Origin of the sequence: Polaromonas sp. 39-63-25 (genome assembly GCF_002278925.1) — a bacterium.
Classification (GTDB): Bacteria; Pseudomonadota; Gammaproteobacteria; order Burkholderiales; family Burkholderiaceae_C; genus Polaromonas.
The window spans coordinates 112,156-226,043 of sequence record NZ_NCJH01000001.1 but is presented as its reverse complement, the minus strand read 5'-3'; the positions used below and the strand labels follow the sequence as shown (position 1 = coordinate 226,043).

Annotated in this window: 103 protein-coding genes and 1 tRNA gene (1 of these 104 running past the window's edge); 58 read left to right on the top strand and 46 right to left on the bottom strand. The window is 63.9% G+C overall.

Annotation, left to right across the window (positions count from 1 at the left end; translation table 11 throughout):
- The first annotated feature begins 411 nt into the window (after positions 1-411).
- From B7X65_RS01090 to B7X65_RS01075, 4 genes are all read left to right on the top strand, one after another.
- On the top strand, positions 412-927 hold the full coding sequence (locus B7X65_RS01090) for a hypothetical protein (protein ID WP_293592147.1): 516 nt from the start codon (positions 412-414) through the stop codon (positions 925-927).
- 144 nt (positions 928-1,071) lie between these two features.
- Positions 1,072-2,250, top strand: coding sequence for a class I SAM-dependent methyltransferase (locus B7X65_RS01085; RefSeq protein WP_293592146.1), 1,179 nt, complete (start codon positions 1,072-1,074; stop codon positions 2,248-2,250).
- A gap of 96 nt (positions 2,251-2,346) precedes the next feature.
- Positions 2,347-3,075 carry a glutathione S-transferase gene (locus B7X65_RS01080; protein WP_293592145.1) on the top strand — a complete coding sequence of 243 codons (729 nt, stop codon included), beginning with the start codon at positions 2,347-2,349 and terminating at the stop codon, positions 3,073-3,075.
- A 236-nt stretch (positions 3,076-3,311) separates the two neighbouring features.
- Positions 3,312-4,265: a PA2169 family four-helix-bundle protein gene (locus B7X65_RS01075; protein WP_293592144.1), complete on the top strand. Its 954-nt coding sequence runs from the start codon at positions 3,312-3,314 to the stop codon at positions 4,263-4,265.
- A 73-nt stretch (positions 4,266-4,338) separates the two neighbouring features.
- Here B7X65_RS01075 and B7X65_RS01070 read toward each other — a convergent pair whose 3' ends face one another.
- From B7X65_RS01070 to B7X65_RS01050, 5 genes are all read right to left on the bottom strand, one after another.
- On the bottom strand, positions 4,339-4,791 hold the full coding sequence (locus B7X65_RS01070) for a hypothetical protein (protein ID WP_293592143.1): 453 nt from the start codon (positions 4,789-4,791) through the stop codon (positions 4,339-4,341).
- A 179-nt stretch (positions 4,792-4,970) separates the two neighbouring features.
- The gene (locus tag B7X65_RS01065) at positions 4,971-5,324 is read right to left on the bottom strand and encodes a hypothetical protein (RefSeq protein WP_293592142.1); all 354 of its coding nucleotides are present in this window, start codon (positions 5,322-5,324) and stop codon (positions 4,971-4,973) included.
- Positions 5,314-5,472: a hypothetical protein gene (locus B7X65_RS01060; protein ID WP_293592141.1), complete on the bottom strand. Its 159-nt coding sequence runs from the start codon at positions 5,470-5,472 to the stop codon at positions 5,314-5,316. Before B7X65_RS01060 ends, B7X65_RS01065 begins: the two co-directional genes overlap by 11 nt.
- Before the next feature lie 217 nt (positions 5,473-5,689).
- On the bottom strand, positions 5,690-8,329 hold the full coding sequence (gene ligD / locus B7X65_RS01055) for a DNA ligase D (RefSeq protein WP_293592140.1): 2,640 nt from the start codon (positions 8,327-8,329) through the stop codon (positions 5,690-5,692).
- 24 nt (positions 8,330-8,353) lie between these two features.
- Positions 8,354-9,283 carry a Ku protein gene (locus tag B7X65_RS01050; protein WP_293592139.1) on the bottom strand — a complete coding sequence of 310 codons (930 nt, stop codon included), beginning with the start codon at positions 9,281-9,283 and terminating at the stop codon, positions 8,354-8,356.
- 383 nt (positions 9,284-9,666) lie between these two features.
- Between B7X65_RS01050 and B7X65_RS01045 the strand changes: the two genes are divergently transcribed.
- The 3 genes from B7X65_RS01045 to B7X65_RS01035 all read left to right on the top strand — a co-directional run bounded on the left by B7X65_RS01045 (position 9,667) and on the right by B7X65_RS01035 (position 10,886).
- Entirely contained in the window at positions 9,667-10,125 is a 459-nt protein-coding gene (locus tag B7X65_RS01045) for a CHRD domain-containing protein (protein WP_293592440.1), read from the top strand.
- Between the two features lie 201 nt (positions 10,126-10,326).
- Positions 10,327-10,533 carry a hypothetical protein gene (locus B7X65_RS01040; protein WP_293592138.1) on the top strand — a complete coding sequence of 69 codons (207 nt, stop codon included), beginning with the start codon at positions 10,327-10,329 and terminating at the stop codon, positions 10,531-10,533.
- Between the two features lie 59 nt (positions 10,534-10,592).
- Entirely contained in the window at positions 10,593-10,886 is a 294-nt protein-coding gene (locus B7X65_RS01035) for a hypothetical protein (RefSeq protein WP_293592137.1), read from the top strand.
- Between the two features lie 82 nt (positions 10,887-10,968).
- On the opposite strand, the gene B7X65_RS01030 is transcribed toward B7X65_RS01035, so the two are convergent.
- From B7X65_RS01030 to B7X65_RS01020, 3 genes are all read right to left on the bottom strand, one after another.
- Positions 10,969-11,877, bottom strand: a complete 909-nt coding sequence (locus B7X65_RS01030; protein WP_293592136.1) for a hypothetical protein — start codon at positions 11,875-11,877, stop codon at positions 10,969-10,971.
- A 165-nt stretch (positions 11,878-12,042) separates the two neighbouring features.
- On the bottom strand, positions 12,043-12,276 hold the full coding sequence (locus tag B7X65_RS01025; protein ID WP_293592135.1) for a hypothetical protein: 234 nt from the start codon (positions 12,274-12,276) through the stop codon (positions 12,043-12,045).
- Positions 12,277-12,426: 150 nt separating this feature from the next.
- Positions 12,427-14,019: an alkaline phosphatase D family protein gene (locus B7X65_RS01020; protein WP_293592134.1), complete on the bottom strand. Its 1,593-nt coding sequence runs from the start codon at positions 14,017-14,019 to the stop codon at positions 12,427-12,429.
- 448 nt (positions 14,020-14,467) lie between these two features.
- Here B7X65_RS01020 and B7X65_RS01015 point away from each other — a divergent pair, with 448 nt between their 5' ends.
- Positions 14,468-15,280, top strand: coding sequence for a formate/nitrite transporter family protein (locus tag B7X65_RS01015; protein ID WP_293592133.1), 813 nt, complete (start codon positions 14,468-14,470; stop codon positions 15,278-15,280).
- Positions 15,281-15,343: 63 nt separating this feature from the next.
- Complete coding sequence (locus B7X65_RS01010; protein ID WP_293592132.1) at positions 15,344-17,089, top strand: bifunctional protein-serine/threonine kinase/phosphatase; 1,746 nt, start codon at positions 15,344-15,346, stop codon at positions 17,087-17,089.
- Between the two features lie 60 nt (positions 17,090-17,149).
- Here the strand turns inward: B7X65_RS01010 and B7X65_RS01005 are convergent, their stop codons facing one another.
- On the bottom strand, positions 17,150-17,743 hold the full coding sequence (locus B7X65_RS01005; RefSeq protein ID WP_293592131.1) for a carboxymuconolactone decarboxylase family protein: 594 nt from the start codon (positions 17,741-17,743) through the stop codon (positions 17,150-17,152).
- Positions 17,744-17,842: 99 nt separating this feature from the next.
- On the opposite strand from B7X65_RS01005, the gene B7X65_RS01000 reads away from it, so the two are divergent.
- Entirely contained in the window at positions 17,843-18,880 is a 1,038-nt protein-coding gene (locus B7X65_RS01000; protein ID WP_293592130.1) for a serine hydrolase, read from the top strand.
- 15 nt (positions 18,881-18,895) lie between these two features.
- On the opposite strand, the gene B7X65_RS00995 is transcribed toward B7X65_RS01000, so the two are convergent.
- The 8 genes from B7X65_RS00995 to B7X65_RS00960 all read right to left on the bottom strand — a co-directional run bounded on the left by B7X65_RS00995 (position 18,896) and on the right by B7X65_RS00960 (position 27,830).
- Complete coding sequence (locus tag B7X65_RS00995) at positions 18,896-19,570, bottom strand: alpha/beta family hydrolase (protein ID WP_293592129.1); 675 nt, start codon at positions 19,568-19,570, stop codon at positions 18,896-18,898.
- A gap of 72 nt (positions 19,571-19,642) precedes the next feature.
- Positions 19,643-19,921: a YkvA family protein gene (locus B7X65_RS00990; RefSeq protein WP_293592128.1), complete on the bottom strand. Its 279-nt coding sequence runs from the start codon at positions 19,919-19,921 to the stop codon at positions 19,643-19,645.
- A 127-nt stretch (positions 19,922-20,048) separates the two neighbouring features.
- A complete protein-coding gene (locus tag B7X65_RS00985) occupies positions 20,049-21,524 on the bottom strand; it encodes an RNB domain-containing ribonuclease (protein ID WP_293592127.1) in 1,476 nt (491 codons plus the stop codon).
- 138 nt (positions 21,525-21,662) lie between these two features.
- Positions 21,663-23,351 (bottom strand): hypothetical protein, encoded by a 1,689-nt coding sequence (locus B7X65_RS00980; RefSeq protein WP_293592126.1) that lies wholly within the window; start codon positions 23,349-23,351, stop codon positions 21,663-21,665.
- Positions 23,352-23,472: 121 nt separating this feature from the next.
- The gene (locus B7X65_RS00975; protein ID WP_293592125.1) at positions 23,473-24,750 is read right to left on the bottom strand and encodes an amidohydrolase family protein; all 1,278 of its coding nucleotides are present in this window, start codon (positions 24,748-24,750) and stop codon (positions 23,473-23,475) included.
- A 12-nt stretch (positions 24,751-24,762) separates the two neighbouring features.
- On the bottom strand, positions 24,763-25,506 hold the full coding sequence (locus tag B7X65_RS00970; RefSeq protein ID WP_293592124.1) for a GNAT family N-acetyltransferase: 744 nt from the start codon (positions 25,504-25,506) through the stop codon (positions 24,763-24,765).
- Between the two features lie 133 nt (positions 25,507-25,639).
- Positions 25,640-26,269, bottom strand: a complete 630-nt coding sequence (gene upp / locus B7X65_RS00965; RefSeq protein ID WP_293592123.1) for a uracil phosphoribosyltransferase — start codon at positions 26,267-26,269, stop codon at positions 25,640-25,642.
- Between the two features lie 46 nt (positions 26,270-26,315).
- A complete protein-coding gene (locus tag B7X65_RS00960) occupies positions 26,316-27,830 on the bottom strand; it encodes a helicase HerA-like C-terminal domain-containing protein (protein WP_293592122.1) in 1,515 nt (504 codons plus the stop codon).
- A gap of 65 nt (positions 27,831-27,895) precedes the next feature.
- On the opposite strand from B7X65_RS00960, the gene B7X65_RS00955 reads away from it, so the two are divergent.
- From B7X65_RS00955 to B7X65_RS00900, 12 genes are all read left to right on the top strand, one after another.
- Positions 27,896-28,621: a YebC/PmpR family DNA-binding transcriptional regulator gene (locus B7X65_RS00955; protein WP_293592121.1), complete on the top strand. Its 726-nt coding sequence runs from the start codon at positions 27,896-27,898 to the stop codon at positions 28,619-28,621.
- A gap of 2 nt (positions 28,622-28,623) precedes the next feature.
- Positions 28,624-28,914, top strand: a complete 291-nt coding sequence (locus B7X65_RS00950; RefSeq protein ID WP_293592120.1) for a hypothetical protein — start codon at positions 28,624-28,626, stop codon at positions 28,912-28,914.
- Positions 28,911-30,230, top strand: coding sequence for a phosphoribosylamine--glycine ligase (gene purD, locus B7X65_RS00945; RefSeq protein WP_293592119.1), 1,320 nt, complete (start codon positions 28,911-28,913; stop codon positions 30,228-30,230). Before B7X65_RS00950 ends, purD begins: the two co-directional genes overlap by 4 nt.
- A 5-nt stretch (positions 30,231-30,235) precedes the next feature.
- The gene (locus B7X65_RS00940; protein WP_293592118.1) at positions 30,236-30,874 is read left to right on the top strand and encodes a 1-acyl-sn-glycerol-3-phosphate acyltransferase; all 639 of its coding nucleotides are present in this window, start codon (positions 30,236-30,238) and stop codon (positions 30,872-30,874) included.
- Between the two features lie 5 nt (positions 30,875-30,879).
- Positions 30,880-31,791 (top strand): oxygen-dependent coproporphyrinogen oxidase, encoded by a 912-nt coding sequence (hemF, locus tag B7X65_RS00935; protein WP_293592117.1) that lies wholly within the window; start codon positions 30,880-30,882, stop codon positions 31,789-31,791.
- The gene (gene nadD / locus B7X65_RS00930; RefSeq protein ID WP_293592116.1) at positions 31,788-32,420 is read left to right on the top strand and encodes a nicotinate (nicotinamide) nucleotide adenylyltransferase; all 633 of its coding nucleotides are present in this window, start codon (positions 31,788-31,790) and stop codon (positions 32,418-32,420) included. The genes hemF and nadD overlap by 4 nt, the downstream gene beginning before the upstream one ends.
- Before the next feature lie 35 nt (positions 32,421-32,455).
- Positions 32,456-33,250 (top strand): ribosome silencing factor, encoded by a 795-nt coding sequence (rsfS, locus tag B7X65_RS00925; RefSeq protein WP_293592115.1) that lies wholly within the window; start codon positions 32,456-32,458, stop codon positions 33,248-33,250.
- Positions 33,247-33,714, top strand: coding sequence for a 23S rRNA (pseudouridine(1915)-N(3))-methyltransferase RlmH (gene rlmH / locus B7X65_RS00920; protein ID WP_293592114.1), 468 nt, complete (start codon positions 33,247-33,249; stop codon positions 33,712-33,714). Before rsfS ends, rlmH begins: the two co-directional genes overlap by 4 nt.
- Positions 33,715-33,848: 134 nt before the next feature.
- Positions 33,849-34,451 carry a nucleoside triphosphate pyrophosphatase gene (locus B7X65_RS00915; RefSeq protein ID WP_293592113.1) on the top strand — a complete coding sequence of 201 codons (603 nt, stop codon included), beginning with the start codon at positions 33,849-33,851 and terminating at the stop codon, positions 34,449-34,451.
- Positions 34,452-34,474: 23 nt separating this feature from the next.
- The gene (rng, locus tag B7X65_RS00910) at positions 34,475-35,956 is read left to right on the top strand and encodes a ribonuclease G (RefSeq protein WP_293592112.1); all 1,482 of its coding nucleotides are present in this window, start codon (positions 34,475-34,477) and stop codon (positions 35,954-35,956) included.
- 20 nt (positions 35,957-35,976) lie between these two features.
- Positions 35,977-36,726 carry a polysaccharide deacetylase family protein gene (locus tag B7X65_RS00905; protein WP_293592111.1) on the top strand — a complete coding sequence of 250 codons (750 nt, stop codon included), beginning with the start codon at positions 35,977-35,979 and terminating at the stop codon, positions 36,724-36,726.
- Positions 36,723-37,907 (top strand): glycosyltransferase family 4 protein, encoded by a 1,185-nt coding sequence (locus tag B7X65_RS00900; protein WP_293592110.1) that lies wholly within the window; start codon positions 36,723-36,725, stop codon positions 37,905-37,907. Before B7X65_RS00905 ends, B7X65_RS00900 begins: the two co-directional genes overlap by 4 nt.
- A gap of 18 nt (positions 37,908-37,925) precedes the next feature.
- Here the strand turns inward: B7X65_RS00900 and B7X65_RS00895 are convergent, their stop codons facing one another.
- Positions 37,926-38,798: a glycosyltransferase gene (locus tag B7X65_RS00895; protein WP_293592109.1), complete on the bottom strand. Its 873-nt coding sequence runs from the start codon at positions 38,796-38,798 to the stop codon at positions 37,926-37,928.
- Entirely contained in the window at positions 38,795-40,549 is a 1,755-nt protein-coding gene (msbA, locus tag B7X65_RS00890) for a lipid A export permease/ATP-binding protein MsbA (RefSeq protein WP_293592439.1), read from the bottom strand. Before msbA ends, B7X65_RS00895 begins: the two co-directional genes overlap by 4 nt.
- A 367-nt stretch (positions 40,550-40,916) precedes the next feature.
- Between msbA and B7X65_RS00885 the strand changes: the two genes are divergently transcribed.
- The 7 genes from B7X65_RS00885 (at position 40,917) to B7X65_RS00855 (ending at position 46,585) form a co-directional block, all read left to right on the top strand.
- A complete protein-coding gene (locus B7X65_RS00885; protein WP_293592108.1) occupies positions 40,917-41,681 on the top strand; it encodes a glycosyltransferase family 2 protein in 765 nt (254 codons plus the stop codon).
- Positions 41,662-42,984, top strand: a complete 1,323-nt coding sequence (gene tolB, locus B7X65_RS00880) for a Tol-Pal system beta propeller repeat protein TolB (protein ID WP_293592107.1) — start codon at positions 41,662-41,664, stop codon at positions 42,982-42,984. The genes B7X65_RS00885 and tolB overlap by 20 nt, the downstream gene beginning before the upstream one ends.
- Before the next feature lie 52 nt (positions 42,985-43,036).
- Complete coding sequence (gene pal, locus B7X65_RS00875; protein WP_293592106.1) at positions 43,037-43,579, top strand: peptidoglycan-associated lipoprotein Pal; 543 nt, start codon at positions 43,037-43,039, stop codon at positions 43,577-43,579.
- Between the two features lie 69 nt (positions 43,580-43,648).
- Positions 43,649-44,356 carry a tol-pal system protein YbgF gene (gene ybgF / locus B7X65_RS00870; protein WP_293592438.1) on the top strand — a complete coding sequence of 236 codons (708 nt, stop codon included), beginning with the start codon at positions 43,649-43,651 and terminating at the stop codon, positions 44,354-44,356.
- Between the two features lie 55 nt (positions 44,357-44,411).
- Complete coding sequence (locus tag B7X65_RS00865) at positions 44,412-45,521, top strand: YeeE/YedE family protein (RefSeq protein WP_293592105.1); 1,110 nt, start codon at positions 44,412-44,414, stop codon at positions 45,519-45,521.
- A gap of 85 nt (positions 45,522-45,606) precedes the next feature.
- Complete coding sequence (locus B7X65_RS00860) at positions 45,607-46,431, top strand: tRNA threonylcarbamoyladenosine dehydratase (protein WP_293592104.1); 825 nt, start codon at positions 45,607-45,609, stop codon at positions 46,429-46,431.
- 78 nt (positions 46,432-46,509) lie between these two features.
- Positions 46,510-46,585, top strand: a tRNA-Lys gene (locus tag B7X65_RS00855).
- A gap of 117 nt (positions 46,586-46,702) precedes the next feature.
- Here the strand turns inward: B7X65_RS00855 and B7X65_RS00850 are convergent.
- The 7 genes from B7X65_RS00850 to dapC form a co-directional block, all read right to left on the bottom strand.
- Positions 46,703-47,206: a hypothetical protein gene (locus tag B7X65_RS00850; protein WP_293592103.1), complete on the bottom strand. Its 504-nt coding sequence runs from the start codon at positions 47,204-47,206 to the stop codon at positions 46,703-46,705.
- Between the two features lie 70 nt (positions 47,207-47,276).
- Positions 47,277-49,298, bottom strand: coding sequence for an ATP-binding cassette domain-containing protein (locus tag B7X65_RS00845; RefSeq protein WP_293592102.1), 2,022 nt, complete (start codon positions 49,296-49,298; stop codon positions 47,277-47,279).
- Positions 49,299-49,370: 72 nt separating this feature from the next.
- Positions 49,371-50,264: a 50S ribosomal protein L3 N(5)-glutamine methyltransferase gene (prmB, locus tag B7X65_RS00840; RefSeq protein ID WP_293592101.1), complete on the bottom strand. Its 894-nt coding sequence runs from the start codon at positions 50,262-50,264 to the stop codon at positions 49,371-49,373.
- A complete protein-coding gene (gene dapE, locus B7X65_RS00835) occupies positions 50,261-51,454 on the bottom strand; it encodes a succinyl-diaminopimelate desuccinylase (protein WP_293592100.1) in 1,194 nt (397 codons plus the stop codon). Before dapE ends, prmB begins: the two co-directional genes overlap by 4 nt.
- Before the next feature lie 42 nt (positions 51,455-51,496).
- The gene (locus tag B7X65_RS00830) at positions 51,497-52,681 is read right to left on the bottom strand and encodes a PilT/PilU family type 4a pilus ATPase (protein ID WP_293592437.1); all 1,185 of its coding nucleotides are present in this window, start codon (positions 52,679-52,681) and stop codon (positions 51,497-51,499) included.
- Positions 52,682-52,854: 173 nt separating this feature from the next.
- Complete coding sequence (gene dapD / locus B7X65_RS00825) at positions 52,855-53,682, bottom strand: 2,3,4,5-tetrahydropyridine-2,6-dicarboxylate N-succinyltransferase (RefSeq protein WP_293592099.1); 828 nt, start codon at positions 53,680-53,682, stop codon at positions 52,855-52,857.
- A 10-nt stretch (positions 53,683-53,692) separates the two neighbouring features.
- A complete protein-coding gene (gene dapC, locus B7X65_RS00820) occupies positions 53,693-54,892 on the bottom strand; it encodes a succinyldiaminopimelate transaminase (RefSeq protein ID WP_293592098.1) in 1,200 nt (399 codons plus the stop codon).
- A 346-nt stretch (positions 54,893-55,238) separates the two neighbouring features.
- On the opposite strand from dapC, the gene smc reads away from it, so the two are divergent.
- The 3 genes from smc to ligA all read left to right on the top strand — a co-directional run bounded on the left by smc (position 55,239) and on the right by ligA (position 62,177).
- Positions 55,239-58,772, top strand: coding sequence for a chromosome segregation protein SMC (gene smc / locus B7X65_RS00815; protein ID WP_293592097.1), 3,534 nt, complete (start codon positions 55,239-55,241; stop codon positions 58,770-58,772).
- Positions 58,773-58,995: 223 nt separating this feature from the next.
- The gene (locus B7X65_RS00810) at positions 58,996-60,063 is read left to right on the top strand and encodes a cell division protein ZipA C-terminal FtsZ-binding domain-containing protein (protein ID WP_293592096.1); all 1,068 of its coding nucleotides are present in this window, start codon (positions 58,996-58,998) and stop codon (positions 60,061-60,063) included.
- A gap of 11 nt (positions 60,064-60,074) precedes the next feature.
- Complete coding sequence (gene ligA, locus B7X65_RS00805; RefSeq protein WP_293592095.1) at positions 60,075-62,177, top strand: NAD-dependent DNA ligase LigA; 2,103 nt, start codon at positions 60,075-60,077, stop codon at positions 62,175-62,177.
- Positions 62,178-62,182: 5 nt separating this feature from the next.
- Here ligA and B7X65_RS00800 read toward each other — a convergent pair whose 3' ends face one another.
- Positions 62,183-62,632, bottom strand: a complete 450-nt coding sequence (locus B7X65_RS00800) for a YbaN family protein (protein WP_293592094.1) — start codon at positions 62,630-62,632, stop codon at positions 62,183-62,185.
- Between the two features lie 99 nt (positions 62,633-62,731).
- Here B7X65_RS00800 and def point away from each other — a divergent pair, with 99 nt between their 5' ends.
- On the top strand, positions 62,732-63,271 hold the full coding sequence (def, locus tag B7X65_RS00795) for a peptide deformylase (RefSeq protein ID WP_293592093.1): 540 nt from the start codon (positions 62,732-62,734) through the stop codon (positions 63,269-63,271).
- A gap of 18 nt (positions 63,272-63,289) precedes the next feature.
- Here def and B7X65_RS00790 read toward each other — a convergent pair whose 3' ends face one another.
- The 3 genes from B7X65_RS00790 to map form a co-directional block, all read right to left on the bottom strand.
- Positions 63,290-63,820, bottom strand: coding sequence for an OmpA family protein (locus B7X65_RS00790; RefSeq protein ID WP_293592092.1), 531 nt, complete (start codon positions 63,818-63,820; stop codon positions 63,290-63,292).
- A gap of 238 nt (positions 63,821-64,058) precedes the next feature.
- On the bottom strand, positions 64,059-66,701 hold the full coding sequence (locus B7X65_RS00785) for a [protein-PII] uridylyltransferase (protein WP_293592091.1): 2,643 nt from the start codon (positions 66,699-66,701) through the stop codon (positions 64,059-64,061).
- Between the two features lie 46 nt (positions 66,702-66,747).
- Complete coding sequence (gene map, locus B7X65_RS00780) at positions 66,748-67,620, bottom strand: type I methionyl aminopeptidase (protein WP_293592090.1); 873 nt, start codon at positions 67,618-67,620, stop codon at positions 66,748-66,750.
- A 208-nt stretch (positions 67,621-67,828) separates the two neighbouring features.
- Between map and purL the strand changes: the two genes are divergently transcribed.
- The 3 genes from purL to B7X65_RS00765 all read left to right on the top strand — a co-directional run bounded on the left by purL (position 67,829) and on the right by B7X65_RS00765 (position 75,468).
- Positions 67,829-71,863 (top strand): phosphoribosylformylglycinamidine synthase, encoded by a 4,035-nt coding sequence (purL, locus tag B7X65_RS00775; protein ID WP_293592089.1) that lies wholly within the window; start codon positions 67,829-67,831, stop codon positions 71,861-71,863.
- A 174-nt stretch (positions 71,864-72,037) separates the two neighbouring features.
- On the top strand, positions 72,038-72,820 hold the full coding sequence (locus B7X65_RS00770; RefSeq protein WP_293592436.1) for a DUF2189 domain-containing protein: 783 nt from the start codon (positions 72,038-72,040) through the stop codon (positions 72,818-72,820).
- A 227-nt stretch (positions 72,821-73,047) separates the two neighbouring features.
- Positions 73,048-75,468: a catalase gene (locus tag B7X65_RS00765; RefSeq protein WP_293592088.1), complete on the top strand. Its 2,421-nt coding sequence runs from the start codon at positions 73,048-73,050 to the stop codon at positions 75,466-75,468.
- A gap of 78 nt (positions 75,469-75,546) precedes the next feature.
- Here the strand turns inward: B7X65_RS00765 and B7X65_RS00760 are convergent, their stop codons facing one another.
- From B7X65_RS00760 to B7X65_RS00735, 6 genes are all read right to left on the bottom strand, one after another.
- Complete coding sequence (locus tag B7X65_RS00760) at positions 75,547-76,332, bottom strand: peptidylprolyl isomerase (protein ID WP_293592087.1); 786 nt, start codon at positions 76,330-76,332, stop codon at positions 75,547-75,549.
- A gap of 59 nt (positions 76,333-76,391) precedes the next feature.
- Entirely contained in the window at positions 76,392-76,694 is a 303-nt protein-coding gene (locus B7X65_RS00755) for a BolA family transcriptional regulator (protein WP_293592435.1), read from the bottom strand.
- Positions 76,694-77,314: a septation protein A gene (locus tag B7X65_RS00750; RefSeq protein WP_293592086.1), complete on the bottom strand. Its 621-nt coding sequence runs from the start codon at positions 77,312-77,314 to the stop codon at positions 76,694-76,696. The genes B7X65_RS00755 and B7X65_RS00750 overlap by 1 nt, the downstream gene beginning before the upstream one ends.
- 214 nt (positions 77,315-77,528) lie before the next feature.
- Positions 77,529-77,939 carry a peptide-methionine (R)-S-oxide reductase MsrB gene (gene msrB, locus B7X65_RS00745; protein WP_293592085.1) on the bottom strand — a complete coding sequence of 137 codons (411 nt, stop codon included), beginning with the start codon at positions 77,937-77,939 and terminating at the stop codon, positions 77,529-77,531.
- Between the two features lie 33 nt (positions 77,940-77,972).
- Complete coding sequence (locus tag B7X65_RS00740) at positions 77,973-79,451, bottom strand: YdiU family protein (protein ID WP_293592084.1); 1,479 nt, start codon at positions 79,449-79,451, stop codon at positions 77,973-77,975.
- A gap of 211 nt (positions 79,452-79,662) precedes the next feature.
- The gene (locus B7X65_RS00735; RefSeq protein ID WP_293592083.1) at positions 79,663-80,352 is read right to left on the bottom strand and encodes a Crp/Fnr family transcriptional regulator; all 690 of its coding nucleotides are present in this window, start codon (positions 80,350-80,352) and stop codon (positions 79,663-79,665) included.
- 343 nt (positions 80,353-80,695) lie between these two features.
- On the opposite strand from B7X65_RS00735, the gene B7X65_RS00730 reads away from it, so the two are divergent.
- The 20 genes from B7X65_RS00730 (at position 80,696) to B7X65_RS00635 (ending at position 101,673) form a co-directional block, all read left to right on the top strand.
- Entirely contained in the window at positions 80,696-82,324 is a 1,629-nt protein-coding gene (locus tag B7X65_RS00730; protein ID WP_293592082.1) for a 3-(methylthio)propionyl-CoA ligase, read from the top strand.
- 190 nt (positions 82,325-82,514) lie between these two features.
- Positions 82,515-83,747, top strand: a complete 1,233-nt coding sequence (locus B7X65_RS00725) for a branched-chain amino acid ABC transporter substrate-binding protein (protein WP_293592081.1) — start codon at positions 82,515-82,517, stop codon at positions 83,745-83,747.
- 82 nt (positions 83,748-83,829) lie between these two features.
- Positions 83,830-84,864, top strand: a complete 1,035-nt coding sequence (locus tag B7X65_RS00720; RefSeq protein WP_293592080.1) for a branched-chain amino acid ABC transporter permease — start codon at positions 83,830-83,832, stop codon at positions 84,862-84,864.
- 3 nt (positions 84,865-84,867) lie between these two features.
- Positions 84,868-86,157, top strand: a complete 1,290-nt coding sequence (locus tag B7X65_RS00715) for a branched-chain amino acid ABC transporter permease (protein ID WP_293592079.1) — start codon at positions 84,868-84,870, stop codon at positions 86,155-86,157.
- A gap of 111 nt (positions 86,158-86,268) precedes the next feature.
- Positions 86,269-87,039 carry an ABC transporter ATP-binding protein gene (locus B7X65_RS00710; protein WP_293592078.1) on the top strand — a complete coding sequence of 257 codons (771 nt, stop codon included), beginning with the start codon at positions 86,269-86,271 and terminating at the stop codon, positions 87,037-87,039.
- 2 nt (positions 87,040-87,041) lie between these two features.
- A complete protein-coding gene (locus B7X65_RS00705; RefSeq protein WP_293592077.1) occupies positions 87,042-87,737 on the top strand; it encodes an ABC transporter ATP-binding protein in 696 nt (231 codons plus the stop codon).
- 171 nt (positions 87,738-87,908) lie between these two features.
- Complete coding sequence (locus B7X65_RS00700) at positions 87,909-90,008, top strand: 3-hydroxyacyl-CoA dehydrogenase NAD-binding domain-containing protein (protein ID WP_293592076.1); 2,100 nt, start codon at positions 87,909-87,911, stop codon at positions 90,006-90,008.
- Between the two features lie 15 nt (positions 90,009-90,023).
- Positions 90,024-91,199 carry an acetyl-CoA C-acyltransferase gene (locus B7X65_RS00695; RefSeq protein WP_293592075.1) on the top strand — a complete coding sequence of 392 codons (1,176 nt, stop codon included), beginning with the start codon at positions 90,024-90,026 and terminating at the stop codon, positions 91,197-91,199.
- A gap of 14 nt (positions 91,200-91,213) precedes the next feature.
- On the top strand, positions 91,214-91,645 hold the full coding sequence (locus B7X65_RS00690; RefSeq protein ID WP_293592074.1) for a PaaI family thioesterase: 432 nt from the start codon (positions 91,214-91,216) through the stop codon (positions 91,643-91,645).
- Positions 91,646-91,667: 22 nt separating this feature from the next.
- Entirely contained in the window at positions 91,668-93,518 is a 1,851-nt protein-coding gene (locus tag B7X65_RS00685) for an acyl-CoA dehydrogenase (protein ID WP_293592073.1), read from the top strand.
- Positions 93,518-93,748, top strand: a complete 231-nt coding sequence (locus B7X65_RS00680) for a hypothetical protein (protein ID WP_293592072.1) — start codon at positions 93,518-93,520, stop codon at positions 93,746-93,748. The genes B7X65_RS00685 and B7X65_RS00680 overlap by 1 nt, the downstream gene beginning before the upstream one ends.
- Positions 93,749-93,827: 79 nt before the next feature.
- A complete protein-coding gene (locus B7X65_RS00675; RefSeq protein WP_293592071.1) occupies positions 93,828-94,619 on the top strand; it encodes an SDR family oxidoreductase in 792 nt (263 codons plus the stop codon).
- Between the two features lie 133 nt (positions 94,620-94,752).
- Positions 94,753-95,193: a PaaI family thioesterase gene (locus tag B7X65_RS00670; protein ID WP_293592070.1), complete on the top strand. Its 441-nt coding sequence runs from the start codon at positions 94,753-94,755 to the stop codon at positions 95,191-95,193.
- 97 nt (positions 95,194-95,290) lie between these two features.
- Positions 95,291-96,307 carry an NADP-dependent oxidoreductase gene (locus B7X65_RS00665; protein ID WP_293592069.1) on the top strand — a complete coding sequence of 339 codons (1,017 nt, stop codon included), beginning with the start codon at positions 95,291-95,293 and terminating at the stop codon, positions 96,305-96,307.
- Positions 96,308-96,340: 33 nt separating this feature from the next.
- Positions 96,341-97,981 carry an isovaleryl-CoA dehydrogenase gene (locus B7X65_RS00660; RefSeq protein WP_293592068.1) on the top strand — a complete coding sequence of 547 codons (1,641 nt, stop codon included), beginning with the start codon at positions 96,341-96,343 and terminating at the stop codon, positions 97,979-97,981.
- Between the two features lie 100 nt (positions 97,982-98,081).
- The gene (locus tag B7X65_RS00655) at positions 98,082-99,035 is read left to right on the top strand and encodes a glutathione S-transferase family protein (RefSeq protein ID WP_293592067.1); all 954 of its coding nucleotides are present in this window, start codon (positions 98,082-98,084) and stop codon (positions 99,033-99,035) included.
- Positions 99,032-99,502, top strand: a complete 471-nt coding sequence (locus tag B7X65_RS00650; RefSeq protein WP_293592066.1) for a GNAT family N-acetyltransferase — start codon at positions 99,032-99,034, stop codon at positions 99,500-99,502. The genes B7X65_RS00655 and B7X65_RS00650 overlap by 4 nt, the downstream gene beginning before the upstream one ends.
- On the top strand, positions 99,499-100,404 hold the full coding sequence (locus tag B7X65_RS00645; protein WP_293592065.1) for an SDR family oxidoreductase: 906 nt from the start codon (positions 99,499-99,501) through the stop codon (positions 100,402-100,404). The genes B7X65_RS00650 and B7X65_RS00645 overlap by 4 nt, the downstream gene beginning before the upstream one ends.
- A 13-nt stretch (positions 100,405-100,417) precedes the next feature.
- Positions 100,418-101,335, top strand: coding sequence for an AraC family transcriptional regulator (locus tag B7X65_RS00640; RefSeq protein WP_293592064.1), 918 nt, complete (start codon positions 100,418-100,420; stop codon positions 101,333-101,335).
- A complete protein-coding gene (locus B7X65_RS00635; RefSeq protein WP_293592063.1) occupies positions 101,314-101,673 on the top strand; it encodes a VOC family protein in 360 nt (119 codons plus the stop codon). Before B7X65_RS00640 ends, B7X65_RS00635 begins: the two co-directional genes overlap by 22 nt.
- Before the next feature lie 304 nt (positions 101,674-101,977).
- Here B7X65_RS00635 and B7X65_RS00630 read toward each other — a convergent pair whose 3' ends face one another.
- The 7 genes from B7X65_RS00630 to B7X65_RS00600 all read right to left on the bottom strand — a co-directional run bounded on the left by B7X65_RS00630 (position 101,978) and on the right by B7X65_RS00600 (position 108,305).
- Positions 101,978-103,246 (bottom strand): transporter, encoded by a 1,269-nt coding sequence (locus B7X65_RS00630; RefSeq protein ID WP_293592062.1) that lies wholly within the window; start codon positions 103,244-103,246, stop codon positions 101,978-101,980.
- A gap of 128 nt (positions 103,247-103,374) precedes the next feature.
- Complete coding sequence (locus B7X65_RS00625; RefSeq protein WP_293592061.1) at positions 103,375-104,259, bottom strand: hypothetical protein; 885 nt, start codon at positions 104,257-104,259, stop codon at positions 103,375-103,377.
- Between the two features lie 80 nt (positions 104,260-104,339).
- Complete coding sequence (locus B7X65_RS00620; protein ID WP_293592060.1) at positions 104,340-105,056, bottom strand: C39 family peptidase; 717 nt, start codon at positions 105,054-105,056, stop codon at positions 104,340-104,342.
- Positions 105,057-105,133: 77 nt separating this feature from the next.
- A complete protein-coding gene (locus B7X65_RS00615; RefSeq protein WP_293592059.1) occupies positions 105,134-106,345 on the bottom strand; it encodes a hypothetical protein in 1,212 nt (403 codons plus the stop codon).
- Positions 106,346-106,375: 30 nt separating this feature from the next.
- Complete coding sequence (locus B7X65_RS00610; protein ID WP_293592058.1) at positions 106,376-107,008, bottom strand: hypothetical protein; 633 nt, start codon at positions 107,006-107,008, stop codon at positions 106,376-106,378.
- A 10-nt stretch (positions 107,009-107,018) separates the two neighbouring features.
- A complete protein-coding gene (locus tag B7X65_RS00605) occupies positions 107,019-107,528 on the bottom strand; it encodes a hypothetical protein (protein WP_293592057.1) in 510 nt (169 codons plus the stop codon).
- Positions 107,529-107,993: 465 nt separating this feature from the next.
- Entirely contained in the window at positions 107,994-108,305 is a 312-nt protein-coding gene (locus B7X65_RS00600; RefSeq protein WP_293592056.1) for a DUF2917 domain-containing protein, read from the bottom strand.
- A gap of 92 nt (positions 108,306-108,397) precedes the next feature.
- On the opposite strand from B7X65_RS00600, the gene B7X65_RS00595 reads away from it, so the two are divergent.
- Positions 108,398-109,366, top strand: coding sequence for a LysR substrate-binding domain-containing protein (locus B7X65_RS00595; RefSeq protein WP_293592055.1), 969 nt, complete (start codon positions 108,398-108,400; stop codon positions 109,364-109,366).
- A 9-nt stretch (positions 109,367-109,375) separates the two neighbouring features.
- On the opposite strand, the gene B7X65_RS00590 is transcribed toward B7X65_RS00595, so the two are convergent.
- On the bottom strand, positions 109,376-110,065 hold the full coding sequence (locus B7X65_RS00590; RefSeq protein ID WP_293592054.1) for a DUF1223 domain-containing protein: 690 nt from the start codon (positions 110,063-110,065) through the stop codon (positions 109,376-109,378).
- 327 nt (positions 110,066-110,392) lie between these two features.
- Here B7X65_RS00590 and B7X65_RS00585 point away from each other — a divergent pair, with 327 nt between their 5' ends.
- The gene (locus B7X65_RS00585) at positions 110,393-112,540 is read left to right on the top strand and encodes a PAS domain S-box protein (protein WP_293592053.1); all 2,148 of its coding nucleotides are present in this window, start codon (positions 110,393-110,395) and stop codon (positions 112,538-112,540) included.
- A gap of 222 nt (positions 112,541-112,762) precedes the next feature.
- Here the strand turns inward: B7X65_RS00585 and B7X65_RS00580 are convergent, their stop codons facing one another.
- Together B7X65_RS00580 and B7X65_RS00575 are read right to left on the bottom strand one after the other, a co-directional pair.
- A complete protein-coding gene (locus B7X65_RS00580; protein WP_293592052.1) occupies positions 112,763-113,281 on the bottom strand; it encodes a hypothetical protein in 519 nt (172 codons plus the stop codon).
- A 96-nt stretch (positions 113,282-113,377) separates the two neighbouring features.
- A protein-coding gene (locus B7X65_RS00575; protein ID WP_293592051.1) for a monovalent cation:proton antiporter-2 (CPA2) family protein crosses the window boundary here: on the bottom strand, positions 113,378-113,888 show its end. 1,361 nt of this gene lie beyond the right edge of the window; only the last 511 of its 1,872 coding nucleotides appear in the window; the start codon falls outside the window, past its right edge — the gene reads right to left on this strand; the stop codon is at positions 113,378-113,380.

Here is a 113,888-nt window from a genome sequence, read left to right as displayed (position 1 = left end):
CAAGTATCTGCAAGGACGCTCGCCCCACCTATCGGGCGCAGGCTTTTTGCCATGTCGGAGAAAACCGACGGCTGGCGACGCGCGGTGCTAAACCAGAAGTTTTACTGAAATGCAGGTTTTGACGCCTTAGGACCTGTTTCCTGACATTTGTCACAGCCGCGTACCGTCAGATTACCGTGTATCAGAAGATGACAAGCTGTAACTAAAAGCATACGATGCTTATGTTGTCAAGGGCGGCTTCCCCCCAGAAAAGCCCTCATGACAACACCATAGGCAACATAACTAGATTGACAACAGGGTTGGCACACGTCATTCAACATTCAGCACGCCATGTCGTTCTTCCAAAACTTATTCTCTTCCTCGCAGGGCCACAAGGAAGGCGGTTCGGGACCGGAGACTGGCCCCGTCAAAATGAATCTCGACGAACGCATGGCGTTTCGCCGCGAGATGCTTTTTGATTCGGTCAAGGCCACCATGGAAAGCCGGGGCATCCTCAGTGCAAGCTACCGCTTCAAGGTCGTACGCGCCGACAAGCGCGGTCACAGCTTCGTCGTGATGGTGGACTTGTCCACCGATTTCATGGAAAGCGAGCAGGGGCAGCAAAAAAACCTGGCTGCGTTGGGCGCCGTCATCGGAAAAAACGCACTGGCCCGTTATGGCCTGGGCGTGCCGGCTGTGTACTGGCGGGTCAACGAGGAGCTCAAGGGCTTCGATCCCCAGCGCGCCGAAGCCACCGCCGCGCCGGACGCCATCAGCCCCGAGGCGATGCGGGCCTCGAACCTGCGTCGCTACGAACGCGCGACGGCGCAGGAGCTGGCGGCTTTTGAGTCTGCCTGGCAAAACAGCAGTGAGATGGCCATCGGTGACCGCACCTACTCGTCCGACCTTGCGCCGCTGACCGGCGGCGACAGCAAGGACAGTCGCTAAGCCTCTGTAAGGGCGTGCTTGCTGCACAGCGCGGGATAATGGCGGTCTGTTCACCGACCGGGTTTGTCCGATGCCTTTTTTCTTCCTGCGTTTGCCAGCCCGGGCAAAAGCCCCCACCTCCGTTCTTTCATCGAAAGCCCCCGCATGAGCGAGCCGGCCCGCATCCATTGGGTCGAGGAGGCCCAAGCCCGCTCAGCCCGCTGGCGTTCCGAAAGCGGGGCGGCGCCACCCAGACGGGTGCAGGTGGCCGACGACACCCTGACCGCGGACGCGGCGTTTCGCCTGGCCAGCGAGGGCACGGCCATTTTGTGGCGTGGGGATTTCCAGAATGCGCGGCAATTGCTGCAGGCCCTGGCCAGGCGCATCGACAAGCCCAAAAAGATCAAGAAAGCCAAGGCCAGGGCTGAGGCAGCCGCGGTCTCTCCGCTCGACGCCTTCAACCAGCACCGCCAGGCCCAGTCGCAGCGTGCGCGCACGCTGGCCATGCTGGTGCTCGAGTTCGATGGGGCGCATCACATCAGCCTGCGGCGGGCGCCGGATGTCGCGCAGGCCTGCAGCGAAGCGTATGGCCCGGGCGACGCGGCGCAGGGCAGCTATGTGGCCTCATTGCGCGAACTGCTGGGCCTGATCGGCGCGCACGAATGGCGCAAGAAAGGGGTGGAGATCGCCGCGCTGGGCGGAGCGCGCATTCACCCGCACTACGGCGTGTTTGCGCCGGTGCGCGGCGAGTACCTGAGCCTGGTGGCCGAGACACCCTTGCCGCCGGCCGCCCTCACCAACAGCCTGGCCTTTGACATCGGGACCGGCACCGGCGTGCTGGCGGCGATCCTGGCGCGCCGCGGTGTGCAGCAGGTGATCGCGACCGATCAGGACCCGCGCGCGCTGACATGCGCCCGGGAAAACCTGGCACGGCTGGCCCTGGCCGGGCGCATCACGCTGCAGGAAGCCAACCTGTTTCCCGACGGCCGCGCGCCGCTGATCGTCTGCAATCCGCCCTGGGTGCCGGCGCGTCCCAGCTCGCCGGTCGAGCATGCGGTGTACGACCCGGAGAGCCGCATGTTGCGCGGTTTCCTGCAGGGGCTGGCCGCGCATCTGGCGCCGGGCGGGGAAGGCTGGCTGATCCTGTCGGATCTGGCCGAACACCTGGGTCTGCGCTCGCGCAGCGAGCTGTTGGACTGGATCGCCGCGGCGGGGCTGCAGGTGCTGTCACGTGTAGACGTGAAGCCGCAGCATCCGAAAGCCGCCGATGCCAGCGATGCCCTGCATGTCGCCAGGGCGGCGGAGGTCACCTCGCTCTGGCGGCTGGCTGCGAAGGCGGATTGAACGTGATTTGCTATGAATTGAATAGCTGCCAGCGCCCATGGGTAAAGGGCTAAAGCCTGTTTTTTCATGAATGCCTGGTGATACAAGGAGACCTCCATGCCTTATGAGTTGCACTACTGGCCCACCATCCAGGGCCGCGGCGAGTTTGTCCGGCTGGCGCTGGAGGCGGCCGGCGCCGACTACGTGGACGTGGCGCGCGGTCCCGAAAGCCGGGGGCAGGGCGTCGCCGCCATGATGCATTACCTCGACAGCCCGCAGGTCGTGCACCCGCCGTTTGCGCCGCCCTTTCTGGTGGACGGCAAGGCCGTCATCGGCCAGACCGCGGCGATCCTGCTCTACCTCGGCCCGCGCCTGGGTCTGGTGGCCAAAAATGAATTGCAGCGTTTGTGGACACACCAGCTGCAGCTGACGATTGCCGACGCGGTGATGGAAGCCCACGACACCCATCACCCGATCTCCACCGGCCTGTATTACGAAGACCAGAAAAAAGAGGCCGTGCGGCGGGCCAAGGCTTTTCGTGAAGAGCGCATTCCGAAATTTTTCGCCTGGTTCGAAAGCGTGCTGGCGCGCAACCCCGGTAGCAGCGCCTGCCTGGTGGGCGCACGCCTGAGTTACGCCGATCTGTCGCTGTTCCAGCTGGTGGCCGGCCTGTTGTACGCTTTTCCGCTGGCCACCGGGCGCGCCCTGCAGCAAGCCCCGCTGGTGGCCGGCCTGCACGCGCGGGTGGCGCAACACCGGCGCGTGGCCGCCTACCTCGCCAGCGAGCGACGCATCCCCTTCAACGAAGAAGGCATTTTCCGGCGTTACCCCGAGCTGGCTGGCTGAGCCTGGTGTCCGACTGAACCTGGTGCCGGCGCATGCGGCGCGGCATCTTCTGCAGGGCGCCCTGCACGGCGTCCTCTCCTACAGGCCGGGTTGTCCTCGCCTGACCGCGAGCCCCTGAAGCGCGTACCACGATGGCCTCCTGAACTGAAAAACTGCGATCGCAAGACACCCGGCATCACCGGCGCAGTTTCCAGTCCACAAACGGACCATCCCATTACCCCTGAAGGAGCTTCACCATGTCACTTGACGAACACGACAAGAACCTGAATCTGGACCCGATCACTGACGCACCGGGCGCCCACCCGGTGGGTACCGGCGTGGGTGCCGCCCTGGGCGGCGCTGCCGCCGGAGCGGCCGTCGGCGCATTGGGCGGGCCGGTGGGCGCTGCGGCCGGAGCGGTTGTTGGCGCGGTGGCCGGCGGACTGGGCGGCAAGGCGGTGGCCGAAGCCATCAACCCCACCGCTGAAGAAGCCTACTGGCGCGAGCAGTACACCCGGGAGGCCTACTACGATGCAAGCCGCAGCTATGACGACTATGCACCGGCCTACCGCCTGGGCCTGTACGGGCGCAGCAACTACACCGGTACGTTTGACGATGCGCAAAGCGACCTGGCCGTGCATTGGGACAACCGCAAAGAGCGCTCGACCTTGAGCTGGCCCGAAGCCGAGGCGGCCAGCCGCGCCGCCTGGGCGCGGGTGGACGACCAGCTCTCATCGCGCACGCTGACTGGCGAGATCGCCGACAACGACGACGTGATCGACACGCTCAACGAGTTGCTGGAGTCCTGCCGCGACGGTGAATACGGTTTCACCGAATGCGCCGAACACGTGAAGGCGCAGGACCTCAAAACCCTGCTGCGGCGTCATGCCGACGAATGCCGCGGTGCGGCTGCCGAGCTGTCCGGGCAGATCCGCCAGCTGGGCGGCGAGCCCGAAGAAGGCGGTACGACCAGCGGTGCCATGCATCGCGGCTGGGTGTCGGTGCGCGGCACGCTCAGCGGTTACACCGATCTGGCCATGCTGGACGAATGCGAGCGCGGCGAGGACGCGGCAAAGGCCCGCTACCGCAATGCCCTCAAGGAAAATCTTCCCCCGGCGATCAGGACCCTGGTGGAGCGCCAGGCCCAGGGCGTGCAGCGCAACCACGACCAGGTCAAGGCCCTGCGTGATGCGCTGAAGACGGCTTCCTGATCGGTCGTTTCACCCACAAAAAAGCTGGCACAAGTGCCAGCTTTTTTTTGTGTCATGACAGCGGGGTCAGGTATCAGTCACGGTTACCGTGGCCTTTGCCGTTCCCGTTCCCGTTGCCGTGCCGTTTGTCATTGTGTTTGTCGCGCTTGTCGTACTTCTCGTACTTCTCGTACTTGTCCTTTTTGTCCTTTTTATCCTTGACGTACACATAGTTGGCATCGCGCACCCAAGTGCCCGGCTGGCGGTGATAACCGTCGCCGCGTTGCTCCCAGCGGTCCGGCGCCCAGCGGTAGCCGTCGCGCTTCTGGATGGCGCGACCGCGTACCCAGACATGGCGCTCGCCGGTCCAGGCCCAGTAGCCCGGTGCCCAGACCTGCGCGGGTGCAAGCACGGGGACGGCCTCGTACTGCGGCTGGGGTGGTGCCAGGTTGATGTTGATGCTGACCTGTGCGATGGCCGGTGCAGCAGCCGCACCGGCCAGCACGATGGCAAGCATGATTTTTTTGAGCGAGTGGTTGACGATCATGAAGATCTCCTTGGGTTGTTGATGCGAGTGTGGCGGGGTGCCTGCAGCGCCATACCGCACGACGCGTAAAGTTGCGTCTGCTGCGGATGCGAAGGTGTAAAGCTTTGTCCGAGGCCTGGAGTTGCTATTGATTCAATAGCTGTTTGCGCAGGCCGGATGAGGGCTGGAGCGTGATTTGTCTAGTTCTTCAGCCTGCTGCCGCAGTCCACCTGGGCGTTGAGTGCGACGCCCCCGGCGCCATAACTGCTGTCGGTCACCTTGCAGCTCGAGGCCTTTTCAATGGCCCGGACCAGGTTGGCCTTTTTCTGGGGGCCATCAGGCAGGTGGCGCGGCGCCTGCGCCGACCAGGTGCTGGCCGTGATCTGCTCGACCCGGTAGGCATGACCGTCGAGCTGCACGGTCTGCGGCGGTGACTCCAGCTGGGAGCCCGGCGCCACACATGCGGACAACAGGGCGGCCAGGCCGGCCAAAGCCACACCGGCTAAAGATCGGCGCCAGGGATGGCAGGGCGCAGAAGGAGTGTCAGATTTCAAAGGAGTAACTCTGGGGGGTGTTCATGATGTTCAGGGCCGCCTTGGGCTCGGGCACCAGCGAGGGTTTGTCGGGCACCTTCGACTGCGGGCACCCGGTGAGCAGGGTCAGTGCAAAAAGTACAGGCAGTGCCGTCAAAAAATGCTTCATGGCGTGTTCCCGAAAAAATCATCGAGTGTCCAGACCGCCGGCCGCGCAGAGTGCAAGCTGCAAGCCGCCGGAACTTGGCATGAAGATACGCCGGGATCAGTCGCGCGCGAAGCCGGTTGCAACCCAAGCGCCTGTCAGGAAGGCGCGCGTGAGCTTGTCAAGGCGGTCCTACACCGCGGCATCGGCCTTCGTCGGCCCTTGTCGGTTTTTGCAGCTTTTAGGCAGATGCCCGCGCCCGAGAGGGCTTCGGTGATGCGACCGGTTTGTCCGCCTTGAAGCCGAGCGCTTTCATGGCGGCGGGCAGGGTGCAACGGGCTTGTTCGTAGCCCTCCCAAGGCGAGTTGCCGGTGGCCACACGATCGGCGATGTTGGCCGCCGTCCAGTGCGCCGGGCCGCTCAGGCTGTCCAGCTCGTCCCAGCCGACCGGTACCGACACACCGAGTCCGGGCCGGGCCCGCAGCGACCAGGCACAGACCGTGGTGGCGCCGAAACCGTTGCGCAGGTAGTCGGGGAAAATTTTCCCGACGCGGTTGCGCGGCCCGCTTTTGGCCACAAAACGCTCGGGGATCACCGCGGACAGATGCCGCACGATGGCCTGCGAGAAATCCTTGACCGTGTCCCAGCTGAAGGCCGGTTTCAGCGGCACCACCACATGCAGGCCCTTGCCGCCGCTGGTCTTGAGAAACGCCGGCAGGCCGAGTTCCTTCAGTAGCGCATGGACCAGTTGGGCCGCCTCGCGGATCTGCGCCCACGACACACCTTCACCCGGGTCCAGGTCAAAGGTCATGCGATCGGGTTTGGTCATGGACCGGGTGGTGGCATTCCAGGTGTGGAACTCCATGACATTGAGCTGGGAGGCGGCCAGCAGCACCTTCGCCGTGGTGATTTCCAGCAAGGGCGCATGGCCGGGGTCCAGCGCCGGGTCCAGCAGCTTGAGGCCGGGGATGGCCGTCGCCTCGGCGTGTTTCTGGAAGAACAGCTCGCCCTGGACACCGTCCGGCGCCCGCACCAGCGCCACCGGCCTGGCCCGCAAATGCGGCAGGATCAGCGGTGCCACCAGCGCGTAGTAGTGCACCAGGTCGAGTTTGGTCATACCGGTGTCCGGGTCCACCACGCGTTCGGGATGGGTGACGCGCAGCGTGCCGGTGTCCGCGGCCGGGCGGGTTGTGCTGCGGTTTTTGGCGGCTGCGGTGCCTGGCGCTGCCGCAGGTTTTTTGTTCGTGGGCATGAGGTCCTCAATGGGCTGCGCCGACTCGCGGGTAACCTTGCGCGCGTCCTTGTCGGTGCGCAGACCCTGGAACACGGCGTGGCGGATGCGCCCGGTGTGCGTCCATTGTGCAAAAACGACCTCGGCCAGCAGCACCGGTTGGACCCAGTGGCCCTTGACCGAGGCGGGCAGTCCGGCAAAAGCAGGGCGGGGCGTCGCCAGCGCAGCCAGCTTGCCCTGCAGCTTTTGCAGGGTTTTGTCGTCAAACCCGGTGCCCACGTTGCCTGCATAACGCAGGGCGCCCTGGTCGTCATACACACCCAGCATCAGGGCGCCCAGGCCGGTGCGGGAGCCCTTGGGATCGGTGTAGCCGCCAATCACAAACTCCTGGCGCAGCTGTGTCTTGAGCTTGATCCAGCTCGGCGAGCGGCGCGACACATAGGGCGATGACGCCCGTTTGCCGATCACACCCTCCAGCCCCAGACTGCGTGCAGCGTCGAGCAGGTCCTGCGTGCCGGCCTCAAAGGTCTCGCTGAAACGGATCGCGCCCGGCGCTGCCGCCTGCACCAGCGCCCGCAGGATGTTGCGCCGCTCGAGCAGCGGCAGCGGCCGCAGGTCGTAGCCTTCATAAAACGGCAGGTCGAAAACGTAATAGACGATCTGCGCGGTGCTGCCGCTGTCAAAAGCGTTTTGCAGCGCGCCGAAGTCAGGCACGCCCTTCTTGCCATGCACCACGATTTCACCGTCCAGCCAGCCGGAGCGCAGGCCCAGCCGAGACAGGGCTTCCACCAGTGCCGGCAGCCTGGCGGTCCAGTCGTGCCCGTTGCGCGTGAAGCAGCGGATGGAGGGGCCTTCCACGCGTGTCAGCAGGCGGTAGCCGTCGAACTTGATCTCGTACACCCAGTCCTGGCTGTCACTCGGCAATTGGGTGACCAGCGTCGCCAGCTCAGGGGCCAGCGTTTGCGGCAGGTCGTCCTTGATGGCGCCCTGCGGCAGGCGGGGTTTCGCGGAGGTTTTTTTGCTGGCGGCAGCGCTGCCGGTGGAGGCGGCTTTGGCTGCAGCCTTTTTGGCGGCCGCTCTTTTGCGTGGCGTCAGCGGCGTGCCGGTGATCACGCTGTCGGGCAGTGCCTGCAACACGTCGTACTCGGCGGCCGGCCGGGCCGCGTCGTCCTTGTCCTTGATCAGCAGCCAGGGCGGCTGGCGCTCCCCACTTTTGCCATGCATGCGCACCAGTGACCAGTGACCCCGGAGTTTTTCGCCCTCCAACTCGAACTTGAGTTTGCCGTTCTGAAGCCCCGCGACCGGGTCGCCGGCAGGCAGCCAGGTGCCGCGATCCCAGACGATGACATTGCCTGCGCCGTACTGTTTGTCGGGAATAGTGCCCTCGAAGCTGGCGTACGAGAGCGGATGGTCTTCCACCTGCACCGCCATGCGTTTGACGCCGGGGTCCAGGCTGGGACCTTTGGGGACGGCCCAGCTTTTCAGCGTGCCTTCGAGTTCAAGCCGGAAGTCGTAGTGCAACTGGCTCGCGTCATGTTTCTGGACCACGAAGCTGCGGGCCTGGGAGCGTGTGCCTCCTGTGACCGGCTCCGGTGTGTGTTTGAAGTCGCGCTTGGCGCGGTAGGCCTGGAGTGGGTCATCGGCAGCCATGGATGTGTGTGGCCGGCTTCGGGTTCAGGCGGCGCGGCGCCGGCTCGCGGCGCCGGTTTTGGCGGCCGGCTTGCGGGCCGGCGCGGTGCTTGCGGGTTTGGCCGATGTTTTTGCCGGTGTTTTGGCCGTGGTCTTGCCGGCTGTGCCGCCCTTGTGATGCAGGCTGCGCTGCAGCAGCTCGGTCAGGTCGATGATTTTTGCGCCCCCAGTGCCTGTTGATGCATCAGAAGCTTCCGGTTGCTCGACGGTTTCGACCTTGCCTTGCTTCACCTTCTGCTGGACCAGGGCCGTGATGGCATCGGTGAACGAATCCTTGAACTGCTCCGGCTTCCAGGTGTCGGTCATGTCGTCAACCAGTTGCCGGGCCATGGACAACTCCTTCTCGGACAGGCCGGCCGCCTTGGCGCCTTCTGGCGGCAAGTCCAGCTCGTCCCAGCCGCGGATATCAGTGCCCCAGCGCAGCAGGTTCAAAATCAGCCCGGGCCCGGACGGCACCAGCACGGCCAGATGCTGCTTGGTCTGTATCACCACCCGGGCAATGCCGACCCTGCCGGTCTTGAGCAGGGTGTCGCGCAGCAGCGCGTAGACCTTTTTGCCCTTGTTGATGGGCGCAATGTAGTAGGGGCGTTCCAGGTAGACAAAAGGGATGTCGGTGTTGGCGACAAAACTCTCGATCTCTATCGTCTGGGTGGTCCTGGGAAAGGCCGCCGAGATCTCTTCGTCGCTCAGCACCACGTATTGGCCGTCCTCGTACTGCACGCCCCGGACGATGTGTTCCTTGGTGATCTCCTTCCCGGTCTTCTTGTTGATGCGTTTGTACCCCACCGGGTCCATGCTGCGTTTGTCCAGCCAGTCGAAGTCGACCCCGTTGTCGGCGGTCGCAGAATGCAGTGACACCGGAATGTGCACCAGGCCAAAACTGATGGCTCCTTTCCACAAGGCGCGTGAAGCCATGGCTATCGCCTCCTGCTGCTGCCGGGCTTGCCCGGAAGGTGCTGATGCCTGCTTGCCATGCTGAACTCTCCATTACGCGGGTGACCCAGTGTCTGACCTTAATCCGCAGGGGCGGCAGGGCGCTGTCGGCAGCCGTCCGTTGCTGCCGTAGGACGACGGCGCAGGCCCGCAGCGGTCGGTGGATGTGCCTGATGTGCTATGGAATTTATAGCTATCTGCGCTCGTACCTGTTGGGCTGGGGCGCTTTTTTGTTCATCGTTTCAGAAAATGATCGTGCAAAGGCGACACCTGGCCCGCGGTTTGGATCAAGCCGGCGTCCTACAGCGCCCTCTGCCGCCCAGTCCTAAGATGGAAATTTCGTCCTTCCACTGGAGACAAGCATGATGATTCCCCGTCGCCGCGCATTTCGTTCCACCCTCGCGGCCACAGCCGCGGTGGTTCTGGTTTCCGGTTGCAGCATGATGCCGTCGTCGCAGTCCAACCTGCTTGCATTCACGACGCAACTGCGCGGCGCCAACGAGGTGCCGCCGGTGGCCTCCAACGCCAGCGGCCAGGTGGATGCGGTGTTGAACAAGGACACCAAGCTGTTGCGCTGGCAACTGAGCTACACGGGTTTGAGCGGCCCTGCAACCGCAGGCCACTTTCACGGCCCGGCCGCAGTGGGCGCCAATGCAGGCGCGGCCCTGCCTTTCACCGGCCCCATCACCAGCCCGATGTCCGGCCAGGCCACGCTGACACCGGCCCAGGTTGCCGACCTGATGGCTGGCAAGTGGTACGCCAACATCCACACCGCCAGGTTTCCGGGTGGTGAAATTCGCGGGCAAATGACCGCCCGCCCTTGATCTACGGGCGGCGCATCGCCTTGACCCAGGCGGGCAGGGCGGGCGGCCTTTTCTCTTTACGCCCTGAAGACCGGCAGAAGGGTCCGACTGTCCTACAGGCAGCGGACCTTCGCGCTGACGGGCTTGCGCGTCACCCGGCAGTAGGCTGGGCAAGGAACCTCAATACCGCTGCCAGCCAGCGGGCAACAAAGGAGAGCAGTCATGAACCATCATCCCGCCCTGTCCGGCCACAAGCCGACGCAAAACACCCCCAAGGGGCCCCAGCCAGCCAGTGGCAGTCAGCAGGCCCTGGCCGAAAAAGCCGCCAACAGCCCGGCCAGCGTGAAGGCACGCATTGAATCGACCAACATGCCCGACAAGCCGCCGCTGGATCACCAGCACACGCCCAACAGTTCGGGCCGGAAATAAAACGCCAGCCCTGTCAGCCTCGCCATCTATTCATTTATTCAGTCATTCAAGGACGCACCATGACCAGAAAACTCTCCGCTTTTGTTGTTTCAGCCCTGCTGCTTGTCAGTGGCTCCGCCGTTCTGGCCCAGCCTGTGGCCATGGAGGAACGGCTGCTCGAACGCGGCGCCGTCGCCGACAGCACGCCGCAGCAGAAATACCGCACCGCCATCAATGAAGCCGGTGGTGGCTACAAGCTTTACCTCGAGGAATGCAGCAAGATGGCTGCCGCCGAACGCACAGCCTGCCGGCGCGAGGCCAAGGCGCTTTACGACCGCGACATGGCCGCTGCGCGCCAGCTGTTGCGCAAGTAAAAAGTACAGGAAGGGTGGGGCGCCGCAACGGTGCCCCCGCTGACGTCTGGCCCTGCAGCTGCCAGAGTCGAACCTGCCGGATTTATTCGGCCGCCTGCTGACGCCGGTGTTCGTTGCGCTTCATCGTGAGGTAAGCCGTGCGCTCGACTTCATGCAACTGGCGCGGATAACGTTCCGTGGCGTCAAACCATTGCTGCAGGCGTTTTTCAAGTTGCTCGGCAGGCGGCGCCGCCAGTGACGCCATGTACGCGTCAATCGCCAGGTAGTAGCGCATGGTGTTGCGCTCCACCGCACCGCGCATGCCATCCACATAGGTTTTTTCCCCACCGGCCGGGTTGTTCACCAGGGTGAACCCGGTTTTGCCGCTGCCGACCGTGGCCAGATAGCCCTGCATGGCCATGCGTCCGGCCATGCCGTAACCATAGGAATATTGCAGGTGCATGAAGGTCTTGCCGGCGGCAAGCGGCACCACCCGCAGGTTGATGCGGTAGTTGTTGGTCCCCAGCGGGCCTTTGTCTGCGTTGAGCTGCGCCGCCATGTAGTCCGGCGTGGCGCTGTCCAGCTTGAAGTCAAAGGCCAGGGTGTAGGCGTCCTTGACTTCCTGCGGGCCCTTCTTGCCGATGCTGACTTCCAGTCCCGTGGGGCTGCCGTTGCCGCCGGTGGTGCGGCAGAACTTGGTGTTGAGGTGCAGCATCAGCACATCGCACCAGTTGTCGGGGCTTTTGAAAGCCGTGGTGACCGCTGAAAACGGGTAGTTGATGACCGCATAGGCATTGCCGCTCACGGCATTGGCGGCTTCGGTGGATTCGATGACCAGCGGCCTTTGAAACTCGTTGCGCGCCAGTTGGGGGGCGAGGGCGGTGTATTTGGCCTGCAGCGCCGCGGCGCCCGAGTCGCTCGACGTAGCCATGGCGCTGCCGGCAAGGGCAGTGGCAGCCATCAGGCCTGCGGCGGCTTGGCGGGAAATGGATTTTTTGTGTGCTTGAGTCATCGTGACAGTTTGCCTTCCGCAGGGCCTCTTGTTGGCGACTTGCTCCTTCGTCCTACACGAGTTGAGTGCGAGAAGGAAATCAACAGCAGCTTCAAGAAAAAAGTGCTTTTACTATGTTTCGGCGTTCAGACCGACAACACGTAATTGGGGGCATGCCTGCAAGGTTCAACCCGCCATTTGTGACATGCGGCTTTTCCAGTGCGCGATAACAAGATTGCTACCCCGTCGAAACTTGTGCTTGGGACTTTCATCATTAATGTGATTTATTTTGTAGCGCCCTGACAACGAACCTGTCAGTTCTGACAGAGCGAGGTTCATCGCATCATCAACGACTGCCACGCCGAGGCCAGGCGCCTGCTGACCCAGCGCCGCCTGCAGCTCGCCGCGCTGGTCGAGCACGAAACGCTCGGCCAGAAAGGAATCCTGAAGGTCACCGGCCTGCCGCCGGCGCCCGAACTGGAGTACCGGCCGCTGGCGGCTGTTGCAGCGGGATTGGTGACCTCCATGAACTGGGCGTGCGGCGCAGACCGGCGCTTTGGCCGGTCTGCTTCAGCTTCGCTGCGGTGCCAGTGTCTTGGTGTAGAGCGACGCGCCGGCCAGATCTTTCAATGTGACTGTCATGGCTCGGGTTTTGGCGTCGATGTCCACCTGACCAAAAAACTGCATGCCGTTGGTGGGTGGTGCATTCACTTCGTTCGGGGCTTTCTGGTACATCACCTGCATGCCAAAGGTCGCGTCGGTTTTGTTGGGCCCGAAACCACCGGCGTTGAGCGGCCCCGACACAAATTCCCAAAACGGCGAGAAGTCATTGATCCTGGCCTTGGCCGGATCAAAATAATGCGCGGCGGTGTAGTGCACATCGGCAGTCAGCCACACCACATTCTTGATGCCGGCGCGTTTGATCTCCCTCAGCAGGCGCGCAATTTCAACTTCGCGGCCCATGGGGGCACCGTCGTCGCCGTTGGCACCGGCTTCCCAGCGGGCGCGCCCGTCGGCGTCTTTGCCATCAGCCACATGCAGGCTGATGGGCATGTCGGCGGCAATCACTTTCCAGACTGACTTCGAACGCTTGAGGCCGTCCAGCAGCCAGGCAATCTGGGGGCGGCCCATGAAGGCGCTTTCTTCGGTCTCGCTGGTCTGCAGATTGTGGGTGTTGGGGCCACGGTAGCTGCGCATGTCGACCACAAACATGTCCAGTAGGGGGCCCTGCGGCAGATGACGGTACACACGCTCGCTTTCCACGTCGGCGGTGCGGCGCAGGGGCGCAAATTCATGAAAGGCTTTGGTGGCGCGCGCCACCAGCAGGGGCACGTTCTTTTCGGTGTAACGCTTGTCGGCAGCGAGGTCTTTGGAGTCCGACCAGTTGTTGACCACCTCGTGGTCGTCCCATTGCCAGATCTGCGGCACTTCCGCCGCCATGCGGCGCACATTGGCGTCCATCAGGTTGTAGCGATAGCGGCCACGGTACTCATTGAGTGTTTCTGCCACCTTGCTGACCTCTTCGGTGACCACGTTGTTCCACAGGGAGCCGTCAGCGAGTTTGACCTGGGCCTGGATCGGGCCATCGGCGTAAATCGTGTCGCCGCAATGCAGGAAAAAGTCAGGGCTGACCTTGCGCATCTGCTCGTAGATTTTCATGCCGCCCCAGGCCTCGTTGATGCCCCAGCCTTGCCCCGCCGTGTCGCCGCTCCAGGTAAAACGCACGTCGCGCGCAGCCTTGGCTCCTGCGCCGGCGGGCAGGCGCAGGTGGCCGGCCATGGGTTCAGACAGCACACGCTCGTTGTGCAGGTCCTGCAGCACCACCCGGTAAAAAATTTCCTGGCCGGCTGGCAGGCCCGCCAGGTCCACACGACCGGTGAAGTCGGTGTCGCCCATCAGGTAGGGCCCACGCACCCGCGTGGCGTTGGCAAAACTGGCGGTCGTTGCCCACTCCAGCCAAAGGCGCGCAGGCCGGTCGCTACGGGTCCAGATGATGGCGCCGTCGGACTTGGGATCGCCGCTTTGAATGCCATGAGCCATCTGGGGCCGCATGGCGTCTCGTGTGATGACGGCGGGGGCGGTCTGCGCCCGGGCGAGGCGGGGCAGCGCCAGGGCCGAGGTTCCCAAAACGGTGCTTGAATTCAAGAATGTGCGGCGATCCATGAAGATTCTCCAGAAGTAAAACGTAGAAGCTCGTACTGTTTTGGACCAACATGTCAGCGCCATGAAACTTTTATTGAAGAACGCCCGGTGTTGCCGCCGCACCGCACGTCCCCACCTCCCGCTCACTGAACCGCCGGGGTTGCAGCAATCCATCAGATCGCACCAAAGTGATTAACGGATGGCAGGAACGCACTGCCTTGGGGCAACGCGGTGTATGGATTCCCCGCCGGTGGGCGGATTGGCCGGCGCCACGCTTCATTTTGGTGGCACAGTATGTGCTTGTTCCTGGGTGACTCAGGCTAACAGCGGCCTGATCAAGGCGCGGCAAGTCGCTGCGCACTGATTCAAACGGATAACGGCGTCCACTTCTGTCTCATCTTTTGAGGCATTGGAAGTGGACGTTTTTTTTTGTCTTGTTTGTCTTGTTACTACGGACCAAGGAAATTGCATGTCTTATTTAGTGCCTTCAGAGTTTGTGACGAAGATGGTGGATGCCGGTGAATCCAAAATCTTCATGTCCACCCGCGACACCGTGATCCGGGCCTACATGGCCGGTGCCATCCTGGCGCTGGCAGCCTGGTTCGCCGTCACCATCAACGTCCAGACCGGCCAGCCGCTGCTGGGTGCGGTGCTGTTCCCGGTGGGCTTCGTCATGCTCTACCTGTTCGGCTTCGACCTGCTGACCGGCGTGTTCGTGCTGTGCCCGCTGGCACTGATCGACAAGCGCCCGGGCGTCACGCTCAAGGGCGTGCTGCGCAACTGGGGCCTGGTGTTCGTCGGCAACTTCGCGGGCGCTTTCACGGTGGCGGTGATGATGGCGATCTACGTCACCAACGGCTTTTCCACACCGCCCAGCGCGGTGGGCGTCGCCATAGGCGTGGTCGGCGAGAACCGCACGCTGGGTTACCAGGCGCATGGCGCCAACGGCATGCTCACACTGTTCGTGCGCGGCATGCTCTGCAACTGGATGGTGTCGGCCGGCGTGGTGGGGGCGATGATCTCCACCCAGGTCAGCGGCAAGGTGATCGCGATGTGGATGCCCATCATGCTGTTCTTCTACATGGTGTTCGAGCACTCCATCGTGAACATGTTCCTGTTCCCGTCCGGACTGTTGCTGGGCGCGAAGTTCACCATCATGGACTACCTGATCTGGAACGAAATCCCGACGGTGCTGGGCAACCTGGTGGGCGGCCTGGCCTTCACCGGCCTGACGCTGTATGCCACGCACATCAAAACCGGACCGACACGTTCCTTCAAATAATCCGTCTCAACAACAAAAGCCCTCGCGCACGCAGGATGCGCGGGGGCTTTTTCGGTAACCTCCATGTCCAGTGAACTGAAGATATCGGCAGGTCAGTATTCGGACAAGGGCCGCAAGGAAATCAACCAGGATTTCCACGGCATCTACGTACCGAAAGAGCCGCAACTGAGCGCCAAGGGCATTGCCGTTGCGCTGGCCGACGGCATCAGCAGCAGCGCGGTCAGCGACGTGGCCAGCCAGTACGCCGTCACGGGTTTCCTCGAAGACTATTACTGCACCTCGGAGGCCTGGTCCGTCAAGACGTCGGCCGAGCGGATCCTGAGCGCCACTAACTCCTGGCTGCATGCGCAGACGCAGAAAAGCCAGTACCGCTACGACAAGGACAAGGGCTATGTGTGCACGCTGAGTGCCATGGTCATCAAGTCCACCACCGCGCATATTTTCCATGTGGGGGATTCACGCATTTACCGCCTGCGCGGCAGGGCGCTGGAGCAACTGACCAGCGACCACCGCGTGTGGATCTCGCAGGGCCAGAGCTATCTGGGCCGCGCGCTTGGCATCAAACCGCAGCTGGAAATCGACTACCAGACCCAGCAGGTTGAGCAGGGCGACATTTTTCTGCTGGCCACAGACGGCGTGTACGAACATGTCAGCGAGCACGACATGGCTGCCATCATCCACATCTGTGCCGGTGAACCCGACGGGCTGGAGACGGCCGCCAGATCCCTCGTCGAGAAAGCCTTCCAGCAGGGCAGCACCGACAACCTGACGGCCCAGATCGTGCGGGTCGATGCCTTGCCCCGCCAGCACGCCGGCGAGGTGCTCCAGCAGCTGTCCAGCCTGCCGCTACCGCCCATCCTGGATGCACGGACGGCATTTGACGGCTACACCATCATCCGCGAAGTGCATGGCAGCAGCCGCAGCCACATCTACCTGGCGGTGGACGGTGAAACAGGCGCCCAGGTCATCCTGAAAACGCCGTCGATCGACCTGCAGGCCGACCCGGCCTACCTGGAAAGGTTTCTGACCGAAGAGTGGATTGCCCGGCGCATCAACAATGCACATGTGCTCAAGCCCTATGTACCGACCCGAAAGCGCCACTACGTTTACGTGGCCACCGAATACATTGACGGGCAGACCCTGAGCCAGTGGATGATCGACAACCCCAGGCCCGAGCTGGAAGCCGTGCGCGGCGTGGTCGAGCAGATTGCCAAAGGGCTGCGCGCCTTTCACCGGCTGGAGATGCTGCACCAGGACCTGCGGCCGGACAACATCATGATCGACCGGACCGGCACGGTGAAAATCATCGATTTCGGGTCCACCCGCGTGGCCAGCCTCACGGAGGCGGCTGCACCCGGCGAGCCGGACCCCGTGCTGGGCACGGCCCAGTACGCCGCACCCGAATATTTTCTGGGCGAAGGTGGCACCACACGTTCGGACATCTTCTCACTGGGCGTCATCACCTACCAGATGCTCACCGGGCGACTGCCTTACGGCGCCGAAGTGGCCAAATGCAGAACCCGGGCCGCACAAAACAGGCTGCGCTACGACTCCGCGCTGCACGACGACCGCGAGATACCCGCCTGGATAGACGGCGTGCTGCGCAAGGCCCTGCATCCGGACCCTGCCCGGCGTTACGACGAGTTGTCGGAGTTTTTATACGACCTGCGGCACCCCAACAGGGCGTTTCTGGACAAGACGCGCCCGCCCTTGCTGGAGCGCAATCCCCTGCTGTTCTGGAAGGGCGTCTCCCTGATTCTGGCAGGGATCATCGTGGTGCTGGTGGGCGTCCAGGCATTCGTTCGTTAGGCCGATTCCCCACCAGCGGCAGAGCGCTGCCTGTGGGCATGCGTCCTGGCACCCGGCCTGTCAGCCGTGTTTTCCCTTCTCCCAGCCCACCGCCCCGATCGCCCGCTCGGCCACTTCGGCGGCCAGGGGCTCGAGGCTGGTGGCCATCGTGTCGTTCCAGCGGTTCAGGTAGCCGAACAGGGCGATGGCCGCGACGATCTCGACGATCTGCTCGTCGTTGTAGTGTTTCTTCAGTTCGTCGAAGTCTTCCGCAGAAGCTTCGTTGGGCACAGCACCGGCCTTGAGCGCCAGGCGAATGGCCGCGCGTTCTGCCGGGCTGAACAAGTCGCTGTTCTCGAAGTCCCACAGCGCGGCGATCTTGGCGTCCGAGGCCTTGTAGATGCTGGAAAGGTTGGTCATGTGCGACTGGCAGTACAGGCAGCCGGCCGCATAGCTGCTGGCCAGGCTGACCAGCATCTTGGTTTCTTCCGGTACCGTGCCTTCGTACAACACGGCCTGGTTCAGCGCCATGAAGGCCCGCACGATGTTGGGCCGCCGCACCATGGTCATGATGCTGTTGGGTGTGAAGCCGCGCGTTTTTTTGTAGTGCTCGAAACGCTCGCGGATGTCGTCTTCCTTGATGTCTGCGAGGGGGACGGGGTTCAGGTGTGCCATGCGGGAGTCCTTGTTGTTCTGTCAAAGCGCCATGTTAGCCCGCCTCACCGCGCAGATTCCCCCGCTACACTTTGCCCGTCTTCACCTCGGGGGAATCCCATGAGCCGTTCTTGCATGTGGTGCTTCAGTCTGCTGTTGGGCGTCACGTCGCTGGCCTGGGCGCAGTCACCTACCGAGTGGCGCGGGTCGTCTCCGGCAGAGCAGGTGCTCGATGCCGCAGCGTTCAAAGGGGTGGGCGAAACCATTTCCGAACATATGGGCGACGTGCAGAGCGTGGTGGTGGTGTTGCGCGGTCGGACAGTGTTCGAGTTCTACCGCGATGGTGCCCCGGCCATCCTGCGCGATGTGCATTCCGTCGCCAAAAGCGCCTTGTCGGCACTGGTGGGCATTGCCGTGGGGCAGGGCCGCATTGCCGGCCTGGATCAGCCCGTGCTGGCGCTGATGCCTGAATGGACGGCATTGAACCCCGATCCGCGCGCGGCGACCATCACGGTGCGCCATCTGCTCACCATGAGCGCGGGGTTTGAGGTGAATGACCCCACCGGAACAGCCGCCGCAGGCCGGCCGCAGGACACCTGGGCGCGGCCGCTGCGCAGCGCGCCGGGCGCGGCATTTGCGTATGACAACGCCTTGATTCCCATGCTGTCGGCCGTGCTCGAACGGGCCACCGGCATGCCTCTGGCGGACTATGCGCGCGAGCAACTGGTGACACCCCTGGTGTTTGCAGAGCCCGCCTACAGCCGCGGGCTGGGCCTGCGCACGCTGGACATGGCCAAACTCGGCCAGCTTTTTTTGCAGAACGGCGTGTGGGGCGGAAAACAAATCGTTCCACAGGCCTATGTCATGGCGGCAACCCACCCGCAAAATGCCGGCGGCCCGCCTGTCTCCTTGTCTTATGGCTACATGTGGTGGGTGGTGCCGTCCAGCGCGGCGCGTCAAACCTTCATGGCCAGCGGCTTTGGTGGTCAGTTCATCTGGGTGTATCCGCCGCTGGACCTCGTCATTGCGGCCACGTCAACGGCTTCGCCAGAGACCTCACGCCGAGGACAGGCGCTGCAGCTGATCCGCGGTCGGCTGTTTACCGCCGCGCAGCGACGTCTTGCGGGCGAACCGGGCGTTTCCGTGCGTGTGCCGTGAGCGGCTGCCCGCAAGTCAGCGTTTCTTCATCCACGCAGCCATGGTGTCGAGCAGTTCCTCGCGCACCTGCGCATCGTTGCGGCCCGAGCGCACCAGCACATGAAAGGCGTGGTCGGCACCTTCGACGATGTGCAGGGTGGCGCGTTTTCCAAGACTTTCCGTGGTCTGCGTGATGAGGCCCTTCTCCGCCAGGCCGTCGCGTGTGCCCTGCAAAAACAGCATGGGCAGCTTGACGCCGGCCAGGTGCGCCGCGCGTTCGGTCGAGGGCTTGCCGGCCGGGTGCAGCGGAAAGCCCACCAGCACAATGCCCTGTACACCGGGCAGCGGCTCAAGCGCCTGCGCCTGCGTCGTCATGCGGCCGCCGAAAGACTTGCCGCCGGCAAACAGCGGCACCTTGGGCAGTTGCCGCGACGCTTCCGCCACCGCTGCCCGAATCGCCTCGTGCGCCACGGCCGGCAGGTCCGGGCGTTTGGAGCCTTGTTCCATGTACGGAAAGTTGAAGCGCAAGGTGGCGATGCCGCGCTCCGCCAGCCCCTGCGCGATGGCTGCCATGAAGGCGTGGTCCATGCCCGCGCCGGCACCGTGGGCGAACACATAACAGGCTTCGGCCTTGACCGGGACCTGCAGCAGGCCAGAGGTGGTGCCGCCTGAGGGCAGGGGGATGGTCAGCGAAGAGGAGCGGGTGGGCATAAACGGAAGCCTGGCGATGGCCAGCGGTTGAGCCTCTTGGGGCGACCGCCCATTACACCAGCGCGGCGGCGCTCAGCCGGCGCTGCGTTGTGCCGTGGTTGCGGCGGCGATTTCCGGCGGCAGGCGTTTGAGCAGCCAGCGGATGGCCAGCGGCACCAGCACCAGGTCATCGGCAATCCCAAAAAAAGGCAGCATGTCCGGGATGAAGTCGATCGGCGAGATCAGGTAGAGCGCAATCGCCGCCGTGCCCCACTTGAGCCAGCCCGGCGCCTGCGGGTGGCGCAAGGCGAACCACAGTTGCCGGGCGTCGCCGCGCAACAGAACCCACAGCAGGGGCAGGCGTTTGAACATGGAAGCTCCTTGAGTGAGGTGGTGAGGGGCAAGGCCGGCGGGCCGCTTTGACCCAGATGGCGCTGCTTGCCCCCGCTACAAGAGTCTTCACAGGGCGTTACATTCCCCGCCAGGTCGGCAATGACGCTCAGGCGCGCTCGAAGTCGATGAAGCTCTTCTCCGCATCCACCGCCAACAGCCTGACGCGTGCCGTGTCGCCCACGTCCAGCCCTTCAAAACCCCGCACGACCCGGCCCTCCAGCAAAGGGCTGCTGATGCGCACAAACGTGCCCTTGGCCGCCGCGCCCGTCACGAGGGCGTCGAACACATCGCCGATACGGTCGTGCAGCAAATACGCGCCGGCGGCCTTGAGCACCTGGCGCTCGACCTTGCTGGCGTTGTCTTCCTGCAGCGTGCAATGCCGGGCAATCTCGTCAAGCTGATCGGCGGAATAAGGCGGCGGCTCGCCGGCCAGCGCCGCCTTCAGCAGCCGCTGCGTCACCAGGTCAGGAAAGCGGCGGTTCGGCGCGGTCGAATGCGCGTAGTCGTTGATGGCCAGCCCGAAGTGGCCCTGTCCATTGCCTCCTGCTGTGGCTGTGCCTCCGGCCACCGCCGGTGCAGCAACGTATTCACCCGAGCCCAGCATCTTCACCACCGCCAGCGACAGGTCGGAAAAACCGGCCGGGTCGGCCGCGCGCCGGGCGCTCAGGAAGCGGTCCAGCGCCAGTGCATCGGGCTGTTCGGGTAACTGCACGTCATGGCTTGCGGCCAGGGCCACGATGCGGTCCCAACGGCGCGGTGCCTGCAAAAACCGGCGTATCGACGGGAAACCCTGATCCACCAGAAAACGCGCCGTCGCACCGTTGGTCGCAATCATCAGGTCGGCAATCAAATCCTTGGCGCGGTTTTTTTCGTCAGGCTGCAGGTCGACCAGCTGGCCGTCCTTGAACACCGGCCGCGCGGAAATGGTGTTGACATTGAGCGCACCGCGCGACTGGCGCCACTGCCGCAGCTTGCCAGCCAGGGTGTCGTGCAGGCGCACCTGCGCTTCGAGGCCCGGCACGCTGGCCATTTGCGGAGGCGCTGGCCCGTCGCCGCCCAGCCAGGCCGACACCGCGTCGTACGTGAGCTTCGCGTGGTTCAACACAACAGCGCGGTAGATGTCTGACCCCGACACCGTGCCGTCTGCGGCCACCTGCATGTCCACTACCACCGCCAGCCGCTCCTGGCTTTCGTGCAGCGAGGTCAGGTCGGTGGACAACACCTCGGGCAGCATGGGGAAAATGCCCGCAGCCGTGTACACCGAGGTGGTGTTGGCACCCGCATGGTCATCGACCGCGCCACCGGGCCGCACCAGGCAATCGACATCGGCCACCGCCACCAGCAGGTGCGCAGCGCCCGCAGGCAGCGGCTCGGCCACGCTCAGCTGGTCGAGGTCTCGCGTGTCGTCGTTGTCGATCGAGAACCAGGTCAGGTGCCGCAGGTCGCGGATGTCGCCATTGCGTTCGGGGCCGGTCTGGCGCGCGGCCTCTGCTTCCAGCAATGCCTGCGGAGAGAACTCGGGCAAGAGGCCGCGGGTGCGCATGGCTTCGACAGCGAGTTGGTGGAGGTGGGTGGGGTCCATGGAGATTGGTTGGTAAGGTCACTGTACCTGCTGAACTCTCCAATTTGACGAGCGATATGCAAACGCGCTGTGCTGGCCCGCGCCTTCTATTGGGAACGCAGGAACGAGGAGAAATGCAACAAAAGTTCCGGTGCACCCTTACCGGGTCGGGATAAACCTGCGCAGTCGAATAGCCAGGATTGGATCGGAAGTTGTCAACTTTCGAAGCCAATCGATTGTGTTTTCTCTTACTTGCTTTTCTTTGCTACTGGCATCTGATCCGGTTCCGATGTTCAGAAGGGTTTTTAGTCGTTTAGTGAAAACTCGGCCTTCGGATGCCAAAAGAAGCGCTTCTAGCTCAGAGAAATCAACTTCAGAGACCCGCGTAACGTCTTTGGAATTCCATCCGCTGGAAAAATCGATCGCATCTAACGCTTCCTGTGCACTGGAAATCTGCGCATGTTTGATGGCTTCCGCCTTAAGTCTTTGTGCGAACGCCTCGTTATAAATGTGCCCGAAAGGGCCATCCGCGTCTGAGAAAACTCCTGGTCGGGACTGATTGACAGCAATGAATTTTTCCAAAAGCGCGTTGGCCGCATCTTCTTGAGACGCTTCCTTGAAAACTTCGCAAGCGTTGTACAGGTCATTCGCGCTAATCACTCGAAGCGAATCGTCGGTGATGACGCGAAGACTTTGTAGAAGTGCTGCGCTGTCGCCGCTCGCTGAGTGCCAAAATTTTGTCCAGCTGTTCGAATAAGTCGCGCGTTGCGCTAACTCTTCAGCGGTTCCCGACAATTCGGTGGCGAGCTTCAATACGGTGGCTTGATCAAAATAGCCCCGCTCGACGCCATGGGAAATCACTGTATCCAGTGCCGATGTCTCGGAATATCCGTAGCTGCCAAGTTTTTCTCGCCAGACACTTTGCAGTTTTTCTTCCTCTGTTTGCGTCGTTTGGTCATCACTCTTCAGGTAGTGCCTCCAGTCCGTGTCATATTCTCGAATGAAGCTCGGAGGTGGAAATCCATCCTTTGGCAAAAAGTATGCTGCCCCAAACAAGGCCAAGGAGTGAACAACTTCCTTGATTACAGCTTCATGCAGTCCGGCCAGGAGTGCTTGCAACTCGTCGGCCATCGCCGCAAGTCGAGCGATAACCCGGATGTTGGACACGCCAAGGAATATCATTCTTTCCTGCAGAAGTAGGCGCACTGCCGTAGGTTGCTCGCCCAAAGCAATCTCACACGCTGTCTGAGCGGCTGGTGCAAAGTGAATTAGCTCGTCAACGACCTTTTCAGTGTAGAGCGTCAAGTCGTCCTTCTTTTCGCCATTGAGCTTATCTTGATCTGAAATTAGAAGCACTCGACAGTCTCTCTCCTCCTTCAGGAACGAGGCTAGGCCAAATACATCGGCGAGCCTCAGGGAAGGAGCTGCGCGCTCCAAGTCGTCGAAACAGATTACGGCCTTACGTACCGCAGAGAACGACAATTCGTTCGCCAAACTTTCAAGTTTTCCTAACACTGGAATAGCTGGAAGGAGCTTGAGTAACTGCATCGGCTTCAGCGCATAACCTTCTCTTTCGATTACTTCGCCCACCGTTCCGCTATTGCCTGGAAGTGTCACTTGGGAAACGATTTCCTCTGCCACTCGTTTTCGAATCTCTGCCAAACTGCTTAGTCCGAATAGCGACACATAGGCATACCTTGGTTTGTTATGGTCGGCCGCAGCTTTTTTGAGGGACTGCTTCCACTGAAATGTTTTTCCTGCACCCCATCCCCCAGTCAGAAGCACAACCTTAGGCTTCGAGGAACTGAGCAGGCCGTCAAGACGTTGTTGGACGATGTTAAGTGTCATATTTACGGTCCTTCGATGAGGAAATTAGATGTGTCGTCGGCAGGTCGCTCTGCCGGAGGCTATCTGCCTTTCATGAATAAGGGCCCGGAAGGCGGGCTACCGGACAGTGCCCGGCCCGACGTCAAGTCACAAAACAGGTTGTCGATGGCCGTTGTGTCAGCCGTAAAGCAACCGTGACTTTGAGTGTCTCCGCGAGTAGGACGCCCTTCCTCCAAACCTTCAACCGATTAGCCCTCAACCGAATCGCCTCCACCACATCCCGCGCCTGCAGCAACACAAAGCTCGCATCACACCCCGGTGCGATGCCATAGCCTTCCAGGTGCATCACCTTCGCCGCGTTGACGGTCACCGCATCAAAACAGGCACGAATCCCTTGCTGGCTCGTCATCTGCGCCACATGCAGGCCCATGTGTGCGACTTCCAGCATGTCGCCCGAGCCCATGCCGTACCAGGGGTCCATCACGCAGTCGTGGCCGAAGGCGACATTCACACCGGCGGCCATCAGTTCGGGCACGCGGGTCATGCCTCGGCGTTTGGGGTAGGTGTCGTGGCGGCCTTGCAAGGTGATGTTGATCAGCGGGTTGGCGATCACGCTGACGCCGCTCTCGGCAATCAGCGGAATCAGTTTGCTCACGTAGTAGTTGTCCATGCTGTGCATGGAGGTACAGTGGCTGCCGTTGACGCGGCCCTGCAAGCCCAGGCGTTGCGCCTCGAAGGCCAGGGTTTCGATGTGGCGGCTCAGCGGGTCGTCGGACTCGTCGCAATGCATGTCGACCGGCAGGCCGCGTTCGGCGGCGATTTCGCAAAGAAGCTTCACACTGGCCGCGCCTTCGGCCATGGTGCGCTCGAAGTGGGGAATGCCGCCGACCACATCCACGCCCTTGTCGAGTGCACGCTTCAGATTCTCCACACCGCCCTTGCTGCGCAACACGCCGTCTTGCGGGAAGGCGACGAGCTGCAGGTCGATGTAGGGTGCCACCTGTTTTTTCACTTCCAGCAGCGCGTCCACGGCCAGCAGGCTGGCATCACTCGTGTCCACGTGGCTGCGGATGGCGAGCAGGCCCTTGGCCACGGCCCAGTCGCAGTAGGTCAGGGCGCGTTCGATGATGGCCTCTGGCTTGAGTGTGGGTTTCAGTTCGCCCCACACGGCAATGCCTTCGAGCAGCGTGCCGCTTTCATTGACACGCGGCAGGCCGTAGCTCAGCGTGGCGTCCATGTGGAAATGCGGGTCGACAAAGGGCGGGCTCAGCAGGTAGCCGCCGGCGTCGACTGTTTCATGCGCCTGCGCGCCGGCGATCGGTCCTTCAGTCACTTCGGTGATCTTGCCGTTTTGCACGGCAATCGACATGCCGGTGCGGCCGTCGGGCAGGGCGGCGTTGGTAATCAGGAGATCCATCATTCCTTGCGCCTTTCAGCTTTGGTTCTGAAGGTTCCCGGCCAGGCTGTTGGCAGACCAGCGCGCGCGGGACAAGCGGTACACGCAGCAGCGCCTCTCGGGGCTGTCAGCCGGGAAGGCATAGTGGTCGAATTCGTCGGCAACACTTTCCTGCATGCCCAGGCGCCGCATGACGGCTTGCGAGCGGGTGTTGCGCAGCGTCGTTACCGCGACGATCTCTTCTAGGCCCACCGACTCGAAGCCGGCCCGCACGGCAAGGCGCGCGGCCTCGGTGGCCAGGCCCAGGCCCCAGAAGGGCGGCGCGAGCCGCCAGCCCACTTCCACGCAGGGGCCGAAAGGCAGTTCAGGGTCGGGAATGTTGAGGCCGGTAAAGCCGGCGAAGGTGGGCGCCGGTGCCCCGTCAGCCAGGTAGTCGATGGCCCAGAACCCCCAGCCGCGCTCGTTGATCTTTTGCATGGCCCGGCCCACCCAGGCGTCGCTTTCTTCGCGGGTCAGCGTTGCCGGAAAGTGACGCATGACTTCAGGGTCGGCCACCATGGCGGCAAAGGGCTCACGGTCGGCGTCTTTCCACGGGCGCAGCTGGATGCGCGAGCTGGCCAGCAGTGCGGGTGCGATGGCGCTGCCGGCTGTCCATTCGATGGCTTCAGCCTCCAGGCCGCCGCTCAAGGCGTCCAGCAAAACCTGCCGTTCCGCCTGTTTGCGTGCGGTTTTTTCATCGAGGAAAGCCGGGTCGGCTTTGTCCTGGGGGCGGCTGCGCATCAACGTTCTCCCTTGCGGTTCGGCTTCATCGCCCCCAAGCGGGAAGGCCGGGGGCAGGCCCAGCAGACTCATAAAACATGAATTTGCTATTAAAAATGTAGCTGCTTACGCCCGTATTTATTGGGCTGGAGGCCTATTTTGTTCCAAAGATGCGGTCACCCGCATCACCCAGGCCAGGCAGGATGTAGCCGTGTTCGTCGAGCTGGCGGTCAATCGCCGCGGTGTAGATGTCCACGTCGGGGTGGGCTTTCTGCATGGCGGCAATGCCTTCGGGGCAGGTCAGCAGGCAGACGAACTTGATGGACTTGGGTTTGAGCTTTTTGAGCCGGCTCACGGCGGCAATGGCCGAGTTGCCGGTGGCCAGCATGGGGTCGACGATCACGATGTCGCGCTCTTCCATCTCTTGCGGCATCTTGAAGTAGTACTCGACCGGCTCCAGGGTTTTCGGGTCGCGGTACAGCCCGACGTGGCCGACGCGGGCGCCAGGCACCACGTTGAGCATGCCTTCCAGGATGCCGTTGCCGGCACGCAGGATGGACACAAACACCAGCTTCTTGCCGTCGATCATGGTGCCGGTGGTGGTTTCCAGCGGCGTCTCGATCTCGACGTCCTGCACCGGCATGTCGCGGGTGACTTCATAGGCCATCAGGCTGCTGAGCTCGTTGAGCAGGGTGCGAAAGGTGTTGGTGGAAGCGTCCTTGCGGCGCATCAGGGTCAGCTTGTGCTGCACCAGCGGGTGGTCGATCAGGTGAACCTTGCTCATAAATACCTTGGGTTTCTGTTGTCTGGTTGGTTGAAAGGTAAAAGGCTCAGCGCTTCTTGCTGCCGAAAAGGCCGCCCAGCACGCCGCGGATGATCTCACGGCCCACCGTGGAGCCCATGGTGCGCACGGCCGACTTGGCCATGCTTTCGGCCAGGCCCTCGCGCCGCCCGCCGCGCGGGCCGGTGCTGCCGAACAACACGTCGTTGAGGCCGCCCAGAATGCCGCCGGAAGCCGATTGCCCGGCCGCGCCGCCGCCGGCGGCTTTGGCGGCCTCGGCCGTGGCAACTTCGGCACGCTCCTTGAGCATCTCGTGGGCCGATTCGCGGTCCACGTGTTTTTCATACACCCCGGCTACCAGCGAACCCTGCATCAGGGCCTGGCGCTGCTGCGGCGTGATCGGGCCGATCTGGCTGCCCGGCGGCAGCACATAGGCGCGTTCGGTGACGCTGGGGCGGCCCTTGCTGTCGAGAAAACTCACCAGGGCCTCGCCCACGGCCAGCTCGGTGATGGCGGTCTCGATGTCCAGGCCGGGCTTTTGCCGCATGGTCTGCGCCGTGGCCTTGACGGCTTTCTGGTCGCGCGGGGTGTAGGCGCGCAGTGCGTGCTGCACCCGGTTGCCCAGCTGCGCCAGCACCGAGTCGGGAATGTCCAGCGGGTTCTGCGTGACGAAATAGACCCCGACGCCCTTGGAACGCACCAGGCGCACGACCAGCTCGATACGCTCGATCAGCGCCTTGGGCGCTTCGTCGAACAGCAGATGAGCCTCGTCGAAGAAAAACACCAGCTTGGGCTTGTCGGGGTCGCCGATCTCGGGCAGCTGCTCGAACAGCTCGGACAGCATCCACAGCAGAAAGGTCGCGTACAGGCGCGGCGAGTTCATGAGCTTGTCGGCCGCCAGGATGTTGACCACGCCTTTGCCGTCAACTGTCTGCATGAAGTCGCTGATGTCGAGCATGGGCTCGCCGAAGAACTTGTCGCCGCCCTGGGTTTCGATCTGCATCAGCCCGCGCTGGATGGCGCCCACGCTGGCGGCGCTGATGTTGCCGTACTGGGTGGTGAACTGGCTGCCGTTGTCGCCCACGTACTGCAGCATGGCGCGCAGGTCTTTCAGGTCCAGCAGCAGCATGCCGTTGTCGTCGGCGATCTTGAAGACGAGGTTGATCACGCCGGCCTGGGTCTCGTTCAGGCCCAGCATGCGGCCCAGCAGCAGCGGCCCCATGTCGGACACGGTGGCGCGCACCGGGTGGCCCTGTTCGCCGAACACATCCCACAGCGTGGTGGGGCAGGCCAGGGGCACGGGCTTGTCGATGCCGCGCTCCTTGAGCACGGCCGCCATTTTTTCGCCCATGTTGCCGGCCTGGCTGATGCCGGCCAGGTCGCCCTTGACGTCGGCCATGAAGACCGGCACGCCGATTTTGGAGAAGTTTTCGGCCAGGGCCTGCAGCGTCACCGTCTTGCCGGTCCCGGTCGCGCCCGTGATCAGACCATGGCGGTTGGCCAGCCCGGGAAGCAGCTCACAGTGGGTGGATGCATTCCTGGCAATCAAAAAGGGCTCGGCCATGGGGTGTCCTCCAAGTGAAAAAGTAAAATGCGGTTTGTAGATTAAATCAATTCCAAAGGATTTCCGTGGCTGGTCACAGTAAATGGGCGAATATTCAGCACCGCAAGGGTCGCCAGGACGAGAAGCGTCAGCGTGTCTGGACCCGTGTCATGCGCGAGATCATGGTCGCGGCCCGCATGGGCGGCGGCGACTTGAACACCAACCCGCGCCTGCGCCTGGCGGTGGAAAAGGCCAAGGCGGCCAACATGCCCAACGAAAACGTCAAATACGGTATTGCCAAGGCAACCGGCAGCCTGGAAGGCGTGCATTACGAGGAAGTCCGGTATGAGGGCTACGGCATAGGCGGCGCAGCCATCATCGTGGACTGCATGACCGACAACAAGGTGCGCACCGTGGCCGAGGTGCGCCACGCCTTCTCCAAATACGGCGGCAACATGGGCACCGAGGGTTCGGTGGCTTTCCAGTTCAAGCACTGCGGCCAGCTGATTTTTGCCCCGGGCAGCGACGAAGACAAGATCATGGAAGTGGCGCTGGAAGCCGGCGCCGACGACGTGATCACCGACGAGGACGGCGCCATCGAGGTGCTGACGCCCTACACGGCGTTCGAAGCTGTCAAGAACGCGCTCGAAGCGGCCGGTTTGGTGCCGGAAGTGGCCGAAGTGACCATGCGCGCCGACAACACCATCGAGCTCACGGGGGCCGAGGGCCAGAAGATGCAGAAATTGCTGGACGTGCTGGAAGACCTGGACGACACGCAGGACGTGTTTCACAACGCCTCACTCGACACATGACCATGGACGGCCCTACGGATTCGTCAGAGCGGCTGGCCCGCATCGAGCAACTGCTGCAGGAGGGTAACCGGCTGCGCGCGGAAGCCATCGCGCTGCAGAAGGAATCGCTGACGATGCAGAAGTCGCTGGTGGAGGATACCCGCGCCAACATCGTGAAGGCCGGCACCGTGAACGACCAGGCCCTGGAACTCCAGCGCCGCAGCAAGGCGGCGGTCAAGGTCATCTTCGGCATCGTTCTGCTTCTTATTATTTACCTCAGCTACCTGCTGTTTTTTAGATTGAACCTCCCGTGAAAGTTCTTGTTATTGGCGGCGGCGGCCGTGAGCACGCGCTGGCCTGGAAACTGGCCCAGTCCCCCAAGGTGCAGGCGGTCTACGTCGCGCCGGGCAACGGGGGCACCGCGCTGGACCCTCGCCTTGAGAACATCAATATCACGGATGTGCAGGCGCTGCGGGCGTGGGCAGCTACAGAAAAGATAGTACTGACGGTGGTCGGCCCGGAGCAGCCGCTGGCCGCCGGCATCGTCGACGAATTCCGTGCGCACGGCCTGCGGGTGTTCGGTCCGACCAAAGCCGCCGCGCAACTGGAAAGCTCGAAGGCCTTTTCCAAGGCCTTCATGAAGCGCCACGGCATTCCGACGGCCGAGTACGAAACCTTCACCGACGCCACGGCGGCCCATGCCTATGTGGACGAAAAGGGCGCGCCGATTGTGGTCAAGGCCGACGGCCTGGCCGCGGGCAAGGGCGTGGTGGTGGCCATGAGCCTGCACGAGGCGCATGAAGCCATCGAGTTCATGCTGGCCCCCGACCCGAGCTTCAACCCGCTGGGCGTCACGCACAACGCCGGCGGCGCGCGTGTCGTGATCGAGGAGTTTTTGCAGGGCGAGGAAGCCAGTTTCATCGTGATGTGCGACGGCAAGAACGTGGCCGCCATGGCCACCAGCCAGGACCACAAACGCCTGCTGGACGCCGACCAGGGCCCCAACACCGGCGGTATGGGGGCGTATTCGCCGGCGCCGGTGGTCACGCCCACGGTGCATGCCCGCGCCATGCGCGAGATCATCCTGCCGACCATCAGGGGCATGGAAAAAGACGGCATTCCCTTCACCGGCTTTCTGTACGCCGGCCTGATGATCTCCGCCGACGGCAAGGTCAAGACGCTGGAGTTCAACTGCCGCATGGGCGACCCCGAGACCCAGCCCATCATGATGCGGCTCAAGTCCGACCTGTTCGAGGTCATGATGGCGGCCACCTCGGGCAGGCTCGACGAGGTGGAGCTGGAATGGGACCGCCGCGTGGCGCTGGGCGTGGTCATGGCCGCGCACGGCTACCCGCTACAGCCCCGCAAGGGCGACCTGATCACCGGTCTGCCGGTGGTGCATCCGTCCGAGGCGCCGGAAGATGTGGTGGTGTTCCATGCCGGCACCGCGACGGCTGCGGGCGGTATCAAGGCCGGTGTGGTGACCTCCGGCGGTCGTGTGTTGTGTGTCACGGCGCTGGCCAGCTCCGTGCGCGAGGCCCAGCACCTGGCCTACGAGGCAACGCAGGCGATTCATTTCGACGGCGCCCAGTACCGCAGGGACATCGGATTCCGGGCCATCAAGTCCTGATGGGCATGGATTTCCAGCCGCCGCATCCCGTGCAGTTCCAGGGGAGCGGGCTGGCCCGGGCGGTGGTCAGGGCCCTCGGCTGGCGCGTGGATTTTGCCGGCCTGCCGACGCTGCAGGGCGTGATTGTGGTGTACCCGCACACCTCGAACTGGGATTTCCCCATCGCCGTGCTGCTCAAGTGGGCGGTCGGCATTCCGGTGCAGTTCTGGGGCAAGGACACGCTGTTTCTCATTCCGCTGTTCGGATCGTGGCTGCGCTGGCTGGGCGGCGTGCCTGTCAGGCGCTCGGCACCCCAGGGCGTGGTCGGGCAGATGACGGCCATGATGAAACAGCAAAAGGCCGACGGGCAGTACTTCTGGCTGGCCCTGTCGCCGGAAGGAACACGCCGGCTTACCGCAGGCTGGCGCAGCGGGTTTTACCGGCTGGCGCTGGAAGCCGATGTGCCGGTGGGCCTGGCCGGACTCGACTATTCACGCAAACGCCTGGTCTTTCGCGATTTTGTGCGGCTGACCGGCGATGAAGACCGCGACCTGGAGCGCATGGCCAAGTCCCTGCAGGACTTCCGCGGCTTTCGGGCCGGCGCCGCGGCCCCCGTGCGTTTGATCAATTCAGGCCTGCCCCAGGCCGATACCATCGTGAAATGACCACCATGACCGATTCTTCCCATGTCCGCAGCTACTTGCTGGAGTTGCAGGAGCGCATCATCAGCACCGTCGCCGCACTCGACGGCCAGCCCTTTGTGGCCGACCCCTGGCACAAGGACCCCGGCGAAACGCTGCAGGGCGACGGCATCACCCGGATCCTGGAGCAGGGCAGGGTGTTTGAACGCGCCGGCTGCGGCTTCTCGCATGTGCGCGGCCCCAGGCTGCCACCTTCGGCCACGCAGCACCGGCCCGAGCTGTCCGGCGCGCCCTTCGAGGCCATGGGTGTGTCGCTGGTGTTTCACCCGCGCAACCCCTATGTGCCTACCGTGCACATGAATGTGCGCATGATCGCGGCGACTCCGGCCTCGGGCCCGACGGCCTACTGGTTCGGCGGCGGCATGGATTTGACGCCGTATTACGGGTTTGAGGAGGATGCGGTGCATTTCCACCAGACCTGCAAGGACGCCCTGGGCCCGTTTGGCGAGGACAAGTACCCGCGCTTCAAGACCTGGTGCGACGAGTATTTCTACCTGAAGCACCGCGACGAGCAGCGCGGCATAGGCGGCGTGTTTTTCGACGATTTCCAGGAACTCGGCTTCGAGGGCAGCCTGGCGATGATGCGTTCGGTCGGCGACGCCTTCCTGGCCGCCTACCTGCCCATTGTCGAGCGCCGCAAGGACATGGCTTACGGCGAGCGCGAGCGCGATTTCCAGCTGTATCGCCGCGGCCGTTATGTGGAGTTCAACCTGGTCTGGGACCGCGGCACCCACTTTGGCCTGCAGTCGGGCGGGCGCACCGAGTCCATCCTGATGTCGATGCCGCCGCTGGCCGCCTGGTCTTACCAGCGTCCTGTCGAAGCCGGCTCGGCCGAGGCGCGGCTGACCACAGAATTTCTGGTCAGGCGGGACTGGCTTTGAGTGCTGAGCCGTCAACAGGCGCAAAACGTATCGGCATTTTTGGCGGCGCGTTTGACCCGCCGCATTTGGCTCACGTGGCGCTGGCAGAGGCTGCAACGGCGCAGCTCGCGCTGGATGCGCTGCACATCATTCCGACCGGCCAGGCCTGGCACAAGACCCGAACGCTCAGCGCGCCCGAACACCGGCTGGCCATGGCCCGGCTGGCGTTTGCCGGGCTGGACCGGGTGGTGGTCGACGACCGGGAAATCCGGCGTGCCGGCCCCAGTTTCACCATCGACACGCTGGAGGCCCTGCAGGCCGAAAACCCCGGTGCCCAGCTCTACCTGGTCATTGGTAACGACCAGTTCGCCGCCCTGAAGACATGGCACCGCTGGCAGGCGATTCTGGAAATAGCTATAATTTGTATAGCAAACCGCGCCGGTTCGACAAGCACTGGTGCTGGTTTTGACCCTGAAAATCAGGCCAGGCACGCGGTTTTGACCCTCAAAATGCCCCTGATGCCCGTCAGTGCCACCGACATCCGGCGGCAAATCAGTTCAGGCAGCGCCAGCCCGCAGGGCTGGACCCACTTGGTTCCGGAGCCGGTTGCGCGTTATATTGAGCGCCATCATCTCTACATTTCCCCGTAATTCCCGTCCACTCACTCATTGAAGCAAACCACTGCATGACTTCCACCCCTGCCAACACCGCCAGCACCGCTGCGAAAAAAGACGTCCAGAAACTGCAGCGAGCCATCATCGATGGGCTGGAAGATGTGAAGGCGGCAGACATCCAGGTGTTCGACACGGAGCACATCACCTCGCTGTTCGAGCGCGTGATCATCGCCTCGGGCAGCTCCAACCGGCAGACCAAGGCACTGGCCGCCAGTGTCCGTGATGCCGTGCGTGACGCCGGTTTTGCCAAGCCGCGCATCGAGGGTGAGGAAAACGGCGAGTGGATCATTGTGGATTGCGGCGCCGCCGTGGCGCACATCATGCAGCCGACGATTCGCCAGTATTACCACCTCGAAGAACTGTGGGGCGACAAACCCGTCAAGCTCAAGCTCGGCGCACCGGCACCGCTGGTCAAGGCGTCCAAGCCCGACGTCGAGGAAGCGCCCAAGCCTGCCAGGTCGCGCGCTGGTGCAAAATCGTCGGGCAAGGCTGCGGCCAAACCTGCCGCCAGAAAAGTGGTTGCCCGGACCGATGACGGCACTTACGTGGGCCGCGTCGGCAAGATGACCGACTGGACCGCCAAGCGCAATGCCGCGGCACCGGCTGCGGAGCCTGCGGCCAAGCCTGTCAAGGCGGCTGCCAAATCGACTGCCAAAGCGGCGGTGAAAAAGGCGCCGGCAAAAACACCGATCGTCAAGATTCCAGTCGCCAAAAAAGTCGCGGCGAAGAAAACGGTTGCAAAAGCAGCAGCCAAGACGACTGCCAGGAAACCCGCTGCGAAGAAAACCACGACCCGGAGCAAATGAGGCTGACGATTGTCGCCGTCGGGCAGAAAGTGCCCGATTGGGCGCAAACCGCCTACGACGACTACGCCAAGCGTTTTCCGCCTGAACTCAAGGTCGAACTCAAGGCTGTCAAGACCGAGCCGCGCGCCTCCAAGACCCTCGAAAACCTGCTGGCGGCCGAACGCCAGCGTATTGAAGCCGTGATTCCCAAAGGCACACGCATCATCGCGCTGGACGAGCGCGGCACTGCCGTGACCACGGTGGCGCTGTCGGCCAGGCTGACGGGCTGGCAACTGGGCGGCGATGACGTGGCCATCGTCATCGGCGGCCCGGACGGGCTGGACCCCGCGTTCAAGCAGGCCGCCCACGAGCGCCTGCGCCTGTCGGACCTGACCTTGCCGCATGCCATGGTGCGTGTGCTGCTCATCGAGCAGCTCTACCGCGCCTGGAGCATCACGGTCAACCACCCCTATCACAGGGAATAATGGGCCCCCACGTTCGTTCACTGCGTGTAACTCTCTGCCCCCCGGGGGGGCGCTGCGCCTGCGGGCCGGCGGAGCCGGACCCGCGGCCCCCGCTGGGCTGAATCGGGGATGTGGCTTGCCTCAGGACTTCAAACATGAACGACTTCATTTACCTTGCGTCTCAAAGCCCGCGCCGCCGCCAGCTGCTGGAGCAGCTGGGCGTGTCCTGCGAACTGCTGCTGCCTGACGCCGGCGAAGACAGCGAGGCGCTCGAGGTGGTGCTGGCTGGCGAGGCGCCGACCGCTTATGTCCAGCGCGTCACGCAGCTCAAGCTTGACGCCGCCGTGGCGCGCCTGAAACAGCGCGGTTTGCCGCCGGCACCGATTTTGTGTTCCGACACCACGGTGGCGATGGGGCGCCGCATCTATGGCAAACCTGACGATGCCGCCCATGCCGAAAGCATGCTGGCTGAACTGGCCGGACGAACCCACCGGGTGCTGACGGCGGTGGCGGTGCAGCAGGGCCGCAAGCGGGTTCAGGCGCTAAGCGTGTCACGGGTGACTTTTACGCCCATGAGCCGGGCCCAGATCCGCGCCTACGTCGCCACCGGCGAGCCGCTGGGCAAGGCCGGTGCCTACGCCATCCAGGGCAGGGTGGCGATGTTCATCTCGCACATGAGCGGCAGTTATTCCGGCATCATGGGCCTGCCGCTGCATGAAACCGCGCTGCTGCTGCAAGCCGCAGGCCTGAAAATATAAAAAGCGCCCCACAAGAAGACACCATGCAACAAGACATCCTGATCAACTGGTCGCCCCAGGAAACCCGTGTGGCCATGGTCGAGTACGGGGCGGTGCAGGAGCTGCATGTCGAGCGCACGCTGGAGCGCGGCCTGGTCGGCAATGTCTACCTCGGCAAGGTGGTCCGGGTGCTGCCGGGCATGCAGTCGGCCTTCATCGACATCGGCCTGGAACGCGCCGCGTTTTTGCATGTGGCGGATTTGATGAGCAGCATCAACAGCCGGCATGCCGATGCCGACAACGCGGCTACCCCCGCGGCAGCACTGCAGCCAATTGAAAAACAGCTGTTTGTAGGCCAGTCGCTGATGGTGCAGGTGCTCAAGGAACCGATTGGCACCAAGGGCGCGAGGCTGACCGCGCAGGTCAGCATCGCCGGCCGGCTGCTGGTGTTTTTGCCGCAGGACAACCACATCGGCGTGTCGCAAAAAATTCCCGCCGCACAGCGCGAGGACTTGCGCCAGCGCCTGCAGGCCCTGACCGGCGACATGGGCGGCGGCTTCATCCTGCGCACCAATGGCGAGGACGCCACCGATGCGGAGCTCGGTGAGGATATCGCCTACCTGCGCAAGACCTGGGCCCGCATCAAGGACGCCGCGCTACGTTTGCCGCCAACCTCGGTGCTGCACCAGGATCTGAACCTGCTGCAGCGCGTGCTGCGCGACATGGTGGTGGAAACCACGCAGAGCATACGCATCGACTCACGCGAGCAGTTCGACAAACTCAGGCAGTTCGCCACGGAGTTCATGCCGGCGACCCTGCAGCGGCTGCAGCTGCACAGCGGCGAGCGCCCGATTTTTGATCTCTTCAACATCGACGAGGAAATTGCCAAGGCGCTGGGCCGGCGGGTGGACCTGAAGTCGGGCGGCTACCTGATCATCGACCAGACCGAGGCGCTGACCACGGTGGACGTCAACACCGGCGGTTTTGTCGGTGCGCGCAATTTTGACGACACGATTTTCAAGACCAACCTGGAAGCCTCGCAGGCGATTGCGCGGCAGCTGCGCCTGCGCAACCTGGGCGGCATCGTGATCGTCGACTTCATCGACATGCTGCGTGACAGCCACCGCGACGCCGTGCTGGCGGAGTTCCAGAAGCAGCTCGCGCGCGACCGCATCAAGACCAGCGTCAACGGCTTTTCGGCGCTGGGCCTGCTCGAGATGACGCGCAAGCGCACGCGCGAGTCGCTGGCGCACCAGCTGTGCGAACCGTGCAGCGCCTGCATGGGCAAGGGCGTGGTCAAGACGGCGCGCAGCGTCGGTTACGACATCCTGCGCGAGATCCTGCGCGAGGCGCGCCAGTTCAATCCCCGGGAGTTCAGGGTGATTGCCTCGCCCAAGGTGATCGAGCTGTTTCTCGACGAGGAAAGCCAGCACCTGGCGGGCCTGAGCGACTTCATCGGCAAGCCGATCTCGCTGCAGTCCGAAGCCGCCATGGCGCAGGAACAGTACGATATCGTCCTGCTCTGAAGCACTGCCTCCTGTCCTGCATGCCCGCCACGCCCGCCAGCCCCCAGCGCCCGATACCGATTCTGGTCTACCACCAGATCAGCGAAGCGCCGCCCAAAGGTGCGCCTTTCCGCAGCCTCTACGTTTCGCCGGTCTCCTTTTCGCGCCAGATGGCCCTGCTGAAGCTGCTGGGCTACCAGGGGTTGTCGATGAGCGCGCTGCTGCCCTATCTGCGCGGTGAAAAAACCGGCAAGGTGGTGGGCATCACCTTTGACGATGGTTACCGCAACAACCTGACCCACGCGCTGCCGGTGCTGCAGCGTCAGGGGTTTTCATCGACCTGTTATGCCGTCAGCGGGCTGCTGGGCAAGACCAACGAGTGGGACCAGGGCATAGGCATGGCGCAGGTGCCGCTGATGACGGCGGACGAGTTGCGCCTGTGGGTGGCCGGGGGCCAGGAGGTCGGATCACACACGCAAAACCACGCGCGTCTGCTGCAAAGCGACGACCCCACCGCGCTCGATGAAATGACCGGGGACAGGGCAGCACTCGAAGGGCTGCTGGCCACCTCCGTGCGGCATTTTTGTTATCCCTTCGGTGAATACGCGCCGCAGCACGTGGCCATGGCTCGCCAGGCCGGGTTCCAGACCGTCACTACGACGCAGCGTGGCCGCAGCTCCGCCCGGAACGACCTGATGGAGTTGCCGCGGGTGCCCGTCGTGCGTTCCACCAGTCTGGCGGTGTTCTGGCTCAAGGTGGCGACGGCCTACGAAGACCGGGACCGCAGGTGAGCGGCTCATCCGTTCAGCCTGAGGCGCCACGCAGGCTGCGTATTGCGGTGCTGAACCGTGTTTTTGACCCGGCCGGGGGTGGGGCGGAGCGGTATTCGATTGCGCTGGTGGAACAGCTCGCGCAGCGCCACGAGATCCATGTGTTTGCGCAGCAGATCAGGCACCACGCGCCGGGCGTGATTTACCACCCCGTTTCCATGCCGCTGCGCAAGCCGCGCTGGGTGAACCAGCTCTGGTACGCGACCGCCACCTGGTGGGCCACGCGCCGGGGTTTCGACATTGTTCACTCCCATGAAAACACCTGGCAGGGCCAGGTGCAGACCGTGCATGTGCTGCCGGTGAAATACAACCTGTTTCATGGCCGGACCGGCTGGCGGCGCGTGCTGGCTTGGGCCAAGGTCTGGAGCAGCCCGCGCCTGTTGACCTACCTGGGGCTGGAGCGCCTGCGTGTCGCGGCCCGGGGCGGGCGCTGCGTGGTGGTGACGTCGGCCAGCCTGGGCGACACTCTGGCCGCGACCTACCCCGGCACGCTGGCCGTCACCACCGTGATCACACCGGGGGTGGTGTTGCCCGCGGCACCCGCCGGTGCGCCGGAACAAGGTGCGGCCCGCATGCAGCTGGGCCTGCCGCCCAAGGGACGCTGTCTGCTGCTTGTGGGAAATGACTACCGCAAAAAGGGCCTGGGGACGCTGCTGCGGGTGCTGCGCGACCTGCCGGCGGACGTGGTGCTGGCGGTGGTGGGCAACCCGGGGCAGATCCCGGTGTTTGAACGGCAGGCGCAGGCGGAGGGCGTGGCCGGGCGCGTGTTTTTCCTCGGTTCGCTGCAGGACGTGGCGCCTGCGTACCGCGCCGCGGACTGCCTGGTGCACCCGACGCTGGAGGATACGTTTGCCATGGTGGTCCTGGAGGCCATGGCGCACGGCCTGCCCGTGGTGGTCAGCAGTGCGGCGTATTGCGGTATTTCAAGCCTGCTCAGCCATGGCGCCGATGCGCTGCTGCTGGACAATCCGCAGGATGCTGCGAAACTGGCCGGCACCCTCCAGCAAGTGCTCGGCGACGAGGTGCTGCGACAGCAGTTGGGTAGCCAGGCGAGGGCGTTTGCAAGCCGCTACCAGTGGCCGGCGATTGCGCGCCAGCAGGAAGCGGTGTATTTCGCCACGCTGGCCGCGGAGCAGCGCTGACAAACTGCGTTCAGGCCCTCAGGCCACCAGCTTGAAGTGTTTTCGGCTAAAGTCCCGCCCGGTGAGCAACTCGATTCTGCGCATCAGGTGGTATTTGTTTTCCTTGCGGGTCGGCTGGTAAGCCGGGTCGATCTGCAGGTCCTGCTCGGCGCCCGTGAGCAGCCATTCCTGCACGACTTTCGGGTGGGTTCCCTTGAAAGCTTCCAGGGCGCGCGCATCGAACTGGCTGTACTTGATCTGCATGGTCGTTGAGTCGGCCCAGTACTTGCTGACCTGGTCGAGCTTTTTCTGCATGTCCTCATTGCGGCGAATCCAGCCGTAGTGGTAGATGTGGGCGTTGGCCAGTGCCGCCTGCGGGTTGCGCGGTCGCTTGTGCTCGGTGGTCACCAGCCAGTACTGGCCGTCGGGCGCGTAGGAGCGGATGGTGTTCCTGATCAGCCGGCACTCGCGGCGGTACCAGCCGGGGCTGACCGAGACCCACTGTGCGGAGCCGTAAAAGTGGTGGTAATCAAAGACCAGCGCTTCCACCGCCGGGTTGCCATGGTGCTTCTCGACGCTGGCGCGGATCGCGGCCAGGTCCTCCTCGTGAACCACCTCGTCGCCCTCGAGGTAGAAGGCCCAGTCGCCGGTGCAGGAATACTGCGCAATCATCTTCTGTTGCGCGTAAACAAAGCCGCGGTCGGCCATGCGTTCGTTCCAGACGGTTTCGATCACGCGGATTTTCGGGTCGCCAATCGCCAGCACGCGCGCCAGCGTTTCGTCGTTGCCGCGGCCCACCGCGACGACGAATTCGTCGACCAGCGGCAACAGGGAGCGGATCGAGGCTTCAAACGGGAAGCCCAGCTCGACGCCGTTGCGGATGAAGGTGAAACCACTGATGGAAATTGTCATGAAAGTTGCGCCACGGGGGGACTTTGCGATAGATCGGCGTCGTACAGCCCGAGCTTGTAGAGGCGGGAATAGGGGCCGTCGCGTTCAATGAGTTCGGCGTGTGTGCCGGTTTCGATGATTCGGCCGGCATCCATCACCACGATGCGGCTGGCGTGCTGGACCGTGGAGAGGCGGTGCGCAATGACCAGCGTGGTGCGGTTGCGCATCAGCCGCTGCAGCGCTTCCTGCACCGCGCGCTCGGATTCCGTGTCCAGCGCCGAGGTGGCTTCGTCCAGAATGAGCACCGGCGCGTCCTTGTACAGGGCGCGGGCGATCGCCAGGCGCTGGCGCTGGCCGCCCGACAGCTGCGTGGCGTTGTGGCCCACCAGCGTGTCCACGCCCCGCGGCAGCTCGGCCACAAAACGTTCCAGGTTGGCAGCCTTCAGGCAGACCAGCACCTTGTCCCTGTCCATCGCCATGCCCAGCGCCACATTGGCGGCCACGGTGTCGTTGAGCATCACCACGTGCTGGCTGACCAGAGCGAACTGGCCGCGCAATGCGTCGATCTGCCATTCACGCAGTTCATGGCCGTCGAGCTCGATGCTTCCGGAGGTGGGCTCGACAAAACGCGGCAGCAGATTGACGAGTGTGGTCTTGCCCGCACCTGAAGCACCGACCAGGGCCACGGTTTCGCCGGGGGTGATGGTCAGGTTCAGCGCGTCCACCGCGGGCGCGCCATCGTCGTTGTAGGCCACACGCGCATTGATGAAACTGATCTTCCCTTCCGCCCTCGGTTTCGAAAAATCGCCACCTGGCTCGTCAGGCGTTTTCTCCATCAGGTCCAGTCCGCGTTCCAGCGCCGCCAGGCCGCGTGTGATCGGGCTGGCGACCTCCGACAGGTGCTTGATCGGTGCCACCAGCATCAGCATGGCGGTCACAAAAGCCACAAACGAGCCGACAGAGGTGGTGTCGGTGGAGCTTTGCAGCAGGGCGACAGAAATGACGGCCGACAGGGCCGCCGCCGCCAGCATCTGCGTGGCCGGGGTCATGGCCGCTGAGGCCACCACCGATTTCATGGACAGGCGCCGCAAGGCATCGCTGAGCTGCGCAAAACGCGTGGCCTGGCTCTCCTGCGCCGCATGCAGCCGGACATCGCGGTGCGCCAGCACGTTTTCCTCCACCACATAAGCCAGCGAGTCGGTGGCCGCCTGGCTGGCCTTGGTGAGTTTGTAGAGGCGGCTGGAGAGCACACGCATGACCCAGGCAATGGCCGGAATCAGCAGCGTGACAATCAGGGTCAGCCGCCAGTTCAGGTAAAGCAGGTAACTGGACAGCGCCAGCAGGGTCAGGGTGTCCCGGGCCAGGCCCATCAACGAGTTGACCAGCATGGACGAGCCGTTTTGCACCTCGTAGACCACGGTGTTGGCCAGCGCACTGGCGGACTGGTTCGAAAAAAGGTCCAGACGGGCGGTCATCAGCTTGCGGAACATGGCCTTGCGCAATTCCAGCAAGCCGATGTTGGTGACCTTGGCCAGCGCAATTTGCGCAAGAAAACCCGCGAAGCCGCGCACGCCGAAGAGCAGCAGCAGCGACACGGGAACCATCCAGATATCGATGCCCCCCTTGCGGAAACCTTTGTCCAGCAGGGGCTGCAACAGGGCGGGCACCAGCGGCTCGGTGGCGGAAGCCACCACGGTGGCACCAACGGCGATGGCCCAGGCGCTCGGTGACTGGCTGAAATAAGGCCAGATGCGGCGCAGGCGCTGGCCGATGGGTGCCGGTGACACCGCACCCGTGGCGGCAGCGGCGGTCTGCTCGGGGCCGGTCGTCAAACCGGAACCTCGTCGCCGGCCCTGGCCGGGGCAACCACGGCCAGGCGCATGTGCATCTGGCAGCCAGTCGCAGACACCCCACCGGGAGCCGGGAACAGGTCAGCAGTGACGGTGCGGGAAAGGGCTGCGATATTTGGCATGGGCGCCGCATCAGGACCGTGAAGTGAGCAAGCCTGCATTATCGTGGAACAATTGGCGGCCATTTCCTACAAATACCTCCGCTGGCAGCGCCCACAATCAACAGCTTGTTTGCGGAGCGTTAAATTAGGGCGGCTGGCTTGCGAACCTCACCAACACCTGCGCTCCCATGACTCTTTCTGTCATCATCATCACGAAAAACGAAGAGGCCAATTTGCAGGCATGCCTGGAGTCCGTGCGGTTCGCCGACCAGTGGGTCGTGGTTGACAACGACAGCACCGACAACACGCGCGCCATTGCCAGAGCCTTCGGGGCGGAAGTGACCGAAACCGGAGCCTGGCCCGGCTTTGGTCCGCAAAAAAATCTCGCCTTGGGCCTGGCCACCGGGGAATGGGTGCTGTCCATCGATGCGGATGAGCGTGTGACGCCCGAGCTGGCCGCAGAGATCCAGAGAGCGGTCCTCCATGGCGCGGCCGACGCCTTTGAAATTCCCCGCCTTACCCAGTTCTGCGGCCAGTGGATTCACCACTGTGGATGGACGCCTGACCCGGTGTTGCGCCTTTTCCGGCGCGGACAGGCCCGGTTCAGCGACGATCTGGTGCATGAGCGCGTGATCCTGAGCTCCGGCGCTGTTTCACGGCTGAACGCCAAGTTGCTTCACTATAGTTACCCGACACCCGCCCACTACTGGCGCAAGCTGGAGCAATACAGCCTGGCCTGGGCCACGCAGGCGCATGCGCGCGGCAGGTCCAGCTCCATGCCGAGGGCGGTAATATCGGGTGTGGTCGCTTTCGTCAAAAGCTATTTTTTTCGCCTCGGCATCCTCGACGGCAGCATGGGTTTTGCCGTGTGTGCCATGCAGGCCCAAGCCGCATTCGGCAAGTACTTCACCCTGTATTGTTTGAACCAGAAAAATGCACCTCAAAAAACCTGACCTTTATTCGATTCGGGGCCTGTCAACAGGCCGTCGCAGCTTCATCGCCGGACTGACCGGCAGCCTGGGCGTCCTGGCGGTACAACCCGCCTGGTCCCAGTTCCGGGTCGAGGTGTCGGGCGTCGGCCTGACCCAGTTGCCGATTGCCATTGCCGGCTTTCGCGGTGATGCACAGTCGCCGCAGAAAATCGCCGCCATTGTGCAGGCCGACCTGGAGCGGAGCGGCCAATTCCGTGCGGTCGATACTGCCGGCCAGAACCTGGACGAAAACTCCCGGCCCGACCTGTCCGTGTGGCGCCAGCGCGCCGCCGATTCTCTGCTGACCGGCAGCGTGACGCGTCTGGCCGATGGCCGCTTCGACGTTCGCTGCCGCCTTTGGGACGTGGTGCGCGGGCAGGACCTCGGCGGGCAAAGCTACGTGATACCGCAGGGCGACCTGCGCCTGTCGGCGCATCGCATTGCCGACTTTGTTTATGAAAAACTGACCGGCGAGAAAGGCGTTTTCTCCACCCGCATCGCCTATGTGACCAAGGTCGGCCCGCGTTACAACCTGTGGGTGGCCGACTCCGATGGCGAAGGCGCCCAGTCGGCGCTGACCAGCCCCGAGCCCATCATCTCCCCGGCGTGGTCGCCCACCGGCGCGCAGCTGGCTTATGTGTCGTTCGAGTCGCGCAAGCCGGTGATTTATGCCCACGATGTGGCCTCGGGCAAACGCCGCCTGCTGGCGAACTTCCGCGGCTCCAACAGCGCGCCGGCATGGGCGCCCAACGGCAACCAGCTGGTCGCGACGCTGAGCCGGGATGGCGGCTCGCAGCTGTATGCCATTCCGGCGACAGGCGGCGAGGCGCGCCGCTTGACCCAATCGGCCAGCATCGACACCGAGCCGGCGTTTTCACCGGACGGGAAATACGTCTATTTCGTGAGTGATCGCGGCGGCTCGCCGCAGATCTACCGCATGGGAGCCGGCGGCGGCAATATCGAACGTGTCACCTTTACCGGGAGTTACAACATATCGCCGGCCCTGAGCCCGGATGGCCGCTGGCTGGCCTATATTTCACGCATAGGTGGCGCCTTCAAGCTGCACCTGATGGACCTCGGCAAGGGAACCGCCATCTCGATCACCGACACCAGCGCCGATGAAAGCCCCAGTTTTGCGCCGAACAGCCGGCTGATCGTCTATGCCACCCAGCAACAGGGCAGGGAAGCCCTGCTGACCACCACCCTGGACGGCAAGATCAAAGCCCGCCTGACCGGCGCCGCCGGAGACATACGTGAGCCTGACTGGGGACCTTTCCAGAGGTAACCAGTCACCTTGATCCCAACCCCTTTTTATTTTTTACGGAAAGTACACATTCATGAAGCGCATCCTGATCTCACTCGCCTCCATCATCACCCTGAGCGCCGCACTGGTCGGCTGCAGCTCGGGCGTCAAACTCAATGAGGTGCCTGTCGAAAACCGGACCCCGGTCACCACCGCACCGGGAACCGGCGACGCAGCCGGCGTGACCGGCCGCGATGTGGCGCCTGTCCTGATCGGTGCCACCGATCCTTCGCTCGCTGGCCCGCCCGGTGCAGCCCGCGTGATCTACTTCGACTACGACAGTTTTGTCATCAAGCCGGAATTTCAGGCGACGGTGGAAGCCCATTCGCGTTTCCTCAGCGCCAACAAGGCCCGCAAGCTGGTGATTGAAGGCAGCACCGATGAGCGCGGCGGCCGCGAGTACAACCTGGCATTGGGGCAGAAACGTGCCGAGGCCGTGCGCCGCGCCTTGGGCCTGCTGGGCGCCACCGATGCGCAGGTCGAAGCGGTCAGCTTCGGCGAGGAAAAACCTGCCGTGACGGGCTCGGATGAAGAGTCCTACTCCAAAAATCGCCGCGCCGAATTCAACTACCGTTAAGTTGCAGCCATGACCTTGAAGAACTTCCGGACTTCGCTGGGAGCCGTGGCGTGTGCGCTAGCCTGCGTCATGGCGTTCAACGCCCATGCGGCGTTGTTCGAGGATGATGAAGCCCGCAAGGCGATTCTTGAACTGCGCCAGCGGCTCGATGCCACAACGACCGAGCTGCGCAAGTCCGGTGATGAAACCGCGCAGCTGCGCCGCAGCCTGCTCGAGTTGTCCAGCCAGATCGACCAGTTGCGCAGCGAACTGGCCAGAATGCGCGGGCAGGACGAGCAGTTTGCCCGCGAACTCGCCGAAGTCCAGCGCATGCAAAAGGATTTGTCACAGGGCGTGAATGACCGGCTCAGCCGGTTCGAGCCATCCAAGGTCAGTGTTGACGGCCGTGAGTTCGTGGCAGACCCGGCAGAAAAGCAGGAGTTCGAGGCTGCGCTGGCAGTACTGCGCAAGGGCGAGTTCGCGCCGGCCCAGGCCGCCTTCACCAATTTTCTCAAGCGGTATCCCCAAAGCGGCTACAAGGCGCCGGCGCTGTTCTGGCTCGGCAACGCACAGTACGCGCTGCGCAACTACCGCGACGCGCTGGTCAATTTCCGCGCGCTGGTGGCCGCCGACCCCGAGCATATGCGCGCCCCCGAAGCCGTGCTTGCCGTGGCCAACTGCCAGGTCGAGCTCAAGGACGTCAAGGCGGCGCGCAAGACGCTGGAAGACCTGCTCAAGGCCTACCCGCAGTCGGAAGCCGCTTCGGTCGCCAAGGAACGCCTGGCCAGGCTCAAGTAGAGACTTCGCAGGCGGCAGGGCAGCGCACTTCCTGCCCAGCCCCTAAAATCGGGCGATGGATATCTCCCAGCTCAACACACTCACCGCCCAGGTTCTCTGGGCGGCCTTCATTCTGGCGGTGCTGTTCGGCGCCGTTGTCCAGCGAACCCACTTCTGCACCATGGGTGCGGTCAGCGACATTGTCAACATGGGTGACTGGACACGCATGCGTGTGTGGGGCATGGCCATCGGCGTGGCCATGATCGGCTTTTACGGCCTGGCCGCGGCCGGGCTGATCGACCCGGCCAAAGCGATATATGCCTCGAACCGCTTCATCTGGCTGTCCGCGCTGGTCGGCGGCCTGCTGTTCGGCTTTGGCATGGTGCTGGCTTCGGGCTGCGGCAGCAAGACGCTGGTGCGCATAGGTGGCGGCAACCTCAAATCACTGGTGGTGTTTGTGGTCATGGCGGTGGCCGCATTTGCCACACTCAAGGGCATCACGGCGGTGCTGCGCGTGGCCACGGTAGATCGTGTGGCCATCGATTTTTCCGGCAACGCCGCCTTGTCCAACTGGGCGACCGGTTTGCTTGGTGTGTCACCGGTGCTGGCCGGACTGGTGCTGGCCGGGGTGCTGGGTGGGGGCCTGATCGTCTGGGCGCTGGCCGGCCCGGAGTTTCTCCGCTTTGACAACCTGCTCGCCGGACTCGGCATTGGCCTGCTGATTACCGCCATGTGGTGGCTCAGCGGTCACATGGCTTATGTCGCAGAGCATCCGGAAACGCTGGAGGAGACGTTTCTGGTGACCAATTCCGGCCGCATGGAAGCCCTGAGTTTTGTGGCTCCGATGGCCTACACCATCGATTGGCTGATATTTTTCAGTGACAAGACCAAATTGTTGACGCTGGGTGTTGTGTCCGTGTTTGGCGTGGTCGTTGGCTCGGCGCTGTATTCCCTGCTGTCACGCAGCTTCCGCTGGGAAGGCTTTCGAAATACCGAAGACACCGCCAATCACCTGGTCGGGGCCGTGCTGATGGGGGTGGGCGGCGTAACCGCCATGGGTTGCACCATCGGGCAGGGCCTGTCCGGCATCTCCACGCTGAGCGCCACCAGTTTCGTGGCTGTCGCGGCCATCATCGCCGGTGCTGTGGCGGGGCTGAAATACCAGATCTGGCGGCTGGAAAGTTGATGGCCCCCACGCTCGGCACTGGCGTGTCCTCGCTGCCCCCCGAGGGGGCTGATTTCCCTTGGGGCGTCCCGGCGGGAAATTGCCTGTGACTGAAATTTCTTCTGAACTCCCTGCCGACCTGGAGCGGCGCTTCGGCGGGCTGGCGCGTCTGTATGGCGTGTCAGGCGCAAAAAAAATTCGCGCGGCCCATGTGGTAGTGGTGGGCCTGGGCGGCGTGGGTTCCTGGGCCGCCGAAGCCCTGGCGCGCAGCGGCGTGGACAGGCTGACGCTGATTGACCTGGACCACATCGCCGAGTCCAACATCAACCGCCAGATCCACGCGCTCGACACCACACTGGGGCAGGCCAAGGTCCAGGCGATGCGCGAACGCATAACGCACATCCATCCCGGGTGTGTGGTGCATTGCATCGAGGAGTTTGTCGATGCCGCCAACTGGCCGATGATTGCAGGGCTGGATGCGCACGGCAGCAACGCGGTGTCGGTCATCGATGCCTGCGACCAGGTCCGGGCCAAAACCGCCATGGCCGCATGGGCGATGCGCCACAGAGTCAACTTCATCAGCGTCGGTGCTGCCGGTGGCAAGCGCCACGCGCACAAGGTTGATATTGAAGACCTGTCGCTGGTCACGCACGACCCGCTGCTCGCACAGCTGCGTTACCGCCTGCGCAGGGAGCAGGGCGCGGCGCGCAAGGGAAAGATCGGTGTGGCCTGTGTGTTCAGCCGCGAGGCGGTGATGCAGCCCGCGGCCCTGGCCTCGGGGGCTGACGCTGCGCTGGATGCATGCGAGATTCAGGACGATGCATCGGGCGATGGCAGCCTCAATTGTCATGGCTATGGATCGGTGGTCAGCGTGACATCGGCCTTCGGTTTGTGTGCTGCAGGTTGGGTGCTCAACAAAATTGCTGAGTAGTTTTTTAAAGAGCCAAAAAATGACGCTATAATTTGAGGCTGTTCTGCATTACGCAGTACAGACCAGGGAGAAATCCTTGGGGCCTTAGCTCAGTTGGTAGAGCAGCGGACTTTTAATCCGTTTGTCGTGGGTTCGACCCCCGCAGGCCCCACCAAATTTTTAAAGCGCCTGACTGCAAAGTCAGGCGCTTTTTCTTTGCCTGGTGTTTGATCCTTACTTCGTTTCAAGTCATCGGCAATATCCTCACGGCTGCGTGGCCGGCAAAGGATATTCAGGCAGAGTAGCCCAGCAGAGGCACTTCCAGCTGCGCCTGCTGCGCCACGCGAATACAGTCTTTCATGTGTTCCTCGCCCAGATAACGGATGGCCGCATAACCGACGGTGGCGGCAACGATCTGACCCGCGAAGGGCACGTACTTGGCGAGTTGTTTGGTGGTCAGCCGCATGCCGATTTTGGTGGCAGCCTTGAGGATCAGGTCTCTGGAGATGAACTTGCCGATCAGGACCGAGCCGACCAGGGTGACCGCTTTCTGGACCTGGTCGCGCTTTTTCGGATCGAGCTGGTCGAGCTGCTGCGGCGTGAGGCCAAACTCGCGGTTGATTTCAGGAATCAGCTTCGACAGCATCGCGGCATCGACCGCCCAGTCGAGGCCGGGCACCGGCACGGCGCTGGCCGCGGCAGCGACCATGGCGCGTTTGTTGAGCAGCTTGCGGCTGCGAATCACCGCGGCCGCAAGGGCCGCGTCGTCGGAAGCCATCTGGAGGGCGGTGGGCATGAGTGCACTTTAGCGCGAAATGCCCGGCGGGGTTAGAGCCGCAAGCCCAACCCGTGCGCCCAACGCCGACTCAGGCCAGCGAGGTTTCGATCTGCTCGGTGAGTTCCAGCCAGCGCTCTTCCAGCGTGCCCAGTTCGGTGGCTATCACCTTCAGGCGCTTGCCGGACTGGGCCATTTCCGCAGGCGCGGTGGTGCTTGCCAGCGAGGCCTGCAGGCTGTCGCGTTCCGCGCTCAGCGACTGCATGCGCGCGTCGATTTTTTCCAGTTCCTTGCGCAGCGGCTTGGTCGTGTCCGACTGCTGTTGCCGGCGCTGCGCGTCGTCCTTCTTGCTGGCCGGTTTTTTGGCGTCAAAAGTGGCTGCAGCCGGCGTTGCTGTTCCGCTGGCAGCTACTGTTTTGGTAGCGGCTGCAGCCGGTGCAGCGGTACTGGTGGATTTTTTGGCTTCTTCGCGCTGGCGTTTGGCTTCGTCGAGCAGGTAACGCTGGTAGTCGTCGAGGTCGCCGTCGAACGGCGCGACGCCGCCACGCGAGACCATCCAGAACTCGTCGCACACGGCTCGCAGGAGAGCGCGATCGTGGCTGACCAGCATGACCGTGCCTTCAAACTCGTTGAGCGCCATCGACAAGGCTTCACGTGTGGCCAGGTCCAGGTGATTGGTCGGCTCATCGAGCAGCAGCAGGTTGGGGCGTTGCCAGACGATCATGCACAGCACCAGGCGGGCTTTTTCACCGCCGCTCATGCTGCCGACGGCCTGCTTGACCATGTCGCCGCCGAAATTGAAGTTGCCCAGAAAGCTGCGCAAGTCCTGCTCGCGGGTTGGCTGGCTGCCTATCTTGCCGGCGGCGGTGACTTCCTTGACCAGCCGGATCATGTGTTCCAGCGGATTGTCGGCCGGACGCAGCACGTCGAGCTCCTGCTGCGCGAAGTAGCCGATGTTCAGGCCTTTGCCTTCGGTCATCTCGCCGCTAATGGGCGCCAGCGCACGCGCGATGGTCTTGACCACGGTGGACTTGCCCTGGCCGTTGGCGCCCAGGATGCCGATGCGCTGGCCGGCCAGCACCGACTTGCTGACGTTCTGCACGATGACCGTGGGTGGTGTGCCTGCGGGCGCATCGGCTGGCGGCGGGTAGCCGAAATCGACATGCTGCATCGAGAGCATGGGGTTGGGCAGGTTGGCCGGTTCCTTGAATTCGAAGGTGAAGTCGGCTTCGGCCAGCAGCGGCGCAATTTTCTCCATGCGGTCCAGCGCCTTGACCCGGCTTTGCGCCTGCTTGGCCTTGCTGGCCTTGGCCTTGAAACGGGCAATGAACTTCTGCAGGTGGGCAATCTTGTCCTGCTGCTTGTTGAAGGCACCCTGCTGAAGCGCCATCTGCTCGGCGCGCAGATCCTCGAACTTGCTGTAGTTGCCGCCGTAACGGGTCAGCTTGGCGCCTTCAATGTGCACGGTGACATCGGTCACGGCATCGAGAAACTCGCGGTCATGGCTGATGACCAGCATGGTGCCCTGGTAACGCTTGAGCCAGGCTTCCAGCCAGACCAGCGCGTCCAGGTCCAGGTGGTTGGTCGGTTCGTCGAGCAGCAGCAGGTCGGAGGGGCACATCAGCGCGCGCGCCAGCTGCAGGCGCATGCGCCAGCCGCCGGAAAAACTGTTGACCGGGTTGTCGAGCTCGCTGAGCTTGAAACCCAGGCCGAGGATCAGCGCCTGGGCTCTGGCCGGCGCGTCGTGCGCGCCCGAGTCGTAGAGCTCCATGTAGGCATGCGCCATGCGGTCGCCGTCACCGCTGGCTTCGGCGGCGTCGACCTCGGCCTGCGCGGCCTGCAGCACCACGTCGCCTTCAATCACGTAGCTGGTGGCGCTTTGTTCGGTTTCGGGCATGTCCTGGGCGACCTGCGCCATGCGCCACTGGGCGGGGATGTAGAACTCGCCGCCGTCTTCATGCAGCGTGCCGTTGAGCATGGCAAACAGCGAGGACTTGCCCGCGCCGTTACGCCCCACCAGGCCGACTTTTTCGCCGGGGTTGAGGGTGACAGACGCGCTGTCGAGAATCACTTTGGCGCCGCGACGCAGCACCACGTTTTTAAGGGTAATCATTTAAACCAAGCAGACACAAGAAAAATAGCCAGTCGGCGCGCTGCGCCCCAATGACGGCCCGAGACGCAAGTCTCAAGCCAGTTGTTGGCGCGTGAGGAGCAGAACCTGGTCGGGGCCGGCGCTGGTTTCAAACCAGAGCGGTTCCAGGTGCTGGAAGGCGCGTTCAAAATTCTCGCGCTCGTTGCCGATTTCCAGCACCAAAACACCATTTTCGCTCATATGGCCGGCCGCGTTTAGAAAAAGGCTTCGAATGAAGTCCATGCCGTCCGCGCCACCGGCCAGCGCCAGGGCCGGTTCAGCCCTGAATTCGGCCGGCAGGGCGGCCATGGTGGCCGCGTTGACATAAGGCGGGTTGCACAGAATCAGGTCATACGGGCCGGGGCAGGCGGCCAGTCCGTCAGACTCGATGAGGGTGATACGCGACTGCAACTCATGGACGTCCACATTGATGCGGGCCACGGCCAGCGCGTCGGTACTGATGTCGGCGGCATCGACGGCCACGTCGGGGTACGCCATGGCGGCGAGGATGGCCAGGCTGCCGTTGCCGGTGCACAGGTCCAGCACACGGTGGGTGGACGCGCTGAGCCAGGGGTCGATGCTTTCATCGACCAGCAGTTCGGCAATCAGCGAGCGCGGAATGATCACGCGTTCATCGACATAAAAGGGCACGCCCTGCAGCCAGGCCTCCCGCGTCAGGTAGGCGGCGGGTTTGCGGGTGTTGATGCGTGCTTCCAGAAGGATAGCAACCTTTGCAGCATCGGCGGGGGATACAGGCGTATTTTCCTCTTCGTCGAGCTCGTCCAGCGGCAGGCCCAGCGACCACAGCACCAGCCAGGCGGCTTCGTCGAAAGCGGTCAGCGTGCCCTGGCCGAAACCGTCGGCCAAGGTGAGGCCGGCGGCCTCGAGGCGGTCGGCCCAGTACTCGACCAAGGCGATGACGGTCGTCGGGGCAGGCGCTGCGCTCACTGGCCGGCGAGGCGCTCCAGCACGCCCCTGTAGATGTTTTTGAGCGGGTCCAGCGTGCTGACCAGCACGTGTTCGTCGATCTTGTGGATGGACGCGTTGATCGGGCCGAACTCGATCAGTTGCGGGCAGATGCTGGCGATAAAACGCCCGTCGCTGGTGCCGCCGGTGGTCGAGAGTTCGGTCTGCAGACCGGTCTCGGCGCGTATGGACTCGCTGACGGCCTGCACCAGCTCGCCGGGCGTGGTCAGAAAGGGCTGGCCGCCCAGGGTCCAGGTCAGCGTGTAGTCGAGCTGGTGTTTTTGCAGGATGGCCTCGAGCCGCGCTTTCAGGCTGTCGGCGGTCGATTCGGTCGAAAAGCGGAAGTTGAAGTCCACCACCAGCTCGCCCGGGATGATGTTGGACGCACCGGTGCCGCCGTGCACATTCGACACCTGCCAGCTGGTGGCCGGGAAAAAGGTGTTGCCGGCATCCCATTCGGTGGCGACCAGTTCGGCCAGCGCGGGGGCAAAGTCGTGAATCGGGTTTTTGGCCAGGTGCGGGTAGGCGATGTGGCCCTGCACGCCCTTGACCGTGAGCTTGCCGCTCAGCGTGCCGCGGCGGCCGTTCTTGATCATGTCGCCGAGCTGGTCCACCGAGGTCGGCTCGCCGACGATGCAGTAGTCCAGCACCTCGCCGCGCGCCTTGAGCTGCTGCACCACCACGGCCGTGCCGTCCACCGACGGGCCTTCCTCGTCGCTGGTGATCAGGAAGGCGATGGAGAGATTCGGCTGCGGGGTGGCCGCGAGAAATTCCTCGACGGCCACGACCATGGCCGCGATCGAGGTTTTCATGTCCGCGGCGCCGCGCCCGTAGAGCACACCGTCGCGGTGGCTGGGGGTGAAGGGCGGGCTGGTCCACTGCTCCAGCGGGCCGGTCGGCACCACATCGGTGTGGCCGGCAAAGACCAGGGTTCTGGGTGCTATCGAATCAGGAGCTGCCTGCGCCCGTCCCGTCTGGGCTACAGGGCCAAAACCCTTGAATGTTGCCCACAGGTTGGTGACGCGGAAGTGCTCTGGCCCGCTGACGATGGTTTCACATTCAAAACCCAGCGCCTGCAGACGCGCGGCCAGGAGGGCCTGGCAACCCGCGTCGTCGGGTGTCACCGAGGGTCGGGAAATCAGTTGTTCAGCAAGTCGGAGTGTGGAAGACATGAAAAAGGAAACGAAGGAAAAAGGAGGACCCCGGGGCTGCGCTTACAGGTTGCCATAACCGGTGTTGCCGGTCTTGGTGTCGTGACGAACGTCGAGCGTGATCTCTGTGAAGGAGGCTTCGTCGTCCTCATCTTCTTCGGGCTCTTGTGCCGCCTTGGCGGCCATGGCGAAGTCGTTTTCCAGGCGCCACATCAGGTTGGTCGGCGAGTCGGCATGCAGCAGGCCTTCCTTGCGCGTGACGGTGCCGTCAACGATCAGCTTGGCGATGTCCTGCTCGAAGGTCTGCGAGCCCTCGGCCATGGACTTTTCCATCGCTTCCTTGACGCCGGAGAAGTCGCCTTTTTCGATCAGCTCGGAGATCAGCTTGGTGTTGAGCATGACCTCCACTGCCGGCGCGCGGCCGCCCGCCTGCGTGCGCAGCAGGCGCTGCGAGACGATGGCTTTCATGGCCGCGCCGAGGTCGCCGAGCATGGTGTTGCGCACCTCGACCGGGTAAAAACTCAGGATGCGGTTGAGCGCCTGGTAGCTGTTGTTGGCATGCATGGTGGCCAGGCACAGGTGACCCGACTGCGCATAGGCAATCGCGGCTGACATGGTTTCGCGGTCGCGGATCTCGCCGATCAGGATCACGTCGGGCGCCTGGCGCAACGCGTTTTTCAGCGCCACCTGCAGCGACTGCGTGTCGCTGCCGACCTCGCGCTGGTTGACCACCGACTTCTTGTTGGTGAACAAAAACTCGACCGGGTCTTCGATCGTCAGGATGTGGCCCGGCATGGTTGCGTTGCGGTGGTCCATCATGGACGCCAGGGTGGTGCTTTTTCCGGCGCCGGTGGAGCCCACCATCAGCAGCAGGCCGCGTTTTTCCATGATCAGGTCGGCCAGGATGGGCGGCACGTTCAGGCTCTCGAGCGGCGGAATCTCACCGGGCACGTAGCGGATCACGGCCGCATAGGTGCTGCGCTGCCTGAAACCGCTGATGCGGAAATTGCCGACGCCGGCCAGCGGAAAGCCCATGTTGAGCTCACCGAGTTCTTCGAGCTCCTCGATGCGCTCGGGAGGCAACACCTCCGCCAGCAGGTTGCGCGGCGCGTCCGGCGGCAGGATCTGGCTGTTGATCGGAATGGCCTCGCCGTTGATCTTGATGAGGGCCGGCGAATGCGCCGACAGATAGACGTCGGAGGCCTTTTTATCGGCCATCAAACGCAGGATACGTTCCATCGTGCTCATGGTCTGCGCAGTCATCGTCGGTTCCGATCAATCAATCATTCAGAGGAGACACAAGACACAAGCCGCAGCCCTGTCTTTACCAGCCGGGGCCGCGGGTCCGGCTTCGCCGGCCCGCAGGCGCAGCGCCCCCTCGGGGGGCAGCGCAGTACGCGAAGCGACAAGCGTGGGGGCCATTAGTCACGAAGGAGATCGTTCAGGCTGGTCGTGGCACGGGTCTTGGCATCCACCTTCTTGACGATCACCGCGCAATACAGCGAGTATTTGCCGCCGGCCTTGGGCAGGTTGCCCGACACGACAACAGAACCGGCCGGAATGCGGCCATAGGTCACGGTATCCGCCTCCCGGTCATAAATCGGCGTGCTCTGGCCGATGTAGACACCCATGGAAATGACGGAGTTTTCCTCGACGATCACGCCTTCAACCACTTCGGAGCGCGCACCGATGAAGCAGTTGTCTTCAATGATGGTCGGGTTGGCCTGCAGGGGTTCGAGCACACCGCCCAGGCCGACACCACCGGACAGGTGCACATTTTTGCCGACCTGCGCGCAGCTGCCGACGGTGGCCCAGGCGTCCACCATGGTGCCTTCGTCCACATAGGCACCGATGTTCACGTAGCTGGGCATCAGGATCGCGCCCTTGGCGATGAAACTGCCGCGGCGGGCCACGGCCGGCGGCACCACACGCACGCCGCTTTCCTTCATTTCCTGCTCGCTCAGGTGCGAGAACTTGGTCGGCACCTTGTCATAAAACCCCAGGTCACCGGCGCGCATCAGCACGTTGTCTTTCAGGCGAAAGCTCAGTAGCACGGCCTTCTTGATCCACTGGTGCGTGGTCCACTGGCCCACACCCTGGCGCGTGGCGACGCGCAGGCGGCCGCCGTTGAGTTCGGAAATCGTGTGCTCCACCGCCTCCTGGACCTCTTTGGACGCAGCCTGCGGCGAGAGGTTGGCGCGGTCTTCCCAGGCGGCGTTGATGATGCTTTGCAGTTGGTCTTGATTCATTTTTTTCAGATCAGGTGGATTGGATAAATTGAACGATTCTTTCGGCAGCTTCAACACATTCAGCGGTTTCAGCCACCAGCGCCATGCGGATGCGCCCGGTACCGGGGTTGTGGCCCCGGGCTTCGCGGGCAAGGTAACTGCCGGGCAACACCACCACATTGTAAAGAGCGAGCAGTTCGCGCGAAAACGCAGGGTCGTTGTTGCCAAAACGTGCCGGAATCTGCGCCCACAGGTAGAAGCCGGCGTCAGGCAGGGCCACGTCCATGACGCTGGCGAGCAGAGGGGTGACCCGGGCAAACTTTTCGCGGTACAGCGCGCGGTTCTCCACCACATGTTTCTCGTCGTTCCAGGCGGCGATGCTGGCCGCCTGCACGATGGGACTCATGGCGCTGCCGTGGTAGGTGCGGTACAGCAGAAAAGGCTTGATCAGCGCCGCGTCACCGGCCACAAAGCCGCTGCGCAGGCCCGGCACGTTGCTGCGTTTGGAAAGGCTGGTCAGCGCGATGATGTTTTTGAAGTCGTGCCGGCCCAGTTGCGCCGCGGCCTGCAGGGAGCCCAGCGGCGGCTCCTCACGGAAATAGATTTCGCTGTAACACTCGTCCGAGGCAATCACAAAGCCGTAGCGGTCGCTCAGTTCAAACAGCAGCTTCCATTCGTCCAGGCCCATGACCGCGCCGGTCGGGTTGCCGGGCGAGCAGACAAACAGCAGCTGCGTTTTTGCCCAGACATCCTGCGGCACGGCGGCCCAGTCCACCGCGAAGTTGCGCGCCGGGTCGCTGGGTGCGAACCAGGTGTCCGCACCGGCCAGCAGCGCCGCGCCCTCGTAGATTTGATAAAACGGGTTCGGGCTGACCACCGTCGCACCAGCTTGCGTCGGATCTATCACCGTCTGTGCCAGCGCAAACAAGGCCTCGCGCGAGCCGTTGACCGGCAGGATTTGCGTGGCCGGGTCCAGCGCCAGGCCGTAACGGCGTTGCAGCCAGTCGGCCATGGCTTGGCGCAGTTTCGGTTCGCCGGCGGTGGCCGGGTAACTGGCCAGCCCGGCCAGGCTGGCGCTCAGGGCGGCCTTGATCAGTTCCGGCGTCGCATGCCGGGGCTCGCCAATACCCAGGCTGATGGGGCGGTAAGCCGGGTTCGGCGTCACGTCGGCGTGGAGCTGGCGCAGCCGCTCGAAGGGGTAGGGCTGCAGGCGTTTCAACAATGGATTCATGGCCCGGATTATCCCGTGTGAACACCACGCGGGTGGCGGCTGGCCAGCCTCAACAGCCGATTTGCTACGAAAAAAATAGCTGACTGCGCATGGCAGACAAGGGCTGGAGGCCATTTTGATGCATGAATTCCGGCAAGAACCGGGCACGGAAGGGGGCACCGCCACCGCCACTGCGCCCCGCATGGCCCCGGTCACCATTTTTTACAGCGGCCCGGGCGTCGGGCTCGGGTAACATTGCGGGCTGTGCATTGCCTGAAGCAAGCCGGGCGTTCCAGAAAAATGCCATGCAAATCAACAGCTTAGCTTCAGGCATCTCCCAGCGCCAGGAATAAAAACAGGGTCCGCCGTGCGTCTCAATTCAATCAAGTTATCCGGCTTCAAATCGTTCGCGGAGCCGACCAATTTCGTGCTGCCGGGCCAGCTGATCGGTGTGGTCGGCCCCAACGGCTGCGGCAAGTCCAACATCATGGACGCCGTGCGCTGGGTGCTCGGCGAAAGCAAGGCCAGCGAGTTGCGCGGCGAATCCATGCAGGACGTGATCTTCAACGGCACCAATCTGCGCAAGCCGGCCAGCCGCTCCAGCGTCGAGCTGGTGTTCGACAATGCCGACCACCGTGCCGGCGGCCAGTGGGGCCAGTTCGCCGAAATTGCCGTCAAGCGCGTGCTGACACGTGACGGCACCTCGAGCTACTACCTGAACAACCAGCCGGTGCGCCGGCGCGACGTGCAGGACGTGTTCCTCGGCACCGGTCTGGGCCCGCGCGCCTACGCCATCATCGGCCAGGGCACGATCAGCCGCATCATCGAATCCAAGCCCGAAGAGCTGCGCCTGTTCCTCGAAGAAGCGGCCGGTGTCTCCAAGTACAAGGAACGCCGGCGCGAAACCGCCAACCGCCTGAGCGACACGCGCGAGAACCTGACCCGCGTCGAGGACATCCTGCGCGAGCTCAATGCCAACCTCGAAAAACTCGAGAAACAGGCCGAGGTTGCGCTGCGTTACAACACGCTGCACGCCGACGCCACGCTCAAGCAGCACCAGCTCTGGTTCCTCAAACGCGCCGAAAGCGAGGCCGACCAGGCCAAGGTCAAGGCCGATGCCGCCAAGTCGGTCAACGACCTCGAAAGCCGCATCGCCGACCTGCGCCATATCGAAGCCGACCTGGAAACCATCCGCCAGGCGCATTACGCCGCCGGCGACCAGGTCAACCAGGCTCAGGGCAAGCTGTACGAAGCCAGCGCCGAAGTCGGGCGGCTCGAGGCCGAAATCCGTTTTGTGGTCGAAGGCCGGCAACGCGTCGAGCAGCGCCTGGCGCAACTCAAGGAACAGACCAGCCAGTGGGCCGCGCGCAAGGAAGATGCCGCGCTGGAAACCGAAACCCTGACCGAGCGGGCGATTCAGGCTGAAGAGCAGGCCGAGCTGCTGGCCGCGCAGAGCGAAGACCAGGCCGGGCAGTTGCCCGCCCTCGAAGAAGCGCTGCGTGCCGCGCAATCCAAAGCCAATGAGCAGCGCACCAGCGTAGGCCAGGTGCAGCAGCAGATCCAGGTGCTGGCGGCCGACCAGCGCAACATCGAGGAACAGTCACGCACCCTGAGCCTGCGCCACGAGCGCCTGACCGCGGACAAAAACGCCCTCAACGCACCCGACGAAGCGCGCCTCGTCAATCTGAACACCCAGTTCGCCGCGGCGAAGGAAGCGCAGGACGAAGCCGAGGCCAGACTGCACGAGCTGACCGACAGCGTGCCCCAGCTCGACGAAGACCGGCGCAACAAACAGCAGGCCGTGAACACCGAATCGGCCCGGCAGGCCGAGCTGTCGGCGCGTTTGGAAGCGCTCAAGGCGTTGCAGGAAAAAGTCAAGACCGACGGCAAGCTCAAGCCCTGGCTGGCCAAACATGGCCTTGATGGCTTGCAGGGCCTGTGGAGCCGCATCCACATCGAGCAGGGCTGGGAAAATGCCCTCGAAGCCGCGCTGCGCGAGCGGCTGGGCGCGCTGGAAGTCTCGCGCCTGGACATGGTGCGTGGTTTTGCGGGCACAGACGGGCGCGACACACCGCCGGCCAAACTGTCGTTTTATTCACCGCCAACGGCCACCGCACCGGCCAGCGCTTCCGCCAGCGGCCTCAAACCCCTGGCCGATTTTCTGCGCCTCGGTGATGCCGGCCAGACGGCGCTGCTGGGCGACTGGCTGCACGGCTGCCTGACCGCGGCCAGCCTCGATGAAGCGCTGGCGGCACGCCATCAGTTGCAGGCCGGTGAAGTCATTTACGTGAAAAGTGGCCACGCGGTCACGCTGCACAGCGTGAGTTTTTACGCCCAGGATTCCGAGCAGGCCGGCCTGCTGGCCAGGGCGCAGGAAATCGAAAACCTCGAAAAACAGCTGCGTGCCCAGGCCCTGATCAGCGACGAGGCACGCAGTGCCCTGATTCGCGCCGAAGCCGCCTACGCCGATGCGGCGCAGCGCCTGGCCACGGCGCGCCGCGAAACCGCCGAAGGCCAGAGCCGCACGCACGAGCTGCAGGTCGAGGTGCTGCGCCTGACCCAGCTGGCCGAACAGACCCGGGCGCGCAGCGAGCAGATTGCCGGCGACCTCGCTGAAATCGACGCGCAGATGAACGACCTGCAGGAGCGCAGGGTGACGGCCGAAGGCCGCTTTGAAGAATTGGACATGCAGTTGGCCGACAGCCAGGAGCGCCACGCCCAGCTCGACGACCGCGTCATCGAGGCCGAGCGCAAACTGAACGAGTCACGCGAGCAGCAGCGCGCCCTCGAGCGCCAGTCGCAGGAAGCGCAATTTGCGCTGCGCAGCCTGGCCTCGCGCCGCGACGAGCTGACGCGCTCCATCGACATCGCCGCGCAGCAGGCCGCGTCGATTGCCGGCGAGGAAGAACGCGCCAAAGAGGAACTCTCGCGCCTGACGGACGCCGCGGCCCAGGCTGGCCTGCAGGACGCCCTCAACGTCAAGCTCGAGCGCGAAGCCGACCTCGGCGCCAAACGCAGCCAGTACGACGACCTGACCACCAAGCTGCGCGCCAGTGATGAGCGCCGCTTGCAGCTCGAGCGCGAACTCGATCCGCTGCGCCAGCGCATTACCGAGTTCCAGCTCAAGGAGCAGGCCGCGCGCCTGGGTTTCGAGCAGTACGCGCAGTTGCTGGCCGATGCGCAGGCCGACCTGGCTGCCGTCGAACAATCCATCCAGACCGGCAATGTGCGCCTGACCGGCCTGCAGGGCGAGATCGACCGCATCAACCGCGACATCCAGTCCCTGGGCGCCGTGAACCTGGCCGCGCTGGACGAACTCAGCAGCGCCCGCGAACGCAAGCAGTTCCTCGATGCCCAGTCGGCCGACCTGAACGAGGCCATGACGACGCTGGAAGATGCGATCAAGAAGATCGACGCCGAAACGCGCGACCTGCTGTCAACCACCTTCGAGACGGTCAACCGCCATTTCGGCGAGATGTTCCCGCGCCTGTTCGGCGGCGGCAACGCCAAACTCGTGATGACCGGCGAGGAAATCCTCGACGCCGGCGTGCAGGTGCTGGCCCAGCCGCCGGGCAAGAAAAACCAGACCATCCACCTGCTGTCGGGCGGCGAAAAGGCCCTGACCGCGATTGCGCTGGTGTTTGCGATTTTCCAACTGAACCCCGCACCGTTCTGCCTGCTCGACGAGGTGGACGCACCGCTGGACGACGCCAACACCGAGCGTTATGCCAAGCTGGTGGCCAGCATGAGCAAGGAAACCCAGTTCCTCTTTATCAGCCACAACAAGATCGCCATGGAAATGGCCGAACAACTGATCGGCGTGACCATGCAGGAGCAGGGCGTTTCGCGCATCGTGGCCGTCGACATGGAAGCAGCGCTTGGTTTCGCGGAGGCGGCATGACGAATGTCTGTAAAGCACGCTCACTGAGGGTTTCCCAGTCAAGCAGGGGCCGCGGAACCGGCTTTGCCGGGCCGCAGGCGCAGCGGCCCCCGAGGGGCTGGAGCCTGCGGCTCCAAAGCTGCTTGAGCAGCTTTGGACAGGCGACAGAAGCGAAGCCTCTGGCGAGCGGCGGCCTGCAAGGCCTCGAGAGCGACACGAAGTGCGCGACCGTGGGGGTCATGTCTTGAGCACACTCCAGATCAGTTTGGCCATACTCGGCGGTTTGATTCTTGCGATCGTGGTGGCCCACAGCACCTGGTCCGCCCGCAAAAACCTGCCGCGGCGCGCCACGCCCGACCCGGCGGCGGCAAACCCGCCAGTGGAGCCGGTCGGCGAGCCTTCCTTGGACGCAGCGCCGGAGCGCCAGGAGCCCGGTTTTGACCGCGACTCCAGCCTCGACGTGTTGACCGCCCTGACCGTGCCCGAGAAAAAACCCGGGCTCGATGCGCTGATCGACGTCATGGCGCCGATTCTGGTGGACGCGCCGGTCTCGGGCGAAGCCGCTCTGGCGGCCATGCCCTCCACGCGCCGCGCCGGCAGCAAGCCGTTTGCGGTGGAGGGCCTGAATGTCGCCACTGGGGCTTGGGAAACCCCCTTCGCCGGCCAGCGTTACAGCGCCTTCCAGGCCGGCGTGCAGCTGGCCAACCGCACGGGCGCACTGAACCAGATCGAGTTTTCAGAGTTTGTCATCAAGGCGCAGGCCTTTGCCGATGCGATTGACGGCCAGCCCGAGTTCCCCGACATGCTCGACGAGGTCGCCCGGGCCCGTGAACTGGACAACTTTGCCAGCGCCCACGATGCGCAGCTGAGCTTCACGCTGCGCGCGAAAAACACCGCCTGGAGCCCCGGGTACGTTCACCAGAGCGCCGCCAAGCTCGGATTTGTCACCGGGTCCATCCCCGGCCGCATGGTGTTGCCGGCCAGCGAGTCCGGCCATGCGCCCATCCTGGGCCTGGCTTTCGACACGCAGGCGGCCATGGCCGAAGACCCGGAGCAGACCGCCCTGCGCGAACTGACGCTGTCACTGGATGTGCCGCAGGTGCTGCGGTCCGAGCAACCGTTTGTGCGCATGTGCGAGGCCGCGATCACGCTGGCCACCAGCATGGACGGCGTGATCATCGACGACCAGGGCCAGCCGATCCGGCCCGAGACCATGGAAGTCATCCACGCCGACCTCGAACAGCTCTACGACACGCTGGAAGGCCGCGACATGCCGGCCGGCTCTGCGCTGGGCCGGCGCCTGTTCTCCTGAATTTTCTTCCCATGGTCACCCCTGACATGTTTGCGCCGTCCGAGCCGCGGAAAGCGCCGGCGCCTGCCGAACGTATCGCCATCCTGCGCGACCAGCTCAACGAACATGCGCACCGCTACTACGTGCTCGACGAGCCGGCCATTCCGGATGCCGAATACGACCGGCTGTTCCAGGAACTGCAGGCGCTGGAAGCGCAGCACCCTGAATTGGCCAGCCCGGATTCGCCAACAAGACGGGTGGGCGGCAAGCCGCTGGACCAGTTCGCCAGCGTGCGCCATGCCGTGCCCATGCTGAGCATCCGCACCGAAACCGACACCGAGGCGACGGGTGCGCAGAATTTCGATGTACGCGTGCGCAAGGAGCTCGGACTGGGGGAGGGTGATCCACCGGTGGAATACGTGGCCGAACTCAAGTTCGACGGCCTGGCGATCAACCTGCGTTACGAACATGGCGTGCTGGTGCAGGCGGCGACGCGCGGCGACGGCGAAACCGGCGAGGACGTGACGCAGAACATCCGCACCATCCGGCAGATCCCGTTGCGCCTGCCCAAGGATGCTCCGACGGTGCTGGAAGTGCGCGGCGAGGTCTACATGCGCCGCGACCATTTCGAGTCGCTCAATGAGCGGCAACGCGAAAAAATCGCAAAAGGTGCGAAGGGTGAAAAAACCTTTGTGAACCCGCGTAATGCGGCGGCCGGTGCCGTGCGCCAGCTCGACCCGGCGATTGCCGCGCAGCGCCCCCTGAGCTTTTTTGCCTACGGCGTCGGCGAAGTCACGCCGCCTGAAGAGGGCGGACCCGACTTCGACACTCACTTCCAGTTGCTGCTGACCCTCAAATCATGGGGTTTTCCGGTTGCAGCCCAGACGCAGACTGCGCAAGGCGCTTCTGAATTGATAGCATTCCACGAAAAAATCGGTCGTGCGCGCGACCAACTGCCTTACGACATCGACGGCGTGGTCTACAAGGTCAACAGCCTGGCGCTGCAGAAAAAGCTCGGTTTCGTGACGCGCGAGCCGCGCTGGGCTGTGGCGCACAAATACCCCGCCCAGGAGCAGATGACCACGGTGCTGGCGATTGACGTGCAGGTCGGCCGCACCGGCAAACTCACGCCGGTGGCCAAGCTGGCGCCGGTGTTTGTCGGTGGCGTGACGGTGACCAACGCCACGCTGCATAACGAGGACGAGGCCAGGCGCAAGGACGTGCGCATCGGCGACACGGTGATCGTGCGCCGCGCCGGCGACGTGATCCCCGAGGTGGTCAGTGTGCTGCTCGACAAACGGACGCAGGACGCCCCGCAGTTCACCATGCCGCGCACCTGCCCGGTGTGCGGCTCGGACGCCGTGCGGGAAGAGGGCGAAGCCGACTACCGCTGCACCGGCGGCCTGTTCTGCGGTGCCCAGCGCAAGGAGGCCATCCTGCATTACGCGCACCGGCGCGCGGTCGAGATCGAGGGTCTGGGCGACAAGCTGGTCGAGCAACTGGTCGACGCCGGCGTAGTCCGCACCCTGCCAGACCTGTACCGCCTGGGCCTAACGGCGCTCGCCGGCCTGGAGCGCATGGCTGACAAATCCGCCAACAACCTGCTCGAGGCCCTCGAAAAGTCCAAGCAGACGACCTTGCCGCGTTTCCTGTTCGGCCTGGGCATCCGCCATGTCGGCGAAGCCACGGCCAAAGAGCTGGCGCGCCATTTCGGCAGCCTCGACGCGGTCATGGACGCGACCGAGGAGCAACTGCTCGAGGTTAACGATGTCGGCCCCATCGTCGCCCAGAGCATACGCACCTTCTTCGACCAGCCACACAACCGCGAGGTAGTCGAGCAGTTACGCGCCTGCGGCGTCAGCTGGCCGGAGGGCGAACCGGCGGCACGCGCGCCGCAGCCGCTGTCCGGCAAGACCTTTGTCATCACCGGCACGCTGCCGACGCTGAGCCGCGACGAGGCCAAGGACAGGGTGGAAGCCGCGGGCGGCAAGGTGGCGGGCTCGGTCAGCAAAAAAACCGATTTTGTGGTCGCCGGCACGGAAGCCGGCAGCAAGCTGACCAAGGCGCAGGAGCTGGGTGTGGCCATCATCGACGAAGCAGCCCTGCTGGCGATGCTGGCGGATCCAGCCGACTGAACCGTTCAGGTTTCCGGCGGCACAGCTTCGTCACTGAATTGTTCGGGCCGGCGCCACAGCCATGCCAGCACACCCGCCATGCAGCCGATGGCAAGCACGGCCACCCAGCGGTGCTGCACCACCACCAGCATGATGGCGGCGCTCACGCCCATGACCGCCGTGGCCGCCCATTTGGCGCGCCGGCGCACCACACCGCCGCGGCGCCACTCGACCAGCATGGGTCCAAAGGAGGTATGGCTTTCCAGCCAGGCCAGCAGGCGCGGCGAGCTGCGGGCAGCCGCCCAGGCCGAGAGCAGGACAAAAGGCACGGTGGGGAGCACCGGCACAAAGATGCCGATCACGCCCAGGGCCAGGCTCAGCAGCGCCAGAACCAGCAGCGTCCAGCGCGTCACCAGAGGAAGCGGGGCGGCCGGCTCGGCGGGAAGGGCCGGCTGGCGGCGGGATGGTTCGGACATTCCCCATTTTGCCGTGCAGCGGGCAACACGGCCGTCCCGCCTTCTTTCTTTCTCTTTCTGTATGCTCGACGTTTTGACGACAGAGCACACAGGATTTTCATGACCGTACGCGACATTCTCAAAATGGGTGACCCGCGCCTGCTGCGGGTGGCCCAGCCCGTGACGGGTTTCGACACCGATGAACTGCACCTGCTCGTGGCCGACATGTTCGAAACCATGCGCGCCGTCAACGGTGCCGGCCTGGCCGCACCGCAGATCGGTGTGGACCTGCAGCTGGTGATTTTTGGCACGGATGCGGTGAATCCGCGTTACCCCGACGCGCCCTTGGTGCCGCGCACGGTGCTGCTCAATCCGGTCATCACGCCCTTGTCGGACGACATGGAAAACGGCTGGGAGGGATGTCTTTCGGTGCCCGGCCTGCGCGGCGTGGTGCCGCGCTTCTCAAGCATCCGCTACACCGGCTTCGACCCTTACGGCGATCCGATAAACCGCACGGTGGATGGCTTTCACGCACGGGTGGTGCAGCACGAGTGTGACCACCTGATGGGGGTGCTGTACCCGATGCGCATCCGGGACCTCACGCAGTTCGGCTACACCGAGGTGCTGTTCCCGGGCCTGGATGCGTCTGAGGACGACTGAGTCTTTCCAAGTGGGGTTTCACCCGGCCTGAGTCGCTGGGCGGTCGGCCGGCAGGCGCGCCTTGCCGCCGGAACCGAACACCGAGCGCCACCAAGCGGCGGAACCTTCGGGTGGCACCGGCGGCGTGGTCTCGATACGGGCGTCCAGGTAGTCCAGCGTGACACGGCGGCGGTACTGCGCGACTTCTTCACCGGCCAGCTCGATCAGCGGCCGGGCCGCGCCCCGGCTCTGGATCAGCACCTGCTTGCATCCGGCGCCGGCCTTGATCAGCGCCGAGCGCACGGCCATGGCGCGGCGGTCGCCCATCAACCAGAAAAAGCGGTGGCTACCGGTGCCGTAGCTGTGGCCGGAAACCAGCACCCGCTGCTCGGGCCGGTCGGCCAGCCAGGCCGCGTGGGCGGCCAGCAGGTCGTCATAACTCTCGGGCACCAGCCAGTTGTCGGGTTCAAAAAAGACCTGACGGGCCAGGGGCCGGCCGTCGTCGTCGCATTCGCCCGAGGCGTGCAACTGCTGCTCACGGGTCAACAGGGTGTGTGTCTGGGCATGCATGGCAAGCTCCTTCGGTGAAATGTCCGGTTGCGGGGCTGGCCACCATTTTTTTCCTGGCTGCCAGTCCGCTGTTCGTTCATTGTCTGCTTCTGGCAGCCCATCACAAGCCTCAAACAGTGATCATGTGTAACATGAAGAAAATCGTTTAACCTGTTGATTTAAATAAGTAAATATTCTTCAAGCATGGGGCCCAGGATGGACGGAAAGCGGCCGAACCGGCCTGTGACTGCTGGTACGCTCAGGCCCCGAGGGCTTCGAGCAGTTCGGTCTCGATGGCGATCTGCGCCTTGTTGTGCTGCAGCTCCGGCCCGTCGATCAGGAAGGTGTCTTCCACACGTTCGCCCAGGGTGGTGACCTTGGCCAGTTGCAGGTTGATGCGGTGGCGGGCCAGCACGCGGGCGATCGAATACAGCAGGCCCACGCGATCGCTGGCCGAGACGCTGAGCAGCCAGCGCTGGGCTTTTTCGTCGGGGCGCAGGTCCACGCGCGGCGTGATCGGGAAACTCTTGACGCGGCGCGACACCCGGCCTTTGCCCGGCGGCGGCAGTGGGCCATTTTCTTCAATGGCGCGGTCCAGGTCAGCTTCGACCATGGCCACGAGTTCGCGGTAGTGGTCGGCCAGGGTCGGGCTGACCACCTGGAAGGTGTCCAGCGCATAACCGCTTGTACCTCTGGTGGGCTTGGCGGTGTGGACCTTGGCGTCCAGGATGCTGAAACCGGCTTCCTCGAAATAACCGCAGATGCGGGCAAACAGGTCGGGCGCGTCAGGCGTGTACACCAGTACCTGCAGGCCTTCGCCGGCGGCCGAGCGGCGCGCCCGCACAATACATTTGGCCGTGCCCACATGGCGCGACAGGTGGCGCGCATGCCAGGCAATGTCGCCGGCCTCGTGGCGCATGAAGTAGCTGACGTCCAGCGAGTCCCACAGGGCCTTGTGCGCCTCGAAGGGTTCGGCATGCAGGGCCAGGATGGTCAGGGCCTCGCGCTTGCGGGCCTCGACCTCGGCGTCCGCATCGGGCGCACGCCCGCCCAGCACGCGCAGCGTGTAGCGGTAGAGGTCTTCGAGCAGCTTGCCTTTCCAGGCATTCCACACCTTGGGGCTGGTGCCGCGGATGTCGGCCACGGTGAGCAGGTAAAGCGCGGTCAGGTAACGCTCGTTGCCGACACGTTTGGCAAACCCGGCAATGACCTGCGGATCGCTCAGGTCTTCCTTCTGGGCAATGCGGCTCATTGTCAGGTGTTCGCCCACCAGGAACTCGATCAGCTTGGCGTCTTCGGCGGCAATGCCGTGCTGGCGGCAAAACACCCGCACGTCCTTGCGGCCGAGGTCGGAATGGTCGCCGCCACGGCCCTTGGCAATGTCGTGGAAAAGGGCGGCGATGTACAGGATCCAGGGCTTGTCCCAGCCGGCCCCCAGCTGCGAACACGCCGGGTATTCATGCGCGTGTTCGGCCATGAAAAAGCGCCGCACATTGCGCAGCACCATCAGGATGTGCTGGTCCACCGTGTAGACGTGGAACAGGTCGTGCTGCATCTGCCCGACGATCTGGCGGAACACCCACAGGTAGCGGCCCAGCACCGAGGTCTGGTTCATCAGGCGCATCGCATGGGTGATGCCCGTGGGCTGCTGCATGATCTGCCGGAAAGTGTCGCGGTTGACCGGATCGCGCCTGAAGCGCGCGTCCATCACGCCGCGTGCGTTGTACAGCGCGCGCAGAGTGCGGGCCGACAGGCCCTTGACACCCACGGTGGTCTGGTAGACCAGAAAGGTCTCAAGGATGGCGTGCGGGTGGGCCAGGTAGAGGTCATCGCTGGCCACCTCGATCATGCCGGCCTTGTTCAGGAAGCGTTCGTTGATCGGCTGCGGCGCCTGCCCGCTGGGGTTGAGGCGCTCCTCGATGTTGAGCAACAGGATCTGGTTGAGCTGGGTCACCGCCTTGGCGGTCCAGTAAAAGCGCTTCATCAGCGCTTCGCTGGCGCGCGAGACCACCCGTCCGGTGTCGCTGTGGGTCACCGTTGCATAACCGAAGGACTCGGCCACCACGGTCTGCAGGTCGAACACCAGGCGGTCCTCGCGCCGGCCGGCCAGCAGGTGCAGGCGGGCGCGTATCAGGCTCAGCAGGGCTTCGTTGGCCTTGATCTGGCGGACCTCGAAGGCCGTGGCCAGCCCGTTACGCGCCAGGTCGTCCCAGGACTTGCCCAGCCCGGCCGCGCGTGCCACCCAGAGGATGACCTGCAGGTCGCGCAGTCCGCCCGGGGACTCCTTGCAGTTGGGCTCCAGGGAGTAGGGCGTGTCTTCGAATTTGTTGTGGCGCTGGCGCTGCTCCAGTGTCTTGGCTACAAAAAAGGCCTGCGGGTCCAGCACGCCCTCAAGCTGCCTCAACAGGGCAGCAAACATCGTTCTGGAGCCCGCCAGCAGCCGCGCTTCGAGCAGCGAGGTCTGCACCGTCACGTCCTTGGCGGCTTCCTCGACACAGTCGCCGACCGTGCGCACGCTGGAGCCGATCTCCAGGCCGGTGTCCCAGCAACTGCCGATGAAGCTCTCGATCCGGGTCTTCAGCTCCGCATCGCTGTCCACCCGGGCATCGTCAGGCAGCAGCAGCAGGACGTCGACGTCGGAATGCGGAAACAGCTCGCCCCGGCCAAACCCGCCGACCGCCACCAGGCAGTAGCCGGCCGGGAATCCGGCGCGTTGCCAGAGCTGGCGCAAGGTGTCGTCGGTGTGCCGGGCCAGCTTGCGCAGCAGGCTGCGGATGCCTCGTGTGGATGCGCCGCTGCCGGCCAGCGAGGTCAGCAGAGCTTTTTTGCCGGCCCGGTAATGCTCGCGCAAGCGGGCCGGTTCGGTGGTGGACGACGAAGCAGGGGGCAGCGCGGAAAGCATGGGCAGCAGGCGCTGTGGGCGCGGGAGGGCGCGGGGCGCAGCCGGCTCAGGCGGCCGAATCGGCGGTCGAGGGGGTCTCGGCCTTCGCCGCGGCCGCCTGCGGCGCCGGCTGTGGCACAAAGTCAGGAATGGCCGGGCTGCCAGCCGACAGCGTCAGCACTTCATAGCCGGTTTCGGTCACCAGGATCGTGTGCTCCCACTGCGCCGACAGCGAGTGGTCGCGCGTCACGATGGTCCAGCCGTCTTTTTCGGGGCCGTCCTTGATGTCGCGCTTGCCGGCGTTGATCATGGGCTCGATCGTGAAAGTCATGCCGGGCTTGAGCTCTTCGAGTGTGCCGGGGCGGCCGTAATGCAGCACCTGAGGCTCCTCGTGGAAACGCTTGCCGATACCGTGGCCGCAGAACTCGCGCACGATGGTGAAACCCTGTTTTTCCGCGAAGGTCTGGATCGCATGCCCGATGTCGCCGAGACGGGCACCGGGTTTGACACGCATGATGCCGTGCCACATGGCCTCGTAAGTGACCTTGCACAGGCGCCTGGCCGCAATCGACACGTCGCCGATCATGTACATGCGGCTGTTGTCGCCGAACCAGCCATCTTTGGTGATCACGGTGACATCAATGTTCATGATGTCGCCTTTGCGCAAGGGCTTGTCGTTGGGAATGCCGTGGCAGACCACGTGGTTCAGCGAGGTGCACAACGAAGCCGGGTAGGGCGGGTAACCGGGCGGCTGGTAACCCAGCGTGGCCGACACGGTGCCCTGCACATTGACCATGTAGTCGTTGGCGAGTTTGTCGATTTCCCGGGTGGTGACACCGGCCTTCACGAAGGGCGTCAGGTAGTCCAGCACCTCGGAAGCCAGTTTGCAGGCGACCCGCATACCCTCGATGCCTGCTGCGTCTTTGTACGTAATACTCATGGGGAGATTATCCCACTGCCACACCGGCGCTGCATGGCACCCCTCTTTGCCCGGTCTTTGGCGGGCCCGGCCGGCCGCGGCCCGGCACCGACTCACTGATAAAATTACGGGTTAACGCGACTCCCCCAGCCTTCTGCGCCTGCAGGCGGTGCTAAACCCCAAAACAGCTTGTGAGCTGCCCACCTCCCACTACAAGGCCACCGCCACCGTGACCCTGCATCTGACGACTTTCGAGGGCGACGCCCACGGCATCAGCGCCCTGAGCGACTTTCGCGTCCAGCAACTCCTGCCGCGCCTGCAAGCCATCGAGGGCAAGATCGCGGGCATCAGCGCCCGCTTCGTGCACCTGGTGGCCATCGGGTCACCGCCTGACGAAGCACTCAAAACCCGGCTGGCGGCGCTGCTGACTTACGGCGATCCCTGCCCAGCGAGTACCGCGAACGAGGATGAAGCGCTGCTGTTCATCGTCTCGCCGCGTTTCGGCACGGTCTCGCCCTGGGCCTCCAAGGCCACCGACATCGCCCACAACTGCGGGCTGGCCATCAAGCGCATCGAACGTATCACCGAATACCGGTTGACCCTCAAATCGGGCTTTTTCAGCAAGACGGCCCTCAGTGACGCCCAGCGCGACCAGGTCGCCGCCTTGCTGCACGACCGCATGACGGAAAGTGTGATGACCGACCGGGCGCAGGCTGCCGGCCTGTTCACCGAGCTGCAGGGCGCGCCGCTGCAGACCATCAACGTGCTGGCCGGTGGCAAGGCGGCACTGGAAGCGGCCAACAGCGAGTTCGGCCTGGCGCTGGCAGCCGACGAAATTGATTACCTGGTCACCGCCTTCACCGGGCTCCAGCGCAACCCGACCGATGTCGAACTCATGATGTTCGCCCAGGCCAACAGCGAACATTGCCGCCACAAGATTTTCAACGCCGATTTCACGATCGACGGCGTGGCCCAGGACAAAAGCCTGTTCGGCATGATCCGCAACACCGAAAAACTCAACCCGCAACACACGGTGGTGGCCTATTCGGACAACGCCTCGGTCATGGAAGGCCTGCCGGTCCAGCGCTTCTATGCCAAATCGGCCTCCAGCCCAGAAGGGGTGGGCGCTACCAGCTATCAAAGTTATAGCGCTACGAACGATGTCTTGACCCATGTGCTGATGAAGGTGGAAACGCACAACCACCCGACGGCGATTTCACCTTTCCCTGGCGCATCGACGGGTGCCGGTGGCGAAATCCGCGACGAAGGCGCGACCGGGCGCGGCTCCCGCCCCAAGGCCGGCCTGACCGGTTTTACCGTGTCCCGCCTGTTTGACGGCAAGGGTGAGGGGTATGGCAAGCCGGAGCACATCGCCAGCCCGCTGCAGATCATGACCGAGGGCCCGCTGGGCGGCGCGGCCTTCAACAACGAGTTCGGCAGGCCGAATCTGGCCGGCTACTTCCGCGAGTACGAGCAGACCGTGGGCGGCCAGCGCTGGGGTTACCACAAGCCCATCATGATCGCCGGCGGCGTCGGCACGATTGACGCCGGCCTCACGAAGAAAATCCTGTTCCCGGCTGGCACCTTGCTGATCCAGCTCGGCGGGCCCGGCATGCGTATCGGCATGGGCGGCAGCGCGGCCAGTTCCATGGCCTCGGGCGCCAATGCGGCGCAACTCGACTTCGACTCGGTGCAACGCGGCAACCCGGAGATCGAGCGACGTGCCCAGGAAGTCATCAACCAGTGTGCCCAGCTCGGCAGCGCCAACCCCATCCTGGCCATCCACGACGTGGGCGCCGGCGGCTTGTCCAACGCCTTCCCCGAACTTGTCAACGACGCCGGGCGCGGCGCACGTTTTGATCTGCGTGCCGTGCCACTGGAAGAAAGCGGCCTGTCGCCCAAGGAAATCTGGAGCAACGAAAGCCAGGAGCGTTATGTGATGGCGATTGCGCCGGAATCGCTGCCGCAGTTCCAGGCTTTTTGCGAGCGCGAGCGTTGCCCGTTTGCGGTGATTGGTGTCGCGACGGAAGAGAAACAACTGGTGCTCTCCGACAAGGAGGCCGCAGCCCCAGTGGACATGCCAATGAACGTGCTGCTGGGCAAACCGCCCAGGATGCTGCGCGACGTCAAGTCCGTGCGCAATGAGATCAAGCCCCTGGCCCTGACAGGCGTCGACCTGCAGAAAAGCGTGATCGCCGTCCTGAGCCACCCGACCGTGGCCTCCAAACGTTTCCTGATCACCATCGGCGACCGCAGCGTGGGCGGCCTGACGCACCGCGACCAGATGGTCGGGCCCTGGCAGGTGCCGGTGGCCGACTGTGCGGTGACGCTGGCCGATTACCAGGGTTTTGCCGGCGAAGCCATGAGCATGGGAGAACGCACGCCGCTGGCCGTCGTTAATGCCGCCGCCTCCGGCCGCATGGCGGTGGCCGAAGCCATCACCAACCTGCTGGCCGCGCCGATCGAGCTGCCGCGTGTGAAGCTTTCTGCGAACTGGATGGCCGCTTGCGGCGAGCCGGGCCAGGACGCCGCACTGTATGAAACCGTCAAGGCGGTCGGCATGGAACTGTGCCCGGCCCTGGGCGTGTCGATTCCGGTCGGCAAGGATTCGCTGTCCATGCGCACGGTCTGGAGCGACGATGGCGCCAGCAAAAAGGTCACCTCGCCGGTATCTCTGATCGTCAGCGCGTTTGCGACGCTGGCCGACGTGCGCGGCACGCTGACGCCGCAGCTCGACGCATCGGAGGCCGACAGCACACTGATCCTGATCGACCTCGGCAAGGGCCAGGCCCGCATGGGCGGCTCCATCCTGGCGCAGACACTCGAGCTCGAAGACGGCGCCGTGCCGGACCTCGAGGACCCGCAAGACCTGGTGAACCTGGTCAAGGCCATCAATGCCTTGCGCGCCCAGGGGCAGGTGCTGGCCTACCACGACCGCAGCGACGGCGGCCTGCTGGCCACGGTCTGCGAAATGGCTTTTGCCGGCCATGTGGGCGTCTCGCTCAACGTCGACATGCTGCTGCTCGAAGGCGACGGCATTTCCGACAGCCGCATGGACACCGGCGACAGCAAGAACTGGGCGTCGCAGGTCGGCGCGCGCCGGGAAGAGCTCACGCTCAAGGCTCTGTTCAACGAAGAACTGGGTGTCGTTATCCAGGTGCGGACCGAGGCACGCAATGCCGTGATGCAGACCCTGCGCGAACACGGCCTGTCCAGATTCAGCCACTTCATCGGCAAGACCCGGCCACAACATGCCTCGCTTGAGGTGGGCAAGGGCGAGATCCAGGTCTGGCGCGATACCAAGGCGGTCTTCAGCGCGAAGCTGCAGGACCTGCACCAGGTCTGGGACGCCGTGAGCTGGAAAATCAACCAGCAGCGCGACAACCCGGCCTGCGCAGATGCCGAACATGCGGCGGCCGGCGATCCGCTGGACCCCGGCCTGCACGTCCATCTGACGTTCGACCCGGCCAAGCGCCCGCAGGCGCCGGCGCTGAACCTGTCGCGGCCCCGGGTCGCGGTGCTGCGCGAGCAGGGCGTCAATTCGCATGTGGAAATGGCCTACGCCTTCACCCAGGCCGGCTTCGAGGCCTGCGACGTGCACATGACCGACCTGCAGACCGGCCGCGCGCAGCTGGCCGACTTCACCGGCGTGGTGGCGTGCGGCGGTTTCAGCTACGGCGACACCCTGGGCGCTGGCATCGGCTGGGCCCGTTCCATCACCTTCAACCCCGCGCTGTCGGACCAGTTCCAGGCGTTTTTCGGGCGCCCCGACACCTTTGGCCTGGGCGTGTGCAACGGCTGCCAGATGTTTGCCGAGCTGGCCGACATCATTCCCGGCGCCGAGGCCTGGCCGCGGTTCACCACCAACCGCAGCGAGCGTTTCGAAGCCCGTCTGAGCCTGGTCGAAGTGCTCGACTCACCGAGTCTCTTCCTGCAGGGCATGGCCGGCAGCCGCCTGCCGATTGCGGTGGCGCATGGCGAGGGGTATGCCAACTTTGCCTACCGTGGCGACGCCGCCAAGGTGATTGCCGCGATGCGTTTCACCGACCACCACGGCCAGCCGACCGAAGCCTACCCGGCCAATCCCAACGGCAGTGCCGGCGGCCTGACCGCCGTAACCACCGCCGACGGCCGCTTCACCGCCATGATGCCGCATCCCGAACGTGTGTTCCGCAATGTGCAGCTGAGCTGGACGGACCAGGACATCAGCGCGTCCAGCCCGTGGATGGAGATCTGGCGCAATGCCAGGAAATGGGTGAAATAGGCCTCCAGCCCTTTTTGGATGTGCGCTGACTGCTATTTAAAAGATAGCATCTCAGCATGCCACCCGGGGCTTGCCCCGGGTTGGCCCTGATGCGCCGGGGCGCTGCGCGCGGTTCAATGCCGCATGAACGCCTCTGCCCATCCCCCCGAGTCCACCACCACCGCCGCCCTTGCCATGCCGCCAGCGCCGCAGGTTCGCGTACTGCAGCCGCTGCGCTTGGGCGACCCCGTGCGCTGGCTGCGCGCCGGCTGGCGCGACCTGAGGGCGGCGCGCGGCATTGCGCTGTTTTATGGCATCTGTTTCTGGCTCATGGCCGTGGTGCTGGGCGCGGTGTTCCGCAACCTGCCGCAGTACACCATGTCCTTTGTGTCGGGCTGTTTTCTGGTCGGCCCCTTCCTGGCCATGGGGCTGTACGAGTCCAGCCGGCGGCGCGAGCAGGGGCTGCCGCAAAGCCTGGGCGCCTCGCTGACCTGTTGGGACAGCCACCTGGGCAGCATGGGCATGCTGGTGCTGGTGGTGATGTTGCTGGAACTGCTGTGGGGCAGGGCCTCGCTGGTCGTTTTTGCCGTGTTTTTCAACACCGGCATGCCGAGCACGGCCGGCGTGCTGAAGGCGGTGTTCAATCCCCAGAACTGGCAGTTCATCGCGGTATACACCGTGGTGGGCAGCGTTTTCGCCGGACTGGTGTTTTCCACCTGCGTGGTGTCCATCCCGATGATCCTGGACCGCGACACCGATGCCATCACCGCCGGCATTGCCAGCATCCAGGTGGTGGCGGGGCGCACAGGACCCATGCTGGTCTGGGGGGCGCTGATCGTGCTGCTGGTCCTGGGCGCGATGCTGTTGCCCTGGGCGCTGGGTCTGCTGGTGGTCGGCCCCTGGCTGGGCCACGCGAGCTGGCATGCCTACCGCAGCAGCTTCGCCTGGGAGGCGCCAGCACCGGCCGTACCCGCCTGACGGACGAGTAAGCCCGGCCAGGGAAAGCCAGCCCGGCGACAGGTGCCGGTGGCGAAGGTGTGGCGCAGCCTTCGTCAACCGGAAAGCCCCGCGGGTCGCCTGCTTGCCCAGTGGGCGCACCCTCCGGTTTTCCGTCCTGCGCTCAGGACCGTGTCCTACACAGCGCAGCGGGGCGCAATCTTAGCGTGATTGTTGGCGATTTTGCCTCTACCAACATCATCAAAACCATGCCCAAAACCAATCCGCCGGCCGACAAACGCAAGCCGGGCGCCCAAGCCGCTGCACGCAACACCGACACTGGCCCCGCGCACTTGCCCTCCGACACCGGTGCCGACCTGCCCGCAGAGAAGATGGCTCAGGTGGAGTCCCTGGTGGCGGCCATGCCGCACAACCCCACCAAAGCTGCCGAGCACGGCTTTGCCAACGCCATCGCCCCCCAGCGCGGGGCCACGGTAAAGCCCGAGTCGAGGCTGCCCGGCGGCAGCACCCTGACCGAGGAAAACGGCTCCGAAAAAACCGGCAGCGTCGCGCCGGAAGGCCTCAACGCCACCATCGAGCCGCTGGACCGCGTGCGCGTTGATTCGGCCGGCCGCGTCCTCACCACCAACCAGGGGGTGGCCATCGCCGACAACCAGAACTCCCTCAAGTTCGGTTTGCGTGGCCCGGCCCTGCTGGAAGACTTTGTGCTGCGGGAAAAACTCACCCACTTCGACCACGAGCGCATTCCCGAGCGCATCGTGCATGCGCGCGGCTCGGCTGCGCACGGTTTTTTCGAAGCTTATGAACCGCTGACGCGTTTCACCAAGGCGGCGCCGTTCAAGGAAGCCGGCAAGATCACCCCGGTGTTCGTGCGCTTTTCGACCGTGGCCGGCGAGCGCGGCTCCAAGGACACGGCGCGCGACGTGCGCGGCTTTGCCGTGAAGTTCTACACCGACGAGGGCAACTGGGACCTGGTCGGCAACAACATGCCGGTGTTTTTCATCCAGGATGCGATGAAGTTTCCCGACCTGGTGCACGCCGTGAAACCCGAGCCGCACCACCAGATGCCGCAAGCCGCCAGTGCGCACGACACCTTCTGGGACTTCGTCTCTCTGATGCCCGAGTCCACCCACATGCTGATGTGGGTGATGTCCGACCGCGCCATCCCGCGCAGTTACGCCACCATGCAGGGTTTCGGGGTACACAGCTACCGCTTTGTCAACGAGGCGGGCGAGTCGGTGTTCGTCAAGTTCCACTGGGAGCCGAAATACGGAACGCACTCCCTGGTGTGGGACGAGGCGGTGAAGATCTCGGGCGCCGACCCCGACTTCCACCGCCGCGACCTGTGGGAACGCATCGAATCCGGCGCTTACCCCGAATGGGAACTGGGCGTGCAGATCTTCACCGAAGCGCAGGCGGAGGAATTCAGCTTCGACATCCTGGATGCCACCAAGCTCATACCGGAAGAACTGGTGCCGGTGCAGAAGGTCGGCCGCATGGTGCTCAACCGCAACCCCGACAATTTTTTTGCGGAAACCGAGCAGGTCGCTTTCTGTACTGCGCATGTGGTGCCGGGCATTGATTTTTCCAACGACCCCCTGCTGGCCGGGCGCATCCATTCCTACGTGGACACCCAGATCTCGCGGCTGGGCGGGCCCAACTTCCATGAGATCCCGATCAACGCGCCGATTGCCCAGGTACATAACAACCAGCGCGACGGCATGCACCGCCAGGCCATCCACCGCGGCCGGGTCGCCTATGAGCCCAACTCGCTGGCCGGCGGTTGCCCCTTCCAGGCCGGTGCGGCGCAAGGTTTTGTGTCGGTGGCCGCCCGCCTGCAGGCCAAAGAGGACCAGGCCAAGGTGCGCGGCAAGCCCGAGAAGTTTGCCGACCACTACACGCAGGCCACGCTGTTTTATGAAAGCCAGACGCCGGTCGAGCAGGCGCACATCGCGGCCGCCTTCCGCTTCGAGTTGAGCAAGGTCACCGTGCCGGCCATCCGCGAACGCATGGTGGGCTCGTTGCGCAATGCCTCGGAGGCGCTGGCGCGCGAGGTGGCCGACGGCTTGGGCATGGAGACCTTGCCGGCGGCGCTGCCGCGGGCACTCGCCAAGCCGGCCAAGCCCGAAGTCACGGTGTCGCCGACGCTGTCCCTGCTGGCCAGGCCCGGTGACGGCTCCATCCAGGGCCGCAAAGTGGCTGTTCTGGTCGCGCCCGGCGTGGCCGGCGACTCGATCGCGAAAGTGCAGGCCGCGCTGTTTGCGCAGGGCGCCGTGCCGCGCCTGGTGGCGCCGCGCATTGGACCGGTGGCCACGCTGGAAGGCGATACCCTGGAGGCGGACGCTTCCCTGGAAAATGAACCCGGCTTCCTGTTTGACGCCCTGGTGCTGCCCGACGGCGAGCAGGCGGCGGCGGCGCTGGCCAGGGATGGGCACACCATGGAGTTCATCAAGGACCAGTACCGCCACGGCAAAACCCTGCTGGTGCTGGGCGCCTCACGCGCCCTGATCGACAAGGCCGGGCTGCCGGCCACCTTGCCGGGCGGCAAGGCCGACCCCGGCCTGCTCATGGCCGACGCCGCCACGGCCTCCAGCACGATCGAGACTTTCATGGCTGCGCTCGCCGGGCCGCGTCATGCAGCAAGGGAAACCGACCCGCCCCTGGTCTGAGCCCCGGGCAGATGTAAAAAGCGGCCCTCGAGCCGCTTTTTTTTCAAGGTTGGCAGGCGCTTGAGCCTGCCCCGGTGATCACTCGACCTTGGCCTTATCGCGCAGGCCTTGCTGGAAGGCTGCGAGTTTTTGCTGTTGCATCTGCTGGGCGATCTGCGGCTTGAGTTCTTCAAACGGTGGCAGCTGGGCGGTGCGGATGTCGTCCACGCGGATGACGTGGTAACCGAACTGGGTTTTCACCGGCACGTCCGTCAGCTGGCCCTTGTTCATCTTGGTCATGGCCTCGGCAAACTCGGGCACATAGCTGCTCGGGTTGGCCCAGTCCAGGTCGCCGCCGTTGGCGCCGGAGCCGGCGTCTTTGGAAGACTTCTTGGCGATGTCTTCAAACTTGCCGCCTTTTTTCAGGCTGGCGATGATGGTCTTGGCTTCGTCTTCCTTTTCCACCAGGATGTGGCGCGCCTTGTATTCCTTGCCGCCGTTGGCTGCGACGAACTTGTCGTACTCGCCCTTGAGGTCGGCATCGGTCACCGGGTTTTTTTTCTGGAAATCGGCGAACAGCTCGCGGATCAGGATGGCCTGGCGGGCCAGTTCCATCTGCGCCTTGAAGTCGTCGCTGGCCGACAGGCCGAGTTTTTCGGCTTCCTGCATGAACACTTCGCGGGCAATGACTTCTTCCTTGATCTGGCCCTGCATTTCGGGCGTCACCGGACGGCCGGAGCGCGCCAGTTGCTGCGCCAGCGCGTCCACGCGGGCCTTGGGCACGGCCTTGCCGTTGACGATGGCAATGTTCTGGGCAAATGCACCCGATGCGCCCACAGCCATCAGGCCGGTCAGCGCGCTTGCCAGTAAAAGATGCTTTTTCATGGTTTCCTTGGGGACTCTTTGGAGGGGTAGAAAGCGGCCCCGTTTCCGGGGTGCCCAAATCAGGGCGGTTTAATGATTTCAATGGCCAGTGCATGCAGGCCCTGGTCTATGGAATTTTGCAGTGCATCATACACAAGCCGGTGGCAGGCCACGCGGCTTTTCCCGGCAAACGCCGGGCTCGCAATCCGCACGCGAAAGTGGCTGCCGAAGCCTTGGGCATTGGCGCCGGCGTGGCCGGCATGCGCCGCGCTTTCGTCGATCACTTCCAGCAGGCTCGGGCTCAGGCGCTCGCGCAACTGCTCCTCAAGCCAGGCCGCATGTACGGGCAGGGCGGTGGAGGGGGTAGATGGGGTGGAGGGCATCATGGCTCGGTCTTGACGTGTTTGTTCAGGAAAACCGCCTGTGCCAGCACAAAAACCAGCATCAGGCCCATGCCGCCGAACAGCTTGAAGTTGACCCAGGTGGCCGTGGGGAAGTTGAACGCCACCCACAGGTTGAGCACACCCATGACCGCGAAAAACGCGATCCAGCTGTAGTTGACCTTGCGCCAGATGGCGTCGGGCAGCGTCATCTGCGCGCCCATCAGCGACTGGATGCCGTTTTTGCCGAACACCAGCTGCCCGACCAGCAGCGCGCCGCCCATGACCCAGTAGAGCACCGTAGGTTTCCACTTGATGAAGCTTTCGCTGTGGAAATAGATCGTGGCACCGCCGAGCAGGGTCACCAGAGCCAGGCTGACCCAGAGCATGGTGTCTATCTTGCGGCCACGCGCCACCAGCCAGAGGATTTGTGCCAGGGTGGCCAGGATCACCACCACGGTGGCCAGCAGCACCGGCGCCTCGGCGGTGCCCACCACGCCGCCGGAGACCATGAAGCCAAGCCAGTCGGTCGCCGTCTGGGCCGACCAGGCGGTGTTGGCCTCGGCGTACTTGAACATGCCGAAGAAAAGAAGAATGGGCAGGAAATCGAACAGAATTTTCATGGGCAGATTATCAGGGGCAACGCCCCGTTCTTTTCAAGCAGGGGCCGCGGAACCGGCTTCGCCGGGCCGCAGGCGCAGCGCCCCCGAGGGGCTGGAGCCTGCGGCTCCAAAGCTGCTTGGGCAGCTTTGGACAGGCGACAGAGGCGAAGCGTCTCGCGAGCCGCGGCCTGCAAGGCCTCGCGCAGTACGCGCAGCGACAAGCGTGGGGGCTTTGTCACTTTTTCTGAAAATCAAGCGAGGCGGAATTCATGCAGTAGCGCAGGCCGGTGGGTGTGGGACCGTCCGGGAACACATGGCCCAGGTGGGCACCGCAATTGGCGCAGACTGTTTCGGTGCGTGTCATGCCGTAGGCGCGGTCCACATGTTCTTCGATCGCGCCTTCTTTGACTTCCTGTGAAAAGCTGGGCCAGCCGCAGCCCGCGTCAAACTTGGTCGAGGCGTCGAACAGTTCGGCGTCGCAGCAGATGCAGCGGTAGGTGCCCGGATCAAAGGTCTTGTCGTACTTGCCGGTGAAGGCGCGTTCGGTGGCCGCGTGGCGGGTCACATCGAAAGCACCGGGCTCGGCGCCCTTCTCGGCGAGCAGGGCTTTCCACTCGGCATCTGTTTTCTGGATTTTCGGGGGCATGGTTCTACCTTTCGAGACGATCTTTAATCCTGCTTACGAACTGCAGCTGATTTCGATGGAGGCCGCCCAGTCGGGCGGAAAACCGGCATGGCTGTCGTGGCCGGGATGTTCGTCAAATGGGGCCTGCAGCAGGGTCAGCAAGGTGTTGACCCCGGAAAAATCTTTTAGTTTCGCAGCCTGGATCGCCTGTTCGCCCAGATGGTTGCGCAACACGTACTTCGGATTGCTTTTAAGCATCAAATCGGCCACCAGCCCAATATCGGCGTGCGCAAGGCGCTCTGAATACTGTAGCGCCCAGGCATCGAAGGCGGGCCGGTCCAGAAACAGGTCGCGCACCGCTTCACGCCCCTGCGGCGTGCCGAAACGGCACAGGCGGCGCCAGAAGATGGTGTAGTCCACCTTGTCCGCGGCCAGCAGTTTGAAGGCGTTTTCGATCAGGGCCTTGTCTTGCGGGCGGGCATCCGCCAGGCCCAGCTTAGCGCGCATGCGGGCCTCCAGCGCCTCGGGGAAAACGGTCTTGTAGGACTCCAGCGCGGCCAGCGCCTGGCCCTGCGCCTCGATCAGCGGCAGCAGGGCCTGCCCCAGGCAAAACAGGTTCCAGTAGGCGATGTTGGGCTGCTTGTTGTAGGCGTAGCGGCCCTGGGTGTCCGAGTGGTTGCAGACGTGGCCGGGGTCAAACGCATCGAGAAACTGGAAAGGACCATAGTCGACGGTCAGTCCCAGGATGCTCATGTTGTCGGTGTTCATCACGCCGTGGCAAAAGCCGGTGGCTTGCCACGCCGCCATCAGGTGGGCCGTGCGTTCGCTGACGGCCTGCAGCAGGGCGGCATAAGGCTGGGCGCTCTCGCGGCAGGCCGGGTAAAAGTGGTCGATCACAAAATCGGCCAGCACCTTGAGCTGCCCGTGTTGGTCGCTGTAGCTGAAATGCTCGAAGTGTCCGAAGCGGATGAAACTCGGCGAGGTGCGTGTCACCACGGCCGCCGTTTCGATCTCTTCGCGGCGGACCCTGGCGTCAGACCCGGTGACACACAGGGCGCGTGTGGTCGGGATGCCCAGGCCGTGCATGGCCTCCGAACAGAGATATTCGCGGATCGAGCTGCGCAGCACGGCGCGGCCATCCCCCATGCGGGAGTAGGGCGTCATGCCGGCGCCCTTGAGCTGCACTTCCTGCGGTCCGTCGGGGGTGGAAATCTCGCCCAGCAGGATGGCCCGGCCATCACCAAGCTGGCCGGCCCACTGGCCGAACTGGTGGCCACTGTAGACACTGGCCAGAGGCTGCGAGCCCGCGGCCACCTGGTTGCCGGTGAACAGCGCCAGCGCTTCCTGCGATTCAAACCAGGCCTCGTCCAGACCCAGCTCGCGGGCCAAGGCCTGGTTGCGGCCGACCCAATAAGGTGCGGGCAGGGGGCTGGGAAGGCGGTCGGTATAAAAATCCGTGCCCAGCCGGGCAAAGCGGTTGGCCCATTTCAGGCCTGGGATCGCCGCAAGCGGCTCGCCGATGACAGAGTTCATGCGGTCATTGTCCTATGGCACAAGCAGCCCCGTGCCGGTGGGGTTAAAGGCGCGTCGGGGCATCCTTCGACAAGCTCAGGACGAGCGGAATTGCGCGAACGTGGACTTCGATCCCGACCAGCCGGGGCCGCGGAACCGGCTTCGCCGGGCCGCAGGCACAGCGGCCCCCTCGGGGGGCAGCGCAGTACGCGAAGTGACAAGCGTGGGGGCCTTATCCCTCGGTCCGGACAGCGTATGCGGCCAGGGCCTGTTCGTCGAGCATGGCGACACGGCCAAACTCCAGCGACACCAGGCCTTCCTGCTCCAGCGTCTTGAGGGCGCGGTTGACCGTCTGCCGCGACAGCCCGGCCAGGTGGCCGAGTTCTTCCTGCGACAGTACCAGCCGGCGCCGGCCCTGCCAGAACACCCGGGTCAGGTACAGGGCCACACGTTGCTCCGGGGAGCGCAGGCGCTCCGCCTCGATGAGGGTCATGGCCTGGCCCAGGCGCCGGTTCAGGTGCGCCACCAGAAAGTGGTTGAAGGGCAGGCTGTGGGCCAGCAAGTCATCAAACTGGGCGCGCGGCAGGCACAGCAGCAGGGTGTCGCGCAGGGCAATCACGTCATACCGGCGCGGCTCGGTTTTCAGGACCGAGCCCTCGCCAAACCATTCGCCGTCCGGCACCCCGAGAAAAGCCGACACCCGACCGGCGCAGGAGGTGCTTTGCAGCTTGACCAGCCCTGACAGCACGGCGTACCAGCCCTTGACCGGCGACCCCGCCGCCAGCATGACCTCGCCTTTGCGGCCCGACATCGTGAGGGTGCGCTCCAGCAGGCGGGTCTGGGTGTCGGCGGGCAGCGCGGCAAACCACGGCTGGCCGCGCAGAAAGCGGTGGTGCGGGAAAACGGCTTCTTCGAGTGACATGGGGGCGATTGTCTGCGCAGCCGCGGGGCACCCCCCTGGTTGGTAGGGGAATGTCCGGGCGTCATGGGGTTTGTACCTAGAAACTGTCGGAGCAACGACATCTCTTGCCGGCACCGGACGCGGCGGTGCACAGTGCGCCATGGCCATTCGCGTGGCGAGCCCGGCAACTGCCCGACCGTGATGCACGTCAAGAAAAACCGAGACACCTTCCCTGCGCTGTCGCCGAGGTGCTGATTGAGGCGCTGGTGGGGCCGGAATCCGCGTCGCGGGCGTTACCATGCATGCGGTTACCAGGTTGCCTAACGGCGCAGAATTTTTACCGGACAAGAAAGGAAACAAAACCATGTTGGGTTTGATGCAAAACCAGCCGCTGCTGATTTCATCGCTGATCGATTTTGCGGAGCGCCACCACGGCGATGCAGAGATTGTTTCGCGCCGTGTTGAAGGTGACATCCACCGCTACACCTACCGGGACGTGGCGCGCCGCTCGCGCCAGGTGGCCGGCGCACTGGACGCGCTCAAGCTGCAGTTCAGCGACCGGGTCGCCACGCTGGCCTGGAACGGCTACCGCCACCTCGAGCTGTATTTCGGCGTCAGCGGCTCCGGCCGTGTGCTGCACACGCTGAACCCGCGCCTGCACCCTGACCTGGTCGCCTGGATTGCCAACCACGCGGAAGACCAGGTGCTGTGTTTTGACATGTCCTTCCTCCCGCTGGTCCAGGCTTTCCATGCGAAATGCACGACCATCAAGCACTACATCGCGCTGTGTGATGCGGACAAGCTGCCCACGGACAGCGGCATTCCCAACCTGAGCAGCTACGAGGCCTGGATCGCCCCCCACTCGCCGGACTACAACTGGCCCAGTTTTGACGAAAACTCGGCCTCGAGCATGTGTTACACCAGCGGCACCACGGGCAACCCGAAAGCGGCGCTGTACAGCCACCGATCGACCATCCTGCATGCCTACGCCGCAGCGTTGCCGGACGTGATGTGCCTGAGCGCACGCGACTCCATCCTGCCGGTGGTGCCCATGTTCCACGTCAACGCCTGGGGCATCCCGTATTCAGCCGCGCTGACCGGTGCCAAGCTGGTGTTTCCCGGCCCGGCACTGGACGGCAAGTCGATTTATGAACTGATCGAAGCCGAGAAGGTGTCTTACGCCGCCGGCGTGCCCACCGTCTGGCAGATGATGCTGGGCCACATGAAGCCCGCCGGCCTGAAATTCTCGACGCTCAAGCGCACGGTCATTGGCGGCTCGGCCTGTCCGCCCGCGATGATCCACGCCTTCCAGGAAGACTACGGCGTCGAGGTGCTGCACGCCTGGGGCATGACCGAGATGTCGCCGCTGGGCACGCTGTGTACGCTGAAAAACAAGCACCTGGACATGTCGAAAGACGAGCAGATGAAGATTCGCCTGAAGCAGGGGCGGGCCATCTACGGCGTGGACATGAAAATTGTCGATCCCGAGGGCAAGGAAATCGTCTGGGACGGCAAGGCCTTCGGCGACCTGCATGTGAAGGGCCCGTGGATCGTCGCCGAGTACTTCAAGGGCGAGGGTGGCAACCCGCTGGTGGACGGCTGGTTTCCGACCGGCGACGTGGCCACCATCGACCCCGATGGCTACATGCAGATCACCGACCGCAGCAAGGACGTGATCAAGTCCGGCGGCGAGTGGATCAGCTCCATCGACATCGAAAACATCGCCGTGGCGCATCCTGCCGTGGCCATGGCGGCCTGCATTGGCGTGAGGCATCCCAAGTGGGACGAGCGCCCCATCATTGCCGTGGTGAAAAAGCCGGGCGCCGAAGTCACCCGCGAGGAATTGCTCAGTTTCTACGAAGGCAAGACGGCCAAGTGGCAGATTCCCGACGACGTCGTGTTTGTCGATGCCATTCCCCTGGGTGCGACCGGAAAAATGCTCAAGACACGCCTGCGCGAGCAGCTCAAGGACTACACCTTGCCCGGCCTGTGACGCCAACCTTGCCGCGGCCGGCAACCGGCCTGGCTGCGCGGTTCATTCCGCGCTGCAGAATGTCCGGATTTTTCTGCCGCGGCGCTTTGTCACCTGCGCGATAGCCAGGCCGGTTTTTACGGGCAATCCCCTACGCTGCAGCGCACAAAAACTTGTACTCTGCCTGTATCAGTTAACAAGGAGACATTTGATGAAATTGACCATGAAAATTGTTGCAGCGTCAGCCATGATGATGGTTGCCGGTGTGTCCTTCGCCCAAAAGGGCGAGACCGTCAAAATGGTCAGGATTGACCCGCTGACCGGGTTGCTCGGGCCGGTGGGCGTCAGCCAGATCAAGGGCTACCAGTTTTTTGCCGAAAAATTCAGCGGCGCCGGCAACCCGGCCGGCGTGAAGTTCGAAGTCACGCCCATCGACAACAAGCTCAGCCCCGCAGAAAGCCTGAACGCGCTGAAAGCCGCCATCGACCAGGGCGCGCGCTACATCATTCAGGGCAACGGTTCCTCGGTCGCCATGGCCCTGACGGATGCTGTCACCAAACACAATGAGCGCAATCCCGGCAAGGAAGTGCTTTATCTCAACGACTCGGCCGTGGACCCGGACCTGACCAACAGCAAGTGCAGCTACTGGCACTTCCGCTTTGATGCCGACACGTCGATGAAAATGGAAGCCATGTCCAGTTTCATGGCTGACCAGAAAGACATCAAAAAAGTCTACCTGCTGAACCAGAACTACTCCCACGGCCACCAGGTCGCCAAATACGCCAAGGAATCCCTGGCGCGCAAGCGTCCGGATATCCAGATCGTGGGCGAAGACCTGCATCCGCTGGCACAGACGCGCGACTTCGCACCCTACATCGCCAAGATCAAGGCTTCGGGCGCCGACACCGTGATCACCGGCAACTGGGGTTCCGACCTCTCGCTGCTGATCAAGGCCGCCAATGAAAACGGCTACACCGGCAAGTTCTTCACCTACTACGCCGGCGTCACGGGCACCCCGACCGCGCTGGGCAACAACGGTGCCGGCCGCGTCTACCAGATCGCCTACAACCACTACAACATGGGTGGGCAGATGGACAAGTGGATGAAGGAGTTCAACGCCAAGTACAACGACGACTTCTACACCGGCTCCACCATCCGTATCTTCGAGATGCTGGGCGCCGCCATGGCCAAGGCCAAATCCACTGATCCGGTGAAAGTGGCCGCCGCGATGGAAGGCCTGAAGGTCAAGAGCTTCAACGGTGAAGTCGAAATGCGCAAGACCGACCACCAGTTGCAGCAACCGCTGTACATGTCGGTCTGGCAAAAGGCAGACGCCAAGTACCCCTACAGCCCCGAGAAGACCGGTATGACGATGGCCCCGCTGAAGGAATACCCCAACTATGTCTCAAGCACGCCGACCAGCTGCCAGATGAAGCGCCCGTAATCAAAAGCGCTTGAAACAGAGCCCGAGCGGGTCTGCCGTATCGGGCTCTTTTATTTTTTACCGTTGAGGAAGGTCGGCAGGAATGGAGTTTTTCATCATCTCGATGCTGAACGGGCTGAGCTACGGGCTTTTGCTGTTCATGCTCAGTTCCGGGCTCACGCTGATTTTCAGCATGATGGGCGTCCTGAATTTTGCGCACGCCAGTTTTTACATGCTGGGCGCCTATGTGGGCTACACCGTGGCCCAGTTCGTCGGCTTCTGGCCGGCGCTGGTCGCCGTCCCCCTCGTGGTCGGTGCCCTGGGCGCATTGTTTGAGCGCCAGTTTTTGCGCAAGGTGCACAAGTTCGGGCATGTGCCCGAGCTCTTGATCACCTTCGGCCTGTCCTATGTGATTGTCGAGCTGGTGCAGCTGATCTGGGGCCGCATTGCCGTCGAGTTCCACCCGCCCGCCGTACTTCAGGGGCCTGTCTTCACCCTGATCAACGATTCCGTCAAGGGCCTGAGCCTGATCTGGGGTACCGCGCCTGCGGAGATGTGCAGCGCAGCCGATGCTGCCGTGCGGATTGTCTGCTCGCCGTTTCCCGCCACCCGGGGCTTCATGATGCTGGTCGCACTGGTGATGCTGGCTTCCGTCTGGCTGCTGCTGACCCGCACCCGCATCGGCATGGTGATCCAGGCCGCGCTGACACATCCGGAAGCGGTCGAGTCCCTGGGCCATAACGTGCCCCGCGTGTTCATGATGGTGTTCGGCGCGGGCTCCGCCCTGGCGGGTCTGGCGGGCGTGATCGGCGGCAGCACCTTTCTCACGGAACCGGCGATGGCCGCCACCGTGGGCTCCGTCATCTTCGTGGTGGTCGTGGTCGGCGGCATGGGCTCCCTGTCGGGGGCGTTCGTGGCGTCCTTGCTGATTGGCGTCATCCAGACCTTTGCCGTGGCTTTCGACTATTCGCTGGCGACCCTGGCGCAACAGATCGGCTTGCCGCTCAGCGCAGGCGTGGCTGACAACTCCTACATCAAGCTCACGCTGTCGCAGGTGGCGCCCATCCTTCCCTACCTGTTCCTGGTGCTCATCCTGATCTTCAGGCCCCGCGGCCTGCTGGGCAAGCGGGAGGGCTGATTCATGAAAAACCACTACCAATTTGCGCCGCTCAACATCGGGCGCTGGCTCACCTGGGGGCTGTTCGCCCTGGTTCTCGCCGTTGCGCCGCTGATGTTTGGCAGCGGGCTGGCCATGACGGTGCTGTCCCAGATGGGCATTGCCATCATCGCCTGCCTGTCCTACAACATGCTGCTGGGGCAGGGCGGCATGCTGAGTTTCGGCCATGCGGTGTACACCGGCCTGGGCTCGTTTCTGGCCATTCATGCGCTCAACAGTGTCGGCAACGGCTCCTTGCCGCTGCCGGTGTCGCTGGTGCCCATGGTGGGCGGGCTGGCCGGCGTGGGGTTTGCGGTGCTGTTCGGTTATGTCACCACCCGCAAGTCCGGCACGACTTTTGCCATGATCACGCTGGGCCTGGGTGAACTTGTTTTTGCGCTGTCGCTGATGATCCCGGAATTTTTTGGCGGGGAGGGTGGCGTGTCAGGCAACCGGGTGACCGGCGGTGCCAGGCTGGGTATCACCTTCGGTCCGCAGATCCAGGTGTATTACCTGATCGCCGCCTATACCTTCGTCGCCGTCGGCGCCATGTTCGCCTTCACGCGCACCCCGCTGGGCCGCATGCTCAATGCCGTGCGCGACAACCCGGAACGCGTGGAGTTTGTGGGTTACGACACCCAGAAGGTCCGCTACATCGCCTTCATCATTGCCGGCTTTTTTGCCGGCATCTCGGGCGGGCTGGCAGCGCTCAACTTCGAGATCGTCACCGCGGAAGTGGTCGGGGCCGCACGGTCGGGGGCCTACCTGCTGTTCACCTTCCTGGGTGGCGCCACCTTCTTTTTCGGGCCCATCATTGGCGCCATCCTCATGGTGCTGGCCTTTGTGCTGCTGTCCGAGTTCACCAAGGCCTGGCTGCTTTATCTGGGCCTGATTTTCCTGTTCATGGTCATGTACGCCCCGGGCGGCATTGCCAGCCTGATCATGATGAACCTGCGCGTGGCGATGTATGGCAAGCTCAGGCAGCTGTGGGTCAGCTACCTGGCGCTGGCGGTCACCGCGCTGGTTCTGCTGCTGGGCGCCGGCGCCATGATTGAAATGGTTTACCACCTGCAGCTCAACACCACGCTGGGGTCCCAGCTGGAATTCCTGGGCGTGTCGCTGGATGCCAAAAGCGTCAACAGCTGGTTCGGTGCGGCACTTGTCATGCTGACCGGACTCGGGCTGTTCGAGGTCACGCGCCGGCAGTTCCTGCATGAGTGGGGCGAGATCCAGGAATACATTGAAAAAGAAATCAAGCGCAGGGAAAGTCTATGAGCCCCCACGCTTGTCACTTCTTCCTTCCGTTCGTCCTGAGCCTGTCGAAGGATGCCCCCGGAAGTACGCTGATCCCGTGGTGAACGGCGCTCTGGCCCTGCATAAAACAATATGACCTACGCACTTGAACTCAAAGACCTGCGCAAGAGTTTCGGCAAGACCGAAATCATCCGCGGCGTCAATCTTGCAGTAACCGCCGGCGAACGGGTCGGCATCATCGGCCCGAACGGTGCGGGTAAATCCACGCTGTTCAACCTGATCAGCGGACGCTTCGCGCCTACCAGCGGCGAGGTGCTGCTCAACGGCCAGCGCATTGACGGCAAGAAGCCGTTCGAGATCAACCGGGCCGGCCTGTCGCGCAGCTTCCAGATCACCAACATCTTCCCCAAGCTCAGCGTGTTCGAGAACCTGCGCTGCGGCGTGCTCTGGAGTCTGGGCTACAAATACACCTTCCTGAAGTTCCTGGCCGACCTCGACGATGCGAACGAGCGCGCCGAGGAACTCATGCAGATGATCAAGCTCGACAAGAAGCGCGACGTGCTGGCCATCAACCTGACCTACGCGGAGCAGCGCGCGCTGGAGATCGGCATCACCATTGCCGGCGGCGCCAACGTCATCCTGCTCGACGAGCCGACCGCCGGCATGAGCCGCAGTGAGACCAGCCGCTTCATCAGCCTGATCAAGGAGGTGACGACCGGCAAGACCCTGCTCACGGTCGAGCACGACATGGGCGTGGTCTTCGGGCTGGCCGACAAGATCGCGGTGGTGGTCTATGGCGAAGTACTGGCCTTTGACGTGCCCGAAGCGGTACGCGCCAATCCCCGCGTGCAGGAGGCCTATCTGGGCTCTGCCGTGGCCGATTCCCAGGCGGGAGGACACTGAACATGCTCAAAATAGAAAACCTCCACGCCTATTACGGCAAGAGCCACGTTCTGCACGGGGTCCACTTTGGCGTCCAGCCCGGTGAAATTGTGGCCTTGCTGGGGCGCAACGGTTCGGGGCGCTCCACCACGGCCAAGGCCATCATGGGCCTGGTGGAGTGCGAAGGCGACATCCAGTGGAAAGGCAAGCGGATCACCGGGCAGAAGGCCTATGAGATCGCCCACCTGGGCATCGGGTATGTGCCGGAGAACCGCGACATCTTCCCGACGCTCACCGTGCACCAGAACCTGATGCTGGGCCAGAAGGGCAAGGGCAAGGGCAGCCGCTGGTCGTTTGAAGACATGTACCAGATGTTCCCGCGCCTCAGGGAACGCCAGCACACCGAGGCCGGCGTGCTGTCCGGCGGCGAGCAGCAGATGCTCACGCTGTGCCGCGCGCTGATGGGCGACCCGGACCTGATCATCATCGACGAGCCGACCGAAGGACTGGCGCCCAAGATTGTCGAACTGGTGGGCCAGTACCTGCAGACCCTGAAGGCCAAGGGGATTTCGGTACTGCTGATCGAGCAGAAGCTGACAATTGCCATGGCGATTTCAGACCGGGCGCTGGTCATGGGTCATGGCAGCATCGTGTTTGAGGGCACGCCGGAGAGCCTGCGCGCTGACGCCTACACCCGCAAGGAGTGGCTGGAAGTCTGAGGCAGGCTTTGTCACGACAGGGACAAGTCAGGCGCCGGCAAGGCTTGCGGTGCCTGGTCAGCCTTCTACAATGGCAAATAGAACGGTCGTACTATTTTGGACGCCAAACCGTTTGAGAATCATCACCTGATCCCGCCAACGGCCGGGTAACACGCAACAAAGGAAAAGCAAATGACAGCCAAATACGAAGTCCACGGCAGTGTCGCGGTGATCACCCTCGACAACCCACCGGTCAACGGCCTGGGTTATGCCACCCGGGTGGGCATCACCGACAGCCTGCAAAAAGCCAACGCCGATGCGGCCGTCAAATCCATTGTGCTCACCGGTGCAGGCAAGGCTTTTTCCGGCGGCGCCGACATCAAGGAGTTCGGCTCGCCAAAAGCGCTGGCCGAACCCAACCTGCTCAGCGTCATCTTGGCCGTGGAAAACTCGTCCAAGCCCGTGGTAGCAGCAGTGCACTCGGTGTGTATGGGCGGCGGGCTGGAGCTCGCGCTCGGCTGCCACTACCGCATCGCGGCGCCCGGCACCAACGTGGCCTTGCCTGAAGTCAAGCTCGGCCTGATCCCCGGCGCCGGCGGCACACAGCGGTTGCCGCGCGCGCTCGGTGTCGAGCCGGCGCTGAACATGATCGTCAGCGGCGAGCCGGTCAAGAGTGAGTTGCTGGCCCAGATCCCGGGCCAGAAGCTGTTTGACAGGATGGCTGCCTCCGCTGAATCACTGGCCCAGGAAGCGCTGGCCTTTGCCCAGGCCGTGTCCGACACGCGCCCCTTGCCATTGGTGCGCAACCTGCCTTGCAAACACCCCGGCGGTGACGCCTACTTCCAGTTTGCGCGCAACATGGTCAAGGGCATGGCGAAAAACTTCCCGGCCCCGGTCAAGTGTGTGGATGCCGTGGAAGCTGCGACAAAGAAAAAATTCGACGAAGGCATGCTGTTTGAACGCGAGATCTTCATCAACCTGATGTGGACCCCGGAAAGCAAGGCGCTGCGCCATATTTTCGCAGCTGAGCGTGCCGCGTCCAAAATTCCGGATGTGCCGGAAGTTACACCCAAACGAGAGATCAAGTCCATCGCTGTCATTGGCGCCGGCACCATGGGCGGTGGCATTGCCATGAATTTCCTGAACGCCGGCATCCCCGTCAAGATGCTGGAGATGAAGCAGGAAGCGCTGGACAAGGGCCTTGCCACCATCCGCAAGAACTACGAAGCCCAGGTCAAGAAAGGCAAGCTCAAGCAGGACAAATACGAGCAGCGCATGGGCCTGCTCAGCACCACGCTGAGCTACGACGAGCTGAAAGACGCGGACATGGTGATCGAGGCCGTGTTCGAGGAAATGGGCGTCAAGGAAAAAGTATTCAAGGAACTCGACCGCGTGATGAAGCCCGGCGCCATCCTGGCCTCCAACACTTCGACGCTGGACGTCAACAAGATCGCGGCCTTCACCAAGCGTCCCCAGGACGTGGTCGGCATGCATTTCTTCAGCCCGGCCAATGTGATGAAGCTGCTTGAAGTCATTCGCGGTGAGAAGACCGCCAAGGACGTACTGGCTACGGTGATGGCTGTCAGCAAGAAGATCAGGAAAACCGCCGTGGTGTCCGGCGTCTGCGACGGCTTCATCGGCAACCGCATGATCGAGCAGTACGGCCGCCAGGGCGGCTTCCTGCTCGACGAAGGCTGCACGCCCGCGCAGGTCGACAAAGCCATGGAGAAATTCGGCATGGCCATGGGCCCGTTCCGAATGGGCGATCTGGCCGGCAACGACATCGGCTGGGCCATCCGCAAACGCCGCTACCAGGAAAAGCCGGACATGAAATACAGCAAGACCGCCGATCTGCTGTGCGAGAAGGGCCGCTTCGGCCAGAAAACCGGTGCGGGTTGGTACGACTACGTGCCCGGCAAGCGCGATGCGATTCCGAATGCCGAAGTGGTCAAGATGATTGAAGACCACCGCGCATCGCTGGGCATCACGCCACGCAAGATTTCCGACGAGGAAATCGTGCAGCGCCTGGTTTACGCGCTGGTCAACGAGGCGGCGCACATTCTGGAAGAGGGCATTGCGTCCAGGGCCAGCGACATCGACATGGTCTACCTCATGGGTTACGGCTTCCCGATCTACCGCGGCGGCCCCATGAATTACGCCGACCAGGTGGGCCTGTTCAACGTGGTGCAGAGCATGAAGCGTTTTGCCCAGAATCCACTGGACGACGCCAAGTTCTGGCAACCGGCACCGCTGCTGGCCAAGCTGGCCGCCGAAGGCAAGACGTTCAATTAATTCACGGAGATTTTCATGACTTCAGCTGTAATCGTTTCCACCGCCCGCACCCCCCTGGCCAAAAGCTGGAAGGGCTCCTTCAACATGACCCATGGGGCCACCCTGGGCGGCCACGCGGTTGAACACGCGATCCAGCGCGCCGGCATCGAGGCCGGCGAGGTCGAGGACGTGATCATGGGCTGCGCCAACCCCGAAGGCGCGACGGGCGCCAACATTGCGCGCCAGATCGCGCTGCGCGCCGGCTGCCCCATCACCGTGTCGGGCATGACCGTCAACCGTTTCTGCTCGTCCGGCCTGCAGACCATTGCCCTGGCCGCGCAGCGCATCATTGCCGGTGAAGCCGACATTTATGTGGCCGGTGGCGTTGAGAGCATTTCCTGCGTGCAGCAGGAAATGAACACCCACATGCTGGCCGACCCGTGGCTGGTCAAGAACAAGCCCGAGATTTACTGGAACATGCTGCAGACGGCCGAGCAGGTCGCCAAGCGTTACGGCATCTCGCGCGAGCAGATGGACGAATACGGCGCCGCCAGCCAGCAAAAAGCCTCGGCAGCCCTGGCTGCCGGCCTGTTCGACGCGGAAATTGCACCGATCACCGTCACCATGGGTGTGGCCGACGCCGTGATGGGCCTGACCACCAAGCAGGTGACGGTCAGCAAGGATGAAGGCATTCGCGAAGGCACGACCAAGGAAGGCATCAGCGGCATCAAGCCCGCCGTTCCCGGCGGCGTGATCTCGGCCGGCAATGCAAGCCAGTTCTCCGACGGCGGCGGCGCTGTGGTGGTGATGGATGAAAAAGTGGCCGAGAAAAAAGGCCTGGCACCGCTGGGCCGCTTCCTCGGTTTTGCGGTTGCCGGCTGCGAGCCTGACGAAATGGGCATCGGCCCGGTCTACGCCATCCCCAAGGTGCTGGCGCGCCTGGGCCTGAAGGTCAGCGACATCGACCTGTGGGAGCTCAACGAAGCGTTTGCCGTGCAGGTGATTTATTGCCGCGACAAGCTGGGCATTCCGATGGACAAGCTCAACGTCAACGGCGGCGCGATTGCGGTCGGCCACCCCTACGGCGTCAGCGGCCAGCGCCTGACCGGCCACGCGCTGATCGAAGGCAAGCGCCGCGGTGCCAAACGTGTCTGCGTGACCATGTGTATTGGCGGCGGCATGGGTGCGGCCGGCATTTTCGAAGTCCTGTAAGAGGCGGGCAACGCATGGATGAAACCCTGCTCCTTCAGAAAGGGCAGGCGTTTCTGGCCCTGCAGCCTTTCAGTGTGTTAATAGGCGCCGAGCTGCATGCCTTGTCCGTCGGGCGCTGCGAACTTCAGGTGCCGATAGCGCCGAACATCCTTCAGCAAAACGGTTTTGTGCACGGCGGCGTGGTCAGTTACGCGGCCGACAACGCGCTGACCTATGCCGGCGGCACGACTCTGGACTGGGCCGTCGTCACCTCCGAATTCAAGATCAACTATGTGCGGCCCGCGGTCGGCGAGCGCCTGATTGCGCGCGCCGAGGCGGTGCATGTCGGCAAATCGCAGGCAGTGTGCCGCTGCGACGTGTTTGTGGTGGTGGGCGGCCAGGAAAAACTCTGCGCCGTGGCCCAAGGCACGATCGTCCGGCTGCCAGGCAAAAGCAGCGTCACCTGAACTTCCTCCAGATCGGATACCCATGAGCCTGAGACCCACCCTTGATTTCCTGCTCTACCAGTGGCTGGGCGCCGAGTCGCTGAACCAGCGCGAGCGTTTTTCCGACCATTCGCGCGAAACCTTCGACGCGGTGTTCGACACCTGCGAACGTATCGCGCGGGAAAAATTTGCGCCTTTCAACCGGCTGGTCGATACCCAGGAGCCGCATTTCGACGGCGAAAAAGTCATTCTGCCGCAGGCCACACATGACGCGCACAAAGCCTACGCCGGCTCCGGCATGCTCAGCGCCGCGCAGGATTACGACGAAGGCGGCATGCAGCTGCCTTACACCATCGAGGCGGCGGCCAACTGCTTTTTCGCCATGGCCTCGGTCAGCATAGGCTCCAGCCTGCTGACCAAGGGCAACGCCAACCTGCTGCTGGTGCACGGCACCGAAGCGCAGAAAGAGGTGTTTGCACGCAACGAGTTTTCCGGGCGTTTTTCCGGCACCATGTGCCTGTCCGAGCCGCAGGCCGGTTCCTCGCTGAGCGACATCACGACACGCGCCGTGCCGGACGGTGACAACTTCGAAGCCGAGGCGCTGGGCCCGCGCTACCGGCTTACCGGCAACAAGATGTGGATCTCGAGCGGTGAACACGAGCTCACCGAAAACATCATCCACCTGGTGCTGGCCAAGATCCCCGGGCCGGACGGCAAGCTGATTCCCGGCACACGCGGCATCTCGCTGTTCATCGTGCCCAAGAAAATGGTGGGCACCGATGGCCAGCTGACCGGCGAACGCAATGACGTGGCGCTGGCCGGCCTGAACCACAAGCTGGGCTGGCGCGGCACCACGAACACGCTGCTCAACTTCGGCGAAGGCAAATACCCGGTCCCTTCGGCAGGCTCAGGACGACCGGTTGCAGGCGCCGTCGGTTACCTGGTCGGCAAGCCGCATGAAGGCCTGCGCTGCATGTTCCACATGATGAACGAGGCCCGCATCGGCGTCGGGACGGCGGCCGTCATGCTGGGCATGGCCGGGTACTACGCGTCACTGGACTATGCGAAGAACCGGCCGCAGGGCAGGCCGGTGGGACCGGCGGGCAAGGACTCGGCCCAGCCGCAGGTGCGCATCATCGAACATGCCGATGTCAAACGCATGCTGCTGGCGCAAAAGGCCTATTGCGAAGGTGCGTTGGCGCTGGAACTGTATTGCGCCCGCCTGGTGGACGAGCAGCACACCGCCGAAGCGCAGGCGGCCGATGAGGCCCGGCTGCTGCTGGAGGTGCTGACGCCGATCGCCAAAAGCTGGCCCAGCGAATGGTGTCTGGAGGCCAATTCACTGGCCATCCAGATCCACGGCGGCTACGGTTACACGCGTGACTTCCCCGTCGAACAGTACTGGCGCGACAACCGCCTGAACATGATCCATGAAGGCACGCACGGCATCCAGGCCACCGACCTGCTGGGCCGCAAGGTGCTGATGGAGGGCGGCAAGGGCCTGCAGTTGCTGGCCGCGCGTATCAGCGCCACGATAACGCGCGCCGCCCAGGTGCCGGAACTCGCGGCATATGCCAAGGCGCTGGGCCAGGCGCTGCAGCAGGTCGGCACGACCACCCAGGCCGCCTGGGCCACCGGCAACCCGCAGGATGCGCAGGCCAACGCCGTCCCTTATATGCAAGGCTTCGGCCACACCGTGCTGGCCTGGATCTGGCTCGATGTGGCGCTTGCCGCGCTGCAGGCCGATGCTACAAAATCCATAGCTGTTACCGCCGGTAAATTGGGCGCGGTGCGCTACTTTTATCACTACGAATTGCCTAAAATCGACGCTTGGCTCCAGGTGGTTGCAGACCGCGACCTGACCTGTGCCGACTTGCCGGAGGAGGCGTTCTGATGGGATTTTTCAAGGAATCGGGTAGCACCACGTCGAGCAAGTCGATTGCCCGGCTGCAGCAGCTGATCTGGATCCTGATTTACGGCGGGCTGCTCACGCTGGTGCTGGGCCTGTCGGTGCAGCGCATGGATGCCGCCCTCGGCTGGTCCATGGTGGTCGCTGGCGGCATCGCGGCGGCCATCGGTTTTGTGCTGATCTACGTGCGTTCCCGCCTGACCAGCAGCGACTGACCCGTCCGGCCTGCGACAGCCGGCAGGCGCGCTTTGCGCGACACTCGTTCCCATCTTCCCCAACAACAAGGAGCCCCTCATGACCCGTACCATCCAGCAGCTGTTCGACCTCACCGGCAAGACCGCCCTCGTCACCGGCGGTTCACGCGGCCTGGGCCTGCAGCTGGCGCAGGCGCTGGGCGAAGCCGGCGCCAAAATCATGCTGAGTTCGCGCAAGGCAGAAGACCTCGAAGAGTCGGCCGCCACGCTGAAGGCGGCCGGCATAGCCGTGGACTGGATCGCTGCCGATTGCTCGAAAGAAGCGGACATCCGCGCGCTGGCCGATGAAACCATCAAGCGCTTCGGCCATGTAGACATCCTCGTCAACAATGCGGGCGCCGCCTGGGGCGCGCCGGCCGAAGACCACCCGGTCGAAGCCTGGGACAAGGTCATGAACCTGAACATCCGCGGCTACTTCATCCTGAGCCAGCACATCGCCAAACACAGCATGATCGCGCGGCGCTCCGGCCGCATCATCAACGTGGCCTCCATCGCCGGCCTGGGCGGCAACCCGCCCGAGATGACCACCGTGGCCTACAACACGTCCAAAGGGGCGGTGATCAACTTCACGCGCGCACTGGGTTGCGAATGGGGCAAGTACAACATCACCGTCAACGCGATTTGCCCGGGCTTTTTCCCGAGCAAAATGACGGTGGGCACGCTCAAGGCCCTGGGCGAGGAAAAACTGGCCGCCCACGCGCCGCTGCAGCGCCTGGGCGACGACGAAGACCTCAAGGGCCTGTGTGTGCTGTACGCGTCGGACGCCGGCAAACACATCACCGCGCAGTGGCTGGCCGTGGACGGCGGCGTCTCCGCCGTCACAGGCGGCTAGCGTGGGCTACTGCGCAGGCGTGATGCGTCGTTGGGCGGTGCCCGGAATCCTCACGTGCCGGGGTACGTTCCGGTTCCTGCGCTCCGTCCGCCTCGCCTGACGCCCGCTCGCTACACCCACAGGAAAAACAAGTATGAAATTCGGCGTCGAGATTCCCTTTGTCCATCACCTCGGTTTCGAGCTCGTGCTGTTCGAAGGCGGGGCCTCGCAGATCGACTACACGCCCCTGGCCGAGCACCTGAACTCGTTTCATGTCACGCACGGCGGCGCACTGATGACGCTGCAGGACGTGGTCATGGCAACGGCGGCGCGCAGTGTGCAGCAGGACATGGGCGTGGTCACCATCGAGATGAAAACCAGCTTCATGCGCCCGGCGCCCGGTGACGGCAGCAAGCTGACAGCCAAGGGCCGGCTGATCCACCGCACAGCAACCATGGCCTTCACCGAAGGCACGGTGTACGACGACCAGGGCCGTATCTGCTCGCATGCCACCGGCACCTTCAAGTACGTCAAACGCCTGCCCGTAGGCCCCAAAGGGGTGAACGCCCTCCAGACCGTCATTTCGACGGATTAGTGGAAAAAACATATTTTTACAAGACAAATCGTGCTTCAGCCCTTGTCCCACGGGCGCCAGTAGCTCGCAAATTTATAGCACACCAGGAGACACCCCCATGCCACTCAACCAGCAAATCCTTCTCGACAACCGTCCCAGCGGCGAAGCCGTCGCCAGCAACTTCAAGCTTGTCAGCAGCGACACGCCCGCGCTGGCGGACGGCCAGGTGCTGGTGCGCCACCACTACCTGAGCCTGGACCCCTACATGCGCGGCCGCATGAACGACGCCAAGAGTTATGCCCAGCCGCAGGCCCTGGGCCAGGTCATGGGTGGCGGCACGGCCGGCGAGGTGGTCGAGTCGAAAAACCCGAAGTTCGCCGTCGGCGACAAGGTGGTCGGCATGGGCGGCTGGCAGGAGTACAGCGTGGTCGATGCAACCCAGCCTGGCGCCCTGCGCAAGGTCGACACTACCCATGTGCCGCTGTCGCATTACCTGGGCGCCGTGGGCATGCCCGGCGTCACAGCCTGGTACGGCCTGGTGAAAATCATTGAGCCGAAAGCCGGCCAGACCGTGGTGGTCAGCGCCGCCACCGGCGCCGTGGGCAGTGCCTTCGGGGCGCTCGCCAAGGCGCGCGGCTGCCGCGCCGTCGGCATTGCCGGCGGGCCGGACAAATGCAAATACGCCGTCGATGAACTGGGCTTTGACGCCTGCATCGACTACAAGCTGCACAAGGACGCGGCTTCGCTGTCGAAGGCGCTCAAGGAAGCCTGTCCCGACGGCATCGACGGCTACTTCGAGAACGTCGGCGGCATGATCCTGGACGCCGTGCTCACGCGCATGAACGCTTTCGGCCGCATCGCGCTGTGCGGCATGATCGCCGGTTATGACGGCCAGCCGCTGCCCATGACGTATCCGCAACTGATTTTGACGAATCGCCTGAAAATCCAGGGCTTCATCGTCAGCGAACACATGGAAGTCTGGCCCGAGGCCCTGAAGGAACTCGGCACGCTGGTTGGCACCGGCAAGCTCAAGCCGCGCGAGACCGTTGCGCAGGGCATCGCTGCGGCTCCGGAAGCTTTTCTTGGCCTGCTGAAGGGCAAAAATTTCGGCAAGCAGTTAGTCAAGTTGGTCTGACACGGCATTTTCTCCGCCGTTGAAAGGGATGCCATGAATGTCACCCACGAAGTCTTCAACCAGCCCGAGCCGCTGGTCGACTACAACCTGTTCGACACCAACCGCGGCCTGCGCGATGCGCTGAAATTCAATGCGCCGCAGCTGGCGACGGCGGAGCTGAGTGCGCTGGGAGCAAACCTTGGCAGTGCGGAGATGCAAACGCATGCGCGCCTGGCCAACACGCACACGCCGCAGTTGCACAGCCACGACCGCTTTGGCCGGCGGGTGGACCAGGTGGAGTTTCATCCGAGTTATCACGTGCTCATGGATGCTGCCACCAAGGCGGGGCTGCACGGCACGCCTTGGAACGGCGAAGGCGCATCACCCCACGTGCTCAGAGCCGCCGGTTTCATGCTTTTCACCGAGCTGGAGCCGTCCATCCTGTGCCCGATCTCCATGACCTACGCGGTCACGCCGGCGCTGCGCGACAACGCCGCCATCCACGCCGACTGGGCACCCCGGCTCACCAGCCGTGCCTACGACCCGGCGCTCAAGCTGTTCTCGGAAAAAACCGGTGTGACCATGGGCATGGGCATGACCGAGAAGCAGGGCGGCTCCGACGTGCGCGCCAACACGACGCAGGCCGTGCCCGATGGCAGCGACGGGTGGGGCCAGCGCTTTCGCCTGACCGGCCACAAGTGGTTTTTCTCGGCGCCCATGTGCGACGCCTTCCTGGTGCTGGCCCAGGCGCCCGCAGGACTGAGCTGCTTTTTCATTCCGCGCGTCCTGCCGGACGGCAGCCTCAACACGACCCACATCCAGCGCCTGAAAGACAAACTCGGCAACAAGGCCAACGCAAGCTCCGAAGTCGAGTTCAATAGCGCCACCGCCTGGCTGGTCGGCGAGGAAGGCCGCGGTGTGCCGCAAATCCTCGAGATGGGCACCATGACGCGGCTGGACTGTGCACTCGGCACCAGTGGCCTGATGCGCCAGGCGTTGAGCATTGCGCTGAACCATTGCGCGCAGCGCGAAGCCTTCGGCCGGCCGCTGATCGACCAGCCGCTGATGCGCAACGTGCTGGCCGACCTGGCACTCGAATCCGAAGCGGCCACCGCGCTCGCCATCCGGCTGGCCCGGGCCTTTGACCACAGCGCCGACCCGCACGAACAGGCGATGGCGCGCCTGCTCACGCCGGTCGCCAAGTTCTGGATCTGCAAACGCGGCAGCCACTTTGCGCAGGAAGCCATGGAATGCCTGGGCGGCAACGGTTATGTGGAGGAGGGCGGCGAAGGCATCATGGCCCGCATCTACCGCGAGATGCCGCTCAACTCGATCTGGGAAGGTGCCGGCAACATCATGGCGCTGGACCTGTTGCGCGCACTGCGCAAGGCCGATGCCGCCGCCGCACTGGCGCAGGAACTGGCACCCGCCCAAGGCGCCCACCCGGCGCTGGACCGGCTGGCCGCGGCCTTGCCGACCCGTGTCGAGGAGATGGCCAACGAAATGGAGGCCCGGCGGCTGGCGCAGGACGTGGCGCTGGCCGTGCAGGCCGCGCTGCTGTACCAGAGCGCGCCCGCCGCCGTGTTCGAGGCTTTCTGCGATTCACGGCTGGGCGGCGACTGGGGCCAGGCTTTCGGCACTCTGGGCGCCGATGTGGATTTCGACGCCCTGATCAACCGCGCCATGCCGCGATGAATTTGTGTTCCTGTCATTGCGGACTTGATCCGCAATCCATCCCTGGCACACCGTCATGGATCCCGGGTCAAGCCCGGGATGACGGTCAACTGGAGCTCCCATGGCCGACCTGATTCTTCACCACTACCCGACCTCGCCGTTTTCCGAGAAGGTCCGCCTCATCCTCGGCTACAAGCAACTGGCCTGGAAGTCGGTGATCATCCCCAGCATCATGCCCAAGCCCGACGTGCTGGCGCTAACCGGTGGCTACCGCAAGACACCGTTTTTGCAGGTCGGTGCCGACATCTATTGCGACAGCGCGCTGATCGCCGATGTGCTCGAGCACCTGCAGCCCGCGCCTTCGCTCTACCCCGAGCCGGGCAAGGGTCTGGCGCGCATCATCGCGCAGTGGGCCGACAGCACACTGTTCTGGGCCGCCATGGCGCACAACCTGGGCCCCAAAGGCGCTGCGCACATGTTTGCCGGCGCGCCCCCCGAGGCCGCCAGGGCTTTCGGCGAAGACCGCAAGGCCATGAGTTTCAACATGACGCGGCTGCGTCCGGCCGATGCAGCCGCGGCTTACAAGTCCTACTTGCGGCGCTTGTCGGACATGCTCGACGAACAACCTTTCCTGCTCGGCCAGGTGCCCTGCATCGCCGACTTTTCCGCCTACCACCCGCTGTGGTTCACCCGGGTGCGCACGCCCGTGGTAGCCGACATCCTGCAGCTCACGCCGGCCGTACTCGAGTGGATGGACCGCATGGCCGCCATCGGCCACGGCAGCATGGAAAAATTCGATGCGGTCCAGGCCATCGCTGCAGCGGCAGCTGCCGACCCCATGCCGGTCGGCCACGGCCTGTTGACTGACAGCACCTTCCAGGACGAACATGGCATTCCGCTGGGCAGCCGCGTCAGCATCACGGCCGAAAGTTTCGGCCCCGAGCCCACCGAAGGTGAGCTGATCGCCGCGACACGTACGCACTACACCTTGAGCCGCACCGACGAGCGCGCCGGCACGCTGCATGTGCACTTCCCGCGCATCGGTTATGCCATGAAGACTGTCGCCCAGGCATGAGCGGCATCACCTGGCGGTCTGTCCCCTTTGCGGCGCTGACCACTACCGAGCTTTATGACGTCCTGCAGCTTCGCACGGAAGTTTTCGTGATGGAGCAGGCCGGCATCTATCAGGACATGGACGGTGCAGACCACGCGGCCGTGCACCTTCTGGGTACCGCCGATGGCGGGCTGGTAGCCTATGCGCGCTGCTTTCCTCCCGGTGTGAAGTTTGCCGAAGCGAGCATAGGGCGCGTGATCACCCGCCAGATCCTGCGCGGAAGCGGCCAGGGCCACGAGCTCATGCGCCAGGCCATCGCCTGCGTAGTTGAGCAGTGGGGTGCGCAGCCCATCCGTATAGGCGCGCAGGCACGGCTTGAGAAATTTTATTTGCAGCACGGTTTTGCGAAAGCAGGAGACCCCTACATCGAAGACGGCATTCCGCATGTGGAGATGCTGCGACCCCTTTCATTTCAGGAGCAAACATGATCAGTGACTTCAAAGGCAAAACCGCCGTTCTCACCGGTGCAGGCTCGGGCTTCGGCCTCGAGTGCGCACGCATAGGCGCACGGCTCGGCATGAACCTCGTGCTCGCCGATGTGCAGCAGGATGCGCTCGACAAGGCCGCGGCTGAAATGACCGCCGCCGGCGCGCAGGTGCTGGCTTTCCGCCTCGACGTGTCCAAAGCCGCCGAGGTCGAAGCGCTGGGCGCCGCCGTGCTGGCACGTTTCGGCGCGCCGCATTTTGTCTTCAACAACGCCGGTGTCGGGGCAGGGGGCCTGATCTGGGAGAACACGCTGAAGGACTGGGAATGGGTCATCGGCGTCAACCTCATGGGGGTGGCGCATGGCGTGCGTGTGTTCACGCCCATGATGCTGGAAGCCGCCAAAAAAGACCCGGCCTGGCAGGGCCACATCGTCAACACCGCGAGCATGGCCGGGCTGCTCAATGCGCCCAACATGGGCATATACAACGTCAGCAAACATGCGGTGGTCAGCATGAGCGAAACCCTGTACCAGGACCTCGCGCTGGTCACCGACCAGATCAGCGCTTCGGTGCTGTGCCCCTTCTTCGTGCCCACCGGCATCAGCCAGAGCCAGCGCAACCGGCCCGATGAGCTGCCGGCCGCCAGGCCGACCAAAAGCCAATTGATCGGCCAGGCCATGAGCGACAAGGCGGTCGGCTCCGGCAAGGTGACGGCGGCCGACGTGGCACAAAAGGTGTTCGACGCGATCGCCGCCAACCAGTTCTACATCTACAGCCACCCCAAGGCCATTGGCTCGGTGCAGACGCGGCTGGAAGACATCCTGCAGGCGCGCAACCCGACCAACCCGTTTGCGCACAAGCCGGAGATTGGCGAGGAGCTCAAGAAGGCCTTGCGCGAGGCCTGAAGGAGAGGCGTTCATGCTGACCGCCACCGCACTGCAGTCCGGCCCCATCGAGGTCGTTGACTACCGCTGCAGCACCGGTCCCGACGCCAGGCCATTCACCGAGGTGCACAGCGGCTACTCGGTGTCGTACGTACGCAAGGGCAGTTTCGGCTATCGCACGCGCGGCGAGAGTTATGAGCTGGTCGCCGGCTCGGTGCTGGTGGGCCACCCGGGCGACGAGTTCATGTGCACCCATGACCACCATGTCTGCGGCGACGAATGCCTGGCTTTCCATCTCTCGCCGGGTTTTGTCGACCTGATCGGCGGCGACGCCGTCACCTGGCGCACCGGCGGCCTGCCGCCTTTGCCCGAACTCATGGTGCTGGGCGAGTTGGCGCAGGCGGCGGCCTGCAAGGAGAGCGATGTCGGCCTGGACGAAGCCGGTCTGTGGTTCGCCTCCCGTTTTGTAGACGTGGTGACAGGCCGCAAGGCAACGCCGCAGCGCGCCACCGCCAGAGACCGCCGGCGCGCCGTGGACGCGGCGATGTGGATCACCACCCATTCGCAGGAAGACATCGCCCTGGCCCACGCCGCCAGCCAGGCGGGGTTGAGCCCGTTTCATTTTTTGCGGCTGTTCTCGCGAGTACTCGGCGTCTCGCCGCACCAGTACCTGGTGCGCTCCCGGCTGCGCCACGCTGCGCGGCTGCTGGCCAGCGGCGACCGGCCTGTCACCGATGTGGCGCTGGACGTCGGGTTTGCCGATCTCAGCAACTTCGTGCGCACCTTCCACCGCGCGGCCGGCGTCTCGCCGCGTGCCTTCCGCCAGGCCGCGAGAAAAGGCCTGAAAGGAGAGCGCAAGATTCTCCAAGACCGCATGGCCGCACTGCTCGATGATGACCGCTTGATCCACTCTTCAAGCAGGAAATCACCATGTACGACCACCTCGGCATAAAGGTCAGGGACCTCGCAGCCAGCATCCGTTTCTACGAAGCCGCTCTCGCACCGCTGGGCCATGTGCTGAGCTCGCACGACGACAGCTACGCCGGCATCGGCCCGGCCGACGCACCGGCCTTGTGGCTTTATGCGTCCCAGGGCGCCAAGGGTCCCGGCACCCACATCGCGTTCCGTGCAGCCAGCCACAAAGCCGTTGACGCCTTTTACAAAGCCGGCCTGAAAGCCGGCGCCAGCGACAACGGCGGACCCGGCCCGCGTCCGGATTACAGCCCGACCTATTACGCCGCCTTCCTGATCGACCCCGACGGCAACAACGTCGAAGCCGTCTGCTCCTGAGGCCGGGGCACAGGACGGTAGCCGTCTACGGGGGCGCGCCGCCCTCCGGCTGGTTTTTTCGTGGCGGAGGATTTGTACGCCGGCGGCACCGGACACACCGAACGTCGCATGGTGGGGAAGGGGCAGGGAAAAAGGGCCTTGAATCGTCAAGCATGGCAGGCCTCCCTTTCGGTTTCACGCACGAGGCAGCCGAGTTGGTCCTCACCCGATCGGCGGTCACCCGGCAGATCCAACCGCTTGAAGCCGGGCACGGCCCGCTTCGAGCGTTGCCATCGCGCTGTGGTGCTGACCGACGCCGGCAAGGTCAGAAGCTGAAGGGGAACTTGACCCCGATGGTGATGTCCGGCGCGTCGGCGGTGACGCCGATGCCGAGGTTGAATACCATGGACCGCCGGTCCGACAAGGCATAGGTCACGCCGAAGTTGAGCACGCCGGCGCTGGAGTCGCTGCCATTGACGGTCTGCCAGTCCTGTCCCTGCTGGCGGATGCGTGCTTTTCTGGCAAAGCGGTGCGAATACGAGGTGCTCAGGCTCATGCGTTCGTTGAGGGCAAAGGCAAAACCTGCGCCCAGCGAAAACTGGTCCCCCAGCCGGACACTGCCCGGCGTTCTCGTGTTCGGGTCCGAACTGATATCGCTGAAGCTGCGGTCGAAGTGGTGCGTGTAGCCCAGGTTGGCAAACAGGATGGCCGGATCCACCGTTTTGATGAAGCTCACGCCGGCCGAAGCCGCCCACACGCCATTGCCGGTCGGCAGCTTCTCGGGAAGTTTCAGGTTGCCCCCGGAATCCGGCGCATCCTCGAACTTGATGCCATAGGGGCTGGTTCCGGTCGGCGCCTTGATGCGAAAGTTGAGCACGGTGTCAGGGCGGTCAGCGCTTTCCTGGACCAGGCGGTAGAACACGCCGGCATTGACGTCGCCGATATCGCCGTTCGAGACATTCCTCTCGGCCACCGCCGAGGTGCTGAAACCCGCGCCGACCGAGGAAAAGGCGGAGTAACGGTACAGATAGGGCACGTTGATGTCGAACTGTAGCCGGTCCGTCGGCGCATAACGCCCCGTCAGGTCAAAGGTCAGGGTGTCGGCCTTGATGCGGTCAAGATTGATCTGTCCCAAAAAGATCGCATCCAGCGCCAGAAAGCCGTTGAGAAAAAGGTCCCGCCGGTTTGAGTGGGAATAACTCAGGCCCGTTTCCAGGGTGAATTTGCGGTCGAACATGGCGCTCTGTTCGCGGTAAACCGCCTCGGCACTGCGCGAAGCCGGCGCTTCCCGGACCACCGTCTCTGCGCCGCCACCCTCCGCGGAAGCCGGGTCCCGGCTTGCCGACGCATCAGGCTGGGAGCCATCGGCTGCCGTTCTCACCAAGCGCGCTTGGCCCGGGCCAGCCGCCTCAAGCTGCTGCAAACGCCCGGCCAACACCCGCAGCGAGGACTGGTGCGTGTCCACGCGCTGGGTCAATTCCTGTATCTGCCGGCGCAGCTCGGCCACTTCGCCATCGTTGTCCGCCAGGCAAGCCAGGGGGAAGCCGGCTGCCAAGGTCAACACCAGGGGCCGCAGCGGAAAAAAACGTCGCATAAGATCTCCCTCATCAGTTTTTCGATTACCCAACCAGCTGGCCGCCGCAACGCGGCGCTTTCCTCTTCAGCGCCCCGTGCGATCCCCGGGCGCGTTCCGGACTGGCACGGTTGGCCCGCCCGGACGGATCAAAAAGCGCCGCTTTGCGGCATCAGCTTCATTCCCAGCAACTGGTTGCCCGCCGCGGATGCCGGTCCGGACGCGGAATTCATCTGGACATTGAGGCTGATCCTGTTGTGAATCTGGTTGACGTCCCCACCCAGCTGCACCGACTGCAACACCTGCCCGCCGCCCATGCCCACCTGGCGAATCTGCTGCATTGCCCGTCCCTGGTCCGGAACGGCGACGGCGACATTCATGCCGTTGCCGCCCAGCCCGACGGACGCCACGCTGCCACTGGCCGTGGTGGTGGACGCCGAGAGCAAGCCGGTTGATTGGGGCTGCGGAGCGGGTTGCCCCGATGCGTTCTGGACGTTGATGCCTATGGTGTTGGTGATGCCGTTCGAGGTGCCCGCCACCTGGATGTTCTGCACCACGCCGGTGACGTCCTGCAGCCCACCGCCGCCGCCGGCCACCGCAGAGCCCTGACTTGCAGCGCCGCCCATCGCCGCCTTCTGCTCCACGGTGATGGTCGGCACAAAGCTGACCTGCGGCGTGTTGCCGGACAGATTGATCTGCAACACCCCGGACGCGGTAATGGCCTGTCCCGACGAGGCCAGCCACTGCGTCACCATTTCGACGCCGAAGTACATGACCTGACCGGCCGCCACGAATTTGCCGCGCATGTGGCCGAGTTCATCGTCGGCAATGACCGTCGCATGATCAAATACCTTCAGGTCGGGCGGCAGTGCGGCGCGTGCCAGGGGCAGGGTCGCGAGGGCACCTGCCAACGCTGCCACCAGCGCACGTTGTTGCCATGACCTGCAGCCGCCCGCAGTGGACGGCGATCTGCCGCGCCACGGTTTTTCCTTTTGCGCCGCGGCAAGCGCCAATGAATAAATGGTTCGTGTCATCACATTTCCCCTCAAACTTCAGGACAGCGTGCTGTCCGTCAACCGAAGACCATGGCCTTGCTCATTCGTCGCGCAAGGCCTCAGAAAAGCTCTGCGCTGGAGAAACCGAACTCCAGCAGTTGGGCATCCGTCAGTGGCCGCCACGTGTCCATGGTGCTGCGTGCTGTCAGCGGCTCGCTGGGGCGCAACAGGACGGTGTCACGTTCAAAGCCCTGGCCGATGATGGCGAACACCACCCGGTTCCAGCCGCTCACAAACTCCTGCCTGGCGACGACCCGGTTGCCCAGCGCCGGATCGGCGAGGTAGACCTTGTCCGGCGTCGTCTTCTTGAGCACCACAAAATGTTTGTACCCCCGGATATCCAGCAGCACGATGGTGGGGACCTTGATCCTGTCCAGCATCTCGGGCGCCATGTTGTAGCCGCGGCCGCGCATGCCCCGGGCCTGAACGTAATTTTTCAGGTCGAGCAGGGAAAATCCTTTCTCCCTGACGATGGTGGGATCACTGACCTGGAGCAGTCCCTGGATGACCTCGTCTTCCGTCAGCTTCTGGCCATAGGCGTAATTGAGGATGGTGGCAAGCGCTGCCGCACCGCAACTGAAGTCGGTTTTCTGCGGAACCATGTCCACATACCGCATTTCCCGCATGCTCAGGACGTTCTTGTGGATGGCGCCCGCGCCGGGAATCACACCGCCAAGGCCAACCGCGCCGGCGTGGCCCGCCACCGTCAGGCTGGCCAGGGCATGGCCCAGCAGCCACGCTGCAGGCGGGATCCATTTGTGGTTTGCCAGGGGCATGGCGGTTCATCCTTGTCCAGTTGAAAGCCTTCGGCCGCCGGGGGAGGGCGGCCGAAGGTTGATCCAGCAATGGAGCTTCAGCGGCGCAGTGCCTCGCCGCCGCCGCCACCGCCGTTGGTGCCACCGGCGTGGGTCGCCGACACAGCCATACCGTTGTATTGCTGGTTGTTGGTGCCCGATGCGATGTTCACGCCGATATTGCCCGCCGCGCCCATCAAGGCGTTGCCACCCAGGGAAGACGTGTTGGTCGTGGCAATGCTGACACGCGTCACGACGGGAATCATGCCGGTGACCGAGCCGCTCAAGGCAATGTCGCCCTGCTCATTGAAGCTCAGGGCGCCTCCGGCGCTGGAGTCGCCATTGGGTGTGCCGTTGGCGTTCAGGCCGGACGAGGCCTGGCGATTCTGCGCGCCCTGCACAGCACTGTCGAGGTCGAGGTGCCCGGTCTGGCTACCGCCCGGATGGGTGGTGCCGTTCCAGGTGTCGGGGTACTGGTCACCCTTCTGGTCGGAGATGCCCGCATAGATACCCCGGGACTGGAAGGCAAGATCCACCGGAACCATGGTCACGACTTCCCGCTGCTTGGGCGTGTTGGACGTGACGTTGTGGTCGTTCATCTGCTTGACCGCCACCGTTGCCGTGGCCATGCGTGCGACAGCGACAGACGCCGCCAGGTCGTTTTTCTGCTGGTTGCTGTTGCCGGCGGAGATGTTGACTCCGATGTTGCCGGTCGCATTCTGCAACGCATTGCCGGCCAGGGTTGCCGCGTTGGTGTTGCCGAAGTTGATGGCCCGGTTGGCCTGGACATCCTGGCGTGCAAAGATTTCAGCGTCGGACGAACCGAACAGGAAGCTGGCATCGGATGCGGACAGCGCAGCAGAATTCGCCTGCTGGTTGTTGTCGCCGGCCGTGACGTTCAGGCCGATGTTGCCTGCTGCGTTCTGCAGGGAGTTGCCGTTGACCACCGACGAGTTCGTGACTTCGTCGTTGTTCACCTCGTTGAGGTAGTTGATCTGCTTGTCGTCAACCACGGCTGCGGAACTCGAGTCGACTCCGATCGCACCGGTGACCTGCACATTACCGCTGACGTTGACCTCCTGCCGGTAACGCAGGTCTTTCTCGATGTTGACCCTGGTGCGGTTCTCCGTGGAACTGCTGTCCGTACTGACACTGGTTGCCGAAGTGGACTTGCTGTCCTGGGTGCCGTCCTGCGAAAAAGCCAGCGGAGCGGCGAACAATGTGGCCACCGCCAGTGCCAGACGGGCAGACTTCATTTTTTGCGTTTTCATGGAATGATCTCCAAAAAGTTAAGAGCTGTCTTAAGGTTTCGTCCCCAGCTGGAGCTGGAAGGCGAAGTTGTTGGCCGTGCTGTTGCCCGACCCCGCAGACTGGTTGATCTGGACCAGGCCGCGCGAACCGCGAAAGGCGGAATCGGAGATCGATACCGCCTTCATGTTTGCGCCCCTGGCCGGGCCAGCCAGCCCCACACCGGAAGCAGTTGCAGCGAGCACGCTCTCTGAAGCTGCTTCCACATCAAAGCCCACTGCAACCGCCATGCCGTTGGCCTGGGTGTTCCCCACGCCACTGGTCTGGTTCACGGAAACTGCGCCCGAGCTGTTCGCAAAGGCTCGGCCTCCGATCACCGCGATGGACAGATCCGGCGCGGTAGCGCGAATCCATCCTGTCGCCTGATGCACACCGACCAGGGCCGCAGCAGTGCCGCCGTCCAGGCCAATGGCCATGGCGCCCGCATTCGTCTGGGCGTTTGAATCTCCTGCTGCCATGTTCACGGCGAATCGGCCGCGAACATTGCTCAGCGCATTGCCATCGATCACGCTGCGCGTGACATAGGCCGGCAGTTCCGGACCTGTTCCCTGGCTCAAGCAAGGAAGTGAGATCAGCCAGGCCAGCGCCGCCAGAACCGTGGTTGGTTTGGGTTGAATGCGGATCATGGCCGTCTCCCTACCTGGTTCCGCCGGCAGGCAGCAGGACGCCGGTCAGGGTAGTGCCAAGTGCACCGGTGGCGCGGGTCACACTGCCTCCCGCCTGCGCGCCGAAGCCGGCAGCCAAGGAACCCAGCCCACCTGCCGGCCCGAAGGCGTCGCCCCCTGCAGCGGTGAATTTTTCGGACGTCAACCCGGCCTGCGCCGTCACCGTCTGCACGGTGGCCGCGACGCTGCCCATGTGGCTCTGCACGCGTCCCGCGATCGCCGCCGACTCGTGATCCGTCAACTCGGTGACTGCGCCGGCACGGACCGCGGATCCGGCACCCAACATGGCCCTGACCTGGACATCCGGCGCGGTCTGCACGCCGCTGACCTGCCCGGTATGGCGCGGAGCGGCCACGGACTGGTAAGGCACATCCCGGGTGATGACCAGGAAGCCATCCCCGGCGGACACCTGCGCGGCAAAAGCGAATTGACCCACCACCAGCACACCAGCGCGAGCCCATCTCTCTGGATATCGAGACATGATTTTTTCTCCCTTCGCTGTCGGATGAATCCAGCATCACCCGTCTGCTCGACATCGCGTGGCGCCGAAGCCGTCCTTGTGACAGGGCTTCATGGCCTGCGTTATCGGGGGCCAGTGTCATCCCCGCCGCCGGCTCTGCCAATCCCTTCAATGGGGTATCCCCGGCGTCGAAGCAGCCAGTGTGTTTTAGGCGCGCAGCCCCGTGATTCGTGAGGCGGCGCTTGGAGAAGGCGTCATTTTTTCGACAGGCGCGCGGCCTGACAACCGGCTTATGGCGAGGTGTAAAGCCGGTAACCGGGCGTATAAAAAAGGCAGGGGAGGGCCCGAAAAGGCCGGGCGATCGCGGCCCGTCAGGTCAGCAGCCGAGCCGGGACGGCGAACACCCGGCAGTGGCCATCTGAATGACCGGGCGTGGTCGGGCTTCGCCCGCTCGGCGCATGCCGGTTGTCGTTGTGCCGGTGGTGTTCAGGCCGGCTGCAGTGCAAACGTCACCTTGACCTCGGCCGCTGCCGGCGTACGCCCGGCGCGGCGTGGCCGGGCGGCAGCAGCGGCCATCACCAGTCGCAGCGACGATGGTTCCATCGCGTAGATCAGCGCGCGGCGGTGCTCTGTCGTCAGAAAGCTGCTGCCGGCGTCCACCACGACGTCGCGCGGATCGTCATCGAGCGTGACCCACAAACTGCCTTCGTGGCAGGTGATCTGTACGCCGGCGACATCGGACACGCTGAACATCGCCTGGTGGGCAAGGGTCAGGTCCAGGGGGCTTGAGTCGGTCATCATGGCACTCCTTTTAAGCTTTCACATTCGGTGTGGAAATGAATATACTGGCCGGCCCCAGAGCGTTCAAACGGTCATTTGGAATCCTTGGCATGCCTCCAAAGAATGTGAAACCTGCTTCCCCGGCAGTCCTTGCCCAAGGCTTTCGCCGCAGCGAACTGCCGCGCCTGGAGCTCCTTCACAGCTTCGAGGCCGCCGCACGCACGCTCAGTTTCACCCGGGCGGCCGCCGAGCTGTTTCTCACGCAATCGGCCGTCAGCCGGCAGATCCAGCAGATCGAAGCCGACCTGGGCACCGCGCTGTTCGAGCGTCGCCACCGTGCGCTGGCGCTGACCGACGCCGGCAAGCTCATGCAGCGTGCCGTCAGCGATTGCCTGGAGCGCCTGCGCGATGCCACCGCCAGCGTACGTGCCACCACCACCGCGCGGCAGGTGGCCATCACCACCACGCCGGGCTTTGCCTCGCTGTGGCTGATTCCGCGTCTGGCACGTTTTACCGCCACACACCCGGGCGTTGATGTGCGCATTTCCGCCACGCTGGAAGTGCTGGACCTGGAACGAAGCGGCATCGACGTCTCGGTCCGCCTCAGGACCATAGAAAATGCCGAGGGCAGTTCCCTGTTCGAGGAAACCGTGACGCCCGTGTGTTCACCGCTGCTGCTGAAGAACCACGCCCTGCCTTTGACGGAACCGGCGGACCTGGCAGGCCACACCCTGCTGGCCACCGACATGCCTCAAGGCCAGCCACTGACCATGGACTGGGAGCCCTGGTTCCGGGTCATGGGGCTGCCCGACATGCGCATGAAGAATACGCTCCGGTTTTCGCAGTACTCCGATGTGGTGGCGGCGGCGGTCGCAGGGCAGGGCGTGGCAATCGGCCGCCTGCCGCTGCTGGCGGAGCTGCTGCGCGACGGCAGGCTGGTGGCGCCATTCAGCGGGGCCGCGTCGCGGTTCGGCTACTTTGTGAACATGGCGCCGCGTTCAGCCGGCAACAGCGATGCGCAGGATTTCGTGCGCTGGCTGATAGCCGAGGCCGAATCCGCGAAGATCGTCTGCGCCTGAAGGTGCCGGTCAGGCCGGGCATTGCAGGCTCAGGGCCTGCAGGGTCTTGCCGCCTTGCGGATCAAACACCACCAGATTGACCTGTCGATCATGGCCGGGCGTGGCGGCAATGCTGCGAAAGGCCAGCTTTTTCGGGGCGGCATCGGCGCTTCGGTAGTCGCCGGCCTGGGTGTATTGCCGCACCACAAAATCATGCTTCAAAAACTCACCGGCGTTTTCGCCAGCCTTTACCTTCGAGTTGTGACCGTGCTCGGTGACTGTCCAGTAGGCCGCCCACGCCGGCACCGGTGCCGCCGCGTTGACCGGCGTGACCACGGCTTCGAACTGATCGCCAGCAAGCTGCCTGAGCTCAATGCGAATCTGGGCGGTTTCCTTCTGGCCGCTGATGCGTTGCTCTGCCCCGTGCCACTGAGGCCAGTCACGGCCATTGACAACCACCTGCGGCGTATAGATGCTACGCAGCCGGTTCCTGTTGGCAACTTCCCGCTGGCGCGTGGTGTGCGCAGGCGCCGCAAACCGGTCCACCCATCCGATGTAGTCCCAGTAACCCACATGAAAGGCCTGCACCACCAGGTCTTTTCCCTTGAGGGTCGAGGCCCACTTGTCAGCAGGCGGGCAGGAACTGCAGCCTTCCGAGGTATAGAGCTCCAGCACCGGCGTCACCAGGGGGCCGGAGCTGGCTGCGCACTGGTTTGACATGGCAGATGTGGCGCTGGCCCATGCGGCAAGGGCGAAGGCAGCTATTAATTTTGTAGCAGAAACAGCCATGACCTGGGTCCTTTAAAGAGTCGTAACCCCTGTTTGTCGTGCGGAAATGGCTGTTCTTACAGCGCCGCTTTCACACCAACCGAAGGCGCGGTCCCCTGATGACCATGGGTTACGGGCTCTTTCCTCCGGCTTTCAAAACCAGCAGGGCACCTCAAGTGGGTCAGCCAAAATGGGTACTATTGGTCTACCAGGGCCAGTTTCAATGGCATTAACTACTACCAATGCCATGCGTTCTTGAGTTGGCAGCATGAGAATCCCATGACTATGATGCGCAAAGTGCCGGAGGGAGAGACGATATGGCGGAAACCTCAGACCCTGAGGTCACGTCTGCTTACGCTCGCCGCGCTGCCCTTGGGTCCGGCGGTGCTGCTCGTCCTGCTGTTCATCGTCCTTCAGGCCATGCGCATACAGGAAGAGGCGCAGGCCAGCGCGCTGCGTACGACCCGCGCGCTTGCGGTCGCGGTCGACTCCCGGCTTCGGGAGGTCGAGGCCAGCCTGATCGCCCTGTCTGTTTCTGACTCCCTGCGCAACCAGGATCTCGCCACGTTCTATAAGCAGGCCCTGTCGTTCCAGGTGTCGACGGGCCTGGGCACCGTCGTCGTGCTGGATGAGCGTGGCCAGCAGCTCGTCAACACGTCCCGCCCCTATGGCGCACCATTGCCGGCGCTGGGCGCCCAAGCGCCAGCCATGCCAGTCATCCTGGGGGGCAGGCCGATAGCCCGGGTAATCAAAGCACCAGCGTCGGGCGAGCCGCTGGCTATCGTGAGTGTTCCTGTGCGTATCAACGGTCAGGTGCGGTACGCCCTGTCGACGACCCTCGACTTTCGCCATTTCGATGATCTCCTGCGCCAGCAGGCCCTGCCGCCAACCTGGATTGGCGCCATCGTCGACTCCGCGCGCGTGGTGGTGGCGCGTACCATAGAGTCCGACAAGTTTGTCGGTACGCCGGCCTCCCGCACCATCGCCCACGCGCTGTCAATCGCCCGGGAAGGCGCTTTTGATGGCGTTACCCTCGAAGGCATTCCGGTTCGCACACTTTATTCATCTACGGGCGATGCCGGCTGGGCGGTGGTGGTGGGTGTGCCGAAAGCCGAACTGGCGCGCGAGTTGTACATGCCGCTGCTCTGGTTCTCCGTGTCCGTCCTGCTTGTACTGGGTCTGGCCGCCGCTTCTGCGTGGTGGTACGCGCAGCGCATCGGCCGCGCCATGGCTATGTTGAACAACGCTGCCCGCGAACTTGGGGGAGGCGCAGCGGTCAGCGTGCCGCCCTTGGGCATTGTGGAAGCTGACCAACTCGCGGCCGCCATGACCCTCGCCAGCTCGGAACTGCGCGGCAACGAGGCCAGATGGAGCGCGGTTCTCGCGTCGGCCATGGACGGCATTGTGGCCGTGGACGAATCCCAGCGCATCGTCATCTACAACCCCGCGGCAGAGCGGATTTTCGGCTGGAGCTTTCACGAAGCCGTGGGCCAGCCTCTGGGAATGCTCATTCCGTCCGAGCACCGCGGCGCACACGAGGGACAGGTGCGGCGGTTCGGACGTACGGGCGAGACTTCACGGCGGATGGGCGGGAGCGGCGGCGTGGTCGTGAGCGGACTGCGCATGGACGGGACGGTTTTCCCGATCGAAGCGTCCATTTCACATGTGGACAGGGGCGGGGACCGGCTCTACACGGTCATCATCCGGGACGTCACCGAAGCCGTGCGGGTGCGGGATGACCTGACGCAGATGGCCGCGCAAGCGAGCCACGTGCGCGAGCAGGAGAAGGCGCGGATCGCGCGGGAACTGCACGACGAACTGGCCCAGTCACTTGCCGTTCTGAAGATGGACCTTGTGCAACTGGGTGGTGCGCTAAGGACCAGCAACCCCGACATGGCGCAAAACGTGGCGCGGATGGTGGCCGAGGTCGACGCCACCGTGGCGGCCACCCGCCGCATAGCGGCCGACCTGCGGCCTCTGCTGCTGGACGACCTGGGCCTTGCCGCCAGTATCGAGTGGCTTGGCGAGGAATTCACCGGCCGTACAGGGGTTGCCTGCACCGTCCAGCTTGAAGGGGACCTGGACTTGCCGGAGCCCTACGCCACCGGGGTATTCCGCATCCTGCAGGAGGCGCTGGTCAACGTGGCGAAGCATGCACGCGCCCATCATGTCGAGGTCAGCGGCGAGCGCAACGCAACAGAAATCCGGTTTGCGGTCGTCGATGACGGTGTCGGGTTTGACACTGGCGGGCCGCGCAAGCCCCTGTCCCTGGGTCTCGCCGGGTTGCGCGAACGCGTCCACCTGCTGAAGGGTAAGCTTGTTGTGACCAGCGGGCGGGGAAACGGAACCCGGGTAGAGGTGACGATCCCCGCGCCGGCGGCAGCCCATGCGGTTGGGCTTTCCGGGGACGATACGATTCCTGGTTGAGTGCTATGAATTTCAGGGCACCGTGAACGTTGGCGCAGTAGATGCGGCCAGTGGATTGGCTCCGACAAAGAAGCTTGATGTCGATGTGTTCGACGTACTTCGCTAATTGTCGAGAGTTCCTGCAAAGTGCTGAAATCGTCCAGGGACTTTGCCAGGCGGGGAGTCGAAGAAAAAGTAGCCCGATGGAATTTACTTTTGTGAATTCCCCGATGCCGTCGCAGATCAGAGCAGGGGAGGCGTGTCCGTACGCACGACGCGTGTACGCACGCCATCACGCGTTTCCAGGCGGTCTTCCAGTTCGCCGATGTAGGCGGCCAGGGTGTTGCCGGACTGCTCGATCTTGCCGATCAGCACCTGCTGGGTCTGGGCCAGCCGTTCTGCCAGCACCGTCCCGTGGGCGGCCTCGCGCTGCTGGGCCACTACGGCCTGGGCTTCGAGGTACTGTCGCAGTTCCGTGAAACGCGAGGCTTCGGCCTTGTCGGCCAGCTCGCGCTGGGCCGTCAGCGCACGGGTGGACTGGCGCATTTCCAGCAGGTGGGTGCTCTGGATGTACAGCGTCGTCGCCAGAAACACCAGCAGCACCGCCGCCAGCAGCACCAGCATGACCATGCCCAGCGGCACCTGCACGGTGGTGAAGCCCAGGCTCAGCATCGAGGGCCGGCTGAACTCGTCCAGGTTGAGCGCGGCAAAACCGGCCATCAGCACAATGGCGACGATTAACACAATGGTTCGGATACGCATGGTCGGGCTCCAGAAATTGAAGTTCTCATCATGCTGGCCGCGCCCGGCCCTGTCTGTAGGAAAAAAGCCTGTCCGCACGCGCGGAGAACAGCGCAATCAGCCGGGCCTGGTGGCGTCGGTGCCTGGCTCCGGCTGGTCGGGTGGGCGTGAGCCGCCCGGCTCCAGCGCTTCGGCGGCTTGCTCGTTGAGTGCCTGGCCGGATTGCTTCGGCCTGGTCAGCGGCGCCGGTGTCCAGCGTCCGCCATGCATCAGGTCGATGCCGCTGCTGATGTCGCCGCACAGCTGCAACTGCAGGCGCTCGGCATCGCGGCGGCGTATGTCTTCGGCCACCTCGGCAACCTCGGCCTCCTGCACACCGAGTTGGCGCAGCGCCGCACTGCTGAAGGTCAGGGCCGACTCCAGGGTTTCGCGCAGCTGGTAGTCCACGCCCAGGCGGATCAATTCGATCGCGTGCTGGCGGTCGTAGGCGCGAGCCAGCACCGGGGTCAGGGGGAACTCATGCTTGGCCAGTTCCACGATAAGGCTGGTTGCCTCTTTCTTGTCAACACAGACCAGAATGGCACGGGCATGACCGGCGCCGCTGGCGTGCAGCACGTCCAGCCGCGTG

Excerpts from the sequence above, each read along its gene's own strand:
- B7X65_RS00700 (WP_293592076.1), top strand. The coding sequence starts at position 87,909 with ATGACAGCCAAATACGAAGTCCACGGCAGTGTCGCGGTGATCACCCTC.
- B7X65_RS00635 (WP_293592063.1), top strand. The coding sequence starts at position 101,314 with ATGTACGACCACCTCGGCATAAAGGTCAGGGACCTCGCAGCCAGCATC.
- B7X65_RS00790 (WP_293592092.1), bottom strand. The coding sequence starts at position 63,820 with ATGCATGCCCAGACACACACCCTGTTGACCCGTGAGCAGCAGTTGCAC.
- B7X65_RS01030 (WP_293592136.1), bottom strand. The coding sequence starts at position 11,877 with ATGACTCAAGCACACAAAAAATCCATTTCCCGCCAAGCCGCCGCAGGC.
- B7X65_RS01075 (WP_293592144.1), top strand. The coding sequence starts at position 3,312 with ATGTCACTTGACGAACACGACAAGAACCTGAATCTGGACCCGATCACT.
- B7X65_RS00590 (WP_293592054.1), bottom strand. The coding sequence starts at position 110,065 with ATGTCAAACCAGTGCGCAGCCAGCTCCGGCCCCCTGGTGACGCCGGTG.
- B7X65_RS00830 (WP_293592437.1), bottom strand. The coding sequence starts at position 52,681 with ATGAGCACGATGGAACGTATCCTGCGTTTGATGGCCGATAAAAAGGCC.
- B7X65_RS00885 (WP_293592108.1), top strand. The coding sequence starts at position 40,917 with ATGACTCTTTCTGTCATCATCATCACGAAAAACGAAGAGGCCAATTTG.
- B7X65_RS01035 (WP_293592137.1), top strand. The coding sequence starts at position 10,593 with ATGACCAGAAAACTCTCCGCTTTTGTTGTTTCAGCCCTGCTGCTTGTC.
- B7X65_RS00970 (WP_293592124.1), bottom strand. The coding sequence starts at position 25,506 with ATGCGCAGCCGCCCCCAGGACAAAGCCGACCCGGCTTTCCTCGATGAA.
- B7X65_RS00580 (WP_293592052.1), bottom strand. The coding sequence starts at position 113,281 with ATGCGTATCCGAACCATTGTGTTAATCGTCGCCATTGTGCTGATGGCC.
- B7X65_RS00685 (WP_293592073.1), top strand. The coding sequence starts at position 91,668 with ATGAGCCTGAGACCCACCCTTGATTTCCTGCTCTACCAGTGGCTGGGC.
- B7X65_RS00665 (WP_293592069.1), top strand. The coding sequence starts at position 95,291 with ATGCCACTCAACCAGCAAATCCTTCTCGACAACCGTCCCAGCGGCGAA.
- B7X65_RS00645 (WP_293592065.1), top strand. The coding sequence starts at position 99,499 with ATGATCAGTGACTTCAAAGGCAAAACCGCCGTTCTCACCGGTGCAGGC.
- B7X65_RS01085 (WP_293592146.1), top strand. The coding sequence starts at position 1,072 with ATGAGCGAGCCGGCCCGCATCCATTGGGTCGAGGAGGCCCAAGCCCGC.
- B7X65_RS00605 (WP_293592057.1), bottom strand. The coding sequence starts at position 107,528 with ATGTCTCGATATCCAGAGAGATGGGCTCGCGCTGGTGTGCTGGTGGTG.
- B7X65_RS00600 (WP_293592056.1), bottom strand. The coding sequence starts at position 108,305 with ATGACCGACTCAAGCCCCCTGGACCTGACCCTTGCCCACCAGGCGATG.
- B7X65_RS00640 (WP_293592064.1), top strand. The coding sequence starts at position 100,418 with ATGCTGACCGCCACCGCACTGCAGTCCGGCCCCATCGAGGTCGTTGAC.
- B7X65_RS01080 (WP_293592145.1), top strand. The coding sequence starts at position 2,347 with ATGCCTTATGAGTTGCACTACTGGCCCACCATCCAGGGCCGCGGCGAG.
- B7X65_RS01070 (WP_293592143.1), bottom strand. The coding sequence starts at position 4,791 with ATGATCGTCAACCACTCGCTCAAAAAAATCATGCTTGCCATCGTGCTG.
- pal (WP_293592106.1), top strand. The coding sequence starts at position 43,037 with ATGAAGCGCATCCTGATCTCACTCGCCTCCATCATCACCCTGAGCGCC.
- B7X65_RS00715 (WP_293592079.1), top strand. The coding sequence starts at position 84,868 with ATGAAAAACCACTACCAATTTGCGCCGCTCAACATCGGGCGCTGGCTC.
- B7X65_RS00750 (WP_293592086.1), bottom strand. The coding sequence starts at position 77,314 with ATGAAAATTCTGTTCGATTTCCTGCCCATTCTTCTTTTCTTCGGCATG.
- B7X65_RS00940 (WP_293592118.1), top strand. The coding sequence starts at position 30,236 with ATGGATTTCCAGCCGCCGCATCCCGTGCAGTTCCAGGGGAGCGGGCTG.
- B7X65_RS01015 (WP_293592133.1), top strand. The coding sequence starts at position 14,468 with ATGTCTTATTTAGTGCCTTCAGAGTTTGTGACGAAGATGGTGGATGCC.
- B7X65_RS00705 (WP_293592077.1), top strand. The coding sequence starts at position 87,042 with ATGCTCAAAATAGAAAACCTCCACGCCTATTACGGCAAGAGCCACGTT.
- B7X65_RS00670 (WP_293592070.1), top strand. The coding sequence starts at position 94,753 with ATGAAATTCGGCGTCGAGATTCCCTTTGTCCATCACCTCGGTTTCGAG.
- B7X65_RS00620 (WP_293592060.1), bottom strand. The coding sequence starts at position 105,056 with ATGCCCCTGGCAAACCACAAATGGATCCCGCCTGCAGCGTGGCTGCTG.
- B7X65_RS00950 (WP_293592120.1), top strand. The coding sequence starts at position 28,624 with ATGGACGGCCCTACGGATTCGTCAGAGCGGCTGGCCCGCATCGAGCAA.
- B7X65_RS00865 (WP_293592105.1), top strand. The coding sequence starts at position 44,412 with ATGGATATCTCCCAGCTCAACACACTCACCGCCCAGGTTCTCTGGGCG.
- dapC (WP_293592098.1), bottom strand. The coding sequence starts at position 54,892 with ATGAATCCATTGTTGAAACGCCTGCAGCCCTACCCCTTCGAGCGGCTG.
- B7X65_RS00655 (WP_293592067.1), top strand. The coding sequence starts at position 98,082 with ATGGCCGACCTGATTCTTCACCACTACCCGACCTCGCCGTTTTCCGAG.
- hemF (WP_293592117.1), top strand. The coding sequence starts at position 30,880 with ATGACCGATTCTTCCCATGTCCGCAGCTACTTGCTGGAGTTGCAGGAG.
- B7X65_RS00675 (WP_293592071.1), top strand. The coding sequence starts at position 93,828 with ATGACCCGTACCATCCAGCAGCTGTTCGACCTCACCGGCAAGACCGCC.
- B7X65_RS00610 (WP_293592058.1), bottom strand. The coding sequence starts at position 107,008 with ATGATCCGCATTCAACCCAAACCAACCACGGTTCTGGCGGCGCTGGCC.
- B7X65_RS01045 (WP_293592440.1), top strand. The coding sequence starts at position 9,667 with ATGATTCCCCGTCGCCGCGCATTTCGTTCCACCCTCGCGGCCACAGCC.
- B7X65_RS01040 (WP_293592138.1), top strand. The coding sequence starts at position 10,327 with ATGAACCATCATCCCGCCCTGTCCGGCCACAAGCCGACGCAAAACACC.
- upp (WP_293592123.1), bottom strand. The coding sequence starts at position 26,269 with ATGAGCAAGGTTCACCTGATCGACCACCCGCTGGTGCAGCACAAGCTG.
- B7X65_RS00975 (WP_293592125.1), bottom strand. The coding sequence starts at position 24,750 with ATGATGGATCTCCTGATTACCAACGCCGCCCTGCCCGACGGCCGCACC.
- ligD (WP_293592140.1), bottom strand. The coding sequence starts at position 8,329 with ATGGCTGCCGATGACCCACTCCAGGCCTACCGCGCCAAGCGCGACTTC.
- B7X65_RS00905 (WP_293592111.1), top strand. The coding sequence starts at position 35,977 with ATGCCCGCCACGCCCGCCAGCCCCCAGCGCCCGATACCGATTCTGGTC.
- map (WP_293592090.1), bottom strand. The coding sequence starts at position 67,620 with ATGAGTATTACGTACAAAGACGCAGCAGGCATCGAGGGTATGCGGGTC.
- B7X65_RS01060 (WP_293592141.1), bottom strand. The coding sequence starts at position 5,472 with ATGAAGCATTTTTTGACGGCACTGCCTGTACTTTTTGCACTGACCCTG.
- def (WP_293592093.1), top strand. The coding sequence starts at position 62,732 with ATGACCGTACGCGACATTCTCAAAATGGGTGACCCGCGCCTGCTGCGG.
- B7X65_RS00615 (WP_293592059.1), bottom strand. The coding sequence starts at position 106,345 with ATGAAAACGCAAAAAATGAAGTCTGCCCGTCTGGCACTGGCGGTGGCC.
- B7X65_RS00980 (WP_293592126.1), bottom strand. The coding sequence starts at position 23,351 with ATGACACTTAACATCGTCCAACAACGTCTTGACGGCCTGCTCAGTTCC.
- dapD (WP_293592099.1), bottom strand. The coding sequence starts at position 53,682 with ATGAATCAAGACCAACTGCAAAGCATCATCAACGCCGCCTGGGAAGAC.
- B7X65_RS00735 (WP_293592083.1), bottom strand. The coding sequence starts at position 80,352 with ATGTCACTCGAAGAAGCCGTTTTCCCGCACCACCGCTTTCTGCGCGGC.
- B7X65_RS01010 (WP_293592132.1), top strand. The coding sequence starts at position 15,344 with ATGTCCAGTGAACTGAAGATATCGGCAGGTCAGTATTCGGACAAGGGC.
- B7X65_RS00690 (WP_293592074.1), top strand. The coding sequence starts at position 91,214 with ATGGATGAAACCCTGCTCCTTCAGAAAGGGCAGGCGTTTCTGGCCCTG.
- B7X65_RS01000 (WP_293592130.1), top strand. The coding sequence starts at position 17,843 with ATGAGCCGTTCTTGCATGTGGTGCTTCAGTCTGCTGTTGGGCGTCACG.
- B7X65_RS00915 (WP_293592113.1), top strand. The coding sequence starts at position 33,849 with ATGAACGACTTCATTTACCTTGCGTCTCAAAGCCCGCGCCGCCGCCAG.
- B7X65_RS00650 (WP_293592066.1), top strand. The coding sequence starts at position 99,032 with ATGAGCGGCATCACCTGGCGGTCTGTCCCCTTTGCGGCGCTGACCACT.
- B7X65_RS00585 (WP_293592053.1), top strand. The coding sequence starts at position 110,393 with ATGACTATGATGCGCAAAGTGCCGGAGGGAGAGACGATATGGCGGAAA.
- dapE (WP_293592100.1), bottom strand. The coding sequence starts at position 51,454 with ATGTCTTCCACACTCCGACTTGCTGAACAACTGATTTCCCGACCCTCG.
- B7X65_RS00755 (WP_293592435.1), bottom strand. The coding sequence starts at position 76,694 with ATGCCCTCCACCCCATCTACCCCCTCCACCGCCCTGCCCGTACATGCG.
- B7X65_RS00995 (WP_293592129.1), bottom strand. The coding sequence starts at position 19,570 with ATGCCCACCCGCTCCTCTTCGCTGACCATCCCCCTGCCCTCAGGCGGC.
- msrB (WP_293592085.1), bottom strand. The coding sequence starts at position 77,939 with ATGCCCCCGAAAATCCAGAAAACAGATGCCGAGTGGAAAGCCCTGCTC.
- B7X65_RS00740 (WP_293592084.1), bottom strand. The coding sequence starts at position 79,451 with ATGAACTCTGTCATCGGCGAGCCGCTTGCGGCGATCCCAGGCCTGAAA.
- B7X65_RS00760 (WP_293592087.1), bottom strand. The coding sequence starts at position 76,332 with ATGAAAAAGCATCTTTTACTGGCAAGCGCGCTGACCGGCCTGATGGCT.
- tolB (WP_293592107.1), top strand. The coding sequence starts at position 41,662 with ATGCACCTCAAAAAACCTGACCTTTATTCGATTCGGGGCCTGTCAACA.
- B7X65_RS00725 (WP_293592081.1), top strand. The coding sequence starts at position 82,515 with ATGAAATTGACCATGAAAATTGTTGCAGCGTCAGCCATGATGATGGTT.
- B7X65_RS00660 (WP_293592068.1), top strand. The coding sequence starts at position 96,341 with ATGAATGTCACCCACGAAGTCTTCAACCAGCCCGAGCCGCTGGTCGAC.
- B7X65_RS00630 (WP_293592062.1), bottom strand. The coding sequence starts at position 103,246 with ATGCGACGTTTTTTTCCGCTGCGGCCCCTGGTGTTGACCTTGGCAGCC.
- B7X65_RS01005 (WP_293592131.1), bottom strand. The coding sequence starts at position 17,743 with ATGGCACACCTGAACCCCGTCCCCCTCGCAGACATCAAGGAAGACGAC.
- B7X65_RS00720 (WP_293592080.1), top strand. The coding sequence starts at position 83,830 with ATGGAGTTTTTCATCATCTCGATGCTGAACGGGCTGAGCTACGGGCTT.
- B7X65_RS00595 (WP_293592055.1), top strand. The coding sequence starts at position 108,398 with ATGCCTCCAAAGAATGTGAAACCTGCTTCCCCGGCAGTCCTTGCCCAA.
- B7X65_RS00765 (WP_293592088.1), top strand. The coding sequence starts at position 73,048 with ATGCCCAAAACCAATCCGCCGGCCGACAAACGCAAGCCGGGCGCCCAA.
- rsfS (WP_293592115.1), top strand. The coding sequence starts at position 32,456 with ATGACTTCCACCCCTGCCAACACCGCCAGCACCGCTGCGAAAAAAGAC.
- B7X65_RS00800 (WP_293592094.1), bottom strand. The coding sequence starts at position 62,632 with ATGTCCGAACCATCCCGCCGCCAGCCGGCCCTTCCCGCCGAGCCGGCC.
- B7X65_RS00770 (WP_293592436.1), top strand. The coding sequence starts at position 72,038 with ATGCCGCCAGCGCCGCAGGTTCGCGTACTGCAGCCGCTGCGCTTGGGC.
- B7X65_RS00990 (WP_293592128.1), bottom strand. The coding sequence starts at position 19,921 with ATGTTCAAACGCCTGCCCCTGCTGTGGGTTCTGTTGCGCGGCGACGCC.
- B7X65_RS00680 (WP_293592072.1), top strand. The coding sequence starts at position 93,518 with ATGGGATTTTTCAAGGAATCGGGTAGCACCACGTCGAGCAAGTCGATT.
- B7X65_RS00845 (WP_293592102.1), bottom strand. The coding sequence starts at position 49,298 with ATGATTACCCTTAAAAACGTGGTGCTGCGTCGCGGCGCCAAAGTGATT.
- rng (WP_293592112.1), top strand. The coding sequence starts at position 34,475 with ATGCAACAAGACATCCTGATCAACTGGTCGCCCCAGGAAACCCGTGTG.
- B7X65_RS00625 (WP_293592061.1), bottom strand. The coding sequence starts at position 104,259 with ATGACACGAACCATTTATTCATTGGCGCTTGCCGCGGCGCAAAAGGAA.
- B7X65_RS00730 (WP_293592082.1), top strand. The coding sequence starts at position 80,696 with ATGTTGGGTTTGATGCAAAACCAGCCGCTGCTGATTTCATCGCTGATC.
- B7X65_RS00710 (WP_293592078.1), top strand. The coding sequence starts at position 86,269 with ATGACCTACGCACTTGAACTCAAAGACCTGCGCAAGAGTTTCGGCAAG.
- B7X65_RS00695 (WP_293592075.1), top strand. The coding sequence starts at position 90,024 with ATGACTTCAGCTGTAATCGTTTCCACCGCCCGCACCCCCCTGGCCAAA.
- ligA (WP_293592095.1), top strand. The coding sequence starts at position 60,075 with ATGGTCACCCCTGACATGTTTGCGCCGTCCGAGCCGCGGAAAGCGCCG.
- B7X65_RS01090 (WP_293592147.1), top strand. The coding sequence starts at position 412 with ATGAATCTCGACGAACGCATGGCGTTTCGCCGCGAGATGCTTTTTGAT.
- B7X65_RS01020 (WP_293592134.1), bottom strand. The coding sequence starts at position 14,019 with ATGGATCGCCGCACATTCTTGAATTCAAGCACCGTTTTGGGAACCTCG.
- rlmH (WP_293592114.1), top strand. The coding sequence starts at position 33,247 with ATGAGGCTGACGATTGTCGCCGTCGGGCAGAAAGTGCCCGATTGGGCG.
- B7X65_RS00985 (WP_293592127.1), bottom strand. The coding sequence starts at position 21,524 with ATGGACCCCACCCACCTCCACCAACTCGCTGTCGAAGCCATGCGCACC.
- ybgF (WP_293592438.1), top strand. The coding sequence starts at position 43,649 with ATGGCGTTCAACGCCCATGCGGCGTTGTTCGAGGATGATGAAGCCCGC.
- B7X65_RS00960 (WP_293592122.1), bottom strand. The coding sequence starts at position 27,830 with ATGGCCGAGCCCTTTTTGATTGCCAGGAATGCATCCACCCACTGTGAG.
- B7X65_RS00850 (WP_293592103.1), bottom strand. The coding sequence starts at position 47,206 with ATGCCCACCGCCCTCCAGATGGCTTCCGACGACGCGGCCCTTGCGGCC.
- B7X65_RS01050 (WP_293592139.1), bottom strand. The coding sequence starts at position 9,283 with ATGGCTTCACGCGCCTTGTGGAAAGGAGCCATCAGTTTTGGCCTGGTG.
- B7X65_RS00785 (WP_293592091.1), bottom strand. The coding sequence starts at position 66,701 with ATGCTTTCCGCGCTGCCCCCTGCTTCGTCGTCCACCACCGAACCGGCC.
- B7X65_RS00895 (WP_293592109.1), bottom strand. The coding sequence starts at position 38,798 with ATGACAATTTCCATCAGTGGTTTCACCTTCATCCGCAACGGCGTCGAG.